Origin of the sequence: Nocardioides okcheonensis (genome assembly GCF_020991065.1) — a bacterium.
Taxonomy (GTDB): domain Bacteria; phylum Actinomycetota; class Actinomycetes; order Propionibacteriales; family Nocardioidaceae; genus Nocardioides; species Nocardioides okcheonensis.
Genome location: NZ_CP087710.1, coordinates 1869517 through 1978589, shown reverse-complemented (window position 1 = coordinate 1978589; position 109073 = coordinate 1869517). Strand labels below are relative to the sequence as shown.

At 72.9% G+C, this 109073-nt stretch carries 116 protein-coding genes and 1 tRNA gene (2 of these 117 only partly in view); 64 read left to right on the top strand and 53 right to left on the bottom strand.

The features are described from left to right. From LN652_RS09595 to LN652_RS09565, 7 genes are all read right to left on the bottom strand, one after another. On the bottom strand, nt 1-3059 hold the 5' portion of the coding sequence (locus tag LN652_RS09595) for a DUF3427 domain-containing protein (RefSeq protein WP_230444441.1). It extends 31 nt beyond the left edge of the window; the window shows 3059 of its 3090 coding nt (coding positions 1-3059); its start codon is at nt 3057-3059; the stop codon falls past the left edge of the window. A 28-nt stretch (nt 3060-3087) separates the two neighbouring features. Beyond that, nucleotides 3088-3501, bottom strand: coding sequence for a (deoxy)nucleoside triphosphate pyrophosphohydrolase (locus LN652_RS09590; RefSeq protein WP_230444440.1), 414 nt, complete (start codon nt 3499-3501; stop codon nt 3088-3090). 85 nt (nt 3502-3586) lie between these two features. Then, complete coding sequence (locus LN652_RS09585) at nt 3587-4015, bottom strand: hypothetical protein (protein WP_230444439.1); 429 nt, start codon at nt 4013-4015, stop codon at nt 3587-3589. Between the two features lie 401 nt (nt 4016-4416). Then, a complete protein-coding gene (locus tag LN652_RS09580; protein ID WP_230444438.1) occupies nt 4417-4791 on the bottom strand; it encodes a hypothetical protein in 375 nt (124 codons plus the stop codon). A 76-nt stretch (nt 4792-4867) separates the two neighbouring features. Beyond that, nucleotides 4868-5260 carry a DUF2237 family protein gene (locus LN652_RS09575; protein WP_230444437.1) on the bottom strand — a complete coding sequence of 131 codons (393 nt, stop codon included), beginning with the start codon at nt 5258-5260 and terminating at the stop codon, nt 4868-4870. A 58-nt stretch (nt 5261-5318) separates the two neighbouring features. Then, nucleotides 5319-6251, bottom strand: coding sequence for an acyl-ACP desaturase (locus tag LN652_RS09570; protein WP_230444436.1), 933 nt, complete (start codon nt 6249-6251; stop codon nt 5319-5321). Between the two features lie 86 nt (nt 6252-6337). Next, nucleotides 6338-7348, bottom strand: a complete 1011-nt coding sequence (locus LN652_RS09565) for an alcohol dehydrogenase catalytic domain-containing protein (RefSeq protein WP_230444435.1) — start codon at nt 7346-7348, stop codon at nt 6338-6340. Nucleotides 7349-7608: 260 nt separating this feature from the next. Between LN652_RS09565 and LN652_RS09560 the strand changes: the two genes are divergently transcribed. Next, a complete protein-coding gene (locus tag LN652_RS09560; RefSeq protein ID WP_230444434.1) occupies nt 7609-8781 on the top strand; it encodes a DUF2786 domain-containing protein in 1173 nt (390 codons plus the stop codon). 7 nt (nt 8782-8788) lie between these two features. On the opposite strand, the gene LN652_RS09555 is transcribed toward LN652_RS09560, so the two are convergent. After that, nucleotides 8789-9268, bottom strand: a complete 480-nt coding sequence (locus LN652_RS09555; protein ID WP_230444433.1) for a hypothetical protein — start codon at nt 9266-9268, stop codon at nt 8789-8791. Continuing rightward, nucleotides 9177-11585 carry a DEAD/DEAH box helicase family protein gene (locus LN652_RS09550; protein WP_230444432.1) on the bottom strand — a complete coding sequence of 803 codons (2409 nt, stop codon included), beginning with the start codon at nt 11583-11585 and terminating at the stop codon, nt 9177-9179. Before LN652_RS09550 ends, LN652_RS09555 begins: the two co-directional genes overlap by 92 nt. Before the next feature lie 98 nt (nt 11586-11683). On the opposite strand from LN652_RS09550, the gene LN652_RS09545 reads away from it, so the two are divergent. Continuing rightward, entirely contained in the window at nt 11684-12283 is a 600-nt protein-coding gene (locus LN652_RS09545; protein WP_230444431.1) for a TetR/AcrR family transcriptional regulator, read from the top strand. Further along, entirely contained in the window at nt 12280-12900 is a 621-nt protein-coding gene (locus LN652_RS09540; RefSeq protein WP_230444430.1) for a VC0807 family protein, read from the top strand. The genes LN652_RS09545 and LN652_RS09540 overlap by 4 nt, the downstream gene beginning before the upstream one ends. Before the next feature lie 3 nt (nt 12901-12903). On the opposite strand, the gene LN652_RS09535 is transcribed toward LN652_RS09540, so the two are convergent. Continuing rightward, nucleotides 12904-13350 (bottom strand): hypothetical protein, encoded by a 447-nt coding sequence (locus LN652_RS09535; RefSeq protein WP_230444429.1) that lies wholly within the window; start codon nt 13348-13350, stop codon nt 12904-12906. Between the two features lie 122 nt (nt 13351-13472). Between LN652_RS09535 and LN652_RS09530 the strand changes: the two genes are divergently transcribed. Genes LN652_RS09530 through LN652_RS09520 form a run of 3 tightly spaced genes read left to right on the top strand, consistent with a single transcriptional unit; the run spans nt 13473 to nt 14711 of the window. Further along, the gene (locus LN652_RS09530; protein WP_230444428.1) at nt 13473-14081 is read left to right on the top strand and encodes a hypothetical protein; all 609 of its coding nucleotides are present in this window, start codon (nt 13473-13475) and stop codon (nt 14079-14081) included. A 13-nt stretch (nt 14082-14094) separates the two neighbouring features. Next, nucleotides 14095-14334: a hypothetical protein gene (locus LN652_RS09525; protein WP_230444427.1), complete on the top strand. Its 240-nt coding sequence runs from the start codon at nt 14095-14097 to the stop codon at nt 14332-14334. Further along, a complete protein-coding gene (locus tag LN652_RS09520) occupies nt 14331-14711 on the top strand; it encodes a PIN domain-containing protein (protein WP_230444426.1) in 381 nt (126 codons plus the stop codon). The genes LN652_RS09525 and LN652_RS09520 overlap by 4 nt, the downstream gene beginning before the upstream one ends. Before the next feature lie 48 nt (nt 14712-14759). On the opposite strand, the gene LN652_RS09515 is transcribed toward LN652_RS09520, so the two are convergent. Together LN652_RS09515 and LN652_RS09510 are read right to left on the bottom strand one after the other, a co-directional pair. Next, nucleotides 14760-15323, bottom strand: coding sequence for a hypothetical protein (locus LN652_RS09515; RefSeq protein ID WP_230444425.1), 564 nt, complete (start codon nt 15321-15323; stop codon nt 14760-14762). A gap of 41 nt (nt 15324-15364) precedes the next feature. Next, the gene (locus LN652_RS09510; protein WP_230444424.1) at nt 15365-15784 is read right to left on the bottom strand and encodes a hypothetical protein; all 420 of its coding nucleotides are present in this window, start codon (nt 15782-15784) and stop codon (nt 15365-15367) included. A 119-nt stretch (nt 15785-15903) separates the two neighbouring features. Here LN652_RS09510 and LN652_RS09505 point away from each other — a divergent pair, with 119 nt between their 5' ends. From LN652_RS09505 to LN652_RS09495, 3 genes are read left to right on the top strand one after another with little or no spacing between them, the layout of a single operon-like run. Next, nucleotides 15904-17070, top strand: coding sequence for a hypothetical protein (locus LN652_RS09505; protein ID WP_230444423.1), 1167 nt, complete (start codon nt 15904-15906; stop codon nt 17068-17070). A 47-nt stretch (nt 17071-17117) separates the two neighbouring features. After that, nucleotides 17118-17363, top strand: coding sequence for a type II toxin-antitoxin system Phd/YefM family antitoxin (locus LN652_RS09500; protein WP_230444422.1), 246 nt, complete (start codon nt 17118-17120; stop codon nt 17361-17363). Beyond that, nucleotides 17360-17752, top strand: coding sequence for a PIN domain-containing protein (locus LN652_RS09495; RefSeq protein ID WP_230444421.1), 393 nt, complete (start codon nt 17360-17362; stop codon nt 17750-17752). The genes LN652_RS09500 and LN652_RS09495 overlap by 4 nt, the downstream gene beginning before the upstream one ends. Before the next feature lie 7 nt (nt 17753-17759). On the opposite strand, the gene LN652_RS09490 is transcribed toward LN652_RS09495, so the two are convergent. After that, complete coding sequence (locus LN652_RS09490) at nt 17760-18383, bottom strand: nucleoside/nucleotide kinase family protein (RefSeq protein ID WP_230444420.1); 624 nt, start codon at nt 18381-18383, stop codon at nt 17760-17762. 100 nt (nt 18384-18483) lie between these two features. Between LN652_RS09490 and LN652_RS09485 the strand changes: the two genes are divergently transcribed. Further along, entirely contained in the window at nt 18484-18963 is a 480-nt protein-coding gene (locus LN652_RS09485) for a hypothetical protein (RefSeq protein WP_230444419.1), read from the top strand. A gap of 53 nt (nt 18964-19016) precedes the next feature. On the opposite strand, the gene LN652_RS09480 is transcribed toward LN652_RS09485, so the two are convergent. Next, nucleotides 19017-19844 (bottom strand): oxidoreductase, encoded by an 828-nt coding sequence (locus LN652_RS09480; protein WP_230444418.1) that lies wholly within the window; start codon nt 19842-19844, stop codon nt 19017-19019. Nucleotides 19845-19906: 62 nt separating this feature from the next. Here LN652_RS09480 and LN652_RS09475 point away from each other — a divergent pair, with 62 nt between their 5' ends. The 8 genes from LN652_RS09475 to LN652_RS09440 all read left to right on the top strand — a co-directional run bounded on the left by LN652_RS09475 (nt 19907) and on the right by LN652_RS09440 (nt 25920). After that, entirely contained in the window at nt 19907-20128 is a 222-nt protein-coding gene (locus tag LN652_RS09475; protein ID WP_230444417.1) for a hypothetical protein, read from the top strand. Nucleotides 20129-20146: 18 nt separating this feature from the next. After that, a complete protein-coding gene (locus LN652_RS09470) occupies nt 20147-21265 on the top strand; it encodes a serine hydrolase domain-containing protein (protein WP_230444416.1) in 1119 nt (372 codons plus the stop codon). A gap of 42 nt (nt 21266-21307) precedes the next feature. Beyond that, on the top strand, nt 21308-21547 hold the full coding sequence (locus tag LN652_RS09465) for a hypothetical protein (protein WP_230444415.1): 240 nt from the start codon (nt 21308-21310) through the stop codon (nt 21545-21547). 4 nt (nt 21548-21551) lie between these two features. Continuing rightward, nucleotides 21552-22061, top strand: coding sequence for a mycothiol transferase (locus tag LN652_RS09460; RefSeq protein WP_230444414.1), 510 nt, complete (start codon nt 21552-21554; stop codon nt 22059-22061). 76 nt (nt 22062-22137) lie between these two features. Further along, nucleotides 22138-23436 carry an ABC transporter substrate-binding protein gene (locus tag LN652_RS09455; RefSeq protein WP_230444413.1) on the top strand — a complete coding sequence of 433 codons (1299 nt, stop codon included), beginning with the start codon at nt 22138-22140 and terminating at the stop codon, nt 23434-23436. After that, nucleotides 23433-24329, top strand: a complete 897-nt coding sequence (locus tag LN652_RS09450; RefSeq protein ID WP_230444412.1) for a carbohydrate ABC transporter permease — start codon at nt 23433-23435, stop codon at nt 24327-24329. The genes LN652_RS09455 and LN652_RS09450 overlap by 4 nt, the downstream gene beginning before the upstream one ends. 4 nt (nt 24330-24333) lie before the next feature. Then, entirely contained in the window at nt 24334-25149 is an 816-nt protein-coding gene (locus tag LN652_RS09445) for a carbohydrate ABC transporter permease (RefSeq protein WP_230444411.1), read from the top strand. 21 nt (nt 25150-25170) lie between these two features. Continuing rightward, nucleotides 25171-25920 (top strand): MOSC domain-containing protein, encoded by a 750-nt coding sequence (locus tag LN652_RS09440; RefSeq protein ID WP_230444410.1) that lies wholly within the window; start codon nt 25171-25173, stop codon nt 25918-25920. Between the two features lie 282 nt (nt 25921-26202). Here LN652_RS09440 and LN652_RS09435 read toward each other — a convergent pair whose 3' ends face one another. From LN652_RS09435 to LN652_RS09400, 8 genes are all read right to left on the bottom strand, one after another. Continuing rightward, nucleotides 26203-26538 (bottom strand): hypothetical protein, encoded by a 336-nt coding sequence (locus LN652_RS09435; RefSeq protein WP_230444409.1) that lies wholly within the window; start codon nt 26536-26538, stop codon nt 26203-26205. 55 nt (nt 26539-26593) lie between these two features. After that, nucleotides 26594-27238, bottom strand: a complete 645-nt coding sequence (locus tag LN652_RS09430) for a contact-dependent growth inhibition system immunity protein (protein ID WP_230444408.1) — start codon at nt 27236-27238, stop codon at nt 26594-26596. A gap of 80 nt (nt 27239-27318) precedes the next feature. Beyond that, nucleotides 27319-27570: a colicin immunity domain-containing protein gene (locus tag LN652_RS09425; protein ID WP_230444407.1), complete on the bottom strand. Its 252-nt coding sequence runs from the start codon at nt 27568-27570 to the stop codon at nt 27319-27321. Between the two features lie 344 nt (nt 27571-27914). Continuing rightward, nucleotides 27915-28274 (bottom strand): DUF7674 family protein, encoded by a 360-nt coding sequence (locus tag LN652_RS09420; protein WP_230444406.1) that lies wholly within the window; start codon nt 28272-28274, stop codon nt 27915-27917. Further along, entirely contained in the window at nt 28271-29569 is a 1299-nt protein-coding gene (locus LN652_RS09415) for a hypothetical protein (protein ID WP_230444405.1), read from the bottom strand. The genes LN652_RS09420 and LN652_RS09415 overlap by 4 nt, the downstream gene beginning before the upstream one ends. Then, complete coding sequence (locus LN652_RS09410) at nt 29566-29865, bottom strand: WXG100 family type VII secretion target (RefSeq protein ID WP_230444404.1); 300 nt, start codon at nt 29863-29865, stop codon at nt 29566-29568. Before LN652_RS09410 ends, LN652_RS09415 begins: the two co-directional genes overlap by 4 nt. Continuing rightward, complete coding sequence (locus LN652_RS09405; RefSeq protein WP_230444403.1) at nt 29862-30179, bottom strand: WXG100 family type VII secretion target; 318 nt, start codon at nt 30177-30179, stop codon at nt 29862-29864. Before LN652_RS09405 ends, LN652_RS09410 begins: the two co-directional genes overlap by 4 nt. Nucleotides 30180-30245: 66 nt before the next feature. Beyond that, nucleotides 30246-30896: a TetR/AcrR family transcriptional regulator gene (locus LN652_RS09400; protein WP_230444402.1), complete on the bottom strand. Its 651-nt coding sequence runs from the start codon at nt 30894-30896 to the stop codon at nt 30246-30248. A gap of 93 nt (nt 30897-30989) precedes the next feature. On the opposite strand from LN652_RS09400, the gene LN652_RS09395 reads away from it, so the two are divergent. The 4 genes from LN652_RS09395 to LN652_RS09380 are packed head-to-tail and all read left to right on the top strand — an operon-like array spanning nt 30990 to nt 35276. Beyond that, the gene (locus LN652_RS09395; RefSeq protein WP_230444401.1) at nt 30990-31781 is read left to right on the top strand and encodes an SDR family NAD(P)-dependent oxidoreductase; all 792 of its coding nucleotides are present in this window, start codon (nt 30990-30992) and stop codon (nt 31779-31781) included. A gap of 10 nt (nt 31782-31791) precedes the next feature. Continuing rightward, nucleotides 31792-33369: an acyl-CoA synthetase gene (locus tag LN652_RS09390; protein WP_230444400.1), complete on the top strand. Its 1578-nt coding sequence runs from the start codon at nt 31792-31794 to the stop codon at nt 33367-33369. 39 nt (nt 33370-33408) lie between these two features. Then, complete coding sequence (locus LN652_RS09385) at nt 33409-34776, top strand: GntP family permease (protein ID WP_230444399.1); 1368 nt, start codon at nt 33409-33411, stop codon at nt 34774-34776. Next, entirely contained in the window at nt 34773-35276 is a 504-nt protein-coding gene (locus tag LN652_RS09380; RefSeq protein ID WP_230444398.1) for a gluconokinase, read from the top strand. The genes LN652_RS09385 and LN652_RS09380 overlap by 4 nt, the downstream gene beginning before the upstream one ends. Here the strand turns inward: LN652_RS09380 and LN652_RS09375 are convergent. Together LN652_RS09375 and LN652_RS09370 are read right to left on the bottom strand one after the other, a co-directional pair. Further along, nucleotides 35269-35754, bottom strand: a complete 486-nt coding sequence (locus LN652_RS09375) for a TspO/MBR family protein (RefSeq protein WP_230444397.1) — start codon at nt 35752-35754, stop codon at nt 35269-35271. The two genes, LN652_RS09380 and LN652_RS09375, sit on opposite strands and share 8 nt — an antisense overlap. Before the next feature lie 34 nt (nt 35755-35788). Further along, nucleotides 35789-37357, bottom strand: coding sequence for a bifunctional NAD(P)/FAD-dependent oxidoreductase/class I SAM-dependent methyltransferase (locus LN652_RS09370; RefSeq protein WP_230444396.1), 1569 nt, complete (start codon nt 37355-37357; stop codon nt 35789-35791). A gap of 67 nt (nt 37358-37424) precedes the next feature. On the opposite strand from LN652_RS09370, the gene LN652_RS09365 reads away from it, so the two are divergent. The 4 genes from LN652_RS09365 to LN652_RS09350 are packed head-to-tail and all read left to right on the top strand — an operon-like array spanning nt 37425 to nt 40483. Next, nucleotides 37425-37985 (top strand): helix-turn-helix domain-containing protein, encoded by a 561-nt coding sequence (locus LN652_RS09365; RefSeq protein ID WP_230444395.1) that lies wholly within the window; start codon nt 37425-37427, stop codon nt 37983-37985. Between the two features lie 42 nt (nt 37986-38027). After that, nucleotides 38028-38240 carry a hypervirulence associated TUDOR domain-containing protein gene (locus tag LN652_RS09360; protein ID WP_230444394.1) on the top strand — a complete coding sequence of 71 codons (213 nt, stop codon included), beginning with the start codon at nt 38028-38030 and terminating at the stop codon, nt 38238-38240. A 24-nt stretch (nt 38241-38264) separates the two neighbouring features. Then, on the top strand, nt 38265-39740 hold the full coding sequence (locus LN652_RS09355) for a cryptochrome/photolyase family protein (RefSeq protein ID WP_230444393.1): 1476 nt from the start codon (nt 38265-38267) through the stop codon (nt 39738-39740). Between the two features lie 59 nt (nt 39741-39799). After that, nucleotides 39800-40483: an AIM24 family protein gene (locus tag LN652_RS09350; protein WP_230444392.1), complete on the top strand. Its 684-nt coding sequence runs from the start codon at nt 39800-39802 to the stop codon at nt 40481-40483. A 138-nt stretch (nt 40484-40621) separates the two neighbouring features. Here the strand turns inward: LN652_RS09350 and LN652_RS09345 are convergent, their stop codons facing one another. After that, nucleotides 40622-41785 carry an endonuclease gene (locus LN652_RS09345; protein WP_230444391.1) on the bottom strand — a complete coding sequence of 388 codons (1164 nt, stop codon included), beginning with the start codon at nt 41783-41785 and terminating at the stop codon, nt 40622-40624. Between the two features lie 239 nt (nt 41786-42024). On the opposite strand from LN652_RS09345, the gene LN652_RS09340 reads away from it, so the two are divergent. Genes LN652_RS09340 through LN652_RS09320 form a run of 5 tightly spaced genes read left to right on the top strand, consistent with a single transcriptional unit; the run spans nt 42025 to nt 47630 of the window. After that, nucleotides 42025-45417, top strand: a complete 3393-nt coding sequence (locus LN652_RS09340) for a sensor histidine kinase (protein WP_230444390.1) — start codon at nt 42025-42027, stop codon at nt 45415-45417. Next, nucleotides 45414-45851 (top strand): roadblock/LC7 domain-containing protein, encoded by a 438-nt coding sequence (locus tag LN652_RS09335; RefSeq protein ID WP_211730549.1) that lies wholly within the window; start codon nt 45414-45416, stop codon nt 45849-45851. Before LN652_RS09340 ends, LN652_RS09335 begins: the two co-directional genes overlap by 4 nt. Nucleotides 45852-45865: 14 nt before the next feature. Beyond that, a complete protein-coding gene (locus LN652_RS09330; RefSeq protein WP_230444389.1) occupies nt 45866-46234 on the top strand; it encodes a DUF742 domain-containing protein in 369 nt (122 codons plus the stop codon). Continuing rightward, entirely contained in the window at nt 46215-46811 is a 597-nt protein-coding gene (locus LN652_RS09325) for a GTP-binding protein (RefSeq protein WP_230444388.1), read from the top strand. Before LN652_RS09330 ends, LN652_RS09325 begins: the two co-directional genes overlap by 20 nt. A gap of 3 nt (nt 46812-46814) precedes the next feature. Then, nucleotides 46815-47630 (top strand): ABC transporter substrate-binding protein, encoded by an 816-nt coding sequence (locus tag LN652_RS09320; protein ID WP_230444387.1) that lies wholly within the window; start codon nt 46815-46817, stop codon nt 47628-47630. Nucleotides 47631-47696: 66 nt separating this feature from the next. On the opposite strand, the gene LN652_RS09315 is transcribed toward LN652_RS09320, so the two are convergent. Both LN652_RS09315 and LN652_RS09310 read right to left on the bottom strand, forming a co-directional pair. Then, entirely contained in the window at nt 47697-48893 is a 1197-nt protein-coding gene (locus tag LN652_RS09315) for a calcium:proton antiporter (protein WP_230444386.1), read from the bottom strand. Between the two features lie 36 nt (nt 48894-48929). Next, the gene (locus tag LN652_RS09310) at nt 48930-49943 is read right to left on the bottom strand and encodes a GTP pyrophosphokinase (RefSeq protein WP_329958477.1); all 1014 of its coding nucleotides are present in this window, start codon (nt 49941-49943) and stop codon (nt 48930-48932) included. A gap of 83 nt (nt 49944-50026) precedes the next feature. Between LN652_RS09310 and LN652_RS09305 the strand changes: the two genes are divergently transcribed. Further along, on the top strand, nt 50027-50632 hold the full coding sequence (locus LN652_RS09305; protein WP_230444385.1) for a hypothetical protein: 606 nt from the start codon (nt 50027-50029) through the stop codon (nt 50630-50632). A 25-nt stretch (nt 50633-50657) separates the two neighbouring features. Here the strand turns inward: LN652_RS09305 and LN652_RS09300 are convergent, their stop codons facing one another. Beyond that, complete coding sequence (locus LN652_RS09300; RefSeq protein WP_230444384.1) at nt 50658-52052, bottom strand: phosphodiester glycosidase family protein; 1395 nt, start codon at nt 52050-52052, stop codon at nt 50658-50660. A 90-nt stretch (nt 52053-52142) separates the two neighbouring features. Here LN652_RS09300 and LN652_RS09295 point away from each other — a divergent pair, with 90 nt between their 5' ends. Both LN652_RS09295 and LN652_RS09290 read left to right on the top strand, forming a co-directional pair. After that, entirely contained in the window at nt 52143-53369 is a 1227-nt protein-coding gene (locus tag LN652_RS09295) for a site-specific DNA-methyltransferase (RefSeq protein WP_230444383.1), read from the top strand. Between the two features lie 207 nt (nt 53370-53576). Next, a complete protein-coding gene (locus LN652_RS09290) occupies nt 53577-53906 on the top strand; it encodes a GIY-YIG nuclease family protein (RefSeq protein ID WP_230444382.1) in 330 nt (109 codons plus the stop codon). Nucleotides 53907-54055: 149 nt separating this feature from the next. On the opposite strand, the gene LN652_RS09285 is transcribed toward LN652_RS09290, so the two are convergent. Both LN652_RS09285 and LN652_RS09280 read right to left on the bottom strand, forming a co-directional pair. Further along, nucleotides 54056-55459 carry a WS/DGAT/MGAT family O-acyltransferase gene (locus tag LN652_RS09285; RefSeq protein WP_230444381.1) on the bottom strand — a complete coding sequence of 468 codons (1404 nt, stop codon included), beginning with the start codon at nt 55457-55459 and terminating at the stop codon, nt 54056-54058. A gap of 102 nt (nt 55460-55561) precedes the next feature. Next, the gene (locus LN652_RS09280; protein ID WP_230444380.1) at nt 55562-56695 is read right to left on the bottom strand and encodes a glutamate--cysteine ligase; all 1134 of its coding nucleotides are present in this window, start codon (nt 56693-56695) and stop codon (nt 55562-55564) included. Nucleotides 56696-56772: 77 nt separating this feature from the next. Between LN652_RS09280 and LN652_RS09275 the strand changes: the two genes are divergently transcribed. After that, nucleotides 56773-58242: a threonine/serine exporter family protein gene (locus LN652_RS09275; protein ID WP_230444379.1), complete on the top strand. Its 1470-nt coding sequence runs from the start codon at nt 56773-56775 to the stop codon at nt 58240-58242. On the opposite strand, the gene LN652_RS09270 is transcribed toward LN652_RS09275, so the two are convergent. The 5 genes from LN652_RS09270 to LN652_RS09250 all read right to left on the bottom strand — a co-directional run bounded on the left by LN652_RS09270 (nt 58211) and on the right by LN652_RS09250 (nt 62711). Continuing rightward, nucleotides 58211-58786 carry a DUF402 domain-containing protein gene (locus LN652_RS09270; protein WP_230444378.1) on the bottom strand — a complete coding sequence of 192 codons (576 nt, stop codon included), beginning with the start codon at nt 58784-58786 and terminating at the stop codon, nt 58211-58213. The genes LN652_RS09275 and LN652_RS09270 overlap by 32 nt on opposite strands. A 155-nt stretch (nt 58787-58941) precedes the next feature. Next, a complete protein-coding gene (locus tag LN652_RS09265) occupies nt 58942-60360 on the bottom strand; it encodes a sensor histidine kinase (RefSeq protein WP_230444377.1) in 1419 nt (472 codons plus the stop codon). Beyond that, the gene (locus tag LN652_RS09260; RefSeq protein WP_230444376.1) at nt 60360-61082 is read right to left on the bottom strand and encodes a response regulator transcription factor; all 723 of its coding nucleotides are present in this window, start codon (nt 61080-61082) and stop codon (nt 60360-60362) included. Before LN652_RS09260 ends, LN652_RS09265 begins: the two co-directional genes overlap by 1 nt. A 62-nt stretch (nt 61083-61144) precedes the next feature. Then, nucleotides 61145-62296 carry an RNA polymerase sigma factor gene (locus tag LN652_RS09255; protein ID WP_230444375.1) on the bottom strand — a complete coding sequence of 384 codons (1152 nt, stop codon included), beginning with the start codon at nt 62294-62296 and terminating at the stop codon, nt 61145-61147. A 7-nt stretch (nt 62297-62303) separates the two neighbouring features. Beyond that, the gene (locus LN652_RS09250; protein WP_230444374.1) at nt 62304-62711 is read right to left on the bottom strand and encodes a YciI family protein; all 408 of its coding nucleotides are present in this window, start codon (nt 62709-62711) and stop codon (nt 62304-62306) included. Nucleotides 62712-62866: 155 nt separating this feature from the next. On the opposite strand from LN652_RS09250, the gene LN652_RS09245 reads away from it, so the two are divergent. The 5 genes from LN652_RS09245 to LN652_RS09225 all read left to right on the top strand — a co-directional run bounded on the left by LN652_RS09245 (nt 62867) and on the right by LN652_RS09225 (nt 70028). Next, on the top strand, nt 62867-63391 hold the full coding sequence (locus LN652_RS09245) for a hypothetical protein (protein WP_230444373.1): 525 nt from the start codon (nt 62867-62869) through the stop codon (nt 63389-63391). A gap of 139 nt (nt 63392-63530) precedes the next feature. Next, nucleotides 63531-67412 (top strand): ATP-dependent RNA helicase HrpA, encoded by a 3882-nt coding sequence (gene hrpA / locus LN652_RS09240; RefSeq protein WP_230444372.1) that lies wholly within the window; start codon nt 63531-63533, stop codon nt 67410-67412. A 9-nt stretch (nt 67413-67421) separates the two neighbouring features. After that, entirely contained in the window at nt 67422-68018 is a 597-nt protein-coding gene (locus LN652_RS09235) for a hypothetical protein (protein ID WP_230444371.1), read from the top strand. Nucleotides 68019-68153: 135 nt separating this feature from the next. Next, on the top strand, nt 68154-68609 hold the full coding sequence (locus tag LN652_RS09230; protein WP_230444370.1) for a type II toxin-antitoxin system PemK/MazF family toxin: 456 nt from the start codon (nt 68154-68156) through the stop codon (nt 68607-68609). Between the two features lie 9 nt (nt 68610-68618). After that, the gene (locus tag LN652_RS09225; protein ID WP_230444369.1) at nt 68619-70028 is read left to right on the top strand and encodes an ABC transporter substrate-binding protein; all 1410 of its coding nucleotides are present in this window, start codon (nt 68619-68621) and stop codon (nt 70026-70028) included. A gap of 42 nt (nt 70029-70070) precedes the next feature. Here the strand turns inward: LN652_RS09225 and LN652_RS09220 are convergent, their stop codons facing one another. Together LN652_RS09220 and LN652_RS09215 are read right to left on the bottom strand one after the other, a co-directional pair. Beyond that, nucleotides 70071-71381: an HRDC domain-containing protein gene (locus tag LN652_RS09220; RefSeq protein WP_230444368.1), complete on the bottom strand. Its 1311-nt coding sequence runs from the start codon at nt 71379-71381 to the stop codon at nt 70071-70073. Between the two features lie 3 nt (nt 71382-71384). Then, entirely contained in the window at nt 71385-72005 is a 621-nt protein-coding gene (locus LN652_RS09215) for a DUF3000 domain-containing protein (protein WP_230444367.1), read from the bottom strand. A gap of 170 nt (nt 72006-72175) precedes the next feature. Here LN652_RS09215 and hemE point away from each other — a divergent pair, with 170 nt between their 5' ends. After that, entirely contained in the window at nt 72176-73132 is a 957-nt protein-coding gene (gene hemE / locus LN652_RS09210; protein ID WP_230444715.1) for a uroporphyrinogen decarboxylase, read from the top strand. Here the strand turns inward: hemE and LN652_RS09205 are convergent. Then, nucleotides 73098-74120, bottom strand: a complete 1023-nt coding sequence (locus LN652_RS09205; RefSeq protein ID WP_230444366.1) for a LysR family transcriptional regulator — start codon at nt 74118-74120, stop codon at nt 73098-73100. The two genes, hemE and LN652_RS09205, sit on opposite strands and share 35 nt — an antisense overlap. A gap of 143 nt (nt 74121-74263) precedes the next feature. Between LN652_RS09205 and LN652_RS09200 the strand changes: the two genes are divergently transcribed. The 7 genes from LN652_RS09200 (at nt 74264) to LN652_RS09170 (ending at nt 81826) form a co-directional block, all read left to right on the top strand. Continuing rightward, nucleotides 74264-75613, top strand: a complete 1350-nt coding sequence (locus LN652_RS09200; protein ID WP_230444365.1) for an acyl-CoA dehydrogenase family protein — start codon at nt 74264-74266, stop codon at nt 75611-75613. Between the two features lie 224 nt (nt 75614-75837). Next, nucleotides 75838-76953: a dimethylsulfone monooxygenase SfnG gene (sfnG, locus tag LN652_RS09195; protein WP_230444364.1), complete on the top strand. Its 1116-nt coding sequence runs from the start codon at nt 75838-75840 to the stop codon at nt 76951-76953. After that, nucleotides 76950-78191 (top strand): SfnB family sulfur acquisition oxidoreductase, encoded by a 1242-nt coding sequence (locus LN652_RS09190; RefSeq protein ID WP_230444363.1) that lies wholly within the window; start codon nt 76950-76952, stop codon nt 78189-78191. Before sfnG ends, LN652_RS09190 begins: the two co-directional genes overlap by 4 nt. Nucleotides 78192-78226: 35 nt before the next feature. After that, the gene (locus LN652_RS09185) at nt 78227-79369 is read left to right on the top strand and encodes an LLM class flavin-dependent oxidoreductase (RefSeq protein WP_230444362.1); all 1143 of its coding nucleotides are present in this window, start codon (nt 78227-78229) and stop codon (nt 79367-79369) included. Next, the gene (locus tag LN652_RS09180; RefSeq protein WP_230444361.1) at nt 79366-79881 is read left to right on the top strand and encodes an NADPH-dependent FMN reductase; all 516 of its coding nucleotides are present in this window, start codon (nt 79366-79368) and stop codon (nt 79879-79881) included. Before LN652_RS09185 ends, LN652_RS09180 begins: the two co-directional genes overlap by 4 nt. Beyond that, on the top strand, nt 79878-80480 hold the full coding sequence (locus LN652_RS09175) for a flavin reductase family protein (RefSeq protein ID WP_230444360.1): 603 nt from the start codon (nt 79878-79880) through the stop codon (nt 80478-80480). The genes LN652_RS09180 and LN652_RS09175 overlap by 4 nt, the downstream gene beginning before the upstream one ends. Further along, nucleotides 80477-81826, top strand: coding sequence for an MFS transporter (locus LN652_RS09170; RefSeq protein ID WP_230444359.1), 1350 nt, complete (start codon nt 80477-80479; stop codon nt 81824-81826). Before LN652_RS09175 ends, LN652_RS09170 begins: the two co-directional genes overlap by 4 nt. Before the next feature lie 84 nt (nt 81827-81910). On the opposite strand, the gene LN652_RS09165 is transcribed toward LN652_RS09170, so the two are convergent. Together LN652_RS09165 and LN652_RS09160 are read right to left on the bottom strand one after the other, a co-directional pair. Continuing rightward, nucleotides 81911-82876 carry a DUF4349 domain-containing protein gene (locus tag LN652_RS09165; protein ID WP_230444358.1) on the bottom strand — a complete coding sequence of 322 codons (966 nt, stop codon included), beginning with the start codon at nt 82874-82876 and terminating at the stop codon, nt 81911-81913. A 60-nt stretch (nt 82877-82936) separates the two neighbouring features. Then, nucleotides 82937-84130, bottom strand: a complete 1194-nt coding sequence (locus LN652_RS09160; protein WP_230444357.1) for an NYN domain-containing protein — start codon at nt 84128-84130, stop codon at nt 82937-82939. Between the two features lie 55 nt (nt 84131-84185). Here LN652_RS09160 and hemG point away from each other — a divergent pair, with 55 nt between their 5' ends. From hemG to LN652_RS09135, 5 genes are all read left to right on the top strand, one after another. Continuing rightward, nucleotides 84186-85535: a protoporphyrinogen oxidase gene (gene hemG / locus LN652_RS09155; protein WP_230444356.1), complete on the top strand. Its 1350-nt coding sequence runs from the start codon at nt 84186-84188 to the stop codon at nt 85533-85535. Between the two features lie 4 nt (nt 85536-85539). Next, on the top strand, nt 85540-86259 hold the full coding sequence (gene hemQ / locus LN652_RS09150) for a hydrogen peroxide-dependent heme synthase (RefSeq protein WP_230444355.1): 720 nt from the start codon (nt 85540-85542) through the stop codon (nt 86257-86259). A gap of 132 nt (nt 86260-86391) precedes the next feature. Next, nucleotides 86392-86925: a cupin domain-containing protein gene (locus tag LN652_RS09145; RefSeq protein ID WP_230444354.1), complete on the top strand. Its 534-nt coding sequence runs from the start codon at nt 86392-86394 to the stop codon at nt 86923-86925. After that, complete coding sequence (locus LN652_RS09140; RefSeq protein ID WP_230444353.1) at nt 86922-87359, top strand: rhodanese-like domain-containing protein; 438 nt, start codon at nt 86922-86924, stop codon at nt 87357-87359. Before LN652_RS09145 ends, LN652_RS09140 begins: the two co-directional genes overlap by 4 nt. A gap of 12 nt (nt 87360-87371) precedes the next feature. After that, complete coding sequence (locus LN652_RS09135) at nt 87372-88214, top strand: hypothetical protein (RefSeq protein ID WP_230444352.1); 843 nt, start codon at nt 87372-87374, stop codon at nt 88212-88214. Nucleotides 88215-88283: 69 nt separating this feature from the next. Here the strand turns inward: LN652_RS09135 and msrB are convergent, their stop codons facing one another. After that, nucleotides 88284-88682, bottom strand: a complete 399-nt coding sequence (msrB, locus tag LN652_RS09130; protein WP_230444351.1) for a peptide-methionine (R)-S-oxide reductase MsrB — start codon at nt 88680-88682, stop codon at nt 88284-88286. Between the two features lie 59 nt (nt 88683-88741). Here msrB and LN652_RS09125 point away from each other — a divergent pair, with 59 nt between their 5' ends. The 3 genes from LN652_RS09125 to LN652_RS09115 all read left to right on the top strand — a co-directional run bounded on the left by LN652_RS09125 (nt 88742) and on the right by LN652_RS09115 (nt 91362). Continuing rightward, the gene (locus tag LN652_RS09125) at nt 88742-89758 is read left to right on the top strand and encodes an NADP-dependent oxidoreductase (RefSeq protein WP_230444350.1); all 1017 of its coding nucleotides are present in this window, start codon (nt 88742-88744) and stop codon (nt 89756-89758) included. Nucleotides 89759-89878: 120 nt separating this feature from the next. After that, nucleotides 89879-90964 (top strand): DNA polymerase domain-containing protein, encoded by a 1086-nt coding sequence (locus LN652_RS09120; RefSeq protein WP_230444349.1) that lies wholly within the window; start codon nt 89879-89881, stop codon nt 90962-90964. After that, nucleotides 90961-91362 carry a DUF6578 domain-containing protein gene (locus LN652_RS09115; protein ID WP_230444348.1) on the top strand — a complete coding sequence of 134 codons (402 nt, stop codon included), beginning with the start codon at nt 90961-90963 and terminating at the stop codon, nt 91360-91362. Before LN652_RS09120 ends, LN652_RS09115 begins: the two co-directional genes overlap by 4 nt. Nucleotides 91363-91412: 50 nt before the next feature. On the opposite strand, the gene LN652_RS09110 is transcribed toward LN652_RS09115, so the two are convergent. Further along, on the bottom strand, nt 91413-94166 hold the full coding sequence (locus LN652_RS09110) for a stealth conserved region 3 domain-containing protein (protein WP_230444347.1): 2754 nt from the start codon (nt 94164-94166) through the stop codon (nt 91413-91415). 87 nt (nt 94167-94253) lie between these two features. Between LN652_RS09110 and LN652_RS09105 the strand changes: the two genes are divergently transcribed. After that, nucleotides 94254-95342, top strand: coding sequence for a sulfotransferase family protein (locus tag LN652_RS09105; protein WP_230444346.1), 1089 nt, complete (start codon nt 94254-94256; stop codon nt 95340-95342). A 428-nt stretch (nt 95343-95770) separates the two neighbouring features. Here LN652_RS09105 and LN652_RS09100 read toward each other — a convergent pair whose 3' ends face one another. Both LN652_RS09100 and LN652_RS09095 read right to left on the bottom strand, forming a co-directional pair. After that, nucleotides 95771-96343 (bottom strand): hypothetical protein, encoded by a 573-nt coding sequence (locus LN652_RS09100; protein WP_230444345.1) that lies wholly within the window; start codon nt 96341-96343, stop codon nt 95771-95773. After that, a complete protein-coding gene (locus LN652_RS09095; protein WP_230444344.1) occupies nt 96340-97479 on the bottom strand; it encodes an ATP-dependent DNA ligase in 1140 nt (379 codons plus the stop codon). The genes LN652_RS09100 and LN652_RS09095 overlap by 4 nt, the downstream gene beginning before the upstream one ends. 89 nt (nt 97480-97568) lie before the next feature. Between LN652_RS09095 and LN652_RS09090 the strand changes: the two genes are divergently transcribed. Next, nucleotides 97569-98336 (top strand): hypothetical protein, encoded by a 768-nt coding sequence (locus tag LN652_RS09090; protein ID WP_230444343.1) that lies wholly within the window; start codon nt 97569-97571, stop codon nt 98334-98336. Nucleotides 98337-98345: 9 nt separating this feature from the next. On the opposite strand, the gene LN652_RS09085 is transcribed toward LN652_RS09090, so the two are convergent. The 4 genes from LN652_RS09085 to LN652_RS09070 are packed head-to-tail and all read right to left on the bottom strand — an operon-like array spanning nt 98346 to nt 101764. Next, entirely contained in the window at nt 98346-99047 is a 702-nt protein-coding gene (locus tag LN652_RS09085) for an ABC transporter permease (protein WP_230444342.1), read from the bottom strand. Then, nucleotides 99044-99955 carry an ABC transporter ATP-binding protein gene (locus LN652_RS09080; RefSeq protein WP_230444341.1) on the bottom strand — a complete coding sequence of 304 codons (912 nt, stop codon included), beginning with the start codon at nt 99953-99955 and terminating at the stop codon, nt 99044-99046. Before LN652_RS09080 ends, LN652_RS09085 begins: the two co-directional genes overlap by 4 nt. Next, nucleotides 99952-100833 carry an ABC transporter permease gene (locus tag LN652_RS09075; protein WP_230444340.1) on the bottom strand — a complete coding sequence of 294 codons (882 nt, stop codon included), beginning with the start codon at nt 100831-100833 and terminating at the stop codon, nt 99952-99954. The genes LN652_RS09080 and LN652_RS09075 overlap by 4 nt, the downstream gene beginning before the upstream one ends. Continuing rightward, nucleotides 100826-101764 carry an ABC transporter ATP-binding protein gene (locus tag LN652_RS09070; RefSeq protein ID WP_230444714.1) on the bottom strand — a complete coding sequence of 313 codons (939 nt, stop codon included), beginning with the start codon at nt 101762-101764 and terminating at the stop codon, nt 100826-100828. The genes LN652_RS09075 and LN652_RS09070 overlap by 8 nt, the downstream gene beginning before the upstream one ends. A gap of 176 nt (nt 101765-101940) precedes the next feature. Between LN652_RS09070 and LN652_RS09065 the strand changes: the two genes are divergently transcribed. Beyond that, nucleotides 101941-102666, top strand: coding sequence for a hypothetical protein (locus LN652_RS09065; RefSeq protein WP_230444339.1), 726 nt, complete (start codon nt 101941-101943; stop codon nt 102664-102666). Nucleotides 102667-102679: 13 nt separating this feature from the next. On the opposite strand, the gene LN652_RS09060 is transcribed toward LN652_RS09065, so the two are convergent. Continuing rightward, nucleotides 102680-103165 carry a hypothetical protein gene (locus tag LN652_RS09060; RefSeq protein WP_230444338.1) on the bottom strand — a complete coding sequence of 162 codons (486 nt, stop codon included), beginning with the start codon at nt 103163-103165 and terminating at the stop codon, nt 102680-102682. 245 nt (nt 103166-103410) lie between these two features. Here LN652_RS09060 and LN652_RS09055 point away from each other — a divergent pair. From LN652_RS09055 to LN652_RS09040, 4 genes are all read left to right on the top strand, one after another. Then, nucleotides 103411-103489, top strand: a tRNA-Gln gene (locus tag LN652_RS09055). Nucleotides 103490-103543: 54 nt separating this feature from the next. Beyond that, nucleotides 103544-104359 carry a hypothetical protein gene (locus LN652_RS09050; protein WP_230444337.1) on the top strand — a complete coding sequence of 272 codons (816 nt, stop codon included), beginning with the start codon at nt 103544-103546 and terminating at the stop codon, nt 104357-104359. Between the two features lie 42 nt (nt 104360-104401). Continuing rightward, entirely contained in the window at nt 104402-104782 is a 381-nt protein-coding gene (locus tag LN652_RS09045) for a hypothetical protein (RefSeq protein WP_230444336.1), read from the top strand. Next, nucleotides 104779-105270, top strand: a complete 492-nt coding sequence (locus tag LN652_RS09040; protein ID WP_230444335.1) for a TspO/MBR family protein — start codon at nt 104779-104781, stop codon at nt 105268-105270. The genes LN652_RS09045 and LN652_RS09040 overlap by 4 nt, the downstream gene beginning before the upstream one ends. Here the strand turns inward: LN652_RS09040 and LN652_RS09035 are convergent. Further along, complete coding sequence (locus tag LN652_RS09035; RefSeq protein WP_230444334.1) at nt 105225-106010, bottom strand: hypothetical protein; 786 nt, start codon at nt 106008-106010, stop codon at nt 105225-105227. The two genes, LN652_RS09040 and LN652_RS09035, sit on opposite strands and share 46 nt — an antisense overlap. Nucleotides 106011-106093: 83 nt before the next feature. Here LN652_RS09035 and LN652_RS09030 point away from each other — a divergent pair, with 83 nt between their 5' ends. Next, the gene (locus LN652_RS09030; RefSeq protein ID WP_230444333.1) at nt 106094-106684 is read left to right on the top strand and encodes a uridine kinase family protein; all 591 of its coding nucleotides are present in this window, start codon (nt 106094-106096) and stop codon (nt 106682-106684) included. On the opposite strand, the gene LN652_RS09025 is transcribed toward LN652_RS09030, so the two are convergent. The 3 genes in view from LN652_RS09025 to LN652_RS09015 are tightly spaced (each overlapping or abutting the next) and all read right to left on the bottom strand, a layout consistent with a single transcriptional unit that may run on beyond the window. Next, nucleotides 106668-107546 (bottom strand): alpha/beta fold hydrolase, encoded by an 879-nt coding sequence (locus LN652_RS09025; protein WP_230444332.1) that lies wholly within the window; start codon nt 107544-107546, stop codon nt 106668-106670. The two genes, LN652_RS09030 and LN652_RS09025, sit on opposite strands and share 17 nt — an antisense overlap. After that, nucleotides 107543-108382 carry an SDR family NAD(P)-dependent oxidoreductase gene (locus LN652_RS09020; protein ID WP_230444331.1) on the bottom strand — a complete coding sequence of 280 codons (840 nt, stop codon included), beginning with the start codon at nt 108380-108382 and terminating at the stop codon, nt 107543-107545. Before LN652_RS09020 ends, LN652_RS09025 begins: the two co-directional genes overlap by 4 nt. Continuing rightward, nucleotides 108379-109073: the final stretch of a flavin-containing monooxygenase gene (locus LN652_RS09015; RefSeq protein WP_230444330.1), read on the bottom strand. 775 nt of this gene lie beyond the right edge of the window; 695 of the gene's 1470 nt are visible here — the last part of the coding sequence; the start codon falls outside the window, past its right edge — the gene reads right to left on this strand; its stop codon occupies nt 108379-108381. Before LN652_RS09015 ends, LN652_RS09020 begins: the two co-directional genes overlap by 4 nt.

Below are 109073 nucleotides of genomic sequence, written 5' to 3'. Positions count from 1 at the left end.
AAGTCCATCGGCATCGGGGTGGCGAGGCGCCATGTGAAGGCAATGGGTCGGTCGCCCGTGTGACTGACGTACGTGGCGGGGCCAAGGAAGAGGTACGGCGACGTGCCGAAGTCATCCTTCTGCTCATGACGGACGAACAGGAAGACGGTGCTCGTCCCGTTGAGGTATCGCTGCCCAGTCTTCGACATGACGGACGTCGTCGACTGCGACTCCCAGTGGAACAGATCCCGCGAAATGGGGTAGTCCGCGTACATCGTCGTGGGCGAGTAGTCAGCTTCCGACTTCTTCAGCGTGATGAAGAAGGCGTCGACGTTGAGGTGCTCCAGGTAGAGGACTCCTTCTCGGAAGCTGTTCGGATTTCGCGGGAAGTCGAGGGCAGCCAGGATCTCCTCGCGCTGATATCTCGCGTGCACCTTGAGCGGGACGTTTGCTAGCCGACCCGGAAGATCAGACGGAACGTGGCGTGCGGCCTCGTAGCTAAGGTCGACAACGCTCGAGATCTCTGCGCGAGTCGCCGGCTGGCGTCTCAGCGCCGCAAGACCGTCAGCGATGGTCGCGTGCCCGCCACCGTCGGACCAGAGCGAGTAGAAGAGCATGCGCGCGAGGCGCTGCTCTGCCTGTGAGAGCTGCGTGTAGGCAGGCGCGGAGTCGTCTAGAAGCGACTTGTAGGCCGCCGCTCGGTCGGGATCGTCGACGTGTGCAAACGCCCGGACCCGCTTGAGGAGTTGCCCCTCAAGGTCTGACCCGGGGAGCGTCCGCATGTCAGCGTCTCTCCGCAGCTTGGTCCACGAATGGCTCCCGCGCCGAAGGACGTCGCTGAGTTCGAGCCCAGACCCATCGAGGAACTGCTCCAGCGAGTCGTCCTTCGTTGCCTTGAGATGAGCGACGATCTGAGCCCATCGCGTGTTGATCTGCGAGCGAAGGTTTTCCAGCACCACCTGCTGGCTCTGCTGATCTAGTCGGACCTGGCAGCCAGACGGAAGGAATGGGAAGTCCTCCTTCACCGCCTTCTCGAGCTGCTTGCCCTGAAGCCCCGTGAGAGCGCTGAACTTGCGAGCGAAGCTGAACTCCTTGCGGTGATAGCCGACGAAGTCGAGAACCGTCAGCACCGCCTTGCTCGATGTTCGGCGCAGCCCGCGACCCAATTGCTGCATGAAGATGGTCGAGCTCTCGGTCGGACGCAGGAAAAGAACGGTGTCGACGTCTGGGATGTCGAGCCCCTCGTTGAAGACGTCGACGGTGAACAGGACATTCACCTCAGCATCCCGAACTGCGCGCAGCGCAGTGGCTCGCTCTTCATGGGGCGTCGTTCCTGTCACCGCTCGTGCAGGGATGCCGGCGTCGTTGAACACTCGCGTCATGTACTCGGCGTGCGCGACGCTGACGCAGAAGCCGAGCGCCCGCATGCGACCTGCGTCGGCGATCTTGTCATCGACGGCCTTCAGGATGATGCGCGCACGAGCGTCGTTGCCGGTAAACACACCGTCGAGCTGCGACTCGTCGTACTTGCCGCGCGACCACGTGATCGACCGGAGGTCCGTGCCGTCGGAGATCGCAAAATAGTGAAAGGGGCAGAGCAGGTCGGCTCCAAGAGCGTCCCACAGGCGCAACTCGGCGGCAGTGCGACCGCCGAAGAAGTCGCGTACGTCCACCCCATCCGCTCGTTCCGGTGTCGCTGTAAGGCCGAGCAGCTCCCGCGGAGCGAGATGGTCGAGGATCCGTCGGTAGGTCTTCGCTTCGGCGTGGTGAAACTCGTCGATGACAACGATGTCGAATGCATCGGCAGGAATGTTGGCTACGCCGTACGCCGTCAGAGATTGGATGCTCGCGAAGACGTGCTGCCACCGCTCGGGCCGCTGTCCGCCCACGTATAGCTCGCCGAAGTCGCCGTCGCCCAGGACCTCGCGGTAGGTCCGCATCGACTGCACGAGGATTTCCTTGCGGTGTGCGACGAAGAGCAGACGCGGTCGCGTCCCCGCAGCCTGTGCCAGACCCCGATAGTCAAGAGCAGCGATGACAGTCTTGCCGGTCCCCGTTGCCGCGACGACCAGGTTTCGATGCCGGTCATGGAGCACGCGCTCGACGTTGATCGCGTCGAGCATTTCCTGCTGGTAGGGGTACGGCCGTACCTCCAAGCCAGCAAGGGTGATGGTGACTCGGTCTGAGTACTTGCCGCCCTTCGCTTCAAGAAGCGCGTCATCAAGACGGTCACGGTCGCGCTCAGGGTCGTACGGCTCGAACTCGGGACTGTTCCAGTACGCGTCAAAAGTGGCACGGAACTTGTCAAGCAAGCTCGGGGTGGCAGCAGCGCTCAACCGAACATTCCATTCGACGCCTTCGAGCATCGCGGAGGTGGTGAGATTTGAGGACCCGACGTAGGCCGTGTCGAACCCGGTGTGGCGTCCAAACAGCCAGGCTTTGGCGTGAAGCCTGGTGCGCTTGGCGTCGTACTGAACCTTCACCTGGGCCCCAAACTCGGTCACGAGGCGATCGAGTGCCCGTCGTTCGGTCCCGCCGATGTAGGTCGTGGTGACCACGCGGATCGGAATCCCGGCTTCGTGAGCGGCCTTCAGTTCGTCCTCGATGAGTCGGAGGCCGTGCCACATCACGAAGGCGCAGAGGAGATCGATGCTGTCCGCTGAGTCGATCTCGGCGCGCAACTCGGATGCGAGGCTCGGCTCGCCGTGAGCGTTGGTGAGCAGCGCGGCGTCGTTCAACGGCGTCTTCGGACGAAGCGCTAAGCGCGACACCTGACCCGGGCCCGGTGGCGTGCGAACGGCGAGTAGTTGGCCAACCGGATTCGCGACGGGCGGTGCAGCCTCGTCGATGGCGCGGAGCAGTGCGTTCGCGGCGTCCAATCGGGCCGAGGGATCCTTCAATCCCGACAACCTGCGGTGGACTGCTGCCGCGATGTGGCGAGTGAGAACGTGAGCCTGATCCGCGTCGTCCACCCGACCCTGCTCGTGCCCAAGAGTTTCGCCGAGCCCGATGAGGGACTGCACGCGCTCGGTCAGAAGCGTCTCGTAGAGGCCGATTGGCAGCGGGGATTGATCATGCACGCGACGGAAGCTTGCCAGGACTCCGTGCTCAATTGTCAGGAATGCCTTGCGTTGTCATGGTGATCAGCTTCTCGACGGCAGGCACGTCAGCTGGCGCCCACACGACATCGAACATCTCGGCGGGCGCCAGCCAGCGGGATGCTGCGTGCTCTCGCAGTGTTGGCTCACCGGTGGTGAGCTCGCACGTGAACGTCGAGAGGGCAATAGTCGCGAACTCGTACTCATGAACCGTTCGAATGACGAGGTTCCCAACTCGTACGCCGCAATCCAACTCCTCGTCGATCTCGCGCGCAAGTGCGTCGGCGGGCGCCTCACCTGGTTCGATCTTGCCCCCAGGAAATTCCCACAATCCAGGAAGCGACTGATCCGGGCCGCGCTGCACGCAGAAAATCCGACCGTCGCGGATGATGGCTGCGCCAACGACGTCAATCGTCCGAGTCATGCGGACAGTGTGTCCGACAGGTAGAGCGATTTGTATTCAGGCGGCCGCGCCCCGAGACCGCGACTCTGAGAGCGGCTGAGCCGGCTCAGGCGCTCGTCGCCATCGGCTCGAGCTCGTCGGGCGGGATCGGACGGATCGACGCGGCGGTCGCGAGGTGGACGACCTCGCACGCGACGCCGCCGATCCGGGCCGCGGCGTAGAGCGTTGTCGCCCACTCGCGGTCGGTCGTGGTGAGGAAGTCGGAGCCCGGCCGGGAGACGAGGAAGGCGAAGCGCACGCCGTCGGGGCCGCCCTGCGCCAGCAACCGCAGCACCTCGGCCAGGTTGGCGCGGATGGTGTGGTCGGGGGAATCGGCGTCGGTGATCTCCGTGAGCTGCGGGATGGGGACGTCGTCCTGGATGAGCATCATCCAGACCGAGCAGCGGTCGAAGGGCTGAGGTCCCATCAGGCGGCGCCACGCGGACTCGAGGTCGGCCTGGGTGCGGACGGGCGAGGTGAACAGGTCGTCAGTCATGGACACCGACTTTGAGACACGAACCGGTGCGAGCCAACCGGCTTTCCACAGGCCGAGGTGCCGTCCACAGGTGCGAGTAGAGGGCTTTCGGGCGGCGGCTCCGGCACGGGACGGACTGGCTACGAGACGACGTCGGCCGCGACGACGTACGCGTCATGGTCGGACAGCCGCTTGCCGCCGACCTCGGCGACGATCCGCGAGGCGGTGGCGTCGCACGAGGCCGGAACGGCGAGGTGGTCGATGCTCAGCAGCCCCTCGATCCGGTGCGGCAGGTCGGTGGTCGGGACCGCGAGGCCGAGCTCCGCCAGCGCGGCGGCGATCGCGGAGCGGCCGCCGATCGAGCCGGCGTACTCGCGGCCGGTGATCGCGTGGTTCCAGTCGCCACCCCAGACGAGCCGGGGCTAGGTGCGCAGCCGCAGCATCAGGTCGTCGATCGCATGAGTGGTCTTGTCGACGTGACGGTCTCCGACCCACGGGGCGCGGGAGCCGCAGCCCTTCCAAGGCAGGATCGAGCTCACGAACACCCACCCGCCGACCTGCGCAGCGGCGCTCGCGGGGTGCGGGTCCGGCAACGCGGCGGACGGCAGGCGGCTCGCGACGCCCGCCCAGTGGCGACGCGCCGCCATCCGCGCCGACGTGCAGTGGATGGCGTACCCGGGAAGGACCGTCTTCTCGCTGACCTCCGTCAGCAGCCAGACGTCGCAGTCGGCGCCGAGCAGGAGGTCGCGATGGTCCGGGGACCACCGCCCGGCGAGGTTCCAGGTCCCGATGCGCACGACGGGAGGGTAGTGGGCGGGGTTTCGTGACGGTCGCTGCGCGACCTCCTCAACCACCGGGGACGGCGCGACCTCCTCAGCCGTCGAGCGTGCTGAGGTCAGGCGGTACGTCGACGGAGTGCGCCTGCAGCACCTCGAGGGGTACGACCTCCAGCGCCCGCTCCGAGGTCGCGGACAGCACGACCGGCGCGGCCACCCCTGCGCCGTACGATTGGAGCCAGCGGACGGCGACGACGCACCAGCGGTCACCCGGCACCAGACCCGGGAAGTGCCACTCCGGCCGCGGCGTGGAGAGGTCGTTGCCGACGGCCTTCTGGTGGGCGAGGAACTCGTCGGTCATCACCGCGCAGATCGCGTGCAGCCCGGCGTCCTGCGGGCCGACCGTGCACGTGCCGTCGCGGTGGAACCCGGTGAGCGGGTCGGTGCCACAGGGGTCGAGCTCGCCGCCGAGGACGTTGCGTTCGGTCATGTGTCGATCATGGCTGGTGGGGTCTCGTGACGAGCCTTCGGCTCTCCTCGACCAACGACTATGCCTGGCGCGCGGCCTTCTTCGCCGCCGCCTCGTCCCGGCGCTCGACGAAGCGCGTCGCCTCGCCGTCGAGCGCGGCGACCGCGGCGGCCAGCTCCTCGCGGGCGGCCTCGCCGTCGGCGTCCAGGCCGGTCAGCTCCCACACGCCCCACTGCCGCAGCAGCGGCGTGACGATGTCGTCGTGGTGGATGCGGAGGTCGTAGATCCCGGCCTTCGCCATCTGCACCGCCTTGCGCGAGAAGCCGGGGATGACGCTGCCGGGCATCTGGAAGCCGACGACCTCCTCGGTGATCGCGCGCAGCGTCTGGCTCGGGGTGAGCTCGAGCGCCGCGGTGACGAGGTTGCGGTAGAAGATCATGTGCAGGTTCTCGTCCTTGGCCACGCGGGCGAGCAGCTTGTCGGCGATCGGCTCCTCGGTGTAGCGCCCGGTGTTGCGGTGGGAGACGCGGGTGGCGAGCTCCTGGAACGAGACGTACGCGCACACGTTGAGCAGCGACTTGTCCATCGCCTCGTAGCCGGTCTCCATCGTCTCCATCCGCGCCCGCTCGAGCTCGACGGGGTCGACGCCGCGGGTGACGAGGAGGTAGTCGCGGATGCAGAAAGCGTGGCGGCCCTCCTCGGCGGTCCAGCGGTTCACCCACGTGCCCCACGCGCTGTCGCGGCCGAACGCGCGGTCGATCTCGCGGTGGTAGCTCGGCAGGTTGTCCTCGGTGAGCAGGTTGACCTCGAGCGCGGTGCGCGCGACGGGCGACAGCTGGGACTGCGCGACCTCCCACGGGTCGCCGCCGAGGTCGGCGAAGTCGCGGCCCAGGCTCCACGGGACGTACTCGTGGGGCATCCACTCGTCGGCGATCGCCAGGTGCCGGTTGAGGTTGTCCTCCACCACCGGCTCGAGCTCGGTCAGCAGCTGGGTGCTCTCGAGTGCGGCCACGGCAACTCCTCGTCCGGGGGAGCGAGGCGTAGGCCCTCGCCCTCCCAGACTGCACCTCCGGACGTCCCCGTGGATAGGGCCGGCGGTCAGCGCATGTCGAACACCAGCCGCGCCGGCACCTCGCCGGCGAGGACCTCCTCGAAGCACGCGTTGACGTCGTCGAGCTGGCGCGTCTCGGTGACGACGCGGGTCAGTCCGCGGGCGTGGAGGTCGAAGACGGTGGCGAGGTCGTTGCGGGTGCCGACGAGCGAGCCGATCACCTTCACTCCCTTGAGCACGGTCTCGAAGACAGGGATCTCGAGGCGGTTGTCGGCGGGCAGCCCAACCAGGACGAGCCGGCCGTTGGGGTTGAGCGCCGCGTGCGCCGCCCGCATGGCGGCAGGCGAGGGGACGGTGACGAGCGCGATGTCGACGCCACCGATCTGCGCCAGCTGCGCCGCCTGGTCGCCCCGGGCATCGACGACGTGGTCGGTGCCGAGGTCCTTGGCGAGCTGGAGCTTGTCGTCGTGCACGTCGACGGCGACGGTGCGACAGCCGAAGATCCGCGCGTACTGCAGGCCCAGGTGTCCGAGCCCGCCGATGCCGACGACCATGCAGGTCTCGTCGGGCTTCGGTTCGGCGACCTTGAGCGCCTTGTAGGTCGTCACGCCCGCACAGGTCAGCGGCGAGGCGTCGACCGGGTCGATGCCGTCGGGGACGGGTACGACGTGGCTGGCGAAGGCGACCGCGTACTCCGCGTAGCCACCGTCCATCGTGTAGCCCATGTAGGCCGGGGCGGTGCAGTAGGTCTCCCAGCCGTCGACGCAGTAGCGGCACTGGCCGCAGGCGTGGCCGAGCCACGGCAGCGCGACGCGCTGTCCGACCGCGACCGGTACGTCCGCCGAGCCGACGGCCTCGACGATGCCGACGCCCTCGTGGCCGGGGATGAGCTGGTCCTTCGGCTTGACCGGCCACTCGCCGCGTGCAGCGTGGATGTCGGTGTGGCAGAGCCCGCAGGTCTCGATCCGGACGAGCACCTGGCCCGGGCCGGGCTCGGGGATCGGGACGTCGCGGATCTCGAGCGGTGCGCCGAGCGTGGGGACGACGGCAGCCTTCATGACGTGCTCCTCGGGTTCGTTGGGAGCGTCGCTCGCTCCACCGCGAGCCTTCTCCTACGCGACGTCGTAGGTCAGGGCGTACGGTCCCGCAGTCGGCGGGGCGAAGGTCCCGCCGGGCAGCCTGTGGAGGAGCCGCGCGGCTTGTCGGTGTGTCGTCGTAGCGTCCTGCGCACCACGAAGGGGGAGCGATGGGCGCCAACAGCAGGAAGCGCAGGGCGACGCGGCAGCGCAACGATCAGCGGAGCGGGCCGCCCGGTCAGGTGCGGCCGGACGAAGCCTGGGACGCCGCACGGGCGGGCGCCGACGTCGAGGGGCACGTGCTGTTCGCGCTCCGGATGCTCGCCCTGAAGAAGCTCACGGACGCCGAGGTCGCGCACGCCGCGGAGCGGCTCGTCGCCCGGTGCGCGCCCTACCCGAGGCACGTGGTCCAGCTCGTGCTGCACGACCTCGCGTCCGACGTGGTCGGTGCCGTGGTCGAGGGCGGCTGGTCGCCGTCGGACCTCGGCGAGCTGGTCAGGCGCAACCTCGGGCCGGCGTACGTCGCGGCGCTCGCGGCGGAGCTGCGCGCCCACGAGCGGACGAGTCCACGGAGCCAGGCGTGGCGGGACTCGATCGAGGCGCTCGACGAGCCGTCGCTCGGCCTGGGCGCCATCGAGCCCGTCACCGCGCTGCTCGGACTGCTCGCCCAGCTGAACGGAGCGCCGCGGCTGACCGACGCGATCGCCGGCACCGCCGAGGAGGCCGGGCCGGAGCACCCGAAGCTCGCGCGGGTGCGGGCGCTGCTGGCCAAGGCGGAGTCCACCGAGTTCGACGAGGAGGCCGAGGCGCTGTCGGCGAAGGCGCAGGAGCTCATCTCCCGCTACGCGCTCGACCGGCTCCTCGAGGTTGGTGCGGCCCGCGGGAGCAGCGACCTGCAGGTGCGCCGTCTCTGGCTCGACCCTCCCTACGTCCGGCCGAAGACCATCCTCGTCTCTGCCGTGGCCTCGGCCAACCGGTGCCGGGCGGCGGCCGCTGACAGCCTCGGCTTCAGCGTGGTGGTCGGTGCGCCGACCGACCTCGATGCCGTCGAGCTGCTGGTGACGTCGCTGCTCGTGCAGGCCGACGCGGCGATGCTGCGCCACGGTCGCCGCGCGAGCGCGAGCGGGGCCGCCCGGACGAAGTCGTTCCGGCAGTCGTTCCTCACCGCCTACGCCGTCCGGATCGCCGACCGGCTGGAGCGGGCCAACGCCGACGCGGCGCGCGCCGCCGGCGCCGACCTGCTCCCCGTGCTCCGGTCGCAGGAGGAGAAGGTCGCCGAGGAGTTCGACCGCCTGGTCCCGCACAGCACCGGCCGACGCGCGAGCGTGAGCAACAGCGAGGGCTGGAACGCCGGGCTCGCGGCAGCCGACCTGGCCGAGCTCGGCGTCAACGGTCGGCTCGACCATGCGGGTTGACCCGTCGTCAGGACCAGTGCCGCCGCATCACCGTGGTCGCGGCGAACGGGTCCTCGCCCGAGACGGCGGCGACGACCCCGGCGCCCTCGGGCCTCGCGGCGGCGAGCAGCCGACCCTCGCCGACCCAGGCGTTCCACGCCCGCAGGTAGTGGCCGGCGCTGCGAGCGTTGCGGCCGAGGGCCGCCGGGACCGGGTGCCACGCCTCGCCCGTCGGACGGGCGGCGCGCAGGGCGGCGCGGGCACCCCGACGCGTACGCACGGGCCGATCGGGGGAGGCGGCGTCGGTGTGGCGCGAGACGAGGTAGCGCGGGGCGCCGACCGGGCCGATCGCCTCGTCGAGGGCGACTGCGAAGGCCTCGGCGTCGGCCTCGGAGCCGACGAGTCGGAAGCGGTACTCACCGCCCGGGTGGACGTCGACCGCGAGGGCCGAGGCGCCGACCCCGGTGAGGCCCGCAGCGTGGAGGGCGTCCGCGGCGGCGGCGGCCACCGCCTCCAGCGGCGGGACGCCCGACGTCAGGGCGACCTGCGAGCGCACCCACCCGGTCAGCAGCGCCGTCTGGTCGCGGCTCACGACGGCGGTCCGCGAGCGTTGCCACCGCGCCGACGGCGCCCACGGTCAGAGCCGCGGCGGTCCCGGCGACCGACGCGGCCGCGAAACCGCCGGTGGCTGCGGCGAGCGCCCAGGCCGGGTCCCAGCGCCGGTCCGGCAGCGGCGCGTCCGTCGTCAGCCCGGTGTCCGAGAGCCGCCATGACGGCGCGACCGGCTCCAGCGCCACGACCTCGTCGGCCGGAGCGGGCACCGACGCGACGGCCGGCCGGACGCGCAGCGAAGCGAGCGTCACGTCGTCGTACGGCTCGCCCACCCGCCACGCCTCGCGGATGCCGTCGCGGTCGGCGGCCGCGACGAGCATGCGGGCGTTGAGGGCGTCGAACGACGCGACCGGCGGGGGAGCGAAGGGGGAGAAGGACGCGTCGATGTGGGCGACGCCGTCGACGATGTCGCCGTCGGCGTCGACGCCGTGGAAGCTCTGGTGCTTGCGAACCAGCCGCGACCAGTCGTTGTCGCCCTTCGGGTGGGCCTCCGAGACGCAGACCACCGTCCAGTTGGTGGCGACCTTGTCGGGCCAGCCCGGGTCGGTGCGCAGCGCCCGCCCGCGGGTCTGCACGACCGCGGTCAGGGTCGTCGCGGTGGTCAGGTCGATCAGCGTCGAGACGCCGCGGGCGTTCCACCCCTCGCCGAGCAGCCCGCGGGTGCCGACCAGGACCTGGGTCCGCCCGGCCTCGAGGAACGCGGTGACGTGGGTGACCCAGGTCCGCGAGGTCCAGCCCGAGGAGCAGGTCGCGACCGGTGAGCCCGCCTCGACCCGGAGCCGCGCGGCGAGGTCGGGATCGCGGGAGGCCACGAAGGCGACGAGGTCGTGCAGCGTCTCCTCGGCTCCGGCGACCACGGACCCGGTGACGAGCATCGGCCGGAGGACGGCGGTGCCCGGATCGGTCAGCAGCACCTCGAGCGCCGCGATCGCCGACCCGGCCTCGGCGTCGAGCACGCCCTCGAGGGCGACCGGCACGGTCGCGGACGCCCGCTCGTGGTCGCACAGCACCAGCACCCGCGCGCGGTCGCCGATGGCGGCGTGCTCGGCGGCGATGATCTGCGCGGCCGCGCCGGGCTTGGCGTACGACCGCGCCAGCACGCGGTCGACGGTCGAGCGCCCACGGCGTACGCCGCGTCGCGTCCACTGGTAGCCCACCGACGGCAGCGCGGCCCGGACCACCGCGAGCACCTCGGCGTCGACCTGGTCGTCGGACCCGGCGACGTGGTGGACCAGCCAGTCGCCGAGCAGCCGGACCCAGTCCTCGGCGGACGGGGCGTACCGGTGCTCCTCGCGCAGCCGGGCGCCGGCCGGGAGGGCGAGCAGCCCGGCGTGGTGCATCCGCAGCGCCGCGTCGCACAGGTCGGGCTCGCGCTCGGCGAGGGCCGCCCAGGTGGTGGTGGCCGGGACCGGCTCCACGAACCGGGCGGTGAGCCACGCGTAGAACCCGACCGAGCCGAAGCCGGGGGTGGTGAGCAGCGTGGTGAGCTCGGTGAACCGGACCGCCTCCCCGGTCAGCCAGTCCTCCTCGGTGGGGGTCGGGGTGGTGAGCCAGACGAGCTCGTCGAACGGCGCGAGGTGGCCCTCCTTGACCACCGCCGGCACCGAGACGCGGTAGCGGATGGCGCCGAAGAGCTGGTCGACGAGGGCGCGCTGCTCGCCGGCCAGGCTCTCCGGCGGGGTGGCGGTCAGCGCCAGGACGTGCGCTCGGCCGACGGCGTCGAGCAGCTCGGCGAGGAGCCGCCCCCAGACCTCGAGCAGGTGGTGGCACTCGTCGAGCACGAGCACCAGCCGGGGCTGCGCGCGGATCCGGTCGAAGAGCGCGACGCCGTTGGGGTGGAGCCGGTCGACGACGGTTGCGGACTCGTCCGCGGCCTCGGAGTCGAAGACGGCGAGGGACTGGTAGGTCAGGCAGGTCAGCGCGCTGGCGAGCGTCTTGTCGTCGCTCGCGTCGAGTCCCGTCGCGCGCGCCTCGGCGATCCACTGCGCCTGGATCGCGGTGTTGGGGGCGAGCACGACGGCGCGCGTGTCGGGGTGCGAGCGCAGCTCGGCGGCGACCGCCTCGATCCCGACGCGGGTCTTGCCGGCGCCCGGGGGCAGGACGACCCAGGCCCGCGGGTGGTCCGCGTCGGCCCACGCGGCCTCGAGCGCCGCGAGCGCCTCGCGCTGGTGGAGGCGCAGCGGCGGCACGACGGGCGCGTCCGGGTCGGGCACTGCTGACCGCCCTCCTGGTCGGCTCGGGATCGTCGCGGGAATGCTCCCACGAGCCCGGACCGCTGGACCGGGTTACCCGGCCGGGGTACTTTTTACTCATGCAGGTAACTCGCTCGGTCGCGTCGAGCGCCCGTCGCGCGCAGATCCTCGATGCGACGATCGCGGTGGTCGCGGAGGAGGGCTTCGCGCGGGCGACCTTCGCGCGGATCGCGGAGCGGGGCGGCCTGTCCAGCACCCGGCTGATCAGCTACCACTTCGCCGGCAAGGACGACCTCGTCGCCGCCCTCGTCGAGCACGTCGTGGCCGGGATCGGGGAGCACGTCGGCTCGCGGGTGTCGGCCGCGGACACCGCGCGCGGCCGGCTCGCGGCCTACGTCGAGGGCGTCGTCTCCTACGCCGACACCCACCGCGCGCCGATGTCGGCGCTGCTCCAGGTGGCGATGGCCGGCGCCGGCGGCAGCGCGATGGACGCCCCGAGCGACCTGTCCCACCTCGAGCGGATCCTGCGGGGAGGCCAGGAGGCGGGGGAGATGCGCTCCTTCGACGTCGCCGTCATGGCGACCACGATCCAGCGCGCGGTGGAGACGGTCCCGCTCGCGCTGCAGGCCGACCCGGACCTGGACTGCGCGGCGTACGCCCGCGAGCTCGTCGAGCTCTTCGACCGCGCGACCCGAGCCGAGGGGCGGTCCGAACCGTGACCCTGGTGCGACCGGCCGTCGGGATCGCCGGCTCGACCGCGCTCTACTACCTGCTGCGCCACCTCGGCGTCAGCGTCTACGCCGCTCTCGTCGTCGGCGCCGTGCTCTCCCTCGCGCCGGCGTGCGTCTCGCTGCTGCGCGGCCACCGACCGAGCGGGCTCGAGGCATTCTTCACCGTCCTGCTCTTCGCGAGCTTCGCGGTCGCGTTGCTGCCCGGCGACGAGCGGTTCCTGCTCGCCAAGGACGCGCTCGTCACGAGCGGCGTCGGCCTCTGGTTCCTCGCCAGCCTGCGCTGGTCCGACCGCCCGCTGGCCTACCAGTTCGCCAGGCCGATGATCGAGGGCCGCGGCGGCTGGGTCGGCGACTGGGAGCGGCGCTGGCGCGAGGACGAGTGGTTCCGCCGGATGTGGCGCACGTCCAGCGCGTGGTGGGCGGCCGGCACGCTGGCCGACGCGGCGGCCCGGGTCGTGATGGCGTACACGCTCCCCGCCGACGTCGTGCCGGGGCTCAACCTCGCGATGTACGTCGTCACGCTGGTGGTGCTCAACGTCGTGACGACCGTGGTCTACGTCCGGGCCGGTGCGATCCGGGGTCGGCGGCGGACGCTTGCGTCCTGAGGCTCACGAAGCCATCCGCGGCTCGTGCCCGCACGCCTCGGACATGAAGTCGAGCCAGCCGTGCTCGGTGACCAGGATCAACTCCCCGGTGTAGGCGGACGCGCCATGGTTGGCGCGACGCCAGCTCGTGCACCAGACCCCCTCGTTGGGCCCGAACACGGTGAACCCCGGCCTCACGATGACGGTCACCGCCATGTGCTCGGGACCTCGGCCACGGCTCGGCCCCGCACCCAGGGACTCGACCGCTGCGCGGAGGTGGGGGGAGACGTCGTCGGCGTCATCGAGGAGCGCCGGGACCGGCAGCGGCTCGACCCTGACCAGGCGTTGCTCGGTCGACGGGTGGTGCACCAGGGCCAGCCAGGCCGTGTCCTCGCCGAGGGTGACGCGCTCGGCGACCTCACGGATCAGGGCCTCGGGGTCTCGCAGCTCGTACGGCCTCAGTTCTTCCATGCCCATGAGCGTGCCCGACCCGCCGTTCGTCCGCTGTCGTCATCCACAGGCTGCTCGTCGGGTCTGGAAGCGAGCCGTCTACGCGAGGACGCTGGGAACTCCACCGACCACCAGGAGGGCGCATGGGATCAAGCACGGACTTCGTCGGGCACATCGAGATCGACCCGCCGCTCAACGACGCGGAGATGTACTACCTGCTGGCGTTCGCGGGCTCCCGGCACTACGACCGCGGTGATCCCTACACGCTCCCCGGGAATCCGACCGCGGAGTCGGGCGAGGGCGTGGCCACGGACCGCTACAACCGGCCACCGCACGGCCAGCCCAACCTCTGGTGCGACTGGCAGGTCTGCTGGCACGGCTGCTGCATCACGTGGAGTGGCAAGGAGAAGTCGTACTCGATGGAGCCGTGGTTGCGGTATGTCATCGACCACTTCCTGCGCGAAGGCGCGCGGGCGTCGGGCGACCCGCGGTTCGACGAGTTCACCTTCGACCACGTGTTGTACGGGACCCTGGTCGGCTGCCGCCGTGACAACAAGGAGCTCTTCGCCATCAAGGTCGAGGACAACGTGGTGACCCGTGCGGTGATCACGCCGGCAGACCCGAGGTACCGCGACTACCCGCCGCTGCCCTACGAGAGCGAGATCGACCGGCAGGACGCCGACCGGATCCGGCGGCGCCGGCGCCCGCTCCCAGAGGAGTCGGCGAAGGTGGTCCCGCTTGCGCCGCGCTGAGTATGATCAAAGTATGAGTACCCGGATCACCGTCAGTCTGCCGGACGAGCTGGTCGCGTCGGCGACCGCCGCAGTGTCGGCCGGTGAGGCAGCGTCCGTGTCGGCGTACGTCGCCTCCGCCCTGCGGGAGAAGTCCGAGCGGGAGTCGGTCGCCGACGTCCTGGCCGACTGGCGCGCCTCGGCGGAGCCCCTGTCGGCCGAGGACGAGACGTGGGTCGAGGTCGCGCTCGCGAGGGCCGGCCTCAGGTCGTGACAGGCGGGTTGTGCCTGGACGCGGGTGCGCTGATCGGTCTCGAGCGCGGTGACCGCCGAGTGGTGGTCCTGCTCGACCGCGCGTTCGCGGCGGGCGGCTCGCTGGAGGTCCCGGCGCCGGTCCTCGCGCAGGTGTGGCGAGGTGGTGCGCGCCAGTCGCGGCTGGCGAGGTTCCTCCGCGCGAGCGACGTCGCGATCGTCGATCTCGATCGGGACAGCGCGCTCGCGGTCGGTGTGATGTGCGGGATGAGCGGCGTCGCCGACGTCGTGGACGGGCACGTCGCCCTGCACGCGCGGCGCCGCGACCTCGCGGTGCTGACGTCGGACCCGGACGACATCGCGCGGCTCGATCCGACGCTCGTCGTCATCGAGGTGTAGCCGGCGCACAGCCGGACCGCGACGCCGGCGACCCAGAGGCTCAGAGGGTCAGAAGTGGCGTTCCTCCAGCAGCACGCGGGCGAGCTCGTCGTAGGAGTCCGACGCAAGACCGAGGGCGCGCCGTACTCGCAGGCGCCCGAACAGCAGGTACGTCTCGTCCTGGTCCGGGAGGTCGAGCCGGGGGTCGAGGTCCCGCAAGGCGATCGTGTACCAGCGTTGCGCCTCGCTGAGCCTATTGTCCTGCTCCAGCGCGTCGCAGACCCGCTCGACCGCCTCGACGGGCAGTGCGGATCCACGGCGTCGGAGCTCGACGAGCTGCGACTCGACCTCCGCGCCACGACCGGCCTCGATCAGGAAGCCGATCCGCATGGCGGCGACGACGTCCGCCTGCTCACCCGAGGCATCCACGGCCAGGTCGAGCGTGGCGAGCGCGGCGTCGACGTCCCCCCGCATGGACTGGTGATCGGCGATGACCTGGAGCACGTCGACCCGTCCCGGATCGCCGACGGACATGGTCGCCAGGAGCTCGGTGGCGTGCGGAACGGTGTCGAGGCGCGGATCGAGCTCCCACGAGTCGATGAGGTCCTCGACCTCGGTGAGGGACAGCGGCATGGTGCCATGGTGCTGCACGTGCGGGTGTCGGAGCCGACGCCTCACGCCGATGACCGGATGCCGACGACGTCGGCGGGGATCGGGCGGACCGAGCCGCGCGTCGCGAGGTGGACCACCTCGCACGACACGCGAGCCCGGCGGGCGGCGGCGTAGAGGCTGGACGCCCAGGCGCGGTCGGTGGCGGTGATCGTGTCGATGCCGGGACGAGAGCGGAGGAACGCGACCCGGATGTCCGGCCCCAGGTCCTCCGCGAGCATGTCGAGGACCTGCGCCATGCCGTCGAGGTCCTCGGCACCTGGCGGGTCGGCGTCGAGCTCGATCTCCGTGAGATGGGGCACGGGGCGGTCGTCCGCGATGACGAGCAGCCAGAGGCTGTGGCGGCCGAAGCTCCACGGCCCCATCAGGTCGTGCCACGCCTCCTCGAGCTGGGCCTGGGTGGTGATGACGATGTCGGCGAGCATCGCCCGATGCTGCACCCGAACCGCGGTGATGGCGAACGCCTCTCCACAGGTGCCAGGACTGTCCACAGATCCGTCGGGACGGCTTGTGGCAGCGCCCGGCCGCAGCCTTCACTGGAGGCATGTCCAGACACGTCTCTCCCGGCTTCCGTCGGCACCCGCGGGTCGCCGACCGGATGACCGCGGCTCACCACGACCTCGTGGACCGCTCGCTCGGCGCCGAGCGGTCCGGCGACGCCGCCGGGGCCCGGGCGCTGCACGTCGCGGTCCCGGCGTTCCCGGCCAGGGGGCGGCACCCGCTGCTGCTGGCCCAGGTGGCGGCGCTCGGCGACGACCTGCCGGACTGGGTGTGGGCGCGGTGGATCGCCTACCAGGCCACCCGGTGCGAGGACCTGACGACCGCGACCGGGCGCATGCAGCGGCAGGTGCTCAAGTACGCCGTCGAGACCTTCCACGCAGACCAGCTCGCCGACTGCCACGCCAACGGGGGCGACCCGCTGAAGGTCGTCTCGTGGGTGGCATCGGAGTCGTGGCTCTTCCATCAGCTCCTGCTCCACGAGATCGAGGGGCTCAGCCGGTTCGTGGACGAGCTCGCGACCGGTCGACTCGCCGAGCACGCCGCGCTGGCACGGTCGTGGACGGGGGCCCGGCTCAGCGGCCACCGGATCGGCGAGCCCGCACCCGGAGGACGACTGCGGGTGGGCGACGTCGACGGCTCCGAGCTCGAGGTGCTCGACCTCGGTGCCCGGGAGCTGGCCGGCGACTCCGGGTGGGTCCTGGGCCGGTTGGTGCCCAGCGGGGTCGACGACCTCCTGATGTTCGACAGCCCGCCGGTGTCGGTGTCCGAGGGTGTGGCCCGCGACGTGGCGACCTCCGACACCCCGTGGCTGCAGGTGAAGCAGGCCCTGGACGAGGGCAGGCTGGTCGAGCGCGACTTCATGCGGCCCGACCTCGAGCTGGTCACCGACGTCCTCAGCATCGACCTGCTGCGCATCGGTACGCCGCCGGCCGACCTCGAGCGGGTCACCCGGCAGCTCCGCAAGGGGCGTGACGAGATCCCGCGAGCGGCGTACCGGATCCTGCGTCGCGCGTCCGAGGGCGGGATCGACGAGTCGGACGCGCCCCACGTCGCGGCCGCGGTCCTCCAGCCGGCCGCCCACGCCGACGCACGTCGCACGCTCGCCGGACAGGAGCAACGAGCGGCGTGGGAGCGGTGGGCGGCGCTGGTCCACCCGCCCGCGCGCGGTCGGCTCCTGGACCTGGCCGGGACCTCGTCGGTGGCGGCGTGATACCGGGCCGACGCCTCGAAGTGCTACGAGGTGCTACGGTCGTGGACGTGCGATCGATCAGCCAGCGCGAGCTCCGCAACGACAACGCGACGATCATGCGCGCCGTCGAGTCGGGCGAGTCGTTCGTGGTGACCAGGCGCGGCGTGCCGGTGGCCAGGCTCACCCCGGTCCCGGACACGGACCTCCGGGTGGTGCGTCCGGCGGCCGAGGGGGTCGATGTCACGGCACTGCCGCGGGTGCGGGCGACGCGCCCGACGGCGGGGCACCTCGACGACCTCCGCGGCGACCGGTGATCCGGCGTCTCTACCTCGACACGTCCGCCGCGGCGAAGCTGCTGGTCGAGGAGGCGGAGTCGGAGGCGCTGGCCGAGGAGCTCCGCGACGACGAGGTCCACGTGGTGGCCTGCCTGCTCCTCGAGACCGAGCTGAGGCGGCTGGCCGGTCGTGAGCCTGCCCTGACGCAGGCGGCGGTGACCCGGCTGCTGCGCGGCGTCGATCTGCACGAGCTGCCGCCGCCGCTGTTCACGGAGGCCGGGCTGCTGCCGGGCGAGTCGCTGCGCTCGCTCGACGCCCTGCACCTGTCGGCGGCGATCCGGCTCGACGTCGAGGCGGTCCTCACCTACGACCGCCGGATGGCCGACGCCGCTGCCACCCTCGGCATCGAGGTGCTCGCACCGGCCTGAGCCGGGCTCAGTCGAGCCGGACCACCAGGTCGGCCGCCTCCCGCGTCGCGGCGACCAGCCGGGCGTTGGCCTCGTCGCTGCGCTCGACCCACTCGCGCGCGGCATCGGGCGCCTTGCCGAACTCCTCGTGCCGCGACACCAGCCGCGAGCGGCGGAGGTCGTCGTCGACCTCGACGAACCACACCTCGGCGAGGTGCGGGCGTACGCGCTCCCAGCCGCCGGAGGTCAGCAGGAGGTAGTTGCCCTCCGTGACCACGAGCCGCGCAGCCGGCGCGATGGCGATCGCCGCGGCGACCGGCTGCTCGAGGTCGCGCTCGAACCCGGGGACGTAGAGCACCGTGTCGGGCGCGGAGTGGAGCCGGGCGAGCGCCGAGACGTAGCCGTCGACGTCGAAGGTCTCGGGCGCGCCCTTGCGGTCGCGCAGCCCGAGCCGGTCGAGCTGGACGTCGGCGAGGTGGAAGCCGTCCATCGGCAGGTGCGCGGCGTCTGGACCGAGCCCGTCGAGGAGCGCGGCGGTCAGCGTCGACTTCCCGGCGCCGGGCGCGCCGGTGATGCCGAGGACCGCGCGCCCGGGCATCGCCAGCAGGCGGCGGGCGCGGGCGACCAGCTCGTCGGCGGACACCTCAACCACCGATCCCGGGACGGTTGAACCGTGCGCGCCCCGGTCCCGTACGACCCGGACGTGGCGTGGTCGTCCGACCGCGCACCGACCCCGATCCCGGAGGAACGCCATGCACTCCACCACTCGCACGGGCGCGGTGGCCGCGGCCACGCTGCTCGCGCTGTCCGTCGCCGCCGCTCCCGCCCTCGCCTCGTCGAAGCACGACCTGGTCCGCGCCGACCTGGTCCCGAGCCAGCCGACCTTCGGCACCGTCAACGGCCTCCCTCCGGGCGCCGCGCCGTGGGTGCTCGACCGCGGCGAGGTCCGCGTCCGCGACGACGGCCGGATGGACGTGCGGCTCGAGGGGTTCCAGATCCCGCGTCCGGACGGCACGCAGGACAACCCGGTCGCGTCGATCACGGCCGTCGTCTACTGCGCCGGCACGCCGGTCGCCGACAGCGGCCCGCAGGAGCTCTCGGTGCCCGGCGGCGACGCGCGCTTCCGGGTCGAGGGCCTGGCCCTCCCGCGGACGTGCGACGCCCCGTCGGTCCTCATCAGCCCGACCGCCGCCGTCGGCCGCGCCTACATCGCCTTCACGCCGGCCTCCTGACGCGAGGAGGGTGCGGGTCCTCGGGGCCCGCACCCCGCCCGCGCCGGCACGCACTAGCGCGTCCCGTAGGTCCGGCTGACGACCTCGTCGAACAGCCGGTCCGGGAGCAGGTCGCGCGAGGTGGTGATGGTGCGCGCGCCGCGGCCGACGGGGTAGCGCGCGGCGGGCCGGGCGACGGTGGCGGCCTTCACGATCTTGTCCGCCACCTCCTCCGGCGTCGAGGCGCGCGCCGGCTCGTCGAAGCGCTGCATCACGTCGAACGCCTTCCGGGCGTACGCCCCGTAGGCGCCGTCGCCGGACCGCTCGAGCAGCGAGTCGCGGGCGATCTCGTTCCACTCGGTCCGGATCGGGCCGGGCTCGATCAGCACGACCTTGATGCCGAACGGGCGCAGCTCCATGCGCAGGCTGTCGCTGAAGCCCTCCACGGCGAACTTGGTCGCGTGGTACCACGCGCCGAACGGCTCGTAGAACTTCCCGCCGATCGAGGAGATGTTGATGATCCGCCCCGAGCGCTGCGCGCGCATGTGCGGCGTGACGAGCTGGACCAGGCGGGCGAGGCCGAAGACGTTGACCTCGAACTGGCGCCGCGCCTCGTCGATCGGGACGTCCTCGACCGCGCCGTAGGAGCCGTAGCCGGCGTTGTTGACCAGGACGTCGAGGCGGCCCTCCTCCTCGAGGATCCGGTCGATGCCGGCGACCATCGAGGCGTCGTCGGTGACGTCCATCCGGTGCGTGTGGACGCCCTCGGCGGCGAGCGGGGCCATCTTGTCGACGCGTCGCGCGACCGCGTGGACGGTGAATCCCTGCGCGAGCAGGGCGCGGGCGGTGGACTCGCCGATCCCGGACGATCCGCCGGTGACGAGGGCGACGGGGGTGCTCATGCAGCGAGCCTAACGGCGTGCGGAGTCGCCAGATCACCACCGAGGGCGGATGATGGGGTCAAATGACTGACTCATCCCACACGCCCCGCAACCGCCGCAGCAGCAGCCCCTTCAAGAAGGCTGTCGAACCGGTCATCGAGACCTTCGAGAAGGACGACCGGGTCACCCACGACCTCTACGGCCTCGGCCGGGTGGTCAACGTCGAGGCGCACGCGGTCAGCGTCGACTTCGGCGAGCGCACGCTGCGGATCACCAGCCCGTACGCCAAGCTCCACCACCTGTAGCCGGCGTACGGTCGGCGGGTGGCTGGTCTCGAGGCGATCCTGCGGCCCTTCGTCGACTCCGGTGACGTCCCGGGCCTGGTCGGACTGGTCGCGCGGGGTGAGCGCGTCGAGGTGGTCACGCTCGGCACGCGGGACGACGACGGCGCACCGATGGCCCGCGACTCGATCTTCCGGGCCGCGTCGATCACCAAGCCGCTGACGGCCGCGGTCGTGATGTCGCTGGTGGACGACGGGACCCTGGACCTCGACGCCCCGGTCGCCGACCTGCTGCCCGAGCTGGCCGCGCCGCGCGTGCTGCGCACGCGGGAGGGCCCGCTCGACGACACCGTCGCGGCCGAGCGGCCGATCACCGCACGTCACCTGCTCGGCGGGACCGCCGGGCACGGCTTCGCCACGTGGGAGTCGCCGGTGCCTGCGGTGCTCATGGAGCGGCTCGGCCAGGCGGAGAGCGACGTCCACCTGGTGCCGGGGCCCGACGAGTGGATGCGGCGGCTCGGCGAGATCCCGCTCATGCACCAGCCGGGGGACGGCTGGACCTACAACGCCTCCTACGACGTCCTCGGGGTGCTCGCCGGTCGTGCGACCGGGAAGGGCTTCGCCGAGGTGATGGCCGAGCGGATCCTCGATCCGCTCGGGATGGCCGACACCGGGTTCCACGTCCCGGCCGACAGCCTCGGCCGGTTCACCACGCTCTACGCCGCGGACGACGGCGTCCTCGCGCCGATCGACAGGCCCAGTGGCGCCCACGCCCGCCCGTGCGCCTTCGCGTCGGGGTCGGGCGGGCTGGTCACCACGGCTGACGACTGGCTGGCCTTCGGCCGGATGCTGCTCGCCGGTGGTGGCGAGGTGCTCCGCGCGGAGTCCGTGCGACAGATGATGACCGACCACACCACCGCGCAGGACCGTGAGATGGCCGGGTTCTTCCTCGACGGCCAGGGCTGGGGCTACGGCGGCGGCGTCGACACCAGCCTGATCGAGCCGTGGAACGTCGTCGGCCGCTACGGCTGGGTCGGTGGCACCGGCACGTCGGCGTACGTCCACCCGGACGGCGTCGTGGCTGTCCTGCTCACCCAGGTGGTGCTCGGCTCGCCCGGGATCGAGGACCTGTTGAAGGCCTTCTGGACTGCTTCACCCTGAGGGACGTGGTGTCGCGCGCGCCGCTCACGGACGGTGGAGCGCATGACTGACGACGAGCAGCAGGCAGCGGTCGAGGCGGCCCAGCGGGTGGTCGACGACGTGAGCTCCTACCAGTACAGCGCTGAGGACGCGGTCATCGCCGACGAGCTCGACCAGGGCCTCAGCCAGGCGCGGGTGTCGCTGCCCGACGACGAGCGCACGCGGATCCTCGCGGAGATCGACGACCTCAAGGACGAGTCGTCCCCGACGCCCCAGGTCCGCGCCGCGACGCCCGCGGAGTGACCCTGTGGACGTTCGCGGACTCCTGACCGAGGGCTTCGGCCGGATCACCGAGCTCTACGCCAGCACGGCCGAGGGGCTCGACGACGAGCAGCTGCACCACCGCCCGGGCGGGACGGGCAACCCGGTCGGCTGGCTGCTGTGGCACCTCGCGCGGGTGCAGGACGACCACGTCGCCGACCTCGCCGGCACGAGCCAGGTCTGGGAGCGGTTCCAGGATCGCTTCGGCCTGCCCAACGGCACCGACGACATCGGCTACGGCCACACCAGCGAGCAGGTCGACGCGATCCGGGTCGAGGACGCCTCGCTGCTCGTCGCGTACCACCACGAGGTGACCCTCGCGACCGCGCGCTACCTCGGGACCGTCGACGAGGCGGAGCTCGAGCGCGAGGTCGACCAGCGCTGGGACCCGCCGGTCACGGCAGGGCAGCGGCTGGTCAGCATCCAGGGCGACTGCCTGCAGCACCTCGGGCAGGCGGCGTACGTCCTGGGACTTCTCGGGCCGCGCACCTCCTGACGGGAGGCGGTGTCGGGGCCAGCTTCTAACTCAACTAAAGTAGTTGAGTTACTTGTCAAGGCCGAAAGGATCCACCATGCCCAGCCGCCACCGCCCGCTCACCCTCGACCGCAGGGGCCTGCTCGGTCTGGTCGGCGCGTCCGGCCTCGCCTGGGGAGCCACCGCGTGCGCCGGTCCCGGCTCGTCCGGCGGAGGAGGCGGGGTCGCGCCGTCCGGCGGCACGGCCACCGACACGATCTCCTTCGCGCACTGGCGCGCCGAGGACCAGCAGGTCTTCGACGAGCTGATCGCGAGCTTCGTCGAGGCCAACCCCGACGCCGGCGTGAAGCAGGACATCTCGCCCTCCACCGACTACCAGTCGAGCGCGATCCAGCGCCTGCGCGGCGGCGAGGTGGGCGACGCCTTCACCGCCTTCCGCGGCGCACAGTTCGAGGACATGGTCTCCGCCGGGCTCTTCGCCGAGCTGGGCGACCAGGACTTCGTCGCCAACTTCTCCGACAGCTTCGTCGAGGTCGGCCAGAAGGACGGGACCCAGTACGGCCTGCCCTACCAGGTCGTCTTCCTCATGCCGATCTACAACGTCGACCTGTTCGAGAAGGCCGGCGTCTCCGAGCTCCCGCAGGACTGGGACGGCTTCCTGGCGCTCTGCGAGACCCTGAAGTCCGCCGGCGTGACCCCGATCGCCTGGCCCGGCGGCGACGCCGGCAACGCCGCCCAGCTGTTCAACTCGATGACGATGAACAACGCGCCGTCGCAGGACTTCGGCACCCGGATCGAGGCCGGTGAGCTCAAGGTCACCGACGACTGGTTCCTCAAGACCCTCGGCCAGTACGCCGAGCTCGTGCCCTACATGCAGAAGAACGCCGCCGGCAGCGCGCCCGAGCCGCTGCAGCAGCTCTTCGCCCAGGAGAAGGCCGGCATGCTCGCGACCGGCAGCTATCACATCGCCGCGACCCGCGCGCTCGGCGCCGAGTTCGCGATGGACCTCGTCGCGCCGATCACCGTCGGCGCCGGTGAGGCGACCTACGAGGGCGTCCACAACGCGACCTTCATCCTCGGCGTCAACGGCAGCTCGGAGAAGCAGGAGACCGCCGTGGCGTGGCTCGAGCACCTCTCCGACCCGGAGGTGGCGGGGGCGTACGCCAACGGCACCGCGCAGCACGTCACCGTCGAGGGCGTCGACTACACCAACCCCGACCTCAAGCGGATCGAGCCGTGGCTGTCGAAGAACACGATCCTCGCGCCGCGCTACCAGTTCTTCGACCTCGACGTGGAGGCCGCCGTCGAGGCCGCCTGCGTCGCCGTGGTCGGCGGGCAGTCGCCGGAGCAGGCCGCCGAGGAGGCCCAGAAGATCGTCGACGAGCAGATCGGATGAAGCGGCTGACCGGGCCGGGCCGTCCGCACCCGGCGCTCTACCTCTTCCCGCTGCCCGCGATCGCCCTCTACGTCGTCTTCTTCGTCGTCCCGACGCTGCAGGCGGTGCAGTACGCCACCACCGACTGGGACGGGTTCAGCCCCGACTTCGAGCGGGTCGGCGCGGACAACCTGACCAAGCTCGCCGGCGGCGGCGACTCGCTGTTCACCACCGCGCTCACCAACAACCTGAAGTTCCTGCTGGTCGTCGTGGTGCTGCAGACGCTGCTCTCGCTCGGGCTCGCGCTGATGCTGCTGCGCAACTCGAAGTCGTCGGTGCTGCTGCGCTCGATCTACTTCCTGCCGACGATCCTGTCGTCGGTGTCGGTCGCGTTCGTGTGGCGCTTCGTCTACGACCCCAACGTCGGCGCGGTCAACCAGGCCCTCGGTGCGGTCGGGCTCGACTCCCTCCAGTCGGGCTTCCTCGGCAACCCCGACCAGGCGATCTACTGGGTCGCGATGACCCAGGTCTGGGCGCACGCCGGCCAGCTGATGGTCATCTTCATCGCCGGGCTCCAGCAGATCCCCGAGGAGCTCTACGAGGCCGCCCGCCTCGACGGCGCCGGCCGCTGGCAGCAGTTCCGCAACGTCACCTGGCCGCTGGTCGCGCCGACCACGACGATCGTGGTGGCCTACACGACCATCCAGTCGTTCAAGGCGTTCGACCTGATCCTCGGCCTCGGCGGCAACCCGCCACGGCGCTCGCTCGACATCTTGTCGACCCGCATCTACACGACCTTCACCAACGCCGAGTTCGGCTACGCCGCGGCCGAGTCGCTGCTCTTCATGGCGATCATCCTGGCCGTGACCGTGCTGCAGCGGCGCACCCTCAAGCTGACCCAGAAGGGGGCGTGAGCGCATGATCGCCTCGCTCAGCCGCCGCGCGCTGCTCGGCCTCTACGCGCTGCTCATCCTGCTGCCGCTCTCGCTCGTCCTCACCGGCAGCTTCAAGACCACGCCCGAGCTCTTCGACTCGCCGTTCGGCCTGCCGAGCACGCTCAGCCTCGACAACTTCCGCACCGTCCTCGGCGAGCAGGCGATGTCGACGGCGCTGCTCAACAGCGCGCTCGTCGCCGGCGGTGGCGTGCTGCTCACCCTGACGGTCGCGGTGCTGGCGTCCTACGGCATCGCCCGGATCCCCGGCTGGCCCGGGTGGGCGATCCACGGCTTCCTCGTGCTCGGCATGGCCGTCCCGGCGCAGGCCAACATGATCCCGCAGTACGTCCTGTTCGACCGGCTCGGCCTGCTCAACAGCCTGGTCGGACTGGTGCTGATCGAGACCGTCGTGTGCCTGCCGGTCGCGGTGTTCATCCTGGCCGGCTTCATGCGCACCCTGCCGCCCGAGCTCTACGAGGCGTCCGCGCTCGACGGCGCCGGGCCGTGGCAGACGCTCCGGTCGGTCGTGCTGCCGCTGTCGCTGCCGTCGATCGCCGCCACCGCGATCTTCCTGGTGGTGATCCAGTGGAACGACCTGCTCTACCCGCTGCTGTTCATCCAGACGCCGGAGAAGCGCACGCTGCCGCTGGCGCTGCTGGACTTCCAGGGCGAGTTCCTCACCGACTACCCCCTGCTCTTCACCGGGGTGCTGGTCGCGTCCGCGCCGCTCGTCGTGGCGTACGTCTTCCTCCAGCGCTACTTCGTCGCGGGGCTGACGGCGGGGTCGGTGCGCGGCTGACGACGGTGGCACGATGAGCGCATGACCGACTCCCTGGTCGTCCGCTCGGCCGGCTTCTCGCCGGTGAAGGGCCTGCGGCACCAGCCGGTGCCGGGCGTGCGGCTGGACGACCTCGGCGCCGTCGGCGACCGCGCCTGGTGCCTGGTCGACGTCGAGGCGGCGCGGGTGCTGCGGACCGTCCAGCACCCGTCGCTGATCGGCGTGGTCGCCGAGCAGACCGGCGACGAGCTCGCGATGGTGCTCCCCGACGGCACCGGCGCCGCGTTCGAGCCGGAGCCGACCGGCGAGACCCTCGCCTGCGACTACTGGGGTCGGACGGTCGAGCTCGCGCTCACCGACGGGCCGCACTCCGAGCTGCTGTCGGACTTCCTCGGACGCCCCGTCCAGCTCGCGGCGGCGCCGCGGGGCGGGGTCGTCTTCGACGCCCCGGTCACGCTGCTGGGGACGGCGTCGCTCGAGGACGTCGCCGCCCGGGTCGACCGGCCGTCCCTGGTCTCCGAGGCCGCGCGCTTCCGGGCGACGCTGGTGGTGGAGACCTCGGAGCCCTACGTCGAGGACACCTGGCTCGGCGGCGAGGTCGCGGTCGGGTCCGCCGTGCTCCGGATCGGCGGACCGATCCCGCGCTGCGCCGTCGTCGACCATCACCCGGAGACGGGCGCGCGCGACCTGCGGCTGCTCAAGGCGCTGGTGGAGCACCGCCCGGTCAACGCCGCGAACGAGCCGGTGTTCGGGGTCTACGCCACGGTCGTGCGCCCGGGGGTCGTGGGCTGAGTGCCCCGCTGTCGGCGTCAGGCCCGTTCGTCAGCGGAGACGCGCGGACAGAAGTCGTTCTGGCGCTTCGGGTCCACGCTCGGCGGTGACCGGCGGGCGGAGTTCTGTCCGCGCGTGCGCGACCACCCGGCGCGCTGCGCGCGGCCAGGACTTGCGCGCGTGTGGATGGCGTCGTCGGCCCGGCAAGGTGGCGGCAGACGGCATCCGATTGGCGAGGGTGGCGGCAGACGGCACTCGATCGGCGCTCCCGGATGTCGTGTGCCGCCACGGTCGGGCGGTGGCTCAGGGGTCCAGCTGGTCCACGACCAGCACCTGGATGCGTGCGCGAGCCTCGGCGCCGTCCGGGTCGAGGAGGAAGTCAGGTCGCGTGCCCGCCTCGGAGGTCTCCACGGCGTCGGGTGACAGGTGCGGCCAGGTGACCCAGCCCAGCCGCGCGTCGGGGCGCCGTCGGCACATCTCGTCGTACGCGTCCTGCGCGAGCCTGAGGATCGCGTCGCGTTCGTCCGGCCGACTTCCGATGTCCTGGTACCAGGTGAACTGGTAGAGCGGAAGGACGCCGTCGAGGTCGAGCTCCTCCTCGAGCTCGCGGACCAGGTCGATCGATTCGTCCCTCGTCATCAGTTCAGGTCTCCGTTCGCGGGTGCCCGGCGTCCGTCGGCGCGCATCGCGCCGATCATTCGCCGTCGGGCAGGATGCCGATCTCCCTCGCCACGCGAGTGAGCGAGGGGCCGAGTCGGAGCAGCAAGGGTGCGCCCTCCGGTGGGAACGGGATCGTCTCGACGAAGCCGAGCCCGATGAGGTCCTGCTCCGGTGGCGCGGCAGCGTCGAACTCCCTCTCCAGCCAGTCGACGACGTCACCGACCAGCTGAGGGTCGACCGCCATGGTTGCGTGCGCCCACCGGGCGATGTCGGCTATCAACAGATAGGGGAGCAGCTCGTTCTCCTGCTCCCCCAGATGCGCCTCCATCAAGGGACGCAGGGAGGCGAACTCGCTCGTGAGGCGCTTCGCCAGGTCCTGCGATGTCGTCGTCGCTGGGCTCGCCTCGCGAAGCCGGATAGCGACGGAGCGCAGCCATGTCGCGTAGGCGTCGGGCTCGTCGCCTGCGTGGCGGTAGTTGCCGAGGTCGTTGAGCCTGCGGCCGAGCGACCCGGGGTCCAGTCCCTCGGCGAGCAGGGCGTCGATCTGGCCGGCGGCAGCTGCTGCTCGATCGGGCGACCTGTCGAGGAAGTCGTCGACTGCACGCTCCCAGGAGTCGTCGTACTCGTCCATCCAGTCCTGGTGGAAGTACGCCGCCATCAGGTGCCGCAGCTCTGTCATGTCAGTCCTCCTGTAGGGGGAAAAGCTGCTCCATGAGTCACTCAGAGGGATCGGGACGACGTGCGCTTGCCGCGTGGGATTCACTCGAGACGGGCCAGCGCAACCCGGGCACGACGGACGGCCGCGCGCAGCTCCTCGTCACCGGTGTCGCCGCTGTCGCGTAGCTCCGGGTCCGGCACGTACGACTCGACGGCCCAGAAGAGCTCGTCGACCACCTCCGCGAGTTCATGTGGGAGGTTGCCCGGCACGGTGGAGTGCAGGGAAAGGAACCGGTCCTCGAAGTCGGCCAGCGAGGTGCCGTCCGCCTGGTACTGCTCGACCAAGCACCTCATCGCGATGATCGTGCTGTGCTGGTCAGCCGCCACTGGGGTGTCCTTGCTCGGGAGTTGCGTCGGATGCGCGGGCGACGGCTGTGGGTGCTTGCCCCCGCCGGCCCGCAGGTGGTCGGTACGTGGGCCTGCCCAGGAGACGCGCGGACAGAAGTCGTTCGGGCGCGTCGGGTCCACGCTCGGCGGGGACACGCGGGCGGAGTTCTGTCCGCGTGTCTGCGACCGCCCGCTGCATGCGGCCCGGCGCTCGCCGGTCAGGGACGTACCCGGGTGGGTTGGGCAAGACCCACGCGCCGCTGTCGAGCTCGCGGGATCGTGTCGCTGCCTCGGGTGGCCGTGCCATGCCACTACGGTTCGCGCGGGAGGAACAGGCCCCCGTCCTCGGCGAGCGCCTTGAGCCCCGGCGGGAGGAGGTCCAGCACCGGCCGGCCTTCTGGGACCGACGGCAGCATCTCGATGATGCCGACGTCGATGAGGTTCCGGACGGCGAACTCGCCCCGGGCGAACTCGTCCTCCAGCCACGCGAGGACGGTCGCGGCACGTGCGGTGTCCGCTGATGCCGACGCGTCAAGCCACTTGGCGATCTCGAACGAGAACACGTACGGGAGCAGCTCGCCCTCCTGGTCGCGGAGGTGCTCCTGGAGCGCCGGTTCGATCTCGGGCGCCACAGCCCGCAGGCGATCGATGAAGTCAGTCTCAGCGGTCATTCGAGTAGCCCCCGTAGCTCGTCGGCGAGATTCTGCGCCACTTCTCGGTCAGGGCCCGACGCGTCCGAGTGCTGTCGCAACCAGCGGTCGAGCCCTCGGAGTATCTCGCGGCCCTTTCCGACGTGGTCCTTCCCGTTGACCAGATCGCCTCCCGCGAGCTCGTGACGGATGGCATCCATGGTCGTCCCGTCCCCCAGCCGCCGGGGGTTCTCGGTGCCCTTGAAGAGCTGGTGGACGTAGTTCTCCAGCTTTGCGTCCTCGACGTGAGGACGTGGGCGCCCGGGGCCTCGAGCGAATCCACCGCCCGGGATCCTCGCCGACCCCCGCTCGTCCCGGACCCCGACCCGGGCATACCGCTCGAGCCGGATCCGGAGGTCGGCGAGGGTCGCCCGCCCGGTGCGCAGGCGTGCCGCGGTCGAGGCGACCGAGACGCGGAGCGTGGAGAGGAGGGCGTGGAAGCGGGGTGCGACTGCGCGGATGCGGGCGAGCAGGGCGCCCATGCCGAGGCTGCCGCCGAGCGGGCCGCTGAGGGCCGCGACGAGCGCGGAGATCGTGACGCCCTCGACCGCCATCGACGCGACCTCGCGGAGCAGGGCGCGGGTCCGCTCGTGGACCGCCTCGATCGCGGCGGCGTGCTCCTCGCAGGCCGTGCCGAGGGCGGCGAGCTCGGCGGCGACGTCGAGCACCAGCGAGCGCACGTCGGCCAGGCAGGAGAGGGCCACCGGCACCTCGGGGGAGACCTGCACCTCGAGGAACGCACGGGCGGAGGCGACGTGGTCGACGAGGCCGGCCACCGACTCCGCCGTGCGGCGCCAGGTCGTGGCGGCGTCGCGGAGCAGGTCGACGTCGCCGCTCGGCCAGACGAAGCCCTCGACGTGGTCGAGAATCCAGCGGTCGACCGGCCCGAAGGACGGCTCCTGCCCGCCGAGGCTGGAGGGCGGGACGGACGGCGTGACGGCGACGTAGGCGTCGGACGTCAGGCCGGCGGACACCGAGCCGAGGACCTGCCCGGCGGCGGCCGACTCGGCCTCGGCGTGGTGGAGGCCGGTCGCGGCGAGCAGGCGGCCGAGCCCGATGAACGCGCGGGCGAGGTCGGCCAGTGCGGCGACCGCCTCGCTCGCGCCCGCGTCGTAGGCCGCGGCGAAGTCCGCGCCGGGGCTGTCGTTGCCGGCCATCGCCGCACAGCCGGCGAGCCTGCCGGTGAGGGTGTCGGTCGCGAGCGCGACCACCTGGTTGGCGGTGCGCGCGGCATCGGAGGCCTGCTCGAAGCCGCCGCACTCCACGCTGATCCTCACGGAGCGACCTGGCGCCAGAGCTCGAGGTTGGCGGAGACGGCGGCCGCGTAGTGCTCGTCGGCCGCCGACGCCACCGCCCGCAGTGCCGCGAGCGCGCTCACCATGTCGGCGCAGTCGGCGCGCCACGAGGCGTACGTCGTCGACTGGGAGTCGGCGGCGAGCCCCGACCAGCCGCCCTGCAGCCTGACCTGGAGCGCGTCGACGTCGGCGGCGAGCGCGAAGATCTCCCGCTGGCAGCCGCCCAGCGCCGCCACGGCGGCACGCAGCTCGTCGAGGTCGACGTCGAAGGCGGTCATCCGAGCCGTCCCACGAGCACGGCGGCTGCGTCGCCGCGGCGCGAGTCGGCGTCGAGCAGGTCGGCCCGCGCGAGGTCGATCGCCGCGAGCGACGCGCCCAGCGCGTCGAGCACGGCTCCGGCGTGGTCGTCCCACTCCGCCGACCGCTCGGCGAAGCCGGTGGCCGCGGCGCCGCGCCAGGAGTCGAGCAGCGCCGCGACGGTCGCGGCGGCCGCGCGCCGACGCTCGACGAGGTCGGCCAGGCGGGCGTGGAGCTCGCGGCTGGTGGTGGCCTGGCCGTCCGCGTCGAGGACGACCGTTCCCGAGATGATCATGGGTCGACCCTCGCCCGCGGGGCGGCCGCCGCGACAGCCCCACCGGGCGATCTGTGGAGAACCCCGTCAGGCGAGCAGCGACGGCAGCAGCAGGTCGACCCGGGCCGCCAGGACGAGGAGGACGTCAGCGCGGGCGTCGACCGGTCCGGTCGCCCACGCCAGCAGCGCCTGCGCGAAGAGCCCGTCGAGCATGCCGTAACAGGTCGACGGGTCGATGGCCGGCCGCCGGCCGGCGAGCTCGGCGTAGCGGCTCACCACCCGCCAGATCATCGCCTCCAGCTGGCCGTCGATCTCCAGGACCACCTCGCGCAGTGCGGGCTCGAACATCGACTGGTTGCGCAGGTCGTACCAGAGCTGGTGGCGCGGGCCCTCCTCGCGGATCGTCTCGGCGAGCTTGGCGGCGAACCGCTCGCGCAGCTCGTCGGCCGACGCCGACGTCTCGACGATGGCGTCGTAGCGGGTCACGCAGGTGCGCTTGTAGAAGCGCACGCAGTAGGTGATCAGGCTCTCCTTGCTGGCGAAGTAGTAGTGCACGACGCCGTGCGAGAAGGGCGAGTTGTGCGCGATGTCGCGCAGCGAGGTCCTGGCGTAGCCCCGCTCGCCGAGGGTGGTGAGCGCCGACTCCGCGAGCTCGTCGCGACGCCGGTCATGCTTGGTCGGCGGCACCTCGGCGGGCGCCGACGGGGCGTCGACGACGGGCGCGGAACGGGCTGCCATGCCCGGATCCTAACCCCCGCCGCGGCGATCTCTTGACAGTTGTCAAGAACCTCGTCCACTGTGAGCCCCATCACAACCCACCGAGGAGGGCGTATGAGCGGGATCGACCTGACCGGACGCGTGGCACTGGTGACCGGAGGCGCCCAGGGGCTGGGCGAGGGCATGGCCCGAGCGCTCGCCGCGGCCGGGGCGAGGGTGATGGTGGCCGACGTCAACGAGGCGGGCGCCGAGGTCGCGTCGAGCCTGGGCGACGGCCACGCGTTCGCCCGCCTCGACGTCACCGACGACGCCGGGTGGGAGGCGACCACGGCCGACTGCGTCGCGCGGCTCGGCGGCCTCGACGTCCTCGTCAACAACGCGGGCGTCGAGATCAGCAGCCTGATCACCGAGGTGCGGACCGAGGACATCCGCACCATGCTCGACGTCAACGTCCTCGGCACGGCGCTCGGCCTCAAGCACGGCCTGCGCACCATGCGCCCGGGCGGGGCGGCGGGGAAGGGCGGCTCGATCATCAACATCGCGTCGGTCGCCGCGACCATCGCCTTCCCCGCGATCGCGATCTACTCCGGCACCAAGTCCGCCGTGGACCGGATGACCCGCGTCGCGGCGATGGAGTCCGGCAAGCTCGGCTACGGCGTCCGGGTCAACTGCATCTACCCCGGCCTGGTCCCGACCGCGATGGGCGCCGGCCTCGCCAACGACATGGCCGAGCTCGGGCTCTACGCCAGCCCGGAGGAGGCCGTCGGGGCGGTCGTCGAGCTGACGCCGTCGGGTCGGCTCGGCGAGGTCGAGGACATGGCCGACGCCGTGGCGTTCCTCGCCTCCGACCAGTCTCGCTTCGTCAACGGCGCCGGCCTCCCGGTCGACGGGGGCATGGGGATGTGAGGGGACGGCGATGCGCCTCCACGACTACCTCGACAAGGGCGCGTCCCTCGGCCCCGACCGCCCCTGCCTGACCACCGACGGCGCCTCGACGTCGTACGCCGAGGTGGTGGCGTCGTCGTACGCCCTCGCGGCAGCGCTGCTCGCCCGCGGCCTCGGCGAGGGCGGCCGGGTCGCGATCGTGTCGGCCAACGACCCCGTCGCCTTCACCTGCGTGTTCGGCATCAGCCGGGCCGGAGGGGTCTGGTGCCCGGTCAACCCACGCAACGAGGCCGCGGAGAACCGTGAGCTGCTCGCGCTCTTCGGCGCCGAGGTGGTGCTCTACCAGTCCGGGTACGCCCCGCTGGTCGCCGCGATCCGCGACGACCTGCCCGACGTGCACACGTGGGTGTGCCTCGACGGACCGGACGGCGGCTCGCTGACGTTCGACGAGCTCCTCGCCGCGGGCGCGGACCGCGAGGTGCCGGCGCTGCCCCTGCGCCCCGGACCCGACGAGCTGGCGATGCTCGTCGGCACCGGCGGCACCACCGGCCGGCCCAAGGGCGTGATGCTCACGCCGACCAACCTCGAGACGATGACCGCGCTGACGCTGCTCGGCTACCCGTTCGACGGGCGGCCGGTCTACCTCGCGCTCGCGCCGCTGACCCACGCCGCGGGCGTGCTGTGCTTCCCGGTCCTCTCGCTCGGCGGCGAGGTCGTGATCATGCGCGCGCCCGACGTCGGGAGGTTCCTGCGGCTCGTCGAGGAGCACGGCGTGACGCACACCTTCCTGCCGCCGACCCTGGTCTACATGGTCCTCGCGCACCCGGACCTCGACGCGACGGACCTCACCAGCCTGCAGTGCTTCTGGTACGGCGCGGCGCCGATGTCGGCGGCGCGGCTCGAGGAGGCGCTCACCCGCATCGGCCCGGTGATGGCCCAGCTGTTCGGCCAGACCGAGGCGCCCATGATGATCTCGGTGATGCCGCCGGCCGACCACTTCCGCGCCGACGGCTCGGTCGCGACCGAGCGGCTGTCCAGCGCCGGCCGGCCCTCGCCCCTCGTCCAGGTCGCGATCCTCGACGAGCAGGACCAGCCGGTCGCGGCGGGGGAGCGCGGCGAGATCTGCGCCCGCTCGTCGCTGGTGATGGCGGGCTACTGGCGCGACCCCGCCACCACCGCCACGACCCTGCGCAACGGCTGGCTGCACACCGGCGACATCGGGTTCCTCGACGACGACGGCTTCCTCCACATCGTCGACCGGGCCAAGGACATGATCATCAGCGGCGGCTTCAACGTGTACTCCACCGAGGTCGAGCAGGCCGTGCTCGCCCACGAGGCCGTCCAGGACTGCGCGGTCGTCGGGCTCCCGGACGAGAAGTGGGGCGAGCGCGTGGTCGCTGTCGTCCAGGCCCAGCCCGGCGCGAGCCTCGACGCGGCCGCGCTGACGGGCTTCGTCAAGGAGCGCATCGGGTCGGTCAAGGCGCCGAAGGAGGTGCACGTCTGGGCGGACCTGCCGCGCTCGAAGGTGGGCAAGGTCCTCAAGACCGAGATCAAGGCCGTCCTGGCCGGGCGCGACCACCCCGACGGCGGTGGGGGTGGCGCCACCTAGGGTGTTCCGAACCCACCTCGGAGGTATCTCGTGGATCCCATGACCCCCGTCCACGGCTCGGGCACCCTGCTGCTCATCGCCGCGGTCGCCGTCGCCGCCCTGCTCGTGCTGATCATCGCGCTGCGCATGCACGCCTTCGTGGCGCTGGTGCTGATCAGCCTGGCGACCGCCGTCGTGGCCGGGGTGCCGGTCGCCGACGTCCCCACCGTCGCGATAGCGGCCTTCGGCTCGACCCTGGGCTCGGTCGCCCTGCTCGTCGGTCTCGGCGTGATGATCGGCCGGATCCTGGAGGTGACCGGCGGCGCGCAGGTGCTGGCCGACACCCTGGTCAGCCGGTTCGGCGAGAAGCGCGCGCCGCTCGCGCTCGGCGTCGCGGCCCTGCTCTTCGGCCTGCCGATCTTCTTCGACGCCGGCCTCGTCGTCTTCCTGCCGATCATCTTCTCGGTCGCCAAGCGGTTCGGCGGCTCGGTGCTGATGTACGCCCTGCCCGCTGCCGGCGCGTTCGCGGCGATGCACGCGATCGTCCCGCCGCACCCCGGCCCGGTCACCGCCGCCACCGAGATCGGCGCCAGCATCGGCCTCACGCTCCTCGTCGGCGTGGTCGCCGCGGTGGTCGCGTGGTTCGTCGGCGTCTACGCCGTGACGCTGGGCGCGCTCGGCAAGGTGCACGTCCCGATCGACGACTCGGTGCTCACCGGCGGGCGCGAGGCCGACGCCGAGAACCGCCCGTCCTTCGGGCACGTGCTCGGGATCCTGCTGCTGCCGCTGGTGCTGATCGGCGCCAACACGGTCCTCACGACGCTGCGCGCCAATGGGTCGATCGACGCCGAGGGTGGGCTGGTCGACACGTTCGTCTTCATCGGCCAGACGCCGGTCGCGCTCCTCATCGCGCTGCTCGTCGCGACGTACACCCTCGCCGTGCGGCACCACTCGCGCACCGAGGTGGAGACGCTGCTCAACGACGCGCTCGGCCCGATCTGCGCGATCATCCTGATCACCGGCGCGGGCGGCATGTTCGGCGGTGTGCTGCGCTACAGCGGCATCGGCGACGCGCTGTCCGACTCGCTGGCCGACCTCGGGCTGCCGCTGGTCGTGTCCGCGTTCGTCATCGCCACCATCCTGCGCGTGGCGCAGGGCTCGGCGACGGTGGCGCTCACCACGACGGCCGGGTTGATCTCCGCCGGTGTCGCGGACGCCGACCCGTCCTCGCTCCAGCTGGTCGCGCTCGTGCTCGCGATCGCGGCCGGTGCGACCGTCCTGTCGCACGTCAACGACTCGGGCTTCTGGCTGGTCAGCCGGTTCTTCGGGATGGACGTCACGACCACGCTCAAGACCTGGACGGTGCTGGAGACCACGCTGGGCCTGAGCATCTTCGTGCTCGCGCTCGGCGTGTGGGCGGTCGGATGACGACCCACCACCTGGTCTTCATGGGCGTGTCGGGCTCCGGCAAGTCGACCGTGGCGCGGGCGGTGCAGGAGCGACTGGGCTGGGACTTCGCCGAGGGCGACGACTTCCACCCGCCGGCCAACGTCGCCAAGATGGCGGCCGGCACGCCGCTCACCGACGTCGACCGCTGGGGCTGGCTGGAGTCGCTCGCCGACTGGACCGCCGAGCGCGACGCGCGCGACGAGCCGACCATCATCACCTGCAGCGCGCTGCGCGTGGCCTACCGCGACGTGCTGCGACGCGGGGGAGACGGCACCTTCTTCGTGCACTGCACCGGCGACAAGCACCTCGTCCTGCAGCGGATGAACGCCCGCGACCACTTCATGCCGCCAAGCCTGCTGGAGTCCCAGCTCGACACCCTCGAGCCGCTGCGGGCCGACGAGCACGGCATGGACGTCGACCCCGCGCTGCCGGTCGACCGGCTCGCGGCGATGGTGCTGGCGCGGCTCGACCTCAGTTGAGGACGACGATCCCGGCGTTGAGGGCGGTCGCGAAGCAGACCCACGCGAGGTAGGGCACCAGCAGCCACGCCGCCACCCGCGAGCGCCGCCACGACCAGGCGATGAGCAGCGCCACGGACGCGGCCAGGAACAGGATCTCGACCAGTGCGACGGTGTAGAGGTCGGCTGCGAAGAACAGCGGCGTCCACGCGAGGTTGAGCAGCAGCTGGGCGGTCCACAGCCACATCACCCGGTCCCACCCGCCGGCACGCCACAGCAGCCAGCCGGCCACGCCGATCATCAGGTAGAGCACCGACCACACCGGGCCGAAGAGCCACGACGGCGGGGCGTACGGCGGCAGGTCGAGCGCGCGGTAGGTCGCCTGCGACCCGCCGGCCGCGAGGCCGCCGATCCCCGCCACGGCCGTCACCGCGACGAGGAAGGGGACCACGGTCCACCAGGTGCGGGCGGGGGGAAGGGCGACGTCCCGAGTGCTCATGGCTCCAGTGTGCCGGGGCCGCCGCCGTCACCGATCACCCCTTGCGGCGGGCTCGCAGGGTCGCGTCGACGATCTCGATCTCCTCGCCGGTCTCGGGGTGCGCCTGGGTGCGGGGGCGCGACTCGCACACCTCGACCTCCCAGTCGTCGTCGAGCGCCGGGAGCAGCTGGTCGGCGGTGTGCATGAACGACACGTGCCCGTGCCGCAGGCCGGAGTGCAGGTCGCTCGGGGCGTGGCCGACCACCAGCAGCGTCCCCCCGGGGGCGACCGCGCCGGCGAGGCGGCGTACGACGTCGACCATGCCGCCGTCGGGCAGGTGCACGAAGTGGGCGGTGACGAGGTCCCAGGTCTCGCCGTCGGGCTCGAAGGTGCGGACGTCGAGCAGCCGGGTCTCCACGCGGGTGCCGACGCCGGCCTCCTCGGCGTGCGCGGCCACCCGCTCCAGCGCTGCCTCGGCGAAGTCGGACGCGGTGACCTGCCAGCCGCGCCGGGCCAGCCAGAGCGCGTCGCCGCCCTCGCCGCACCCGACGTCGAGCGCCCGGCCCGGCTCGAGGTCGGCGGCCTCGGCGGCGAGCTGGACGTTGACCCTGCCGCTCCAGACCCGGTCGCCGGAGTAGCGCTCCTCCCACGCGGGCCGCTCGAACATCGACGCCCGTCGCTCGGCGACCGCCGCGGCGGCGTCCTCGCCGGCGAGCTCGGCGTTGATCCAGGCGCCGACGCGGGTGCCGTGGGCGGCGGAGGCGACGAGGATCATCGAGACGTCGGTGATGTTGCCGGCCGCGAAGACTCCGGGCACCGACGTGGCGCCGTTCGGCTCGACGGCCAGGACCGAGCCGAACGTGGTGCCGTTCATCTCGAACGGCACGGGGTCGATGCCGAGCGGGGCGAGGTAGTCGGCGCGCGCGTGGACCTGCGACGCCACGACGATCGCGTCGCGCTCGAGGACGGAGCCGTCGGCCAGCCGCAGGCCGACCAGGTCGTCGCCGTCGACGACGACCTCCTGCGGGGTGCCGTGCACGAGCCGCACGCCGATCGCGCCCATCTTCTCCGCCTCGTCGTCGGGCAGCTCGACGCCGTCGTGGACGACCATCACCACGTCGTCGGAGAGCTGGCGGAAGAGCAGTCCCTGGTGTCCTGCCATCGGGGTGGTGGCGAGGACGGCGATCCGCCGGTCGCGGACCTCCCAGCCGTGGCAGTAGGGGCAGTGCAGGACGTCGCGGCCCCAGCGCCCGGCCAGCCCGGGCACGTCGGGCAGGTCGTCCACCACGCCACCGGCGACCAGGATCCGTCGCGCGGTGACCCGGCGTCCGCCCGCGGTGGTGACGAGGAAGTCGCCGGCCTCGCCGGAGAGCCCGACCACGCGGTCGGACAGCACCTCGACGCCGTACTGCGCGACCTCGTCGCGGCCGATGCGCAGCAGCTCGAGCGGGCTCACGCCCTCGCGGCCGAGGTAGTTGTGGGCGTGGGCGGCAGGGGCGTTGCGCGGCTCGCCGGCGTCGACGACCAGCACCGAGCGGCGCGAGCGCCCCAGCGCCATCGCCCCGCTCAGCCCGGCCGCGCCGCCACCGATGACCACCACGTCGTACGTCGGGTTCTCCGTCATGTGCACCACTGTGGGGCGTTCGTGCGATATTGACAAACATTCTTGCTTTAATGGCAAACTGGGCGGCATGGACGACGACGGCGTGCTGCGCAACGTGGGCCCGCGGCTGCGCCAGCTGCGGCTGGAGCGGGAGGCGACCCTGACCGACCTCGCCGAGGAGACCGGCATCTCGGTCAGCACGCTCTCGCGCCTGGAGTCCGGGCAGCGCAAGCCGACCCTCGAGCTGCTGCTGCCGCTGGCGCGAGCCCACCGGGTCGCCCTCGACGAGCTCGTCGACGCCCCGGAGACCGGCGACCCGCGGGTGCGCTCGAAGCCGATGGTGCGCCACGGGCGCACCTTCATCTCGCTGACCCGGCGACCCGGCGGCCTGCAGTCGTTCAAGATGGTGATGCCGGTCGACGACGTGCCGGCGCCCACCCTGCGCACCCACGAGGGCTACGAGTGGCTCTACGTCCTGAGCGGGCGCGTCCGGCTCGTCCTCGGCACCCGCGACCTGACCCTCGAGCCGGGGGAGGTCGTCGAGTTCGACACCCGCACGCCCCACTGGATCGGCAACCCCGGCCCGACCCCGGCCGAGGTCCTGGCGATCTTCGGGCCGCAGGGCGAGCGGATGCACGTCCGGTCCTGAGGGGTGGTCTGGCCGTCGGTGCCGCGTGGCACCGTGGTCGTCATGGCGATCCGCACCGGCACCGACGTGAAGTGGAAGTGGGGCTCCTCGTGGGCCGAGGGCACCGTGAAGGAGGTCCACCACGAGGAGGTCTCCCGCACGACCAAGGGGGAGAAGGTGACCCGCAAGGGCAACGACGACGACCCGGCCTACGTCATCGAGCAGGAGGACGGCACCACGGTCCTCAAGCTCCAGAGCGAGGTCCAGCGCGCCTGAGGGCGCCTGCCTAGGCTGACCGGCATGACCACCCGCTGGCTGTTCGGCGACCAGCTCGGGCCGCACTTCACCGACGACCACCGCGGCCCGCTGCTGCTGGTCGAGTCGCGCGCGGTGTTCCGCCGGCGCCGGTTCCACCGCGCCAAGGCCCACCTCGTGCTGAGCGCGATGCGGCACCGCGCGGCCGAGTTCGGCGACCGGATGACCTACGTCCGCGCCGAGACCTACGGCGAGGTGGTGCGGGAGGTCGAGGGCGACGTCGAGGTCGTGCACCCCACGTCGTACGCCGCCCTCGGGCTGGTCGAGCGGCTCGGCGCGGGCGTCCTGCCGCCGCGCGGCTTCGCCACCGCCCGCGACGACTTCGAGCGCTGGGCCGGGGGCCGCGGCGCGAAGCGGCTGCTCATGGAGGACTTCTACCGCCGCGCGCGGCTCGCCCACGGGGTGCTGCTCGACGACGGCGAGCCGGCCGGGGGGAGGTGGAACTTCGACCACGACAACCGCGAGCCCCCGCCGAAGGGTGCGGTCTCGCTCGGCGTCAGCGACCCGTGGTGGCCCACCGAGGACGACGTCGACGCCGAGGTCCGCGACGACCTCGACCGCTGGGAGCGGGACGAGGGCATCGAGACGATCGGCCGCGACGGCCCGCGCCGCTTCCCGGCCACCCGGCGCGAGGCGCTGGCGGCGCTCGACCACTTCGTCGAGCACCGGCTGCCGCACTTCGGCGCCCACGAGGACGCGATCCTCGAGGGCGATCCGTGGATGGCCCACAGCCTGGTCAGCGCCCCGCTCAACCTCGGCCTGCTCGACCCGCTGGAGGTCGTCGAGCGCGCGGAGGAGGCGTACCGCTCCGGCGCCGCCCCGATCGCGGGCGTCGAGGGCTTCGTGCGCCAGGTGCTCGGGTGGCGCGACTACGTCTGGCACCTCTACTGGCACCAGGGCGACGACTACCGCCGGGAGAACGCACTGCGCGCGACCGAGCGGATGCCGCAGTGGTTCGCCGACCTCGACGGCGCCGCCACCGACGCGCGCTGCCTGTCGCACACCCTCGACCAGGTCGCCGAGCACGGCTGGGTCCACCACATCCCGCGGCTGATGCTGCTCGGGTCGTACGCGCTGCAGCGCGGCTGGGCGCCGACCCAGGTCACCGACTGGTTCCACCGCGCCTTCGTCGACGGCTACGACTGGGTGATGGTGCCCAACGTGGTGGGCATGTCGCAGCACGCCGACGGCGGGGTGATGGCCACCAAGCCGTACACGTCCGGCGGCGCCTACATCAACAAGATGTCGGACCACTGCGGCTCGTGCCGCTTCGACCCCAAGGTCCGGGTGGGCGAGGACGCCTGCCCGTTCAGCGCGGGCTACTGGTGGTTCCTCGACCGGCACCGCGAGCAGCTCGCCGGCAACCACCGGATGTCGCGGGCGCTCACCGGGCTCGACCGGCTCTCCGACCTCGCCGAGGTGGTCGCGCAGGAGGACGCGCGCGGCAACCGGGCTCCCTGAGCCTCACTAGGCTCGGCGTCGAGCGCGGCCGACGGGGCCGCCACCGACGAGGGGACACCATGCGTAGCGAGCTGTTCGACCAGGCCAACCAGGAGAGCACCACCACCGAGCGGTTCAGCCTCCACCACCGCAAGACGCTGCGGGCCGTGCTGGGCGAGCCGGTGCTCGCCGCGAAGGGCGCGATGGTCGCCTACCAGGGCCAGGTCACCTTCGAGCACAAGTCGGCCGGCTCGATCGGCAAGATGATGCGGCGCCTGGTGACCTCCGAGGACACCCCCCTGATGACCGTGTCCGGGCAGGGCGAGGTGTTCTTCGCCGACACCGCCAAGGACATCTTCCTCGTCGCGCTCGAGGGCGACGGCCTGTCGGTCAACGGCACCGCGCTGCTCGCGATGGACGCGACGCTCGACTACGACGTCCACCGGGTCAAGGGCGCCGGGATGATGAGCGGCGGCATGTTCAACACCCTGATCCAGGGCCACGGCACGGTCGCGCTCACCAGCGACGGCCAGCCGCTGATCCTCGACTGCTCGCAGACCCCGACCTACGTCGACATCAACGCCGCGGTCTGCTGGTCGGCCAACCTGGTGCCGCAGGTCGTCAGCTCGATGAACATGCGCTCGATGCTGCGCGGCGGCACCGGCGAGGCGTTCCAGTACGCCTTCTCCGGCCCCGGCTTCGTCGTGGTGCAGCCCTCCGAGGGCCCGGTCGTGCCGCCGCACAGCCACGGGTCCGGCAGCTGACGCGGCGTGGGGCGGGCGCTCGCTCGCGCCCGCCCCACGGCGTACTCCGCACCCGGGGTTCGTGCTTCGCACCCGAGATCGCGGGTGCGAAGAACGAAGGTCCCCGGATATCCGGGGACTCCGGGTCCAGTCCGACCGTCAGTTCCAGATGGCGGCGGCCCACTCCGGGTGGTCGATGAACGGGTTCCGGTTGCCCTGCCAGCGGGTGTAGATCCGGTCGTTGCGGCGCAGCTCGAAGGCGTCGACCGGGTCGGCCGAGTTCCAGGCGAGGAGGGTCTCGAGGTCACCGATCTGCGAGGACGAGCTGCCGACGGTCGAGCTCATCTCGAGGTCGTTGAAGCCGTCGCCGCCCTCGTAGCGGATCGCCATGTAGAACAGCATGCGCGCCACGTCGCCCTTGACCGCGTCGCGCGGCTCGAAGGAGTCGCCGTCGGTCCAGCAGTCGGTGCAGCCCGAGACGGCCGAGCCGCCGTTGTCGAAGTCCTTGTTGCCGCGGGTGGAGTTGACGGTGACGTCCTCGGGGCGCAGGTGGTGCAGGTCGGTGCCGGGGCCCGCGCTGGTGGTGAACCCGCCGCGCGACTGGGCCCACACGTGCTCACGGTTCCACTGCCCGGACCCGCCGCCGTTGTTGGTCTTGGCGATCGAGCGGCCCGTGTAGAGCTCGATGACGTTGCTGGTGTTGTTCGGGTCCTGGTCGGTGTCCTGCAGCGCGGTCCACACCTGGTCGTAGGAGAGCGTCGTGTTGCCGTCGATGATGCCGTGCAGGGCGGTGCGGAGCGCGCTGCCCGTCTTGCCGATCGCGGGGGCGTAGTAGGTGCCGTCGTACGGGCCGGAGCCGCCGGTCGGCGGTGGGTCGGTGGGCGTGGTGCCACCGGCGAGCGCGAAGGCGGAGGTGCTGGTCATGCCCGGGTGGGAGAAGTACGCCGCGAGCGCCCCCGTCACGTCGACCTGCTTGCCCAGCAGCGACGGGTTCGACCTCAGGCCCCACTGGGAGCGGAACGCGGAGGGCACCTGGACGTAGAGCATCGCCGAGGTGCTGGTCTGCGAGGCGGAGTCGGCGATGGCGATGGCGTAGTCGCTGGGGAAGCCCGAGCGGACGACGGTGCTGGTCGCGGTCGGCTGCCCGACGACGTAGCCGCGGACGGTCTGCGAGGCGCCGGTCTGCTGGCCGATCGCCTGGCTGACGGTGAGCGGGGTGGCCGCCCGGGCCGGCGATGACATCGCCGACGGCAGGACGAGCAGGACGAGGGTGGTCACGAGGGCGGCCGCGAGCGACCGACCCTTCCCGAGATGGAGAGTCATGGCCGGGAGCCTGCCGCAACTCCGGCCGACGCGGAAGGGGCAGCGGGTGCTCGCCACCCGCTCGTCAGGCCCCGGTCGCCGGTCGGTCACCCCGGCGTCTTGAGGGAGCGCATACACCTTCGAGACACAGTTCTGTGAAAACGCCACGGAATGTCGCCCAGATCCCTACGTTGGGTTTGCTCCGGTCCAGACCGAAGCGCCGTTTCTTCGTCGAATCGCTCACGTATCGCGAGGCACACATGACTCAGGATGCAGCCAAGACCCGTCAGGGTGCGGCCAGCACGGTCGCTGGCTGGCCACTGCGCCGCAAGATCGCGCTCGCCCTGGCGATCCCGCTGCTGCTCGCCGCCCTCCTCGGTGGCCTGCGGGTCCAGAACGACGTCGCGGACTCGCGCAACGCCGCGAGCAGTGCCAACCAGGTGACGATCATCCAGCCGGCCGTCGACTACCTGACCGCTGCCGAGACCGCGATGGTCGCCGCGCAGTCCGACAGCGCGGCCAGCCAGGGCGACCTGATCGACGCCATCAGCGACATCTCCGCCAACGCCGACGCGCTCACCCAGGCCCGCGACGGCGCCGACCTCACCGACCTCCAGTCGGCCCACGTCAGCGCCCTCCTCGACCTCAGCCAGGCGATGCGGGACGAGGGCGCCGAGAACCTCGGCCCCGCCACCTGGATCGCCCTGGTGCGTCAGCTCGAGTCGAGCGTCTCGCAGCTGATCACCAGCGTGAACGCCGCCCAGGACACCCCGGAGCCGCGCCTGGAGCAGCTCTCCCAGACGATGAGCGGCCGGCTCTCGCTCGCGATGCAGCAGGGCCTGCTCGCCACGACGCTGTCCCAGTCGAGCTCGCAGGAGCTCTTCTCGGAGGTCGGCGTGGAGGCGGCGGCCATCGACCGTCTCGCCGGATCGGTCACCGGCGCCGAGGCGCAGACCGCCGAGCTGCGGACGCAGAACACCCGCCACGCCGGCCAGATCCGCGACGACGCCGCCACCAACCTCGACGGCCGCGACGCCTACGCGCCCTACGACCAGATCACCCAGAAGCTCCTCAAGGGCGTCACCGCCTCGCTCAACGAGGCCGCGTCGGACGCCCGCCGCAACGCCATCCTCGGCGCCGCGCTGGTCCTGCTGGCGCTCGCCGTCGCGGTGGCGATCGCCCTCTACATCGCCCGCAGCCTCCTCGACCCGATCGGCCGGGTCCGCGAGGGCGCGCTCGCCGTCGCGCGGCACCGCCTGCCCGACGCCGTCGCCCGGATCCGCGCCGGCCAGGAGCCGGAGCCGATCAGGACGATCGACGTCACGACCAACGAGGAGATCGGCCAGGTCGCCCGCGCGGTCGACGACCTCCACCGCCAGGCCATCCACCTCGCCTCGGGCGAGGCCCAGCTCCGCCAGACGGTCAACGCGATGTTCGTGACCCTCTCGCGCCGGTCGAACTCGCTGGTCAACCAGCAGCTCGCCCAGATCGAGCGCCTCGAGCACGACGAGGAGGACCCCAAGCGCCTCGAGTCGCTGTTCCGCCTCGACCACCTCGCCTCGCGCATGCGTCGTACGGCCGACTCGCTGCTGATCCTCGCCGACGCCCCGAACCGGGCCGCCGGGTCCTTCAGCCTGACCATCGGCGAGGCCCTCCAGGCCGCGACGTCCGGCGTGCAGGACTACCAGCGCGTGCAGATCCTGTCGCACCTCACCACCCGGGTCGGCGAGGACGCCGCCGCGGACCTGGTCCACCTGCTCACCGAGCTGGTCGACAACGCGCTCACCTACTCCCCGCCGACCGAGCCGGTGCGGCTCGCCGCCAAGCTCCAGGGCGAGGGCGTCGCGATCACCATCACCGACTCCGGCCTCGGCGTGCCGCCGGCCGAGCTCGAGCAGCTCAACCGCGACCTCGCCCACGGTGCCGAGGCGACGCCCGACACGGCCCGTCGGATGGGTCTGTTCGTGGTGTCGCGCCTCGCCGAGCGCCACGGCATCGTCGCCACCCTCGACCGCAACCCCGGTGGCGGCATGACGGCGACCGTCGCGCTGCCGGCCTCGGTGCTGCCGGACCTGCCGCAGGTGGCCGCGGCGCCGGCACAGGCCGCCGAGTCGCTCGAGTCGCCGGTCCGCCTGCCCGAGCCGGAGACCGTCGAGGCGCCGACCGTGCCGACCGAGCCGAAGCGCAGCAGCCGTACGCTCAGCCGCGCCGAGCGCGCCGAGGCGAAGGCCGAGGCGCGGGCCGCCGCGAAGGCGGAGAAGGCCGCGCGGTCCGAGAAGCCGGAGGCGCCCGCGAAGGCGGAGCCGCCGGCAGCCACGACCGTGCCGGCGGAGGCATCGACGTCCGCGCCGGTCGCCGCCGAGACGGTCCTCGGCTCGGAGCCGACGCCGGACCGCCCGCCGCTGGAGAGCCTGCTGCCGCGCCGCGAGCCGGGCGCCAACATGCCCCGCACCGGAGCCGACGCGTTCCTGCCGCCGGAGACCTCCGGCGCCACCGGACCGCTCTTCGGCAAGCGCTCCACGCCCAGCACGCCCACGTCCGAGCCGGCCTCCGACGCCGTCCGCCAGGACGGCGCCGAGGCCGCCGAGCCCGCGGCCGTGACCGAGGCCGACACGACGCCCGAGAAGGTCGCCCCGGTCGTGCCGATCACCGCGCTCGCCTCGCGGCAGCGCGCCCAGGCCGAGGAGGCCCGGGTCACGACGTCCGAGGTCGAGACGGAGCCCGAGGCCGAGGTCCACGCCGAGGTCGAGCCCGAGGTCGAGCTCGCGGTGAGCGACGAGGTCGCGCCCGTCCGGACCCCGGACCCGCTGACCGACCCGCTCCCCGAGGAGCCGGTGGCCGAGGAGCCGGTGGTCGACGAGCCGGTGGTCGACGAGCCGGTGGCCGCGGAGCCGGTGGTCGAGGAGCCCGTCGCCGACGAGCCCGTCGCCGACGAGCCCGTGGCCGAGCAGCCCGTGGCCCGCGTGGACGACGACGTCGAGGTCGACGCGGCGGACCCGCTGGGTCTCGACACCCCGCGTGCGCCGGTCGCTGTCGAGCCCGAGCCCGTCGCCGTCGAGCCGGAGCCCGAGCCGGAGCCGGTCGCCGTCGAGCCCGAGCCGGAGCCCGAGCCGGTCGCCGTCGAGCCGGAGCCCGAGCCGGAGCCCGTCGTCTTCGAGCCGGAGCCCCAGCCCGTCGCCGTCGAGCCCGAGCCCGAGCCCGAGCGCGAGCTGGCTGCGTTCGCCCTCAACGGCGCGCTGCCGACCCGTACGCCCGGTGCCGCCGCGGAGATCAACCGCGACATGCCCGGCCTGCCGGGCGGCTCCGCGGAGCCGGTCCGGGCGGGCGGCGACTCGCCGATCTTCAAGTCGATGCGGTCGGGCTGGCTGACCGGCGACGCCACCCAGATCCACGAGACCGAGGTCGACCGCGGGTGGGAGATCGCCGAGCACGTGGCCGAGGAGGTCCCGGCGCCGGCGTCGACGCCCAGCGGACTTCCGCGACGTGCCCCCGGAGAGCGCCTGGTGCCGGGTAGCGTGACCCCGCCCACAGCCGCCAAGACGCGTGACCCCGAAGCCATCCGGCGTCGGCTCCAGGCCCACACCGCAGGCGTGTCCCGCGGACGACGAGCAGCCCAAAGTTCCCCCCAGCACACGGAAGCAGGCCCCGCATGAGCTACGAATCCTCCGCCGCCGTTCCCAGCGCCACCGCTGCGGACGACCGCGACCTCGACTGGGTGATGTCGCGATTCGTCGAGGAAGTCCCCGACGCCGCGCACGCGATCCTGGTCTCCGCCGACGGCCTCCTCATGGCCTCGAGCACGAGCATCCCCGGTGAGCGCGCCGAGCAGGTCGCGGCCGTCTCGTCCGGTCTGGCGAGCCTCGCGGTCGGTGCCGCGCGCCTGTTCGAGGGCGGCTCGGTCATGCAGACCATCGTCGAGATGGAGATGGGCTTCCTGATGCTGATGAGCGTCGGTGACGGGTCGAACCTGACCGTGCTCACCACCGAGGAGGCCGACATCGGCCAGGTGGGCTACGAGATGGCCCTCCTCGTGGACCGTGTGGGACGTACCGTCGAGGCCCAGGCCCGCGTCGGTACGGGCGGCTGACCGGAGCTCCGGGCATGACGCCGCCAGTCGAGCCGGAGGACGAGGGCTACCGCCCCCGGCTGATCCGGTCGTACACGATCACCGCCGGGCGGACGGCCACTGCCGTCGACCTGCCCATGGAGGCCACGCTGCGCCTCCAGGCCGGTGCGGAGGCGCCCGTCCTCACTCCTTCCGCCGCGCAGGTCCTCGAGGTCTGCGACCGCAAGTCCGTCGCCGAGGTGTCGGCGCTGACCAAGATGCCGATCGGCGTCACCCGGGTGCTGCTGGGTGACCTGATCGAGCAGGGCCTGGTCCGTATCCAGGCCACCATCACCGAGAAGACGTCGACAGATGAGCGTCTCGAGCTCATCGAAAGGACCCTCCGTGGACTTCGAAACTACTAAGGCACAGCGAGCGGCTGCGTCGACGAAGATCGTCATCGCAGGCGGCTTCGGCGTCGGCAAGTCGACGCTCGTCGGCGCCGTCTCGGAGATCGACCCGCTGCGCACCGAGGCACTCGTGACCAACGAGTCCGAGGGCGTCGACGACCTCGCCGCCGTGCCGACCAAGGCGACCACGACCGTCGCCATGGACTTCGGCCGCCTGACGCTGGCGGAGGACCTGGTCCTCTACCTGTTCGGCACGCCCGGCCAGCGTCGCTTCTGGTTCATGTGGGACGACCTGTGCCGCGGCGCCATCGGCGCCATCGTGCTGGTCGACGTCGCGCGCCTCGACGAGTCGTTCTCGCCGCTGGACTACTTCGAGTCCAAGGGCATCCCGTTCATCGTCGCGGTCAACGAGTTCGACGGCGTCCCGCGCTACCCCGCCTCGGAGATCGCGGCCGCCCTCGCGCTGCCGCCCGAGGTGCCGATCATCAGCCTCGACGCCCGCGACCGCGAGCAGGCCAAGGGCGCGCTCGTGAAGATCACCGAATACGCCCTCATGCGACTGCGCGAGTCGCTCACCGTGAATGCGAACTGACCCATGACCCGCACCTCCGCCCGTCCCGGGCCCCTCCGTGTCGCGGCCGCCGCCCTCTCGGCGATGGCCCTGATGTCCACGCTGAGCGCGTGCGGCGGCAGCGCCAACGGCGAGTCCGCCGACGCCCTCAGCAGCGTCGACCTGGTCTTCGACGGTGTGCTGACCGTCTGCACCGACAGCCCGTACCAGCCCTTCGTCTACGAGGAGAAGGGCAAGCTGGTGGGCTTCGACGTCGACCTGGGGCAGGCCGTCGCCGACGCCCTGGAGGTCGACATCGACGTCGTCGACGTGTCCTTCGACGACATCACGTCGGGCGACGCGCTCAACAACGACGTCTGCGACGTCGCGATCTCCGCGATGACCATCACCGGCGACCGGGCCCGCGTGCTCGACTTCTCCAGCCCCTACTTCGACGCCAAGCAGGCCCTCATCACGCCGCGCGGCTCGGGGCTCGACCAGCTCGACGAGCTGGCCGGCAAGCGGGTGGGCGTGCAGAAGGACACCACCGGCGAGACCTACATCAGCGACTTCGCGCCGGAGAGCACCCTGGTCACGGCCTACGACGACGCCGCCGGGCTGCAGGCTGCCCTCGCTGCCGGCGAGCTGGACGCGGCGGTGCTCGACAACACCGTGTCGGGCCAGTTCGTCAAGGACAACCCGCGGCTCAAGCTCGCCAAGGAGTTCGAGACCGGCGAGCAGTACGGCATGGCGGTGAAGAAGGACGGCAACATCCCGCTCCTGCGCACCATCAACGGCACCCTCGCCGACCTCCGCGAGGACGGCACCTACGACAAGATCTTCGCCTCGTACTTCGGCTGACAGCCAGCCTCCAGCACGGCCCGGCAGGTCACCCTGCCGGGCCGTGCTGCGTCGTGGCGGGCGCCGTCAGGGCGCGATGGTGAGGAACAGGAAGGCCGCCAGCAGCACCAGGTGCACCCCGCCCTGGAGGGGCTTGGCGCGGCCGGGGACGACGGTGAGGATCGCGACCGCGGCGGTCAGCAGCAGCAGCACCGTCTGGAGCTGGTTGAGCCCGAGCTCGAGCGGGCCGTCCAGCCAGATGCTGGCCACGGCGATCGCGGGGATGGTCAGGCCGATGGAGGCCATGGCCGAGCCCAGGGCCAGGTTGAGGCTGACCTGCACGCGCTCGCGGGCGGCCGCGCGCACGGCGGCGATCGACTCCGGGGCGAGGACCAGCAGCGCGATGACCACGCCGACGACGGCCTGCGGGAAGCCCAGGGCGGCGACGCCCGACTCGATCGCCGGGGACTCGACCTTGGCCAGGCCGACGACCGCGACCAGCGAGACGACCAGCAGCCCGAGGCTGGCCAGTGCCGCACGGTCGGTGGGCGGGTCGGCGTGGCCGTCCTCGTCGAGGTCGACCGGCTCGTGCTCGTAGCCGCCGGCACGCTCCTGGCGCGCGGTCTCGCGGGCGTCCTCGCGGTCCTCGGCGGCCGCGACGGCCTCCGCCTTGGTGGCGACCATCGGGACGTACTGCCCGGGCGCGACCGGCAGGAAGAAGTCGCGGTGCCGGATGGTCTGGGTGAAGACGAACATGCCGTAGAGGGCCAGCGAGGCGATCGCCGCGAAGGCGAGCTGGGCGCCGGTGAACTCCGGGCCGGGCTGCGAGGTGGTGACCGACGGGACCACGAGGCACAGGACGGCCAGGGCGATCACCGTGGCCAGCGCGGCGCCGGTCCCCTCGGGGTTGAAGACGGCGAGGTGGTGCTTGAGGGCACCCACCAGCAGCGAGATGCCGACGATGCCGTTGACGGTGATCATGACCGCGGCGAACACGGTGTCGCGGGCGAGGCCCGACGCGTCCTTGTCGGAGGTGACCATCAAGGTGACGATCAGCCCGACCTCGATGATCGTGACCGCGACGGCGAGCACGAGGGAGCCGTACGGTTCACCGACCCGGTGCGCGACGACCTCGGCGTGGTGGACCGCGGCCAGGACCGCGCCGACGAGCAGGAGCGCGAGCACCCCGAGGACCAGGCTGCTCTCGGGATGGGCGAACCACGCGGGCACCAGGGCCACGATGGCCAGGACGGGGGCAACGGTGGTCCACGACGGCCGGGTCATGGGGCCAACCCTAGGCGGCGATCCTGAGCGGGCCTCTCAGTTCTCAGGGGTGGAGAGCCGCTCGAGCCGGGCCCGCAGCTTGGGGACGCGGTGGCTGTTGCCCTCGAGGGTGACGTACTGCTCGCCGAAGATGGCGAGCAGCGCGTCGTCGAGGCGGCGCACGGCTCCGGCGGGGTAGCGGTAGCCCATCCGCCGGATCACGGCGTCGGCGTCGACCGACGTCAGCAGGTCGGCGAGGTCGTCGACGGTGTCGATGCCGAGCTGGGCGAGCAGGTCGGCGATCCAGTCGTAGTGGTCGGTGTGGGACCAGCCGGCGTCGCTGTAGTGCCCGGCCAGGAAGGTGGCGAGCTCCTGGCCGACGATGTGGTCGGCCTCGGGCTCCGCGTGGCTGCCCGGGGCGGCCGCCTGGATCCGCTCGCGGATCGTGGCGAACTCCTGGTCGGCGAGCTCGATCAGGCCGGCGGCGAGGGTGAAGCGCCGGTCGAGGTCGGCCGCCGCCTCCTCCGGCACGTTGCCCTTGTAGCGGATGTCGTGCTCGAACTCGGCCCACGCGTGCTGGAGCACGGTGCGGACCTGGACGCTCGCGCGGTGCCCGCCCAGGTCGCGGTGCGCCTCGTCGTCCTCGCGGACCCGGACCAGGAGGTGGCGGCTGGCGTAGCCGAAGCGGCCCGAGCGGGCGGTCTCGGCGCCGAGGTCGCGGTCGTCGATCATCTCGAGCTCGTCGGCCAGCAGGTCGGCGACGGCGGCCACGTCGTGGTGCACGTAGGTGATCACCCGGACGCCGATCTGGTCGGTGATCTGGGTGAGCGGCTCCGGGTAGAGCGGGTGCCCGTCGGCGCCGCGGTTGGCCTTCGCGGCGAACGACGCGACGCTCTTGGTGCGGCCGGTGACGCTGAGGTAGTCGATGCCGGCGTCGTCGAGGAGCGTGCGCACGAGCGTGACGTAGCCCGCGGTGGCCGCGACCAGCTGCGGCTGGAGGGCGGCGTACGCGCGCACCGCCTCGCGGACGGGCTCGGTCTCACGCTCGGCCACGGGCTCGGTCTCGGGCATGCGCCCAGCCTGCCAGTGTCGCGGGCGCCGCGTCGACGCGCCTGCCGGGGGAGCCTGAGGCCGGCCGCTAACGTCTGACCACCATGACGACCTCACTGCGCCGCTCGGGCGCCCGCACCCGGACCCTCGCCGCCCTCGTCTCGGGCGTCGCCCTCACCGCGGCCCTCGCCGGCTGCGGCTCGGACGACGGCGGCGACACCGCCACCGACCCGGCCGGCTCGTCGAGCCCGTCGACCAGCGAGTCCCCGAGCGAGACCCCGAGCGAGACGCCGAGCGAGACCCCCAGCGAGTCGTCGTCGGAGCCGGCCACCCCGGTCGCCGAGCCGATCGACGTACGCGGGTCGGCCGGCGCCACGGAGGCCGTGCTGCTCACCGGCACCGACGCCGGCGGCCAGGCCTCCGACCTGGCGTTCGCGCTCGACACCGACCAGGCCCGCGCCGACTTCGTGTCCCAGCTCGACCCCGCCTTCGGCGCCGTGGTCAGCCAGACGGCGGCCGACCAGCAGGCCGCCGCCTCCGGGGCGACGACCTACGGCGCGGTCGCCGGCGTGGGCTGCGAGCGGCCGCGGCAGGTCGCGATCGAGCCCGGCGAGGCCGGCTTCCAGGTGGTGGCCAAGCTGCCCAAGGGCAACATCGAGTGCTTCGCGGCGATGACCTTCGTGATCGTCTTCACCGTCCCCGACGCCTGAGCGGGCCCGTCCCCGGGCCCCGGGATCAGGCCGGCGGCGGCGTCGTGGGCGGGACGGTCGGGGTGGGCGTCGGGGTCACCGGCGTGATCGGCACGACGGGCGGCAGCACGCCGTTGTAGAACACCCCGAAGGCGTTGGCCACGAGGCGCTCGTTGCCGTCGGACGGCTCGTTGATCAGCCCCATCGCGCCGGTCGCGCCACGGGTGTACATCGCCGAGGAGCCGCCGCCGTCGAAGTTGATCGCGTTCTCCGCACCGAGCGCGGTCATCATGTCCGCGAGCTCGACCATCGTGTAGCCGCGGCTCACCGCGGAGCGGCCGTCGACCACGAGGATCAGCAGCTTGCGGCCGTCGGCGTCGATGCCGACCGCCGTGCGCGGGTGGGCGATGGTGTTGTTGATGACGGTGCGGACGCCGTTGACGAGCAGGGGCCGGTCGCCGCTGACCGCGAGCGTCGGCTTGCCGCCGTCGAGGCGCTGGGCGAGGGTGAGCTTCTTGCCCTTCTTCAGGTTCTTGAGCTTGGCGGCCATCGGCCCGGTGCCGATCAGCACCCGCTCTTTCTTGTGGATCTTCTTGCCGCTCGACAGCTTCGGCCGGTTCGACACCACCCGGTTCTTGCGCAGCCACACCTCGCGCGCCCGCTTCTTGCCGGCCGTCACCTGGTAGCCCTCGGTGCGGTGCCAGTCGGAGTCGTAGACGCCGATCTCACCCGGCGTGATCGAGGGGTGGTTGAGGCCTGAGATCGCCCACGCCTTCCGCTGGCGCAGCTGGTACTGCAGGCTCAGCGGGCTGATGTGGGGGCCGTCCGCGTCGAACCACAGCGTCGAGTTCACGCCCGGGATCCAGCCGTCGCGGGAGCCGCCGAGCGTCCCGCGGTCGCGGTCGACGGTGATGCCCAGCGGCGCGTCGGTGCGGCCGATGTCGAAGAAGTCGCCGTTGACCGCGGCGAGGGCGCCGTTCCAGGCGCCGAACTCGCTCACCTTCTTGCGGCTGGTGACGTAGGTGGGGGAGAGCGACCCGAAGGTCACGTTGGGCGCGTCGAGGCTGACGCTGACCAGGTTCATCCGGACCTGGCCGACGGGCTGGCGGCCGTCGACCTGGTCCCACTCGCGCACCGTGATGCCGGGCGCGATCTCGTAGCTCACGTCGTTGGCCACCCGGGCCGCCTTGCCGCGCAGGTTGACCGGAGGGCCGACCAGCGTGCCGGGCTTGCCGTCGGAGGTCTGGTTGCGCCCGCGGTAGCCGCTGGTGCCGCCGCTCGTGAGGCCGTCGCGGGCCTGCGTGGAGGGCGCTCCGTCGCGGTCGTCGGCCATCGACGGGGCGACGCCGAGGCCGGCCAGGAGGACGCCGGCGGTGGCGGCCGTCAGTAGGCGGCTGCGGGTCGGCGGAGTGAGGACGGGGCGGCGCGAGAAGACAGGCACGCGCTCCAGAGTAAAGGACGGTGTGGTACTGGTGGGAATATTGGGACGAGGCATCCGTCCGGGCGCCCGGGACGCCCTAGGCTGCCGGACGTGCCCGACGCGCCGACCCCGCCCGACCCGGTCCGACCCGGCGACGTGTGGAACACGGTCGTCACGGGCGACAACCTCGACGTGCTGCCGCGCCTCGAGCCGGGCTCGGTGGACCTCGTCTACACCGACCCGCCCTACAACACCGGCAACGACTTCGCCTACGCCGACCGCTTCCGCGACACGGTCCGCGACTCCCCGCACGCCGACCCGTACGCCCGCCGCCACGCCGCGTGGACCGCGATGATGCGTCCACGGCTCGAGGCGGTGCGCGAGGTGCTGGCCCCGCACGGCGCGGTCTTCGTCAGCATCGACGACAACGAGGCCGCGCACCTGCGCCTGCTGATGGACGAGGTCTTCGGTGAGGCGAACTTCCTGGCCCAGGTGGTGGTCAACCTCAACCCCAAGGGCCGCCAGCTCGGGCGCGGGTTCGCGACCAGCCACGAGTACGTCCTGGCGTACGCGCGCGACCTCGCCCGGTGCGTGGTCGACGGGAGCTCGAGCGGCTCGGTCGACGAGGCCGACTTCCCGCACACGTCGGCCGACGGACGCCGCTTCCGCTACCTCCCGCTGCGCAACACCAACAAGAAGTTCAACCCGCTGACCGCCCCGACGCTGCACTACCCGCTGCACGGCGACCCGGTCACCGGCCGCGTCGCGACCGCGGCGTTCGAGGGCAGCCGCGAGCTGACCCCGGTCTTCGGCGACGGGCGGCCCGCGGTGTGGCGGTGGTCGCGCCCGCGGGTCGACGAGCGGCCCGACGACCTCGAGTGCCGGGTGATCCGCGGGCGCGGGGGCGAGCGCGCCGACATCTTCCAGCGCGACTGGCTGCACCGCGAGGGCGGGCGCCGCAAGAAGCTGCGCACCATCTGGCTGGCGGAGGAGATCGGGTCGACCGACACCGCGGTCGCCGAGCTCAAGGCGCTCGTCGGCCACGTCTTCGAGTCGCCCAAGCCCACCGGGCTGGTGCGGCGGATCCTGGAGACCGTGCCCGACGACGTGCTGGTGCTCGACCCGTTCGCCGGCAGCGGGACCACCGGTCACGCCGTCGCTCTCGCCAACCGCGCCGACGGCGGCCGCCGCCGCTGCGTGAGCATCAACTCCGCCGAGCCGACCCGCGAGGGCTCCAACGCCCGGCTCGCCGGGCTCCCCACGGTCGCCGACATCACCCGCGCCCGGCTCGCGGCGGTCGCCGAGCAGGTCGGCGGCGGGCTCGACGTCCTCGACTGACCGCCTCACCCCTCGGAGGTTGAGGTGCGAACCGCCCTCCCTTGGAGGTTGAGGTGCGAGCGGCATTCCTCGGAGGTTGAGGTGCGAGCGGCATTCCTCGGTGGTTGAGGTGCGAGCGCAGCGAGCCTCGAAACCACGTCCGCGTGTCCTCCACAGATCGCCGCCACCCCCTCGCGAGGACGCTCGCCGGTGGCGACGATCACTCCCATGCCCTTCGTCTACCTGCTTCGCTGCGCAGACGGGTCCTACTACGTCGGCAGCACCCGCAGCCTCGAGCTGCGGATGTTCCAGCACAACTCGGACCGAGACGGATGCGCCTACACCCGCTCGCGGCGCCCCGTCACGCTCGTGTGGCAGGAGGAGGTGGAGAACGTCGGCATCGCTTTCTCCCTCGAGAAGCAGATCCAGGGCTGGAGCCGTCGCAAGCGTGAGGCCCTCATCCGCGGGGACTACGAGGCCCTGCCCGAGCTGGCCTCGCGACGCGGCGGCAAGCCGCGCCCGAGCAACCCGCAGGGTCCTCCGCCACTCGATGGTTGAGGTGCGAGCGAAGCGAGCCTCGAAACCATGCCCGAGGTGCACGCTCGCAGGTTTCGAGGCTCGTCGCTGGCGCTCCTCGCACCTCAACCAGCGAGGTGCGCTGGCGCTCCTCCCGCCTCGACCAGCGAGGGTGCGAGGGCGTCGCTGGGTCAGACGCCGGCGGCCCGCTCGAGGGCCCTCAGCTCGGCGTCGAGGTGACCGAGCATCAGCTGGAGGCGGGGGACGGTGCGACGGCAGCCGGTCAGCCCGAAGCACAGCTTGCCGTCGTAGGACGTGCAGGTGATGTTGAGCGCCATCCCGTTGATCGGGATCGACAGCGGGTAGGTCCCGACGAGCCGGGCGCCGTTCCAGTAGTGCGTGGTGCGGGGGCCGGGGACGTTGCTGACGATCAGGTTGTAGGGCGGGCGCACGATGCCGCTCATCCGCAGCGCCGGGCCGAGGATCGCCGGCGCCTGCCCGAGGGCGCTCATCGCGAGGATCTGCGTCGGCGTCATCGACGACAGGCCCTGCTTGCCGTCGACCATCGAGCGGTGGATCGCGGCGAGCCGGTCGGCGGGGTCGGGGAGGTGGGTGCCGAGCTGCACCATCACCGACCCGACCGCGTTGCCGCCGTCGGACGACGCGAGCTGCGACTCCTTGGCCTTCAGCCCGACCGGCACCATCGACACGAGCGTGGTGTCCGGGAGCGCGTCGAGCTCGAGGAGGTACGCCCGGATCGCGCCGCTGACCATGGCGAGCACCACGTCGTTGATCGTGGTGCCGCTGGCCTTGCCGACCGCGCGGAGCCGCTCGATCGGCCAGTCCTGGGCGGCGAAGCGGCGCGAGCCGGTGATGTTCTGGTTGAGGATCGTGCGCGGGGCGTAGAGCGACAGTGCCGAGGTCTCGTTGCGGACGCTGCGGTTGAGGGTGCGGACCAGCGCCCCCGGCATGCCCGCGGCCTCGGACGCGATCGCCAGCGCGGCCCGCACGGTCTGCGCCGACACGTCGCCGAGGGACGGGGGCGAGGCGCCGTCCGCGGCCGGCCGCGGGGCGCCGGGGCGCATCGCCCACGGGGCGGGCATGTCGCGCTCGTCGGGGTCGGTGGACAGCACGCTCGCCAGCAGCCGCATCGCGGAGACGCCGTCGACGAGGGCGTGGTGGGTCTTGGTGTACATCGCGACCCGGCCGTCGCGCAGGCCCTCGATGATGGTCGCCTCCCACAGCGGGCGCTCCCACGCGAGCCGGGTGCTGTGCAGCCGCGAGCACAGCTCGAGCAGCTCGCGGATCCGGCCAGGCTTGGGCAGGGCGCTATGCCGCACGTGGTGCTCGATGTCGAACTGCTCGTCGGGCCGCCACACGAGCTGCCCGGCGGTGCGCGCGGAGCGGTGCGGGTGCTTGAGGAAGAGCGGGGCGATCTCGTCGACGTCGCGCATCTGCTCGTACATCTCGCGGACGTAGCCGCGCCCCGCGCCCTCGGGCTTCTCGAACAGCTGGAGGCCGCCGACGTGCATGGGCATGTTGCGGTTCTCGGCGAGCAGGAAGCCGGTGGCCGTCGGGTCGATCGGGTTGACCACTGCTTCTCCTCCGTGTCCGCCCCGCCCCCGGCGGCGCGTGCGTCCGCGCATCCTCTCGCCCCGGGACGAGCGCCACAACCCCGGCCCGTGGCCGGGCGGAGGTCAACGCCCCAGCGTGGTCCGCAGCTCGCCGACGATCGAGTCGACCACCGAGACCAGGTCGCCGCGGTGTGCGGCGGCGACGCGACGCTGGCGGTCGGCCGACGACCCGCGGGCGGGGATGTCGGCCACCGCACGCAGCTCGTCGTCGCAGCCCAGCCGGCGCGCGACCGGTGTGAGCCGCTCAAGCAGGTCGTCGAGGTCCTCGGTGACCAGGCGCTCGCGGTTGCGGTCGTCGAGGATGACGATCGCGTCGAGGCCGTAGCGCGCGGCGCGCCACTTGTTCTCCTGCACCTGCCAGGGCGGGAGCGTGGGCAGCCGCTCGCCGGCGACGAGGCGGTCGTCGAGGTCGACGACGAGGCAGTGCACGAGCGCGACCAGCGCGGCCAGCTCGCGGACGTCGGAGACGCCGTCGCAGACCCGGTGCTCGAGGGTGCCGAGGTGCGGCGCGGGGCGTACGTCCCAGCGCACGTCGGCCATCGAGTCGATGATCCCGGTGGTGGTCTGGTCGTCGATGCAGCGCTCGAAGTCGGCCCAGGAGTCGAAGGTGAACGGCAGCCCGGCGGTCGGCAGCTGCTGGAACATCAGCGCCCGGTTCGACGCGTAGCCGGTGTCCTGGCCGGCCCAGAACGGCGAGCTGGCGGACAGGGCGAGCAGGTGCGGGTACGTCGTGAGCAGGGACGACAGCACCGGCATCACCCGGTCGCGCTCGGGCATGCCGACGTGGACGTGGACGCCCCAGATCAGCATCTGTCGGCCCCACCACTGGGTGCGGTTGATCAGCTCCTCGTAGCGGTGCCCGTCGGTGAGCTGCTGGTGCGACCAGTCCGCGAAGGGGTGCGCCCCGGCCCCCATCAGGTCGACGCCGAGCTCGTCGGCGGCGTCCATCACCACGCCGAGCGTGCCGGTGAGGTCCTCGACCGCCTCCCCGACGGTGTGGCAGATCCCGGTCACCACCTCGACGGTGTTGCGCAGCAGCTCCTGGTGCAGCCGGTCGGGGTGCTCGAGCCGCGGGGTGGCGCGCTCGGCGAGGTCGGCAGCCGCGCTGACGAGGTCGCGGGTGTCGCGGTCGACCAGCGCGAGCTCCCACTCGACGCCGAGCGTGGGCTGCGGCGAGGCATGGAAGTCGATGCGCATGCGACAACTCTAGGGAGGTCCCGACCGGTGCCGGACCACCTGCCGCGGTGGGGCTGTCCGGGTGCCACCATGTGCGCGTGGACCAGATCGAGCAGCCGGAGGCAGCCGCCGAGTGGGCCCGAGGGGAGGCCCGGGAGCTCGCGGCGGCGTACGCCCGGGAGGAGGCCGAGGAGCGCGCGCGCGAGGAGGCGGAGCGCGCGCGGGAGATCCACCTGACCATGGACCTGTGCCTGCGCATCGGCGAGATGCTGCTGTCGTCGGGTGCGGGCGCGGCCGACGTCACCGCCACCATGCGGTCCGTCGCGGACCACCTCGGCCTGCGCGGCGCCGAGATCGACGTGACCTTCACGGCGCTGTCGATGAGCTTCCAGCGCGGCGCGGAGGAGGTGCCGATGCTGTTGCTGCGCCACGTGCAGCAGCGCGACATCGACTACGAGGACCTGACCGCGGTCGACCACCTCGTGCGTGACCTGCTGACCGACCAGGTCGACCTCTACACCGCGCGCACCCGGATGGCGACGATCGTCTCGCTCGGCCACGCCTTCCCGCGCTGGGCGGTCACCGTCGCGTGGGCGGTGATGGCCGCGGCGGTCGGAGTCTTCCTCGGCGGTGGCGCGATCGTCTCGGCCGTCGCCGCGGTGGCGGCGGTGCTGATCGACCGGGTCCAGCTCGTGATGGCCCGCCGTCGGCTGCCGTTCTTCTACCTCCAGGTCGCCGGCGGCGCGATCGCGACGGTGCTCGCGGCGGCCGTCGCGGCCACCCCGATCGAGGTCGACCCGTCGCTCGTCGTGACGGCCAACATCATCCTGCTGCTGGCCGGCATCGGCCTGATGGGTGCGGTGCAGGACGCCCTCACCGGCTTCTACCTCACCTCCGGCGCCCGCCTGATCGAGGCGATGATGGCGACCGCGGGCATCATCGCCGGCGTCGGCTTCGGCATCTCGATCGCCGACGGCCTCGGTCTGTCGCTGGGCCGGCTGGTCCCCGGCAAGCTCGGCAGCATCTCGGACCTGCCCGTGGTCGTGGTCGGAGCGGCGATCTCGGCGGCCGCGTTCAGCGTCGCGTGCTACGCCCCGCGCCGCGCCGTCGTGCCGGTCGCCTCGATCACCGGGGTCGCCGCACTGGTCTCGCAGGTCGTCACCGTCGCCGGCTTCGGCCGCGCGGCCGCCGCCGGAGCCGCCGCGTTCTTCATCGGCCTCGTCGCCTACGCCGTGGCCGGGCGGGTCCGGGTCCCACCGCTGGTCGTGGCGGTGCCGGCGATCGTGCCGTTCCTGCCCGGCCTGTCGATCTACCGCGGGCTGACGTTCCTCGCCGAGGGCGGTGCCTTCGTCTCGCAGGGCATCCTGGCGCTGATGACGGCGATCTCCGTCGCCATCGCGCTGGCCTCGGGGGTGATCCTCGGTGAGTACGTCGCCCAGCCGGTCAAGCGCGAGGCGCGCAAGCTGGAGAACCGCCTCGCCGGACCGCGGCTGGTCGGCCCGTTCCGGGCGATGACCCGCGCGGAGCGACGTGCCTTCAGGAGGTCCGAGCAGGAGTCCGACGGCTGAGCTCGTCGAGCCAGCGCTGGTGCGAGCCGTCGTACGGCGCCGCCCCCGCGCGCACAGCGGCGAGCACCTCGTCGCAGCTGGCGCGTGCGGCCGCGACGACGTCGGCGGGGTAGCGGTAGGTCACCTGGTGCTCGGCGAACTCGTCCTCGTCGTCGACGAACGTCTCGCCGGGAGCGGCGGGCGGTTCGCCCCACGGAGCAGGAAGGTCGGGCATCTGCTCGGGCAGGCGGATGACGTCGAGGTCGAGGTCGACCGCCCTCAGCACCGTCCCGTCCCAGACGGGAGGGGTCGTCATGTCGACGTAGAGGTCGCACCAGATCCCGGGTGCCTGGAACGTCGGGAGGTGCCAGCGATCGGGGTGCACGACCGTCACGGTGTCGACGGCGGAGTGGAACTCGGCGCCGGGCCGGTGGTGGTGGGTGCCGGCCGCGACGCCGATCCAGTCGCCGTGCTCGTCGGAGCCGAGGAGGATCCCGGTGAACGCCCAGTGCGCCCGGTCGCCCCACTTGGTCATCTCGCAGCTGATCGGCGTCCCCGGCTCCATGGCTCCCGACCCTAGGCGACCGAGCTGTCGCGTCTGCGCACGCGTGGGCGACCGAGCTGTCGCGTCTGCGCACGCGTGGGTTGTCGACCTGTCGCGTTTGCGCACGCGCCACGTGCAGATGCGTCAGCTCGACGGGTGGCGGGCGCGCAGATGCATCAGCGGGGGAGGCGGACCGTGATCGTCGTGTCGCCCGGGCGGCTCGCCAGCGCCACCGAGCCGCGGTGGGCCGCGACGATCGCCTCCACCAGCGAGAGCCCGAGCCCGGCGCCGCCGGCGCGGGTGCGGGCGGCGTCGCCGCGGGTGAAGCGCTCGAAGGCGCGGGGCGCGAGGTCGGGGGCGAAGCCCGGGCCGTCGTCGTGGACGGTGAAGCCGTCCGGGTCGGCCGTGACGGTGACGGTGCTGCCGGCGGGGGTGTACTTGCGCGCGTTGGTCAGCAGGTTGGTCACCACCTGGTGCAGCCGGGCGGCATCGCCGGGGACGGTGATCGGGTCCTCCGGCAGCGAGAGGCGCCACGACCGCTCCTGGTCGACAACGCGCGCGTCGTCGACCGCCTCGAGCAGCAGCCGGGACAGGTCGACGTCGGCGCGCTCGAGCGGCCGCCCCGCGTCGAGGCGGGCGAGGAGCAGCAGGTCCTCGACGAGCGCTGTCATCCGCGCCGACTCGGTCTCGACCTTGTCGAGCGCGGTGCCGGCCGTCTCGGGCCGACGGCGGGCGAGCTCGGTGTAGCCGGCGATGGTGGCGAGCGGGGTGCGCAGCTCGTGGGAGGCGTCGGCGACGAACTGGCGCACCTGCTGCTCGCTGCGGTGCCGCTGCGACAGCGACTGCTCCACGTGGTCGAGCATCCGGTTGAGCGCCGCACCGACCTGGCCGATCTCGGTGTCCTCGTCGGTGAGCCGTGCCGGGACCCGGTCGGTCATCTCGATCTCGCCGGCCGCGAGCGGGAGCTCGGAGACCCGGTGCGCCGTGTCGGCGACCTCGCGCAGCGGCGCCAGCTGGCGGCGTACGACCCAGGTGCCGGCGCCGGCGACCGCCACCACGCCGACCAGGGTGGCCAACAGCTCGAGCCGCAGCAGGTCGGTCAGGGTGTCGTCGAGCATCTCGGTGGGCAGGGCCGCGAGCTGATAGCCGCCGTCGGCGCGGGGCTGCGCCAGCGCGCGGTAGGTGCCGAGACCGGGCAGCCGCACCGTCGACGCCTCCGTGGAGCCGGTGACCGCGGTCAGCGCGGTGAGCTGGGCCGACGAGAGCGGCTGGGGCCGCACCTCGTCGCCGACCACGCCGCCGTAGCCGGACCCGTCCGCGCGCACCTCGGCCAGCACGGCGCCGTAGCGCTGCCCGAAGTACTCCCGCTCGTCCCCGTCGTCGTCGTCACGCGGGGCCGGCAACGGTCCGCGCCCCGGCCCGCCGAAGCCGCGACCGATGCTCGACCGCAGCTCGTCGTCGAGCTGGCTGGTGAGCTGCGCGCGCATGGCGAGGGTGGTCGCGGTCCCGATCAGCAGCGCGGCGACCGCGACCAGCAGCACCGCGACCGCGACCAGGCGGGCGGTCAGGGTGCGGGGGAGGCGGGGGCGCACCATCAGGTCGCCGGCTTCAGGACGTAGCCCGCGCCCCGCATCGTGTGGATCATCGGCTCGCGGCCGGCGTCGACCTTCTTGCGGAGGTAGGAGATGTAGAGCTCGACGACGTTGGCCTGCCCGCCGAAGTCGTACTGCCACACGCGGTCGAGGATCTGCGCCTTGCTCAGCACCCGGCGCGGGTTGCGCATCAGGAAGCGCAGCAGCTCGAACTCGGTCGCGGTGAGCGTGATCTCGGCGCCGGCGCGGTGCACCTCGTGGCTGTCCTCGTCGAGGGTGAGGTCGCCGACGACCAGCACGTTGCCGACGTCGGCCTGCGCCGCCGTGCCGCCGCGGCGGATCAGCCCGCGCAGCCGGGCGACCACCTCCTCGAGCGAGAACGGCTTGGTGACGTAGTCGTCGCCGCCCGCGGTCAGCCCGGCGATCCGGTCCTCCACCGCGTCCTTGGCGGTGAGGAACAGCACCGGCACGTCGCTGCCGTCCGCGCGCATCCGGCGCAGCACCTCGAGGCCGTCGAAGTCCGGCAGCATGATGTCGAGCACGACCGCGTCCGGCCGGAAGTCGCGGGCGGTCGCGACCGCGTCGGTGCCGGTGTGGGCCATCTGCAGCTCCCACCCCTCGTAGCGCAGCGCCATCGCCAGCAGCTCGGCGATGTTGACCTCGTCGTCGACGACGAGGACGCGCACGGGCGAGCCGTCGGGGCGGGTGAGCTGGGGCACGGTCATGGCCCCATCCTGCCGCGCGTTGCTGTGTGCCTGCTGTGGGCGCGCTGTCCGCCGCGCGTGCGTCAGCCGGCGCCGTTGAGACGGGCCGCCTGCCGGATCAGGTGCACGCGCTCGGGCTGGCTCGTGGCGAGGTCGGCGGCCTCGGCGTAGAGGCGCGCCGCGAGCGCGAGGTCGCCGTTGCGCTCGTGCAGGTACGCCGCGGCCGCCCGGTGCCGCGGAAGGGCGGGGTCGACCTCGGCGAGGGCGGCGAGCCCGGAGCGGGCACCGTCGGCCTCGCCCACCGCGACCGCCCGGTTGAGCCGGACGACCGGGCTGCCGGTGAGCGCCAGCAGCTCGTCGTACCACTGCACGACCTGCACCCAGTCGGTCTCCGGCGCGCTCGCGGCGTCGGCGTGCAGGGCGGCGATGGCGGCCTGCAGCTGGTACTCGCCACGGCGCTCGCGCGCCAGGGCCGCCTGCAGGAGGCGTACGCCCTCGGCGACGGCGTCCGTGTCCCACAGCGAACGGTCCTGCTCGGCGAGCGGGACGAGGGTGCCGTCGGCGCGGGTGCGGGCCGCGCGTCGGGCGTGGTGGAGCAGCATCAGTGCCAGCAGCCCGTCGGTCTCGGGGTCGCGGGCGAGGGCGGCGAGCTCGCGGGCCAGCCGGATCGCCTCGGCGGCGAGGTCGACGTCGCCGCCGTAGCCCTCGTTGAAGACGAGGTAGAGCACCCGCCGCACCGTCGCGAGGTCGCCGGGCCGGTCGAACGGCTCGCCGGCGATGGTCCGCTTCGCCCGGCTGATCCGCTGGGCCATGGTCGCCTCGGGCACGAGGAACGCCTCGGCCACCTGGCGGGTGGTGAGGCCGCCGACGGCACGCAGCGTGAGCGCGACGGCCGAGGTCGGCGTCAGGGCCGGGTGGGCGCAGAGGAAGAACACCTGCAGCGTGTCGTCGCGCTGCGCCGCAGGGCCGGGATCCGGCTCGACCTCGACCGCGGACTCGCGTCGCTGCCGCGCGGTCTCGGAGCGGACCGCGTCGACGAAGCGTCGCCACGCCACCGTGACCAGCCAGCCCTTCGGGTCGCGCGGCGGGTCGTCGGGCCACGACCGCAGCGCCTCGACGAGGGCGTCCTGCACCGCGTCCTCGGCCGCCGCGAAGTCGGCTCCGCGGCGCACGAGGACCGCGATGACCTGGGGCACCACGCCCCGCAGGACGGCCTCGTCGAAGGCGGCGGTCACGGCGGGCTCAGTCCTCGTGGCAGGGGGCGCCGTAGAACGGCCGGACCTCGAGCCACTCGTGGATCGGCCGGCCGCCCTTGCCGGGGGCCAGGGACAGCTCCGACGCGAGCGCCACCGCCCGGTCCCAGCCGTCGACGTCGACGACGTACCACCCGGCGATGAGGTCCTTGGTCTCCGCGAACGGGCCGTCGGTCACCGGGCCGGTGCCCTCGTCGTTGGCCCGGACGAACGTCCCCTGCGGGGCGAGGGCCTGCGCGTCGACGAACTCGCCGTCGGCCTCCAGCCGCTTGCCGAAAGCGTCCATGAAGGCCATGTGCGCGTCGACCTCCTCGGGCGTCCACTCCTCCATCGGGTGGTCGTTGACGGTGCCGGCGGGCACGCCGCGGTAGTGCTTGAGGATCAGGTACTTCGGCATCTTCTCGCTCCTTGTCATGTGCAGCCCATCATGGCCGCGTCCACACCGGGGTCGGAGCCGCGGACGCGTCCTCGACATCGTCGCGCGGAATTCTTCACGGCGGCCGCAGGGGACACGCACAGGTCGCGCACAGCAAGCGGGCGGAGGCTCGCCGCATGAGCGAGAAGAACCAGCCGCACGACGAGACCCAGCCGGTCCGCCCGCAGGGCGCCCCCGAGCCGCCCGCAGCACCCCGCCCGCAGGGAGGCGCCGCGCCGTCGGCTGCCGAGCCGGGTGCGTCGGCTGCCTCGAAGCCGGTCGACGCGCCGGCCGGCGCCCCGGTCGGTGCTCCCGGCGCCGCGGCGTACGCGCCGTACGACCCCGCGGCCGCCCCGGGCCCCGGCTGGGGCCGTGCCCGCCGCTGGCGCCAGCAGGCGCGGGGGGACCGGGCGTTCGGCCTCGGCGCGCTCATCGCCTCGGCGCTCGCCGGCGTGATCATCGGCGGTGTCGGCACGGCGGTGTTCCACGCCGTCACCGACGACCACGGCCCCGGCGACCGGTTCGGACAGTTCGGCCCGATGGGCGACCGCGACGGCGACGGTGACCGGGGACGCGGCCCGATGTTCGGCGGCCCGGGCGCGCCGGGCGGACTGCAGCCCACCACCCCTCCCGAGGACGACGACTCCGGCTCGAGCTCCTGAGCCCCGTCAGCGATCCCCGGCTGACCGGGGATCGCTGAACTTGTCAGGCGGTCGCTGAACTTGTCAGGCGGTCGCTGAACTTGTCAGGCGGTCGCTGAAAGGCGCCCGCGGCGGAAACCGGTTGCCGCGGTGGGCGAGAATGGCGCCCGTTGTGAAGATCACCTACCCGCCGGAGCTCCCGGTCTCCGCCCGCCGCGACGACATCGCCGCGGCCATCCGCGACCACCAGGTCGTGATCGTCGCCGGCGAGACCGGCTCCGGGAAGACGACCCAGCTGCCCAAGATCTGCCTCGAGCTGGGCCGCGGGCAGGACAAGCTGATCGGCCACACCCAGCCGCGCCGGATCGCCGCCCGCTCGGTGGCGGAGCGGATCGCGGAGGAGCTCGGCACCGAGCTCGGCGACGTCGTCGGCTACCAGGTGCGCTTCACCGACCGCACCAGCCGGGCGAGCCGGGTCAAGCTGATGACCGACGGCATCCTGCTGGCCGAGCTCCAGCGCGACCGCGACCTGCGCCGGTACGACACGATCATCATCGACGAGGCCCACGAGCGCAGCCTCAACATCGACTTCCTCCTCGGCTACCTCAAGCGGCTGCTGCCGCGCCGGCCCGACCTCAAGGTGGTCATCACCAGCGCGACCATCGACGTCGACCGCTTCGCTGCCCACTTCGACGCACCGGTCGTCGAGGTCTCGGGACGGACCTACCCGGTCGAGGTGCGCTACCGCCCGCTCCTCGAGCTGCCGGAGGACGACGAGGACGGCGAGCCGGTCCAGCGCGACCAGACCGAGGCGATCGTCGACGCGGTCCGCGAGCTGTCGGGCGAGGGGCCGGGCGACGTGCTCGTCTTCCTGCCGGGGGAGCGCGAGATCCGCGACACCGCCGACGCGTTCGACGCGCTGAGGAGCGACCGGCTGGAGATCGTTCCGCTCTACTCCCGCCTCAGCGCCTCCGACCAGCACAAGGTGTTCTCCAGCCATTCCTCGCTCGTGCGCCGCGTGGTGCTCGCCACCAACGTCGCCGAGACGTCGCTGACCGTCCCCGGCATCCGGTACGTCGTCGACACCGGCGTGGCGCGGATCAGCCGCTACTCCGTGCGGACCAAGGTGCAGCGGCTGCCGATCGAGCCGATCAGCCAGGCGTCGGCCAACCAGCGCTCGGGCAGGTGCGGCCGTGTGTCGGAGGGCATCGCGATCCGGCTCTACTCGGAGGAGGACTTCGAGGCGCGCCCGGAGTTCACCGACCCCGAGATCCTGCGCACCAACCTCGCCAGCGTCATCCTGCAGATGGCCTCGCTGCGCCTCGGCGACATCGCGCGCTTCCCCTTCGTCGAGCCGCCCGACCGGCGCAACATCAAGGCCGGCACCGACCTCCTCGAGGAGCTCGGCGCGCTGACGGCCGCCCCGGTCGAGGGGGCGGGGTCTCGAGACAGGCGCCGACGCGACCAGCGCCCGCAGGGCCCGCGGCTGACCGAGGTCGGCCGGCGCCTGGCGCGGCTGCCGATCGACCCGCGCCTGGGCCGGATGATCCTCGAGGCCGAGCGCCTCGGCTGCCTGCGCGACGTGCTGGTCATCGCCGCGGCGCTGTCGGTCCAGGACCCCCGCGAGCGGCCGGAGGAGCAGCGCGCCCAGGCCGACCAGCTGCACGCGCGCTTCACCCACGAGTCCAGCGACTTCCTCACCTGGCTCAACCTGTGGCGCCACCTCAAGCAGCAGCAGAAGGAGCTCTCGTCGAGCGCCTTCCGCCGGATGTGCAAGCGCGAGCACCTCAACTACCTCCGCATCCGCGAGTGGCAGGACTACGAGTCCCAGCTGCGCCAGGTCTGCAAGGAGATGAAGCTCGACCTCGGCAAGGGGGGTCTCGAGGCTCGCTCCGCTCGCACCTCGACCACCGATGGTGGGGAGGGCGGTGCCGCCCACGACGAGGACGGGATCCACCAGGCGCTGCTGTCCGGCCTGCTCAGCCACGTCGGCGCGCTCGAGGAGCGCGAGAAGGGCAAGCCGGGCGAGCGGCGGCCGATGCGGGAGTACCTCGGGGCCCGGGGCGCGCGCTTCGCGGTCTTCCCCGGCAGCGTGCTCAAGGGGCGCAACCCCGGCTTCCTGATGAGCGCCGAGCTCGTCGAGACGTCGCGGCTGTGGGCCCGGCAGAACGCCGCGATCCAGCCCGAGTGGGCCGAGCGCCTCGGCGCCCACCTGGTGAAGCGGACCTACTCCGAGCCGCACTGGTCGCGCAAGCGGGCCGCGGTGATGGCGCGTGAGCGGGTCACCCTCTACGGCGTCCCGCTGGTGGCCGACCGGCTCGTGCAGTACGGCCGGATCGACCCGCCGCTGGCGCGCGAGCTGTTCATCCGGCACGCGCTGGTCGAGCGCGACTGGGACTCGCGCCACCGGTTCCTCGCCGAGAACGCGCGGCTGCTCGAGGAGGCCGAGGAGCTCGAGCACCGGGCCCGCCGCCGCGACATCGTCGTCGACGAGCAGACGCTGTTCGACTTCTACGACGCCCGGGTGGGCGACGACGTGGTCAGCGGCCAGCACTTCGACCAGTGGTGGAAGCGGGCGCGGCAGAAGAAGCCCGACCTGCTCACGTTCGACCCGGACATGCTGACCAACGAGGCCGCCGGCGAGGTGCGCGAGCGCGACTTCCCGACCCAGTGGCACGACAGCGACGAGGCCGGCCTGACGTTCCCGATCAGCTATCACTTCGAGCCGGGCGCCGTCGACGACGGGCTGACGATCGACGTCCCGGTCGCCACGCTCAACCGGATCGACGCCGACGACTTCTCGTGGCTGGTGCCGGGCCTGCGCGAGGAGCTGGTGACCGAGCTGATCCGCTCGCTCCCGAAGAACCTGCGGGTCTCGATGGTCCCCGCGCCCAACACGGCGCGGGAGTTCCTCGCCGCCACCCCGCCCGGCGCGGAGCCGCTGCTCGACGCCCTCGAGCGGTTCGCCCGCAGCACCCGCAGCCTGGTCATCGACCGCGACGCGTGGGACTGGTCGAAGGTGCCGGCCCACCTGCGGCCGACCTACCGCGTGGTGACCGAGGAGGGCGCCGAGGCCGGGCGCAGCAAGGACCTCGACGCCCTCAAGGAGCCGCTGCGGCCCACGTTCGAGCGGGCCATGGCCGACGTGGCCGCCGACTCCGGGGTCACCGCCACCGGCCGGACGGCGTGGACGTTCGGCACGGTCGAGGAGTCGTTCGTGCAGCGCCGCGCCGGGCACGAGGTGCGCGGCTTCCCGGCGCTCGTCGACGAGGGCGCCACCGTCGGGCTCCAGGTGCTGGCCACCGCCGACGAGGCAGCGGCGCACCACCGGCTCGGCGTACGCCGGCTCGTCCTGCTGGCGCTCGGCCCTCCCGACCCGGTCGACGAGGTGCTGGCCGCGGCCGGCCTCGACCAGAGAGCCAAGCTCGCGCTGGTCGGGTCGCCCTACCCCTCGGTCGGCGACCTGCTCGACGACGTCCGCGCCGGCATCGTCGGCGAGGTCGTCGACGCCCGACCCGTCGTGCGTGACGAGGAGGCGTTCGACGCGCTGGTCGTCGCCGCCCGGGACGCGGTCGCGGAGCGCACGAGCGCCGCAGTCCACGACGTCATGCGCGTGCTGGAGTCGTGGCGGGCGGCGGACAGGGCGATCTCCGGGCGCACCGACCTGATGACGCTGCCGGCGCTCACCGACATGCGGGCGCAGGTCGGACGCCTGATGACCGTCGGCGTCGTGGGGGAGGCGGGGCCCTCACGGCTGCGCGACCTCAGCCGCTACCTCGCCGCGGTGACGACGCGCCGCGAGCGCCTCGACCAGCAGGTCGCCCGCGACCGCCAGCTGATGGACCAGCTCTCCGGCCTGCAGGACGCCTGGCTGCACGCCGTCGCCGCACTGCCCGACGGCCAGCCGCTGCCGCAGCACCTGCGCGACGCGCGCTGGCTGATCGAGGAGTACCGCGTCTCGCTCTTCGCCCAGCAGCTCGGCACCCGGGAGAAGGTCAGCGACCAGCGCATCCGCAAGGTGCTGGGTCGCTCCGCGTCCTAGTCTGGACCGGTGACCGGCCGCCAGCACCACCGCCCGATGACCCCCGGCGACGCCTTCTTCGACGAGATCGTCGGCGGGGCCGACCCCGCCCAGCTGCGCGAGGCGGGTGACCTCGCCGCCACCGTGCTGGTGCGCGGCGCGCGACAGTCCCACGACCCCGCGCTGGTCGAGCGGGTGGTCCACCTCGCGGAGACCGAGGGGCTCGAGACGCTCGCCGAGGTGTGGTCGGGCGCGCCGGCCGACACGCTGGCGGGCAGCCTGTGGCGGCTGTTCCTGCTGCGCTCCTGGGTCCACGCCGACCCCGAGCGGGTCTCCCGCGAGTACGAGGCGGGCCAGCGGCGGGTCGACGTGGCGCGGGTGGTCGCGGGCGTCGCCGACCCGCCCGGCCCGGCCGAGCTGAGGCAGATGGTCGACGAGGTGCTGCGCGGCATCGCGAGCGGCGACTTCGCCGTCACGCTGTTCCGCGCCGCGGCGTTCGCGCGCATCGTCGCGGCCGGTCGCGCGGCCCTGGGACAGTCCAGCCACGAGGAGATCAGCCGGATGCTGGTGCTGTCCGAGCAGCTCGAGTCGGCCGGTCACGGGGAAATCGCCGACACGCTCGCCTGAGCGACTACGATGACGCGAGTGCGCCGGGCCGTGGCAGCCCCGGGTCCCAAAATCAGCCGCTACGAGCGGCCACGCGCCGTGAGGCGCTCCCGGTCCGGCGCACTTCCACCCCTCCGGGCCGCCTAGGCTCGGGGCATGAGCCTCCGTCGACGCCTCACGCGGCTGCTGTCGCCGTCGCCGTCCCGCTCCCGCGGCCCGGCCGCGCCCGGCGGGGTCAGCGCCCGCTACGCCCCCGAGGCCGACGGCGCGCCCGACCCCGGCGAGGTGGTCTGGGCCTGGGTGCCCTACGAGGAGGACCCGCGCCAGGGCAAGGACCGTCCGGTGCTGGTGCTCGACACGGCGGGCGACGGCTGGACCGGGCTGATGCTGACCAGCAAGGACCACGACCGCGACGCCGCCGACGAGGCCCGGTGGGGACGGCACTGGATGGACGTCGGCAACGGCGGCTGGGACCGGCAGGGACGGCCGAGCGAGGTCCGGCTGGACCGGCTGGTCCACCTCGACCGCGACGGCGTGCGCCGGGAGGGTGCGGCCCTCGACCGGGATGTCTTCGAGGCGGTCGTCGCGGCGGTGCGTGGACTGTCCCGTTAGGGTCTGTCCGTGCGTCCTGCGTCTCCCCGTCGTGCTGCCCTGGCCTGCTGCGCCCTGATCGTCGCCGCGGCCACCGCCGCCTGCTCCGGCGAGGACGAGCCGCGCCCGCAGCCGACGCAGCCGTCGACGCAGTCGGGCAAGCCGTCGGAGAAGCCGCGCCAGATCACCTTCGGCGCCTACGGCAGCAAGGAGGAGGTCGCGGCCTTCCAGAGCGTCGTCGACTCCTTCAACGCCGCCTCCAGCACCCGCGAGGTGACGCTGAAGTCGTGGCCCGACCACGAGTCGGCGCTCGAGGACGTGCTGGCCGGCAACGCGCCCGACGCGTTCCTCACCTCGCGCATCGACCTCGACCAGCTCGTCGAGGCGCAGGCGATCAAGCCGGTCAGCCTGCTGCTCGACGAGCGCGGCGTCGACTTCGGCGACCGGTTCTCCCGCGACGCCGTCGACGCGTTCGCGATGGACTCCGAGCTGCAGTGCATGGCCTACTCGGTCTCGCCGATGGTCGTCTACTACAACACCGACCTCGTCGACTTCGACAAGATGGAGCGCCGCGACTACGACGTCCCGACCGCCAACAGCGAGGGCGTGCGCGAGCGCTGGACGCTGGCGGAGTTCGGCGCCGCCGCGACGTTCGCCTCGCGCAAGGGCGACAAGCGCGGCGTGTGGATCGACCCGACCCTGCAGGGCCTCGCGCCGTTCATCTACTCCGGCGACGGGCAGGTCTTCGACGACGACCGCGAGCCCACCTCGCTCGCGTTCTCCGACGACTCGACCCGCGAGGCCCTCGACCAGACCCTGCAGATCCTGCGCGACCCGACGCTCACGCCCACCAACGCCCAGCTGGCCCGCGCGACGCCGGTGCAGCTGTTCAAGCGGGGCGAGCTCGCGATGATCGCCGGCTTCCGCAACCTCGTCCCCGAGCTGCGCGACGCCGACGACCTCGAGTTCGACGTCCTGCCGATGCCGACCATCGACAGCCGGGCGACGGTCGGCGACATCAGCGGGCTGTGCCTGTCGGCCGACTCGAAGGTCCAGGGCGACGCCGCCGACTTCATCGCCTACGCCGTCTCGGACTCGGCCATCTCGACGGTCGCCTCGACCGGCTACATCGTCCCGGCCAACACCGAGGTGGCGTCGTCCTCGGAGTTCCTCGCCCCCCAGCTCGAGCCGGCCCACGCCGGCATCTACAACGACAGCATCCGCTACATGGAGGTGCCGCCGTTCATCGACCAGCGCGAGGAGCTGATCGAGGCGGTGACCCCGCTGCTCGAGCGGCTGGTCACGGCTCCCGGGACCCTCGACCTCGACCAGACCACGCAGGAGATCGACGACGCGTCGAGGCTGATCCTGTCTCCCGAGGAGACCGAGTCGCCCTCGGAGTCGCCGTCGGAGACGCCCAGCGAGTCTCCGTCGGAGTGACGCCCCACCCCTGACCACCGAGCTCCCGGGGCCACCCGTCGGCTAGTCCGCGTCGACCTCGGCGCCGAGGATCGCGCCGACGAGCGCGCCGGTGACCAGGCCGGTCTGCCAGGGCCGGGCACCGTAGGAGGCGAGCTGGGCGCGGACGGCGTCGGCGAGCGCGGCCGGCTCGCGGGTCGCGGGCGGCGCCCACATCAGCCGGCGCAGGAAGTCGGGGGTCAGCAGGTTCTCCACCGGCAGGTGGTGGACCTCGGCGAGGTTGAGCATCGACTCGCGCGCGGCCTTGAACCGGCGGTCGGCGACGGGCTCGCGGTCGGCCCAGGTGCGCGGGTGCGGCGGGCCCTCCCCGCGCGGGGCGCGCGACGGCAGCTCGGCCTCCGGCATCTCGCGGACCCGCTGGAGGGCGTCGACCCAGGTCGAGGCGTAGCGGCTGGCCCCGCGGCCGTGGAAGCCCTGGGTGGCGAGCAGCGAGCGGCGGTCGGTCGGCATCGCGGTGGCCGCGACCACGATGGCCGAGTCGGGCAGGATCCGGCCCGGGGTGACGTCGCGCTCGGCGGCGATGGCGTCGCGGGCCTCCCACAGGGCGCGGGCCGCGCCCAGGGAGCGTCGCCCGCGCAGGCGGTGCACCCCGGACGTACGCCGCCACGCCTCCTGCCGGACGGCCGGCTCGAAGCCGAGCAGGTGGTCGAACTCCTGGCGTGCCCACTCGGCCTTGCCGGCCTCCTCGAGCTCGGCGGCCATGTGGTCGCGCAGCTCGACCAGCACCTCGACGTCGAGGGCGGCGTACTCCAGCCACGGCGTCGGCAGCGGACGCGTCGACCAGTCGGCGGCGGAGTGCTCCTTGCGCATCCGCTGGCCGAGGACGGTCTCGACGAGGGTGGCGAGCCCGACGCGCGGGTAGCCCAGCAGCCGCCCGGCGAGCTCGGTGTCGAACAGGCTGGTCGGGACCAGGCCGACCTCGCGCAGGCACGGCAGGTCCTGGGTGGCGGCGTGCAGGATCCACTCGGTGCCCTCGAGCGCGTCCTGGAGCGGGGCGAGCGTGGTCAGCGGGATCGGGTCGACCAGCCAGGTGCCGGCGCCCTCGCGGCGCAGCTGGATGAGGTACGCGCGGTTGGAGTAGCGGTAGCCGGAGGCGCGCTCCGCGTCGATCGCGACCGGTCCCGTGGCGGCCGCGAGCGCGGCGCACGCCTCGGCGAGGCCGGCGTCGGTCTCGACCACCTCGGGCAGGCCGTCGCGCAGCTCGAGCAGCGGCGCGGGCTCCGCCTCCTCGGGCGCGTCGGCGCCGTCGGTGCCGGCGTCGGGGCCGACCTCGGGCCGGTCCTCGGGTGTGGGGGAGTCGTCGGTGAGGGCCATCGCTCAGGTGCCGCGCTGTCCGCGTCGGCTCGGGATGGCGGTGACGCCCTCGGGCACCGGCGGCAGCCCGACGGCGGTGCACATCAGCTCGCCCCACGCCTCGACGTGGGCGGTCATGTCGAGCCCGCCGTCGTCGTCGGCGACGGGCGTCCAGGAGGCCCGGATCTCGACCTGGGCGCTGCGCGGCTCGTCGGCCATCGTGCCGAAGCTCTCGGTGGTCACGCAGGTGACGCTGCCCGACGCGGTGTGGAACGGCGCGCCGTGCGCCTCGAGGGCCTCGGTGAGCCACGACCAGCCGACCGCGGCGAGCATCGGGTCGGCGCCGAGCTCGGGGTCGATGTCGGCGCGGGCGTAGGCGACGCAGCGGAACGTGCCGTCCCAGGCGTCGTTGCCGGCGGGGTCGTGCAGCAGGATCAGCCGGCCGGTGCCGACGTCGTCCTCGTCGACGGTGACGTCACCGCTCAGCGCGGCCGACCAGGGGGCGATCCGCTGCGGCGCCGGCATCTCCTCGCAGAACACCTCGGGGCGCAGCGCAGCCCGACGCATCGACTCCACAGCCGCGCGGAACTCCGCGGGCCCAGCCCCGGCAGAGGTGCTCGGGTGGGTCTCGTGACGGGCCACCATGGCCCCAGACTAGGTCAGCGGCCCCCGATGCCGATGTGTCGCCACGCCGTCTGACCTGCGAGGATTCGACCGTGACCGACGCCGTTCCCGCCCCCCGTCCCGGCCTCGAGACGAGCCCGTTCCTGGCCGCCGCCCGCGGCGAGGAGCCGTCCCACACCCCGGTGTGGTTCATGCGGCAGGCCGGGCGCTCGCTGCCGGAGTACCTGAAGGTCCGCGAGGGCATCGGCATGCTCGAGTCCTGCATGGACGCGGACCTGGTCACCGAGATCACCCTCCAGCCGGTCCGCCGCTACGGCGTCGACGCGGCGATCTTCTTCTCCGACATCGTGCTGCCGCTCAAGGCCGTCGGCGTCGACCTCGACATCGTGCCGGGCGTCGGCCCGGTCGTCGCGTCACCGGTCAGGACGCTCGCGGACGTCGACGCGATCCCCGACCTGACGCCCGAGCACGTCCCCTTCATCACGCAGGCGGTGCGCCAGCTCGTCGCCGAGCTCGGCGCGACGCCCCTGATCGGTTTCGCCGGCGCGCCCTTCACCGTCGCGTCCTACCTCGTCGAGGGTGGTCCGTCGAAGGAGCACGCGAAGACCAAGGCGATGATGTTCGGTGCCCCCGACGTGTGGGACGCGCTGATGCGCAAGATCGCCGGCATCGCCGCGGCCTACCTCCGGATCCAGGTCGAGGCGGGCGCCTCGGCGGTCCAGCTGTTCGACTCGTGGGCCGGTGCGCTCACCCCGGCCGACTACCGCGCGTCGGTGATGCCCCATTCCGAGCGGGTGCTGGCCGCGGCCGGCGAGCTCGGCGTGCCGCGCATCCACTTCGGCGTCGGCACCACCAACCTGCTCGGGCTGATGGGCGAGGCGGGTGCCGACGTGGTCGGCGTCGACTGGCGCACGCCGCTCGAGCACGCGATCCCGCTCGTCGGCGACCGCGCGGTGCAGGGCAACCTCGACCCGACGCTGGTCTTCGCGCCGACCGAGGTGATGACCGCCCGCGCGGCCGAGGTGATCGACGCCGGCCGGGCGGCGAAGGGCCACATCTTCAACCTCGGCCACGGCGTGATCCCCTCGACCGACCCCGGTCAGCTCGCGGCGCTCACCGACTTCGTGCACGGCTACCGATCGGCGTGACCACCGGCCGGTCGCCGCTCGCCGCGGGCGCCGCGACCGGCGGCTCGAGGGGCGCGTCGTCGGGGAGGTCCGCGGCGAGGTCGACCCCGGCGAGGTAGGCCCGCGCCCGGCGCACCAGCGCGGTCTGCAGGTCGCGCACCGCCTCCGGGGTGCGGTCCGAGCGGCGTCGCAGCATCACCAGCGTGACCGTCGTGTGGTCGGTGCTGATCGGCCGGGTGGTCAGCACACCCGCCTTCACCAGCGGGTCGGCGGTGATCGAGAAGTCGGGCAGGATCGAGATGCCCAGGCCCGCGGCCACCATCGCCTTGCCCATCTCGGCGCCGTCCGTGGCGTAGGTCGTGGCCGGCATGTCGGCGCCGAAGAGGCGCTGGGCGTAGCGGTGCATGACGTAGCCGGTGCGCATGAGGACGTGGGGCTCGGCGCGCAGCTCGGCGACGGTGACCCGGGTGCGATCGACGAGCGGGTGGTCGGCGCGCAGGCACGCGACCGGCGTGCCCTCGATGAGGCGGTCGGCCACGAGCGAGGTGTCCACCTCGTCGCCCGGGAGCAGGTTGACCAGGCCGAGGTCGAGGACGCCCTCGGCGAGGCCCTGCTGGATGTCGGCCTGGCGGCTGTTGACGACCTCGACGCCGCCCGACCCGTGCCGCGCGTGGAGGTCGCGCAGGGCCGGGGCGAGGAGGCTGGAGGACGCGGTGCTGACGGTGCCGATGCGCAGGTCGCGACGGCGTACGGACTGCTGGCCGGCCGCCTCGCGCAGCCGGTCGACGGCGCCGAGCACCTCGGCCATGAACTCCTGCAGGTCCAGGCCCTGGCGGCTGATCCGCGACCCGGTGCGACGCCGGTCGAGGAGCGTCGTGCCGAGCTCCTTCTCCAGCTTGGTCACGGCCTCGCTGAGGGCGGGCTGGGAGATGTGCATGGCCTCGCTCGCCCGCCGCAGTGATCCGTGCTCGGTCACCGCCGCGAGGTACTCCAGCTGTTCGATCCGCACCGTGGGCTCCTGGTTCTCGCTGCTCCTCCGCGCGCGGAGGAAGGTCGGGTGGTCGGAAGAACCTGTCGCCGCGGATGCAGGTGCGCCGACGCCGACCACTTAAAGTCTACAAAGTCACTATACAAACCGGGAGGATTTCCACCATGACCACCCTGCGTGTCCGGCCCACCGATCGCCGGACCGAGACCCCGTCCGCCGCTGCCGACCACCCCACGGCAGCCGGCTCGACGGCGCGCACAACCGACCACCTGCTGGCCGAGTGGCGTCCCGTCCTCGACGCCGTCGCGGAGGGAGCCGTCCAGCGCGAGGTCGACGGCACGCTGCCCTTCGAGGCCGTGGCGCTGCTCAAGCGGGAGGGCTTCGGCGCGACCCGGGTCCCCGTCTCCCACGGCGGCGCGGGCCTCGGGCTCGTCGACGTCGCGCGCCTGTGGATCGAGCTGGCCTCGGTCGACGCGAACCTCCCGCAGGCCTTCCGCGGTCACTTCGCCCTCGTCGAGGACCGGCTGTGGCACCACGCGCGCACCAGTGACCAGAGCGTCTGGTTCGACCGCTTCGTGCGCGGCGAGATGGTCGGCAACGCCTGGTCTGAGGTCGGCTCGGACATCGACCTGCCGCGCACCGTCCTGGCGCCGCGCGCCGACGGCTCCTACCGGCTCGACGGCACGAAGTACTACACGACCGGCAGCATCTACGCCGAGTGGGCCGACGTGCACGCCCGCCTGCGCGAGCCCGGGCGCCCCGACGAGGCCGAGGACGCCACCGCGATCGCGATGGTCGACCTCCGCGACCCGGGCGTCCGGGTCAGCGACGACTGGAACGGCTTCGGCCAGAAGGGCACCGGCAGCGGCACCGCCACCTTCGACGGCGTCGGGGTCCCCGCCGACCACGTGCTGCCCTTCGAGGAGCGCTTCCCCTATCAGACGGCGTTCTACCAGCTGAACCTGCTCGCGACCCTGACCGGCATCGCGAAGTCGGCGCTGGCCGACGTCGTCGAGGCCGTGCAGAAGCGGACCCGGAACTTCTCCCACGCCAACGCCCCGCGGGTGCGCGACGACGCCCAGGTCCTCGCCCGGGTCGGCGAGATCGCCGCCGCGGTCTACGCCGCCGAGGCCGCGACGCTGCGGGTCGCGGCCAGCATCCAGGCCGTCGCGGACGCCGCCCTGTCCGGCGCCGACGAGGTCGCCCGCCTCGTCGAGGCCAGCGAGATCGAGTCATCGACCGCCCAGGTCGTCGTCTCGGAGCTCGTGCTGCGCGCCACCTCCGACATCTTCGACGCGCTCGGCGCCTCGGCGACCGCGCGCCCGCTCGCGCTCGACCGCCACTGGCGCAACGCGCGCACCGTCGCCTCGCACAACCCGCGCATCCTCAAGGCGCGCGTCGTGGGTGCGTACGCCGTCAACGGCACGCCGCCGCCCTACGCGTGGTCGATCGGCGGCACCCGCCGTCGCCAGGACTGGGACGCCACGCCCGCGGCGGGCGGCAGCGCCACCTGAACCGACCGGTCACGCACCGGCTCCACGAGAGGGGGTGGAAGGCACCGCCTGTCCCGAGACCTGTCACCGGGGGGTGACAGGTGCGGACGACAGGCAGGGCCTTCCACCCCCTCGCCATCCCCGCGCGACCGGCTGTCGGCCGACCGCGACGACCCCTGCTACGTTTGTCTACAAGATCGATAGAGATTAAGCGCGAAACCGTAGGACCGTCCCGAGGAGAACCCATGAGCACGTCCCCCGCCGCCGCCCGCGAGCCGCTGCAGTTCGCCTACTGGGTGCCCAACGTCTCCGGTGGCCTCGTCATCTCCGACATCGAGCAGCGCACCGGCTGGGACTACGACTACAACAAGCGCCTGGCGCAGACCGCGGAGCAGAACGGGTTCGACTACGCGCTCACCCAGGTGCGCTACACCGCCTCCTACGGCGCCGCCTTCCAGCACGAGGCGACCAGCTTCAGCCTGGCCCTGCTGCTGGCGACCGAGCGGCTCAAGGTCATCTCCGCCGTCCACCCCTACATGTGGCACCCCGGCGTGCTGGCGAAGTTCATCGCCACCGCCGACCACCTCAGCAACGGCCGCGCCGCCATCAACGTCGTGTCCGGCTGGTTCAAGGACGAGGCGACCAGCATGGGCGTGCGGTGGCTCGAGCACGGCGAGCGCTACCGGATGGCGGAGGAGTTCATCGCCTACATGCGCGAGATCTGGTCGCGCGACGGCGCCGAGCTCCACGGCGAGTTCTTCCAGCTGCGCGACTTCGCCATGAACCCCAAGCCGCTCGACCTGCCCGGCCGCCCGCTGCCGGAGATCTTCCAGGGCGGCAACTCCGGCGTCGCCCAGGCGATGGCCGGCCGCGTCAGCGACTGGTACTTCGCCAACGGCAACACCCCCGACGGCATCGCCGAGCAGGTCGAGGGCGTGGCTGCGTCGGCCGCCGCCGCGGGCCGCACCGTGAAGATCGGCGTCAACGGCTTCATGGTCGCCCGCGACACCGAGGCCGAGGCGCACGCCACCCTCGAGGAGATCATCGCCAAGGCCAACCCCGAGGCGGTCCGGGGCTTCGGCGACGCGGTCAAGCAGGCCGGCCAGTCGACCGGGGACAAGAAGGGCATGTGGCAGGACTCGGACTTCCGCGACCTGGTCCAGTACAACGACGGCTTCCGCACCGGCCTCGTCGGCACCCCGGAGCAGGTGGCCCACCGGATGCTGGAGTTCAAGCGCCGCGGCGTCGACCTGTTCCTCCTCGGCTTCCTGCACTTCCAGGAGGAGGTCGAGCACTTCGGCCGCGAGGTGCTGCCGATCGTCCGCGAGCTCGAGGCCGCCGAGCGGGAGGACGCTGCATGAACCACCCCACGACGCTCGTCGACCACGCCGTCGACCAGACGACCGTCCCCGTCCTCTCCGCCGACGAGGCGGTCGCCGTCGCCACCGAGATCGCCGCCGAGCTGGCCGCGACCTCCGTGGAGCGCGACCGCGACCGGCTGCTGCCCGAGCGCGAGCTGGAGCGGCTGTCCGCCTCCGGGCTGCTGGCCGTGACCGTGCCCAAGGAGGACGGCGGAGCCGCGCTCCCCGTCGAGGCGCTCGTCGAGGTGTTCCGGATCCTCGCGACCGGCGACCCCAGCGTGGCCCAGGTGCCGCACAGCCACTTCGTCTACGTCAACGCGATGCGCCACCAGGGCACCCTGGAGCAGCAGCGCTACTTCTTCGGCGAGGTCCTCGCCGGCAAGCGCTTCGGCAACGCCCAGTCGGAGGTCGGCACCCGCCACGTCCGCGACATCCGCACCTCCCTCACCCCGGTCGGCAACGGCCGCTGGCTGCTCAACGGCACCAAGGGCTACAGCACCGGTGCGCTGTTCGCCGACTGGATCCCGGTGCTCGCGCACCTCGACACCCTCGCCACTCCGGGCGCCGGACCGCTCCACGTGGCGTGGGTCCAGCGGCAGGCTCCCGGCGTGACCGTCACCGACGACTGGGCCGGCATGGGCCAGCGGACCACCGCCAGCGGCACCGTCGACCTGGTCGACGTCGAGGTCGACGACGCCCGCATCACGCCCTACCACCTGACCTTCGAGGGACCGCAGACCTACGGCGCGTTCGCGCAGGTCCTGCACGCCGCCCTCGACGTCGGCATCGCCCGCGCCGCGCTGCGCGACGCCGCCGACTTCGTCCGCACCACGTCGCGGCCCTACCCCGACGCCGGCGTGGACCGCGCCGCCGACGACCCGCTGGTCGTCCAGGCGCTCGGCCGGATGGAGGTCGACGTACGCGCGTCGGAGGCGCTGCTGCGCGAGGCCGGTCGTGCCGTCGACGCGGCCGACGCCCACCTGACCGCCGAATCGGCCGCGGCCGCCAGCCTCGCGGTGGCCGCCGTGCGCGCCCACTCCTCGCAGGTCGCGGTCGACGTCGCGAGCCGGCTCTTCGAGGTCTGCGGCACCCGCTCGGCCCTCGACCGGCTCAACCTCAACCGGCACTGGCGCAACGCCCGTACGCACACCCTGCACGACCCCGCCGCCTGGAAGGTCCAGCACCTCGGTCGGTACGTCGTCGACGGCACGCCACCGCCCAACCACGGCCAGCTCTGACCTGTCAGCACACCCCACCCTGGAGAGACATCCACATGAAGTTCCACTGGTTCCTGCCCACCAACGGCGGCGACGGTCGCCACGTCGTCAGCGGCGGCCACGGCGTCGAGCACGGCACCGCCGGCCGCCCGGCGGACGTGCCCTACCTCGGCCAGGTCGCCCGCAGCGCCGAGCAGCTCGGCTTCGAGGCCGCGCTGACGCCGACCGGTGCGTGGTGCGAGGACGCGTGGCTGACCACCGCCATGCTGGCCCCCCTCTCGGAGCGGCTGAAGTTCCTCGTCGCGTTCCGCCCGGGGATGACCTCGCCGACGCTCGCCGCGCAGATGGCCGCGACCTTCCAGAACCTCTCGGGCGGCCGGCTGCTGCTCAACGTCGTCACCGGCGGCGAGTCCCACGAGCAGCGCGCCTACGGCGACTTCCTCGACAAGGACGGGCGCTACGAGCGCTGCGGCGAGTTCCTCACCATCGTGCGCCGGCTCTGGACCGGCGAGGAGGTCACCTACACCGGCAAGCACCTGCGCGTGGAGAAGGCGAAGCTCCAGCAGCTGCCCGACCCGATCCCGGGCATCTACTTCGGCGGGTCGTCCCCGGCGGCCGGCAAGGTGGCCGCGGAGCACGCCGACGTCTACCTCACCTGGGGCGAGCCGCCGGCCGCGGTCGCGAAGAAGATCGCCTGGATCCGCGAGCTCGCCGAGAAGGAGGGCCGCGAGCTCACCTACGGCATCCGCCTGCACACCATCACCCGCGACACCTCCGAGGAGGCCTGGGCCGAGGCCGACCGGCTGCTGTCCGGGATCTCCGACGACGACATCCGTCGCGTCCAGGAGGGCCTGCAGCGCTCGGAGTCGGTGGGCCAGCAGAACATGCTCGCGCTCAACGGCGGCAGCCGCGACGGCCTCGAGATCCACCCCAACCTGTGGGCCGGCGTCGGCCTGGTCCGCGGCGGTGCCGGCACCGCGATGGTCGGCAGCCACGAGGAGGTCGCCGACCTCGTCGAGCAGTACGCCGCGGTCGGCATCGAGGAGTTCGTCCTCTCCGCCTACCCGCACCTCGAGGGCGCCTACCACTTCGGCGAGGGCGTGCTCCCGGTCCTGGAGAAGCGCGGCCTGTGGACCAACCCCGCGCCGGTCACCGCGCGGGCCTCGGTGCCCTTCGGCGCGCAGCGGGCGGCCTCGTGAGCCCCCGCGGCGTCGCCGTCGTCGTCGGCAACCCCAAGCCCCGCTCGCGCACCCACGAGGCGGCGCTGACGCTGGCCGAGCGCCTCGGGGGAGCGGACCTGGTGGTCGACCTCGCCGACCACGCGGGCGAGCTGTTCGACTGGGGCTCCGAGACCGTGTCCGACCTCGTCGCGCAGGTCGCGGCGAGCCGGGTCGTGGTCGTCGCCAGCCCGACCTACAAGGCGACCTACACCGGGCTGCTCAAGGCGTTCCTCGACCGGTTCCCGCACGAGGGACTGGCCGGGGTGACCGCCGTGCCGCTGATGCTCGGCGCCTCCGCGGCCCACTCGCTCGCCCCCGAGCACGGGCTGCGCCAGGTGCTCGTCGAGCTCGGTGCCTCCGTGCCGACCCGCGGGCTCTACGTCCTCGACGCCGAGCACGCCGACCCCGCGGCGTACGACGCGTGGCTCGCCTCCGCTGCCCCGTCCCTGCCCGCTCTTCCGACCGACACCGACGAGGTGGTCCACGCATGAGCCTCCAGCCCACACCCGCCCCGCACCTCGACCAGCGCACCCTGCGCGACGCCTTCGGCGCCTTCCCGTCCGGCGTCGTCGCCGTGGCCGGCTCGGTGAAGGGACAGCTCACCGGCATCGCGGCGTCGTCGTTCACCTCGGTGAGCATCGACCCGCCGCTGGTGTCGTTCTCGATCGCCACGTCGAGCTCGACCTGGCCCGCGCTGCGCGAGGCCGGCCATCTCGGCATCAGCGTGCTCGCCGACCACCACGACGCCGTCTGCCGCCAGCTCGCCGGACCGCGCGAGCAGCGCTTCGACGGCCTGCCGTTCAAGGTCACCGGCAACGGCGCGGTCCTGCTCGACGAGGCGGTCGCGACCTACGACTGCTCGATCCACGAGGAGGTCGTCGCCGGCGACCACGTGATCGTCCTGCTCGAGGTGCACGAGGTCGGCGCCGGCGACGGCGAGCACCCGCTGGTGTTCCACCGGTCCGCCTTCGCCAAGCTGCACCGCGACGACCTCGACCCCTCGCGCCTCGACGGCCGCATCAACGGCGCCGAGGTCGACCGCGGCGCCGACGGACAGGTCGCGCCCAAGCACGACGAGCACGCGGCGTGAGCGCCGGCTCCCACGCGGCGCAGGCACCGCCGACGCCGCGCCGGGTGGCGCTCGCGTCGGCGGTCGGCGCCACCATCGAGTGGTACGACTTCTTCCTCTACGGCACCGCCGCGGCCGTCGTCTTCGACAAGCTCTACTTCAACGGCCTCGACGGACCGGCGGCGCAGTTCGCCGCCTTCGCGACCTTCGCCGTCGGGTTCCTCGCCCGCCCGGTCGGCGGCATCGTGTTCGGCCACTTCGGTGACCGGATCGGCCGCAAGCAGATGCTGCTCCTGACGCTCGTCATCATGGGTGTCGGCACGGCCCTGATCGGCCTGCTCCCGACCTACGACCAGATCGGCGTCTGGGCGCCGATCGCGCTGGTCGTGCTGCGCGTCCTGCAGGGCATCGGCGTGGGAGGCGAGTACGGCGGCGCCGTGCTGCTCGCCGTCGAGTACGCCCCGGCCGAGCGCCGCGGCTTCTACGGCAGCTTCGCCCACATCGGCGTGCCGGGCGGCCTGGTCCTCGCGGCCGGCGCCTTCTCGATCGCCGGCCTGCTGCCCGACGAGGCGTTCCTCGCCTGGGGCTGGCGCGCCTGCTTCCTGGTCAGCATCGTGCTGCTCGGCATCGGCGCCTACATCCGGCTGTCGGTGATGGAGACGCCCGAGTTCGCGAAGGTGCAGGAGCGCAAGGAGGTGTCGCGGCTCCCGCTGCGTGACCTGCTCGCGGAGCAGAAGCGGCCGCTGCTGCTCGGCATGGGCACCCGGTTCATCGAGGGCTTCACGTTCAACCTGTTCTCGGTCTACCTGCTCGCCTACGTCGCGACCAACCTCGAGCTGCCGCGCAGCTGGGCGCTCGACGCGATCATCGTCGGCGCCGCGCTCGGCGTCGTGCTGGTCCCGGTCGCCGGCGCGCTGTCCGACCGGGTCGGCCGCAAGCCGGTCTACCGGGTCGGCGCCTGGATCGGGCTGCTGTTCGCCTTCCCGGCGGCGTACCTCGTCCAGACCGAGAACCGGTGGGCCATCTCGGCGGTCTTCGTCGTCGGGCTCGGCGTCGTCTACGGCGTCGTCTACGGCCCGCTCGCGGCGTTCTGGTCCGAGCTGTTCGACACCCGCTACCGCTACACCGCGCTCAGCACGCTCTACCAGGTCTCGGGCATCCTCGCCTCGGGGCTCACGCCGCTGATCGCCGCGTGGCTGGTGACCCGCGGCGGCGGGACGCTGTGGTGGGTCGCGGGCTACAACGTCGCGGTCGCCGCGCTCTCGCTGGTCTGCGCCCGCTTCCTGCCCGAGACCCGGGGCCGGAGCCTGGACCGCGAGGCGCTCGACGCCGCGCCGGCCCACGAGCGGGAGCCCGTCTCCGCCTGACGCGGAGACACGCAGGCATTGGTCGCCGGACGCCGGCCGCTCCACGGGTGGAGCGGCCGGCCGGTGAGACCAATGCCTGCGCGTCTACGCCGACTCGGCGGGGGCGGGCCCCGGGCGTCCGGCCCGGCGGCGGCGGACGACCAACCACAGCGGCACGCCGAGCACGCCGACCACGACCGCGAAGGGGAGCAGCGCGCCGACGACGGTCGCCAGCACCGTGGCCGTCGCCCCGAGCGCACCCGTCCCGCCGCGCAGCCCGGCGAGGAAGCCGGCCGGCTCGTCCGGGCCGTCAGGCTCCTCCGCCCGGTCCTCCGGGACGGTGATGTCGACGGTGATCGTGGACAGGGAGGTCTGGTCGCGCAGCCAGGCCTGCTGCGACTTGAGCGAGTCGAGCTCGGCCTGCCGGGACGTCAGCTGCGACTCGATCCAGATCACGTCCTTGAGGTCGCGCGCGTCCGCCAGCAGCAGCTCGACCCGCTCCAGGCTGGCCTCCTGCGCCCGGACCCGCGCACCGGTGTCGATCACCTCGGTGGTCACGTCGTCGGAGCCGCGGCTCGACGAGCGGAAGGTCGCCACCTGCTCGAGCGCCTCCATGGTCGCCCCGAACTTCGCGCTCGGCACCCGCACCACCAGGCGGGCGTAGGAGGCCGCGCCGTCGTCGGCGGTCGTGGTCTCCTCCTCGGTGACGTCACCGCCCTGCGCGTCCACCACCCGCTGCACGTCCTGGCGCGCGGTCGCGACGTCCTTGCTGGTCAGCGACACCGACCCGCTCGAGACCACCGAGCGCTCCATCGCCGCGGTGGTCGGCCCGGCCCCACCGGCACCGTCCCGGTCGGCGGCGCCCGCCTTGCTGCCGGCGGCACCCGCCCCGCCCCCCGGGGAGTCGGCCGTCCCCTCGGGCAGGGACGAGACGGCCCCGCCGCCGTCGCCGGCCGAGGCGGAGTCGCCGTTGTCGTCGCCGGGGGAGGAGCAGGCGGCGAGCAGCGCCGTCATGGAGAGCGCGGCCACGAGGCCGGCGGTGCGCGAGCGGAGCAGGTGGGCGGTCGTCATGGCCCTCCGACGGCCCCGACGACCGCCGGGGTTCCGGTCGTGACCGAACCGTGACGCGGCTCAGGCCGTGGGAGTGCCGCCCGCCGGGGTCACCGGACGCCCGGAGCGGGTCCGGGTCGTCACCCGCACCACGGGCTTCTCCTCCGCGGGCGGCTGCACCGGCTGCGGCTCGGCCTTCGCCGCGGTCTTCGCCGGCGTCTTCGTCGTCTTGCGTGCCGTCCGACGCGACGAGGTCTTCTTCGTCGCGGCCTTCTTCGCGGTGGACGTCGGCTCGGCCTGCTCCGGCTCGGCCTGCTCCGGCTCGGCCTGCTCCGGTTCGGCCTGCTTCGCCGACCCGGCCCGCTGGGGCGCCGCCTGCTTCTTCGCGGTCCGCTTGCGGGTGGAGGTCTTCGTCGCCGGTGCCGGCTCGGCGCCGCCCGTCGGAGCGGGCTCCACGGCCTGGTCCGGTGCCTTCTCCGCGGCCTTCTCCGCGACCTTCTCCGGAGCCTTGTCAGCCGCCTTCCGCGCCACCGCCTTCCGCGCGACCGGCGCGCCCTTGAGGCGTACGCGCATCGCGTTGCCGGCGCCGGAGGTCTCGAGGTATCCCTGCTCGACCACCAGCGTGCTCAGCCGGGCGCCCGCGCCGGCGAAGGCGCGCGGGTCGAAGGACGGGTGGGTGCGGACCAGCTGGTTGCCGAGGCTGGGCAGGCTGGCCCACCCGTCGTCGTCGGACACGGCGTTGAGCGCGCGGGTGAGGGCGCTCTGCAGGTTGATCGCCGGGGCGCTGTCGGGGGACTCGTCGCCGTCGACCTCGCCGCTGTCGTCGTCGGTGTCGGCGAGGACGTCGAGGTCGATGAACTTGTCGCACGCGTTGCGCAGCGAGGTCGGTGCCTTCTGGGTGCCGAGGACGTAGACCGCCTTGCCCGACTCGCGCAGCCGGTGCGTGAGCGCGGTGAAGTCGCTGTCGCTGGTGACCAGCGCGAACGACTCGACGTTGCCGTCGTAGAGCAGGTCCATCGCGTCGATGACCAGCGCCATGTCGGTGGAGTTCTTGCCCTTGGTGAACGCGTTCTGGTGCACCGCGCGCAGGCCGAGGCTGTTGAGCTTGGGCGCCCAGTTGCTCAGCCGGTCGCTGGTCCAGTCGCCGTAGACCCGCTTGATGGTGGGGTTGCCGTACTTCGCGACCTCGCCGAGGACCGCCTGCAGCTGGCGGTGGCTGGCGTTGTCGGCGTCGATCAGCACGGCGATCCGGTCCGAGGTCACGTTGGGGTCCACACCTGCAGCCTAGAGCGCCCCCGGTCCCGGGCGGACCGTCTGGCAGGGTGGTGGTGTGAAGCGTGACGTGGTCGTCGTCGGTGGCGGGGTCGCCGGCCTGGTCGCCGCTCGCGACCTCGCCGCGAGCGGGCGCGACGTGCTGCTGCTCGAGGGGTCGCCCGTCCTGGGCGGCAAGCTGCGCGGCGCGGAGGTCGCCGGGCAGACCGTCGACGTCGGCGCCGAGGCGATGATCGCCCGCCGGCCCGAGGGCCTCGCGCTCGCGGCCGGGCTCGGCGCCGGGCTGGTCCACCCCACGCCGGCCACGTCGGGGGTGCTCTCGCGCGGGGTGGTCCGGGCGATGCCGCGCTCGCTGATGGGCGTGCCGTTCGACCTCGACCAGCTCGCCGCCAGCGGGGTGCTCAGCCCCGAGGGGGTGGCCCGGGCGACGGACGAGACCGCCGTCGCCTTCGACGCCGACGTCTCGGTCGGCGACCTGGTGGCCGCCCGCCTCGGCGACGAGCTCGTCGACCGCCTCGTCGAGCCCCTGCTCGGCGGGGTCTACGCCGGCCACGCCCGCCGGATCTCCGCAGCCGCCGCGGTGCCGCAGCTGCTGGCGATGGCGCGGCGGGGGAGCCTGCTCGAGCAGGCCGCCGCGGTGCCGCTCGCCACCGGGCCGGTCTTCGCGACGCTGCCCGGCGGGATGGGCCGCCTGCCCGGCCTGCTCGTCGACGGCGGTGGCTTCGAGGTCCGGACGTCCGCGACCGTGCGCGCGCTGCGGCGTACGCCCTCGGGCTGGGCGCTCACCGTCGGCCCGACGACCGCCGCCGAGACGGTCGAGGCGGACGCGGTCGTGCTCGCCACCCCGGCCGCGCCCGCCGCCCGGCTGCTCGCCGACGCCGTGCCCGACGCGGCCGCCGGGCTGGCGACGGTGGAGGCCGCCAGCGTCGCCGTGGTGACGCTGGCCTTCCGCGCCGCGGACGTCCCGGAGGAGCTCTTCGACCGCTCCGGAGTGCTGGTGCCGCCGGTCGAGCGGCGGACCATCAAGGCCACCACCTTCTCCTTCGGCAAGTGGGACTGGGTGCGCGAGCTCGACCCCGACCTGGTCTTCCTCCGCACCTCCCTCGGCCGGCACCGCGAGGAGGCGACCCTGCAGGCCGACGACGACGCCCTCGTCCGGGTCTCGCTGGCCGACCTCGACGCGATCGCCGGCATCACCGCCCGCCCGGTCGACACCCACGTGCAGCGCTGGGGCGGCTCGCTCCCGCAGTACGCCGTCGGCCACCTCGACCTCGTCGCGCGGGTCCGCGCCGCCGTGGCCGACCAGCCCGGGCTGGCCGTGTGCGGCGCGACCTACGACGGCGTCGGCATCCCTGCGGTGATCGGCTCGGCCCGCCGCGCTGTGGCCTCGGTCACCCGGGCAGAATGAGGTCATGAGCACCGAGTCGCACCCCGAGAAGACCAACGCCGCGCGCACGCGCGAGCTCAACGACACCATCCGCTACGCGATGTGGTCGGTCTTCAAGCTGCGCGACGTCCTCGGCGACGCCGACCGCGAGGCCGAGGCCACCGACGTGGAGGCCCTCCTCGAGGTGCTCGCCGAGCAGGACGTCAAGGTCCGCGGCCTCTACGACGTCAGCGGCCTGCGCGCCGACGCCGACCTGATGGTGTGGTGGCACGCCGCCGACTCCGAGCAGCTCCAGGGGGCCTACAACGCCTTCCGGCGCACCGCGTTCGGCCGTCGCCTCGAGCCGGTGTGGTCGCAGATGGCGCTCCACCGCCCGGCCGAGTTCAACAAGTCGCACATCCCGGCCTTCCTCGCCGACGAGGAGCCGCGCGCCCACGTCTGCGTCTACCCGTTCGTCCGCTCCTACGAGTGGTACCTCCTCGAGGACTCCGAGCGTCGCGCCATGCTCGCCGAGCACGGCCAGATGGCCCGCGGCTACGCCGACGTCCGCGCCAACACGGTCGCCTCGTTCGCCCTCGGCGACTACGAGTGGATGCTCGCCTTCGAGGCCGACGAGCTGCACCGCATCGTCGACCTGATGCGCGACCTGCGCGCCTCCACGGCCCGGCGCCACGTGCGCGAGGAGGTGCCGTTCTACACCGGCTCCCGCGTCACCCCGGCCGAGCTGCTCGCCCGGCTGCCCTGACCCGCCAGCCCTGACCCGCCGGGGCTGACCCGGCCGCCCGGCCCGCTCGCTGCGACACGAGCCGGAACGGCGCGCCGTGGCGTCGGATCAATGTAGAGTAAGTCACTCGACATTGTTCTACAGGAGGTCACCGTGTCCGCCACCTTCCCCACCACCCGCGCCCGCCTGCACGCCCGGCCCCGCCTGCGCGGCACGGCTCCGACCCCGCTCCGCGGGGGCGCGGGGGCGTCGTCGCGCACCGCCCGTGCCGCCCTCGCCCACCACCTCGCCGAGGTCGACCCGCTGGCCGGGGTGGACCTCGACGTCACCGAGCGCACCTGGGAGCGCGTCGGCCAGGTCGGCGGCGCCGACCTCTGGCTGATCACGTGGCCGCCCGGCACCAGCACCGGCTGGCACGACCACGGCGCCGCGAGCGGCGCGTTCGTCGTCCTGCGCGGCTCGCTCACCGAGTACGTCTGGACCGGGGTCGCGACGGCCACGACGCTGGGCCCCCACGTCGTGCGGGAGTTCGGCGGCAACCACATCCACGACGTCGTCGGCACCGGCGACGTCACGGCCGTCTCGCTGCACGCCTACGCGCCGTCGCTCGACGCGATGACCCGCTACGAGGTGGTCCGCGGACGGCTGCAGGTCACGAGCGTCGAGAAGCGCGGGGAGGTCTGGTGACCGCGACCCGGCTGCCGCGCGCCCGGCACGACGGCATCGACGCGATGCTCGCCGACGCCCGGTCGCGGCTGGTCCGCGTCGACGCCGAGACCGCCTACCGCGAGGCGCTGCACGGCGCTCTCCTCGTCGACATCCGCCCCGCCGGCCAGCGGGCCGTCGAGGGCGAGGTGCACCCGGCCGTGGGTGTGCTGGTCGTGGAGCGCAACGTGCTCGAGTGGCGCCTCGACCCGCGCTCGGACGCGCGGCTGCCCGAGGCGTCCCACGACGCGCGCGTGCTGGTGCTGTGCCAGGAGGGCTACACCTCCAGCCTCGCGGCCGACTCCCTGCGCAGCCTGGGCCTCGACGCGACCGACGTGGTCGGGGGGTTCGCCGCGTGGCGCGACGCGCACCTGCCCGTGGCCTGTCCCGGCGCGGAACCCGTCTCCGGCGGGTAACGTCCCAGAGGCATGAGGACACCCCTGCTGACCCTGGCCGTGACCGCGACGCTCGCCCTGTCGGCCTGCTCCACCGAGCAGGGCACGCGCGCGGTCGATCCCGCAGCCGACGGGGAGCCGTCGGCTTCCGCCTCGGGCGGGGCCGCGCCGGACCCGGTGCCCGACGGCCCCGTCCAGACCGAGCTGGTGACGGTGCTCGACAACGGCAGCGGCCCCCAGCTCTGCCTCGGCGCCGTCGCCGAGTCGTACCCGCCGCAGTGCGGGGGCCCCGCGGTCGAGGACTTCGAGTGGGGCGACGTCGGCGCCGAGAAGGCCGCCGGCGTGACCTGGGGGCAGTACGCCCTCACCGGCACCTTCGACGGCTCGACGTTCACCGTCACCGACGCGATCCCGGCCGCGCTCTACGACACGATGGCCGAGCCGGAGGCGGGCGGCCTGGAGCCGGCGTGCGATGACGCCGAGGCCACCGACCGGGCGATGGCGACGCCCGAGGACATGGACGCGACCCTGCAGGCCGCCTCCGCCCTCCCGACGTACTCCACCGCCTGGCTCAGCAACGGCACGATCAGCGTCGCCGTCACCGGGGACGCGGAGGCCGCCGAGGAGACGCTGCGCGAGACGTGGGGCGGCCTCCTGTGCGTCACCACCGTCGAGAGGACCGACGCCGACCTCACCGAGGTCAACACCGCGCTGCAGCAGGCCCTCGGCGACCGGCTGCTGACCAGCGGCTCGTCCGCGCCGGACTCCCTCGACGCGCGCGTCGTCTTCGACGACGGGTCGATCCAGGAGTGGGCCGACGCCACCTACGGCGAGGGGCTGGTCCAGGTCACCTCGGCGCTGACGCCGGTCTCCTGAGGTCGGCTACCTGAGGACGAAATGGTGGGTGGATCGACCGATCTGCCCACCATTTCGTCCTCAGGTACCTCACTTCTTCTCGTTGAGCGTGATGCTGATCGAGTTGATGCAGTAGCGGTCGCCGGTGGGCGTGCCGAAGCCGTCGGGGAACACGTGGCCCAGGTGCGAGCCGCAGCTCGCGCAGCGCACCTCGACGCGCTTCATGCCGTGGGAGGTGTCCTCGATGTACTCCACGGTGTCGGTCATCGGCTGGTAGAAGCTCGGCCAGCCGCAGCCCGAGTGGAACTTGGTGTCGCTGGTGAACAGCTCCGACCCGCAGGCCTTGCACGAGTACGTGCCCTCGGTCTCGGTGTCGGTGTACTCGCCGGTGAAGGCGCGCTCGGTGCCGGCCTGGCGGAGCACGGCGTACTCCTCGGGGCTGAGCTGCTCGCGCCACTCCTCGTCGGTCTTCTGAACGTCGTAGGCCATGGCTCCAGACTAGTCGCCCGGTGGCTGCCGGCCCTCGGGCGGCTGGCACTCTGGAGGGCATGGAAAGCACCCAGCTCCGCCTCGCCCGGCGTCCCGAGGGCGAGCCCGACGACACCACGTTCAGCACCACGACCGAGACCCTGCCCGAGCTGCAGGACGGCCAGGTCGCGCTCGCGATCCGGTACCTCTCCCTCGACCCCTACATGCGCGGTCGGCTGAGCACCGCCAAGTCCTACGCCGCGCCCGTCGAGGTCGGCGACGTGATGGTCGGCGGCACCGTCGGCGAGGTCGTCGAGTCGCGCTTCGAGGGCCTCGAGCCGGGCGACTTCGTCCTGTCCTACTCGGGCTGGCAGAGCGCCGCGGTCGTCGACGGCAGCCAGGTCCGCAAGCTCGACCCGACGGTCGCGCCGGTGACCACCGCGCTCGGCGTGCTCGGCATGCCCGGCTTCACGGCGTACGCCGGGCTCCTCGAGATCGGCAAGCCGCAGGAGGGCGAGACCGTCGTCGTCGCCGCGGCCACCGGCCCGGTCGGCAGCGCGGTCGGCCAGATCGCGAACCTCAAGGGCGCCCGGTCGGTCGGCATCGCCGGCGGTCCCGAGAAGGTGCGCGCGCTCACCGAGGAGTTCGGCTTCGACGCCGCCCTCGACCACCGCAGCCCCGACTTCCGCGACCAGCTCGCCGAGGCCACGCCGGACGGGATCGACGTCTACTTCGAGAACGTCGGCGGCCCGGTCTTCGACGCCGTGCGCCGCCGGTTCAACACCTACGCCCGGATCCCGGTCTGCGGCCTGGTCGCCAACTACAATGCCGTCGGCCAGCCCGAGGGCCCGGACCGGATGCCCGGCCTGATGGGCCAGGTGCTGTCGCAGAGCCTCACCGTGCGCGGCTTCATCCAGAGCGAGTTCCAGAAGTCCCACGGGCGCGACTTCGTGCGCGACATGGGCCAGTGGGTCGCCGAGGGCAAGGTCCGCTACCGCGAGGACGTCGTCGACGGCCTGGAGAACGCGCCCGCCGCCTTCGCCGGGATGCTGCGCGGGGAGAACTTCGGCAAGCTCGTGGTCCGCGTCGGCGGCTGATCCGCGACGAGGGTCGGTGCCTCGACGCGCGGTCGCGCCCTCGCAGGCTCGGGCGCGCGCTTGCTCGACCTCCCTCGCCACGCCGGGCACGACTCCGTCGTTCCCGACTAGGCTCACGACATGGCGAAGACGTCGGAGGCGTACGTCCGGGCGGGGGAGCGCGAGGTCAGGATCTCGTCCCCCGACCGGGTCATCTACGAGGCGACGGACACGACGCCCGCGGTCACGAAGCTGATGGTGGCGGAGTACGTCACCAGCGTCGAGGAGGGCCTGATGCGGGCGCTCCGCGACCGGCCGACCGCGCTGGAGCGGTGGACCTCGGGCGTACGCCCCGGCATGAAGCTGGCGACCGGCCCGCAGGACCGCGACGCCGACGCGTTCTACCAGAAGCGGGTGCCGAAGGGCGCGCCCGACTACCTCGAGTCGGTGCAGATCACCTTCCCGTCCGGACGGACCGCCGAGGAGATCTGCCCGACCGAGATCGCGGTGCCGGTGTGGTGCGCGCAGATGGGCACGCTGACCTTCCACCCCTGGCCGGTGCGACGCTCCGACGTCGACCACCCCGACGAGCTGCGCATCGACCTCGACCCGCAGCCCGGCACGACCTTCGCCGACGCCGTACGCGTCGCGGGCGTGGCGCGCGAGCTGCTCGCCGACCTCGGGATGACCGGCTTCGCGAAGACCTCCGGCAACCGCGGCATCCACGTCTACGTCCGGATCGAGCCGCGCTGGGACTTCGGCGAGGTGCGGCACGCGGCGATCGCGTTCGGCCGCGAGCTGGAGAAGCGCGACGACGGCGTCACGACCGCGTGGTGGAAGGAGGAGCGCGGCGAGCGGATCTTCGTCGACTTCAACCAGAACACCCGCGACCGGACGATCGCGTCGGCGTACTCGCTGCGACCGCTCCCCGGGGCGCCGGTCTCGACGCCGCTGGCGTGGGACGACCTCGCCGGCCTGACCGACCCGCACCACCTCAACCTGTTCTCGGTGCCGTCGCGGCTCGCCGTCGACGGCGACCCGTGGGCGACGATCGACGACGTCCACCACTCGCTCCAGCCGCTGCTCGACCTGTGGGAGGAGCACCCGGTCGAGCTCAACTACCCGCCCGACCACCCGAAGATGCCGGGCGAGCCGCCGCGCGTGCAGCCGTCGAAGAAGGTCGAGTCGCACTGGGACGCCGACGGCAACCGGGTCGAGGGCACGTGAGCAGGCTGGTCTACGTCGCGTCCTGGCACATCCAGTGCTGCGGCGAGGAGTTCGCCGTCGGCGACCGCGTGGAGTGGCCGGTGCTCCCGGTCGACCGGGCCGACCCCTTCTGGGAGCCGCTCCTCGGGCCAGACCTCACTGCCCGGCTGTGGGGCACCTACGAGGGGCACGAGGAGGAGCGGCCACCCGGCGTGTCCGGCACGGTTCGGGGGATCCGCACGGTCGTCTGCCGGATGGCGCCCCTCCCGCCGCCGGCGGACCAGCGCGAGCTGCACGTCGTGCCGGGCACGGGACGGTTCGAGTCGATCGACGCGATCGACACGTGGCTCGACCTGCACGGTGACCCGTCGGGGCTGCACTTCACGGGCTGGCTGGTCGACCTCGACGTGAGCGGGTAGCTGCCGGGTCTCGTGACGGTCGCTGCGCGACCTCCTCGACCAGCGACGAGCTACCGCTCCCAGGGTGCAGCGACGGGGAAGTACTCCCGCAGGAAGTCCATCAGCAGCCGGTCGGCGCGCTCGGCGTCGAACGCGGCGACGTGGTTGTCGGCCACGCAGAAGAAGTCGCGGTCGCGCTTGAGCATCGAGCGCAGCTGCACCGGCAGCTGCTGGTGGCCGAGGTCGACGTAGCCGTGGTGCGCGCCGGCGCGGAACGCCTGGCCGGTGACCAGCCCGTAGTTCTGCGCGAACGACGACAGCAGCGACAGGTCGCCTGCGGAGCGGAACGGCGCGTGGGCCGTCGCGTCCACCTCGGCGGCGAAGCGGGCCGCGACCTCCTCCAGCGTCGTACGCCGCTGGGGGTGCGGGCTGTGCATCATCGTCTGGGTGATCGCCACCCCGAACGCGTCCTGCAGCACACGCCGGTTGTTCTGCGCGGCGGACAGGTAGGGGCGGTCGTCGGTCCCGGGGAGGCCGACGGCGCGGTGGTCGGCGACGAACGCGGCGTACTGCCCGCCCGGCGTGAAGAAGTGCTCCTTGCGCCGGGGGCGGCCGAGGAAGACGTCGTCGTTGACGTAGACGAAGTGGTCGGCGAGGTCCGGCACGCGGTGCAGCGCGGTCTCGATCGCGTGCGAGCTGAAGGTCGGCAGCGCGGACGCCGGGAGGATGTCGCGGTGGTCGACGACCCGGATCCGGTCGTGCCGGCGGTCGAGCCAGTCCGGCACCTGGCCGGCGGTGACGAGGTGGATCCGGCGCACCCAGGGCGCGAAGAGGTTGATGCTGCGCATCGAGTAGCGAAGCTCGTCGCGGCTGCGGTAGCGGGCGGCGCCGCTGGCGCGCTTGTCGGGGGTGCCGCCCAGGCTGCGGATCCGCTCGTCGCGCGCGGCCAGCCAGTCCTCGTCGTCCCCGTCGACCCAGGTGTAGACGACGTCGACCTCGAAGCGGCAGTCGTCGACGGTCGGCAGCGCCATCGTGGCCAGCGTCGGCACGTCCAGGCCGTCGACAACGGTCGTGGTGCGCGCCGTGCCGGCCGGGACCCGGTCGCCGTAGCGGTTCAGCCCCGGCGCCAGCAGGTCGCCCTCGGGCGTCTCCTCCCAGAGCTGCATGCCGACCTCGACGCCCTCGCCCAGCAGCCCGCCGTGGCCGCCGCGCATCGGCCACGGCTCGAGGAAGAACGACGCGGTGCGGGTGCGGGAGAGCTCGTCGGTCATCGCGGCGATCGTGCCGCGGCGCTCGGGCCAGCCGCGCTCGGCCGGGTCGCGCACCGACAGCCAGTCGGGCACGTCGGCCTGCGCGAGCGCGGCCAGGAACGCCTCGCGGCGTGACGACGGCACGACGACCACCGGGTGCGGGTCGAGGCCGCGCGCGGGCAGGACGAACCAGCCGTCACCGGTCGCCGCCGCGACGGAGGTCAGCACCCCCAGGGTCGTCGTACGCGCCTCGGCGGGGGTGAGCCCGCGGGCGGAGGTGGTCTCGGGCAGGTCGCCGAGCGGGCCGGGGCGCAGGCCGTGGAGCACCCGGCGCGGCGCGAGCGGGTCGTGTCGGCGCTCGACGGCGGTGCGGAAGGTGTCGACCCAGCGGCGCGCGAGGGCCTGCCCGTCCCAGCGCTCGGAGCGGGTGAGCGCCGCCTCGCCGAGGCGGGCGCGCAGGTCGTCGTCGGTGGCCACGCGGAGCATCGCGGCAGCGAGCGCAGCCTTGGAGGCGGGTGGGACCAGCAGCCCGTCGACGTCGTGGGTGATGATCTCGCGCGGCCCCGACGGGCAGTCGTAGGAGATCGCGGGGACGCCCGCGGACATCGCCTCCTGCAGCACCAGCGGGTAGCCCTCGCCGCGGGAGGCGAGCACCGCGACGCTCGCGCGCGCCCACTCGGCGGCGAGGTCGTCGACCGCGCCGGGGAGCTCGACGCGGTCCTCGAGCCCGAGCTTGCGGACCTGGGCGCGGAGGTTGTCGGCGCGCGGGCCGTCGCCGAAGATCCGCAGCGTCCAGCCGGGCAGGTCCTCGTGGATGCGCCAGAAGGCGTCGACGACGTGCTCGAACTGCTTCTCCGGGGCCAGCCGGCCGGCGGTCACGAAGGTCTTCTGGTCCAGCGGCGAGCGCGGCTGCGCGTGGGAGGGCAGCGGGTTGGGGATGACCTGCAGCTCGGGCGCGGCGCCACCGAGGCGACCGGCGAGCCAGCGCGACATCGACTCGGTCAGCGACACCACGACGTCGGCGCGCGGCGCGAACTGCAGCAGCGCGCCGAGGTCGTTGACCCGGCTGGAGGAGGCGCGGTGCTCCTGGTGCACCAGCGCGGCCCCGGGCGGCGCGAGCTGGGCGACGACGGCGAGCAGCTCGGGTGTGGTGGTGACGAGCACGTCGGCGTCGATGCCGCCGAGCGCCTCGCGCAGGGTCGCGTCGGTGAGGCCGTTGAAGAGCGCGTCCCAGCTGCGCGGCACGATCACGGACTCGCGCTCGGCCAGGTCGGCGGGGTGGCGGCCGGACACCGCGGCGGGGCGCTCGCCGCGTACGTCGACCAGGTAGGTGACCTCGAGGCCGTCGGCGAGGCGGTAGTGGGTGGTCGCGCCGCTGCGGGTCACGCTGAGGATCCGCACCCGGTGGCCCTCGCCGAGGCCGAGCAGCGCGTTGGCCTGCTCGATGCCGGAGCGGGCGGTGCCGCCCATCCCGTCGGCGTTGAAGAGCACGAAGACGATGTCGAGCGGGCCGTCGCGGCGGGTCCGGCGCATCGCGGAGCGCACCTTGCGCCCCAGTCGGTCGGTCAGTGCCACGTGTCCTCAGTCCTGTCCCACTGCTGTGCTCGCCGAGCCGGTCGGCACGATCCTAGGGCCCGGCACGCGGCGGATAGGGTGACCCGCATGCCGACGACCTCCACCCCGCTCGTCCTCGTGTCCGGGTCCGGCCGCAGCGGCACCAGCTCGCTCGCCGGCACCCTGAAGCGGCTCGGGCTGCACGTCCCGCAGCCGGAGGTCGAGGCGTCGGAGACCAACCCGCGCGGGTTCTACGAGCCGCAGTGGGTCATCGACTTCCACAAGCGCCACCTGCGCGAGCTCGCGCTGTTCAACATCGACAGCCGGCCCGCCGCGGTCGGGCTCGTCGCCGACTACCTCGCCTCCGGCGAGCCGACCGCCGAGCTGCGCGAGTGGCTCGCCGGGCAGCTCGAGGCGCCCGAGCGCGGCGACGCGCAGATCGTCGTCAAGGACCCGCACGCCTTCTGGTTCGCCCACGCCTGGGAGCTCGCCAGCCACGACCTCGACATCGACCTGCGCTGGCTCACCGCGCTGCGGCACCCCGCCGAGGTCGTCGGCTCGCGCGACATCGCGTACCTCTCCAGCCAGTCCGAGGAGCTGCGGCTCACCAAGGAGACCTCCAACGTCGCCGGCTGGGTGCACGCCGCGCTGCTGACCGAGCAGGCCGGGCGCGGTTACAAGCGCTCGTTCGTGCGGTACGTCGACCTGCTGTCCGACTGGCGTGCCGCCCTGGCCCCGGTCCAGGAGCAGCTCGAGATCGAGCTGAACACCGACCTCACCTCCACGGAGCACCACGCGGTCGACGACTTCATCGAGCCGTCGATGCGCAAGTCGCAGCTCACCTGGGACGATGTTCGCACCCCTGACTGGCTGCGCGAGATGGCCGAGGAGGTCTGGCGGCTGCTCGGCGTGCTCACGACCTCGCCGAAGGACCGCGACACCCTCATGGCGCTCGACCGGATCCACGAGGACTACAACTCCCGCTACGCCGACGCCGTCGCGCTCACCTTCGACCACACCAAGGCCGAGTCCACCCTCGCCGCCCGCGAGGCGCGCGACGCCCAGCGTGCCACCGTCCAGCAGCTGCGCCGCGACCTCGAGCAGGCGCGGCGCACCCCCGCGGCCCCCACCGTCGGCGGCCGCGAGGCCGCCGGCATCCTGCGCCGCGCCGTCGTACGCCGCCTCACCCGCCGCTGACCGGGCACTTCCTCGCGCTGGCGGGCGTTGACCGGGCACTTCCTCGCGCTGGCGGGCGTTGACCGGGCACTTCCTCGCGCTGGGTTGCAGCGCGAGGAAGTGCCCGCTCGCCGGGTTGCAGCGCGAGGAAGTGCCCGCTCGCCGGGTTGCAGCGCGAGGAAGTGCCCGCTCGCCGGGTTGCAGCGCGAGGAAGTGCCCGCTCGCCGGGTTGCAGCGCGAGGAAGTGCCCGCTCGCCGGGTTGCAGCGCGAGGAAGTGCCCGCTCGCCGGGTTGCAGCGCGAGGAAGTGCCCGCTCGCCGGGTTGCAGCGCGAGGAAGTGCCCGCTCGCTGGGTTGCAGCGCGAGGAAGTGCCCGCTCGCTGGGTTGCAGCGCGAGGAAGTGTCCGCTCGCCGGGTTGCAGCGCGAGGAAGTGTCCGCTCGCCGGGTCGTCAGAGGCCGGTGACGCCCTCGCCCTTGCCGGAGGCCTGCTCGTCGAAGTTCTCGTGCTCGATGAGGTGCAGGACCGGGACGCCGAGCTTGCGGCGGGCGCGGGAGGTCCAGTCGAGGTGGAAGAGCTCCGCGACGACGTGGGGGCGGGTGAGGATGATCGCCTCGCGCGCGTCGACCTGGGAGACCATCGCGGCCAGCGCGTCGACGGGCGGCTCGGAGGTCACGAGGCCGCGCGCCGTGCCGCCGGCGCCCTCGAGGGCCGCGAGCGTGGTGGCGAGGTCGCTGGTGGAGTGCTCCTCGCACTCGCGGCGCAGCGCCTCGAGGTCGACGTCGTTCATCGCCAGCGCGGGCGCGGCCATCAGGTCGCCGGCGCCGAGGGTGCCGAGCGAGGCCTCCACCCGGGCCGCGGCGTCCTCGAGCGGGAGCAGCACGTGGTAGACGACCTCGTCCTCGATCTCCTCGTGCAGGGAGCGCACCTGGGCGGCGTCGGCGGCGCTGAGCGCCTGCTCGACGAGCAGCACCACGTCGTAGGTGCCCTGTCCGTCGTGGATGCTGTCGTTGGTCTCGCTCATCGTGCGCCTCCGGGTGTCGATGTCCGTGCGGTGTCGGTGCTCAGGATCCGTGTCAGGTCGTAGCCGGCGGGCTCCTCGAGCTGACCGTATCCGCAGCTCTCGGGAGCGCGGTCGTCGCGCCAGCGCTTGAAGTGGGCGGTGTGGCGGAAGCGCCGGCCCTCCATGTGGTCGTACTTCACCTCGAGCACCCGCTCCGGGCGCAGCGCGGTGAACCCGAGGTCCTTGCCCGCGCTCCAGCGGCTCTGGGTGCCGGGCACCCGGTCGGGGTTGGCGGTGAGGAACTCCTGCCAGCGGCCCCACGGGTGGTCGGCGATGTCGCAGACCAGCGGCTGCAGCTCGTGCCACAGCTCGGCGCGGCGCGCGGCGGTGAAGCTGGCCGAGACACCGATGTGCTGCAGCTCGCCGTCGTCGTCGTACAACCCGAGGAGCAGCGAGCCGATCAGCGGCTCGTCGGGGGTGGAGGTCTTGTGCTCGCGATAGCCCGCGAGCACCACGTCGGCGGTGCGCTCGTGCTTGATCTTGAGCATGGTGCGCTTGTTCGGCTCGTACGCCGCCCCGAGCGGCTTGGCGACCACGCCGTCGAGCCCGGCGCCCTCGAACTCGGAGAACCACCTCTCGGCCTCGGCCGGGTCCTCGGTGGTGCGGGTCAGGAAGCACGGGCCGGTGCCGTCGAGGTCGGCGAGCGCGTCGACCAGCGCGGCCCGGCGCTCCGCGAACGGCCGGTCGACGTAGGACTCGTCGCCCAGGGCGAGCAGGTCGAAGGCCACGAAGCCGGCGGGCGTCTCGACCGACAGCTTGTCGACGCGGCTCGCGGCGGGGTGGATCCGCTCCTGCAGCGTCTCGAACTCCAGCCGCCAGCCGTCCGGGCCCTGCAGCCCGACGAACACCTCGCCGTCGAGCACGACCCGGTCGGGCAGCTGGCGCCGGCAGGCTTCGACGACCTCGGGGAAGTAGCGCGTCAGCGGCTTGGTGTTGCGGCTGGCGAGCTCGACCTCGTCGCCGTCCTTGAAGACCAGGCAGCGGAAGCCGTCCCACTTCGGCTCGAAGCTCAGGCCTCCGTGCTTCGCGGGGTCGGGCACGCCACTCACGCTCTTGGCGAGCATCGGCTGCACCGGCGGCATCACGGGGAGGTCCACGGCACGACCATAGTGCGACGCGGGTCGCGGATCGTGGCTGCGACCTGATGCGGCGGCGTCGGCATCCGGTTCGGTGGGACGATCGTCGGGTGGTCCAGCCGACGTCCCCCGCTCCGCCCGCAGCCGTCGTCCGCGTCCTGGGCCTGCTCACCGGTCTCGGCTCGGTGGCCATCGGCGTCGGCCTCGTGCTCGACGCCGAGTCGTCGTTCGGGGTGGTGTGGGCGTCGCTGTTCGTGGTGCTCGGGGTCGTGGTGCTGCTCTCGTTCGTCGCCGTGCTGCCGGTGCGCCCGCGGCCCGCGACCACGGGCTCCGTCCGTGGCGCGGGCCGGGACGTGCGCCGGGACGTGGTCCTGGACGGTGAGCCCGCGCAGTTCCACCCGCACCCGCTCGAGCGCGTGCGCCTCGCGGGGCTGGCCGCGCTGACGCTCCTCGGCGGCTGGCTCGTGGTGATGGGCGTCGTGGGCGCGGTCGAGGAGACCTGGCTGTGGGCGGTCCTGGCCGCGGTGCCGGCCGCCTACCTCCTGGGCTTCCCGGTCCTGACCGTGCTGGGACGCGCTCGCGCCGGCGGCTGGTGGCTCACGCCGACCCGGCTCGTGGCCGAGCACCACGGCCTGCGCAGCGAGGTGCCACTGCGCGACGTCGCGACGGTGACACCCTGGTCGCGGAGCGTGCACGTGGCGCCCGTCGAGGCGGGCAGGGTCGAGCACCGTTCGCTCACGCCCTGGCCGTGGCGCACCCGGGCACGCGGGGGTGACCTGGTGGTCCCGGTCGGTGCGGCCGGCGCGCCCCCAGCCAGCGAGGACCTCGCCGCCCTGCTGCGCGAGGCGGCAGCGTCGGCGGCGCGCCGCGCGGGCTAGCCGCTCGGGTCAGTCCTCGCCCTTGAGCGAGAACGACCGCAACCGGTCGCCGGCGAACCACACGCCCACCACCGTGACGAGGGCGCTGGCGACGATCGCGTAGGGCAGGCTCGTCGGGTCGGGCAGGTCGGAGGAGACCGCGTGGCCGACCTGCAGGCCCCACTGGCCGATGCTCAGCCAGGCGACGCCGGTGAAGAGGTTGCCGAGCAGGCTCTCCCAGATCAGCACGAACATCAGCGAGGCGATCACGGCGTGCCGGGTGACGGCAGAGATCGCGACGAAGAGCGCGGAGTACGCCGTGCCGGCGACCACGGCGCCGACGAACAGCGCCACCGCCCGCGTGCTGTCGCCGGTGATGAGCGCGGCGACCAGGATCGACAGCGCGCCGGCCGTGAGGGTGGCGGCCAGCGCGACCAGCCACTTGCTGAGCGCGACGCCGTAGCGGTTCACCGGCTTGGCGAGGAGGTAGACGATCGAGCCGTCGTCGACCTCCGGGCCCAGCACGGAGGACGCGGCCAGGATCGCGACCAGCGGCAGCACGAGCGGGTAGCCCAGGCCGGGCAGGATGTCGTAGGCGGCGTCTCCGTCGGCGAGCGCCGCGATCAGGGCCACGAGGCCGATCAGCAGCACCGGGAAGGCGAGCAGCAGGAAGAAGCGCCGGCGGCCGAGCAGGGCCTGCGCGGCGAGCTTGGCGATCGTGACGTTGATCATCGGGCCACCAGGTAGGCGAACACGCTCTCCAGCGACTCGTCGCGGGGGGAGAGCTCGTAGACGGACAGGTCGTGCTGGCGTGCCCAGCCGGGCAGCCCGACGGCGAAGCTGCCGAGGTCCGTGACCTGGACCTCCAGCTCGGTCTCGCCCACGCTGACCGCGCTCACGGACGGCTGGGCGATGAGGATCCCGGCGAGGGCACGGTCGTCGCTGGAGCGCACGGCGTACTGGACGGGGCGGTCGGTCATCAGCCGCCGGATGGCGCCGAAGTCGCCGGAGGCGGCGTGCCGCCCGGAGACCACCACCTCGATGTGGCGGGCGAGCCGCTCGACCTCCTCGAGGATGTGGGAGCTGAACAGCACCGTGCGGCCCTCGTCGCCGAGGCGGTGCAGCAGTTCCATGAGGTGCATCCGCTGGCGCGGGTCGACGCCGTTGAACGGCTCGTCGAGCAGGAGCACGGCGGGGTCGTGGACCAGCGCGGCGGCGATCTTGACCCGCTGCCGCATGCCCTTGGAGTACGTGTCGAGGCGGCGACCGGCCGGCTCCACCATGTCGACGACCTCGAGGATCCGCTCGGTCGCGGCGCCGGCGTCGGCCAGGCCGTGCAGGTCGGCGTTGGCGCGCACGAACTGGCGGCCGGTGAGGTAGCCGAAGCTGAGCTCGCGCTCGGGCACCAGCCCGATCTGCCGGTAGGTCTCGGTGTTGCGCCACACGGGCCGGCCGTCGAGGGTGACGTGGCCCGCCGACGGGGCCAGGAAGCCCGACATCATCGCCAGCAGCGTGGTCTTGCCGGCGCCGTTGGGACCGAGCAGGCCGGTCACGCCGGGGCCGATCGACAGCGACACGTCGTTGACCGCGACCACGTTGCCGAACCAGCGCGAGGCCTTGTCGAGGACCAGGGTGCTCATCGCGACCCCACCTTCCGGAAGCGGGCGACCAGGCCGAGCACGCACGCGGCCACGAGGACGACGGCGACCAGGGCGTAGACCGGGACCCACGCCCCCTCCGGCGGCGTGAAGCCGGCGACGCCCGCGTCCCAGGCGTCGCCGAGACCGCCGTAGAGCGACCACGGCGAGAACAGGCCCGCGGCCACCCCGACGCCGTCGGAGTCGCGGGCCGAGGAGATGGCCTGGACCGAGGCGACCACGCCGGCGAGCACCACGAGGGCGAGCACCGACCCCACCACGGCGAAGCCGCGGCGCAGGGACACCGACGAGATCAGGCCGGTGACGCCCGCGAGCAGCAGTGCCAGCATCACCTGCAGCACGAGCGCCTTGAGGAGGTCCTCGGTCTCGTCGCTGCGGTCGAGCCCCGAGAGCAGCGCCCCGATGTAGAGCACGAACGTCGAGAGCCACATGAACAGCAGCAGCGAGGCGGCGAGCGAGGCGAAGCGCACCAGCGCGAAGAGCGGGGCGGACAGCGGCCGGGCGAGGTAGAGCACGATCGAGCGGTGCCGCAGGTCGCGCGAGAACAGCACGGGCGCCTGCGCGGCGGCGAAGAGGCTGATCAGCAGCTGCACCTGGGAGGTGTAGCTGGCGTAGGAGACCGGGAGGTTGCCCAGGCCGGTCAGCACCACCACGCCGACGACGATCAGCGCCGGCAGGGTGGCCATGGCGAGCAGGAGGAACGGCATCACCTTCGACTTCCCGGAGCGGCCGAGGCCGTAGGTGTGGCGCAGTCCGGTGAGGAAGAGGGTCCGGGCGATGGTGGCGGTGCCCTCGCGGGTGCCCTCGAAGTGGCGGTAGCCGAGGTCGTGGATGACCCCGCGGGTGGTGGACTCAGGCACGGGCGCCGCCCTCCATGAAGACGTCCTCGAGGTGGCCGCGGTCGGGCTCGAGCCGCATCAGCCCGAGGCCGAGGTCGGCGGCGACGTCGCGGATCAGGTCGTGGGCGGCGACGTCCGGCGGCGGCGGGTCGACGGCGACCATCGTGCCTCGCGGGCGGCAGGTGAGGCCGCGCTGGGCGAGCGCCTCGCCGAGCTGGTCGCGCTGGGTCTCGGTGCCGACGACCTCGACCAGCAGGCTGCCGGTGTTGCGCAGGAAGTCTCCGGTGGCGCTCGAGCGCAGCAGGTGGCCGCCGTCGAGGACGATGACGTGGTCGCTCACCCGCTCGAGCTCGCCGAGGAGGTGGGAGGTGACGAGGACGGCGATGCCGAAGTCGCTGCCGATGCGCTTGACGAGGCGCAGCATGTCGGACCGGGCGGCCGGGTCGAGGCCGTTGGTGGGCTCGTCGAGGAAGACCAGCCGCGGGTCGTGGACCAGCGCCTGGGCGAGCTTGGCGCGCTGCTTCATGCCGGTGGAGTAGCCGCCCATCGGCCGGTAGCGCTCCTCCTCGAGCCCGACGTGGCGCAGCACGTCGGCGGCCCGCTCGCGCGCCGGGGAGGCGCCGAGCCCGGACATCCGGGCCATGTGGACGACGAACTCGCTGGCGCTCACGTCGGGCGGCAGGCAGTCGTGCTCGGGCATGTAGCCGACGAGCCGGCGGATCTCCTGGCTCTCGTGCTCGATGTCGTGGCCGAGCACGGTGGCCCGCCCGCTGGTCGGCTCGAGCAGCCCGAGCAGGATCTTGATCAGCGTCGACTTGCCGGCCCCGTTGGCGCCGACGAGGCCCGTCACGCCCGCACCGACCTCGACCGTCAGGTCGGTCAGGGCGTGGACCGTCCCGAAGTGCTTGGTCAGCCCTGCGGTCGACACGACCGGTCCGGCGAAGTCCCCCATCACGTCGGCCACGCTAGCGGTCCGGACCGACGGCGTGCATCAGGGATCGCCCGGATCCGGGTGGAGACCTGGTGGAGATCGACCTCGTCACCAGGACCGGGTACGTCCGTGCTGGCGCGCCCGCTCCGGCGGGCCTGCGTGCCAGAGCGGTCTGACCACGACCTCAGGGGGACGCCATGCGCAGGATCGTCGTCGGCTCGTTGCTCGCCACCCTCGCGGCGCTGCTCCTCGGCGCGCCTCCCGGCACCGCGCAGGACCCGCCGGGCGAGGTCCGGGTCCAGGGCCAGGCGTTCGAGGGCCAGTTCGACACCTTCCGCGGCACCCTCCGGGTCAGCTGCCGCCCCGGACTTCGCGTCGCCGAGGTCGGGCTCACCTTCGTCCAGGACTTCACCTCGCCGGAGAGCCTGCAGCCGACGCTGCCGGTGTGCGACGGCGAGTGGCACGTCGTGACGTGGTCCAGCTACGAGGGCTTCCACCCCGGCCGCGCGACCGTGCTCGCCCGCGTGGCCCTCGTCGACGCCGCCACCGGCTCGCCGGTCGACGAGATCCGGACCGCGGGCAGCGTCTACGTACGCCCCGGCGCGCGGGTGGTCCTGCCGAGCCGCGTCGACCACGACCGCGGGACGATCCGCGCCCGGGTCGTCGGCCGGTGCGACGAGCCGTGGGTGCTGCAGGGCTTCTTCGTCGCGGCGAGCCAGGACGACGGCTCCACCTTCGCCTCGACGCACCTCGACATCCCGTGCGACGGCGCGTGGCACGCGCGTACGGTCGTCCTGCGGCCGTCCGCCGGCCGGTTCCACCGCGGGCCCGTCGTCCTCGACGGCGAGATCTCCACGCTCGACGGCGTGAACTTCGACCCCGCGGTGTTCGCCATCGCGAGTCGGCGGGCCTGGGCGAGGTGACGGCGCGCGGGCCTCAGCCGCCGAAGCGGCCGTCGGCGCTCCACGCCACGCACGCCACCGTCCAGCTCCTCCCGTCCGCGCCGTGGTCGCGGACGTGGTGGCTGCCGTCGCCGAGGTAGGGGCGCAGCTCGACGTCGGCGCCCGCGGGCAGGTCTGCGAGGTAGGCGGCGAACCGGTCGCGGCACTCGTCGTCGGCCTCGTCGCGCGCCTCGGCGACGGCGGCGTCGCCCTCGCTCCCGTAGGTGTCGAAGCTGTCGGTCCACACCACCTCGGAGTCGTGCGACCCGTCGCACCCGAGGACCGTCACGTCGACGTCCTCGTCGAACGTCGGCCCGGCGTCGAAGCAGTCACCTCGGTCGAGGAACGCGACCCGAGAGCTGTCACCCGGCTCGGTGGTCGTCGGGTTGTCGCCGGTCACCGCGGTCTCGACGGCGATCCATCCCAGACCGCCCACCACCATGGCGGCAGCCACGGCCATCAGCACCCCGCCTCCGTTCACCCGCTCATCTGACACCGCGGCGTCCGCGCCTGCAACCGGAGGTCATGGGAACCGGCGGTCCGAACCGCCGGTTCCCATGACGTCCCGGGGCGGGCCCCTGGGCTTGGCCACCTTTCCCCGGTTGGTCTGCCGGGTCTCGGCGGTCCCGCCCCGAGGCGGGCCCCTGGGCTTGGCCACCTTTCCCCGGTTGGTCTGCCGGGTCTCGGCAGTCCCGCCCCGAGGCGGGCCCTAGGCTTGGTCACCTATCCCCGGTTGGTCTGCCGGCAGGGCCCGCCTGACTTTGAATCAGGACTAGCGACGTAGGTTCGACTCCTACCCGGGGAGCGCAGTGGGCGTGAGGCGGCGCCCGGTGGGCCGCGTGTCGCCTACGGTCTGACCGTGATCGTTGACGCGAAGCGGAGCATCTCCCTGGGTGTGCGGGAGAAGCGCGCAGCAGTCGCCGTGCCGACACCGGCGCCTGCGCCGGGGACGGCGTTCCCTCCGCGACGACTGACGCTGCGCGGAGCTCCGGTCTTCGAGCTGGGCCTGTGGTGCGGGACCTGCCCCGCTCTCCTCAAGCGGATGAGCGAGCCGGACCGCGCCGACCTGGAGGTGGTGAACGAGCGGCTCAACGCGGGGCTGGGAGCGGTTGAGGCAGATGTCCTCCGGGCCTACGGGAAGGTGCTGCCGAAGTCGCAGTACTCGGCGCTCCTGCTCGATCTGACGCCTCAACTCGTGACGCCGGGCAGCAGGTTCGACTACTTCAGTCACGAACAGGTCGCTACGTGGGGCGTGGACCCTGTCGTCGGCTCACCGGAGGACCCGGCCACGCCCTACTACCGGTCGTTCGAGACGCCGGTAGGACCGGAGCAACACCTGTACGAGTTCATCGTGCCCATGGTTCCGCCCTCGTGGAACGACGACGACCGTGTCGCCGAGTACGACAAGAACTCACGTGCGACGTTGCCCACGGCAGTTGCCTACTCGCTCCTCGACGTCATCCAGCCCGCGATGGACGAAGGGCACGACTACTACGAGCACTGGGTGCTCACCCACTTCCTGCTGGACGGCCATCACAAGGTGGCCGCAGCCGCGGCCACCGAACGACCGGTGCGCCTGCTCAGCCTCGTGGACGAGCGCATCAGCATCGCGTCGCCGGACGAGCTCGGGCTCCTGGTCGGGGCACGGTCGGGGCCTCGCCGCGCACGAGTCTGACGGCAGGGGAGCGCAGTGGGCGTGGGCCGGTAGCGTCGTCGCATGACGGTCTCCGAGCTCGTCGGCGTCTACGACGCGGAGGGCAGCCTGATGGGCGAGCTGTCCTACGCCTGGGGCAAGGTCCGCGGCACCCGGCACTGCGGGTTGTGCGACATCACCCACGCGCGGGTGCGCCGCAAGCCCGAGTGGGACGCGATGGTCGCCCGGCTCCCGGTCCCGATCCGGGTGCTGCACCTCGACGAGCTCGACGACGACCTGCGCGCCGCCGTCGCCCGTACCGGTGCGCCCGTGCTCCTCGCTCGCGACGCCGGCGGCGACTGGCGCGAGGCGATGGGAGCGGGGGCGCTGGATGACCTCGGCGGTTCGGTGCACGCGTTCGACGCAGCCGTCCGTGCCTTCCTCGCGGAAGCGGGCGCGGCGTGACGACGTGGGCGCCGACGGTGGCGTGGCTCGCGCTGGTGGTGGCCTTCGCCGGCCTCGCGAACGCGTGGAACGGCCACGACCCGGGCTGGTACGCCGCGCTCCCGAAGCCGTCGTTCCAGCCTCCCGACGTCGTCTTCGGCGTGATGTGGCCGTTGAACTTCCTGCTCCTGCTGGTGGTGGGCCTGACCACGGTCCGCGCCGCGACGGCCGGTCAGGCGTGGCCGGCGGTCGGGGTGCTCGCCGTCTCGGTCGCCCTCGCGCTCGGCTGGGCGTGGCTGTTCTACGTCCCGCACCAGCTCCTCGGCGCCGCCGCCTGTCTGACGGGTGCGGCCGCGCTGACCTGGGTGCTGGTGGTGGTCGTCGGCCGGATCGGGGTGTGGGGCGGCGTCGCGCTCGTGCCGTACGCCCTCTGGCTCACCGTCGCGACCGCGCTGGCGTTCGCCTACGCGCGGGGGTCGTCGGTCGGCGGCTCGGTGCCGGGGGCGTAGGCGAACCAGTTCGCGCCCGCGACGGGTCCCCGCGCACGCGCCGCGTTGAGGTTGCGCGTCGACCCGCTGACCGGCGGCAGCTCGGCCCGCACCGACTTCACCAGGTCGCCCTCCCAGAACACCAGGTAGCGGTCGTCCCGGCTCCCCGAGGCGAGCAGTTCCGAGAAGTGCTCGGACAACCAGGCGCGACGGGGACCGTGGCGCGCCACGACCTGCTCCCACTGCTCGGCCGTCACCAGGATCGTGACCGCTTGCCCCTCACGGCGGAGCTCCACGACGCCGTCGTCCTCGACCTCGACCTCCCACTCGGGCTCGAACACCGCGCGCAGCAGGGCGGCCTGCGCGTCGCGGTCCGGCAGCGGGGGCAGCGCCCTCGCGTCCCGGTGGCTCCTCGCGAGCCGACCGGCGGCCTGCTCGGTGGCGCGTGCCACGTCCGGCGCGTACGTCGCCGGCCCGCGGTAGCCCTGGGCCTCACGCCACTCCTGCGCCAGTGGCAGGTGGAAGACGCCCTCGGCCGGCGCGTCGGTCCCGGGCGGGACACCGAGACGGAAGGCCACCTCGAGCTGCGAGCCGTACGGACCGGGCACGGCCGCGACGGCTGTCACGACGATCTCGGTCCCGAACCCGTCGTGCCGGTCGATCCCGTCGGCTCCTGTGCCGTAGGTGTCGCGCGGCTCGTCGGGGTCGAGCGGGCGGGTCAGGATCGCGAACAGCTCCCGGGCGTAGTCCTCGTCGTCCATCCGCCGATCATCCGCGAGCGCGACGTCGCAAGCGAGGCAATTGCGGTGCGACACCCGGCTCCCGGCTGCCACGATGGCGCGCGATGACGACCCGAGAGACGTACGACGACCTCCTGGCGCGGGTGTGCGACCTCGCCGACCGGCTCGACCGACCCCCGGTCGTCGGGATCAGCGGCCACGGGGGAGCCGGGAAGTCGACGCTGGCGGCGAGGCTCGCGGCCGACCTCGGCCTCGACCCCGACCAGGTGGTCGGCACCGACTCCTTCTACGCGACGACCTGCGGGCCGGGCGCGGGGATGTGGGAGCAGCACGACTGGCCGGCGATCGAGGCGGTGGTGCGGAGCGCGCGCGACGGGGCCGAGCGGCTCCGCTACGACTACCGCTGGTGGGGCGGTGAGACCGGCACCGAGGACCAGCCCATGCCGTCGGTCCTGCTGGTCGAGGGGATCCGGCTGCTCGGCGGGCGCACCCGCGGCTGGTTCGACCTCACCGTCTGGATCGACCTGGACCCCGACGCCGCCGGCGTCCGCGCGGTCGCGCGCAACACCGAGCAGGGCGACGACGACGCCGAGCTCGACCTGTGGCGCACCAAGTGGGTGCCGGAGGGCCACGCCTACGCCGCGGAGCAGCGCCCGCTGGACCTCGCCGACGTCGTGCTCAGCCCCCTCGGCTGACCCGCGACAGGAAGGCCCGGTAGTCCGCGACGCTCAGCCCGGGCACCTCGAGCATCGGCATGTGCCCCACGCCGGGGTACGTCACCGAGCGCGCGCCGGCGATGCCGGTCGTCCACACCCGCGCCGTCGACGGGTGGACCAGCCGGTCCTCCTCGCCCCACATCACCAGCGTCGGCGCGTGGACCTCGCCGAGCCGGTCGTCGAGCGTCGCGACGCCGTAGAAGTCGCGGAAGACCTCCTCGAGCCGGTCGCGGCGCGCGACGTAGTCGGCGGCGACGGCGGCGCGCAGGAAGCCCGGCAGGAACGGCGGCTTCGCCATGGTCATGGCGTAGAAGTCGGGGAAGTCGGCCACGCTGTCGAGCAGGAACGGGTTGCGCCCCTGCCGGAAGAGCAGCTCGGCGTCGCTCGGCTCGGGCTGGGTGACCCCGACCGCGTCGCTCAGCAGCAGCGACGCCACCCGGTCGGGGTGGTCGACGGCGAGGGTCGCGGCGACGAAGCCGCCCATCGAGTTGCCCGCGACGTGGGCGCGGTCGATCCCGAGGTGGTCGAGGACCGCCACGACCCGTCGCGCCTGCGCGGGCGCCGAGTAGCCGATGCCGCTCGTGAAGCCGGACGCGCCGTGGCCGGCGAGGTCGGGCACCACGACGCGGTGGTCCTTCAGCAGGTGTCGGGCGAAGCGCACCCACACCACGCGGTCGGCGGAGTAGCCGTGGAGCAGCACGACCGGCGGCGCGTCGACCGGTCCGCCCTCGAGGACGGCGAGCCGGGCGTCGCCGACGTCGATGGTGCGCTCGCGCAGGCCGTACGCCCTCGCCTCGGCGCGGGTCGCCGCGGCGTACAGGCGCCCCGCGAGCCCGCTCACCTGCCGCCCCGCGAGCGCACGACGCCGGTGATCAGGCGCTGGTAGCCGGTCGGCGCGAGCCGCGCCATCGCGTCGAAGACCCGGGCGTCGGGGCCGATCAGCACCCGCCGCTTGTTCTTCCGCACGCCCTCGACGATCACCTCTGCGGCCCTGGCCGGCGTGGTGATGAAGGACTTCTCGAACTCCTTCGTCGCCGCGTCCGACGGCTTGCCGGCGGCGCCGGCGACGCTGCCGTCGACGCGAGCCGAGCGGGCGATGTTGGTCTTGATGCCGCCGGGGTGGACGCAGGTGGCGCTCACGCGCGAACCGGTCAGCTCGAGGTCCTGGCGCAGCGACTCGGTGAAGCCGCGCACCGCGAACTTGCTGGCGTTGTAGCCGCTCATCAACGGCTGGGCGGTGAGCCCGAAGACGCTCGAGATGTTGACGACGTGGCCCTCGCCGGACGCCTCGAGGTGCGGGAGGAAGGCCTTCGTGCCGTGCACGACGCCCCAGAAGTTGATGCCCATGATCCAGCGGTAGTCGTCGGTGGACAGCGACATCACGGTGCCCGAGAGCGCGACGCCGGCGTTGTTGACGACGAGGTTGGCGCGCCCGTGGTCGGCGACGACCGCGTCGGCCCACGCGCCCACCGCCTCCTCGTCGGCGACGTCCACGACCGCGGTCGTCACCGCGCGCGCCCGACCGGAGAGCAGCCGCTCCGTCTCCGCGAGCCCGTCGGCCGACACGTCGGAGAGCGCGAGGCGGCAGCCCTGGTCGGCCAGGTGCAGGGCGAGCGCGCGGCCGATGCCGGAGCCGGCGCCGGTGACGGCGGCGACCTTGTCGTCGAGGTGCTTCATGCGGGGATCCTCTCGTCGGCCGTGCTGATCGTGTGGTGCTCGGGGTGGAACCGTCGCGCGAGGCGGCGGAAGGAGAAGGAGAAGCCGGGGAACATCGCGACCACGCGGCCCGAGCGCGACTGGTACCACGACGTGCAGCCGCCGTCGTGCCACACCGTCCCCTCCATCTCCCGGTGGATCATCGAGGTGTACGCCTCCTCCGCCTCGGCGGTGACCTCGATGCGGGCGCCGGGGGTGTCGGCCACCGCGCCGATGGCGCGCACGAGGTACTCCATCTGCGACTCGATGACGAAGATGGCGCTGGTGTGGCCGATCCCGGTGTTGGGGCCGGTGACGACGAAGAAGTTGGGGAAGCCGGGGACCGTGGTGCCGAGGTAGGCCCGCGGGAAGTCGTGCCACACGTCGGCCAGGCGTACGCCGTCGCGTCCGCGGACGTCGTGGGCGACCAGGCCGTCGGTGGCGTCGTAGCCGGTGGAGAAGACCACCACGTCGAGGTCGAGGTGCTCGCCGGAGGCGGTGACGACGCCGGTCGCGTCGAAGTGGTCGATGCCGTCGTGGCGGTCGTGCAGCGTGGTGTTGGGCGCGGCGAGCGCGGGATAGAGGGTGTCGGAGAGGATCACCCGCTTGCAGCCGAGCGTGTAGTCCGGCGTCACCTGCGCCCGCAGCACGGGGTCGGGCACCTGCGCCTCGA

What these genes read in the sequence shown, in the direction of transcription:
- LN652_RS09590 (WP_230444440.1), bottom strand. Translation starts at nt 3,501, where the DNA reads ATGACTCGGACGATTGACGTCGTTGGCGCAGCCATCATCCGCGACGGT.
- LN652_RS09585 (WP_230444439.1), bottom strand. Translation starts at nt 4,015, where the DNA reads ATGACTGACGACCTGTTCACCTCGCCCGTCCGCACCCAGGCCGACCTC.
- LN652_RS09575 (WP_230444437.1), bottom strand. Translation starts at nt 5,260, where the DNA reads ATGACCGAACGCAACGTCCTCGGCGGCGAGCTCGACCCCTGTGGCACC.
- LN652_RS09565 (WP_230444435.1), bottom strand. Translation starts at nt 7,348, where the DNA reads ATGAAGGCTGCCGTCGTCCCCACGCTCGGCGCACCGCTCGAGATCCGC.
- LN652_RS09545 (WP_230444431.1), top strand. Translation starts at nt 11,684, where the DNA reads ATGCAGGTAACTCGCTCGGTCGCGTCGAGCGCCCGTCGCGCGCAGATC.
- LN652_RS09535 (WP_230444429.1), bottom strand. Translation starts at nt 13,350, where the DNA reads ATGGAAGAACTGAGGCCGTACGAGCTGCGAGACCCCGAGGCCCTGATC.
- LN652_RS09530 (WP_230444428.1), top strand. Translation starts at nt 13,473, where the DNA reads ATGGGATCAAGCACGGACTTCGTCGGGCACATCGAGATCGACCCGCCG.
- LN652_RS09525 (WP_230444427.1), top strand. Translation starts at nt 14,095, where the DNA reads ATGAGTACCCGGATCACCGTCAGTCTGCCGGACGAGCTGGTCGCGTCG.
- LN652_RS09515 (WP_230444425.1), bottom strand. Translation starts at nt 15,323, where the DNA reads ATGCCGCTGTCCCTCACCGAGGTCGAGGACCTCATCGACTCGTGGGAG.
- LN652_RS09510 (WP_230444424.1), bottom strand. Translation starts at nt 15,784, where the DNA reads ATGCTCGCCGACATCGTCATCACCACCCAGGCCCAGCTCGAGGAGGCG.
- LN652_RS09505 (WP_230444423.1), top strand. Translation starts at nt 15,904, where the DNA reads ATGTCCAGACACGTCTCTCCCGGCTTCCGTCGGCACCCGCGGGTCGCC.
- LN652_RS09485 (WP_230444419.1), top strand. Translation starts at nt 18,484, where the DNA reads ATGCACTCCACCACTCGCACGGGCGCGGTGGCCGCGGCCACGCTGCTC.
- LN652_RS09480 (WP_230444418.1), bottom strand. Translation starts at nt 19,844, where the DNA reads ATGAGCACCCCCGTCGCCCTCGTCACCGGCGGATCGTCCGGGATCGGC.
- LN652_RS09475 (WP_230444417.1), top strand. Translation starts at nt 19,907, where the DNA reads ATGACTGACTCATCCCACACGCCCCGCAACCGCCGCAGCAGCAGCCCC.
- LN652_RS09465 (WP_230444415.1), top strand. Translation starts at nt 21,308, where the DNA reads ATGACTGACGACGAGCAGCAGGCAGCGGTCGAGGCGGCCCAGCGGGTG.
- LN652_RS09455 (WP_230444413.1), top strand. Translation starts at nt 22,138, where the DNA reads ATGCCCAGCCGCCACCGCCCGCTCACCCTCGACCGCAGGGGCCTGCTC.
- LN652_RS09450 (WP_230444412.1), top strand. Translation starts at nt 23,433, where the DNA reads ATGAAGCGGCTGACCGGGCCGGGCCGTCCGCACCCGGCGCTCTACCTC.
- LN652_RS09445 (WP_230444411.1), top strand. Translation starts at nt 24,334, where the DNA reads ATGATCGCCTCGCTCAGCCGCCGCGCGCTGCTCGGCCTCTACGCGCTG.
- LN652_RS09440 (WP_230444410.1), top strand. Translation starts at nt 25,171, where the DNA reads ATGACCGACTCCCTGGTCGTCCGCTCGGCCGGCTTCTCGCCGGTGAAG.
- LN652_RS09435 (WP_230444409.1), bottom strand. Translation starts at nt 26,538, where the DNA reads ATGACGAGGGACGAATCGATCGACCTGGTCCGCGAGCTCGAGGAGGAG.
- LN652_RS09430 (WP_230444408.1), bottom strand. Translation starts at nt 27,238, where the DNA reads ATGACAGAGCTGCGGCACCTGATGGCGGCGTACTTCCACCAGGACTGG.
- LN652_RS09425 (WP_230444407.1), bottom strand. Translation starts at nt 27,570, where the DNA reads ATGAGGTGCTTGGTCGAGCAGTACCAGGCGGACGGCACCTCGCTGGCC.
- LN652_RS09420 (WP_230444406.1), bottom strand. Translation starts at nt 28,274, where the DNA reads ATGACCGCTGAGACTGACTTCATCGATCGCCTGCGGGCTGTGGCGCCC.
- LN652_RS09410 (WP_230444404.1), bottom strand. Translation starts at nt 29,865, where the DNA reads ATGACCGCCTTCGACGTCGACCTCGACGAGCTGCGTGCCGCCGTGGCG.
- LN652_RS09405 (WP_230444403.1), bottom strand. Translation starts at nt 30,179, where the DNA reads ATGATCATCTCGGGAACGGTCGTCCTCGACGCGGACGGCCAGGCCACC.
- LN652_RS09400 (WP_230444402.1), bottom strand. Translation starts at nt 30,896, where the DNA reads ATGGCAGCCCGTTCCGCGCCCGTCGTCGACGCCCCGTCGGCGCCCGCC.
- LN652_RS09395 (WP_230444401.1), top strand. Translation starts at nt 30,990, where the DNA reads ATGAGCGGGATCGACCTGACCGGACGCGTGGCACTGGTGACCGGAGGC.
- LN652_RS09390 (WP_230444400.1), top strand. Translation starts at nt 31,792, where the DNA reads ATGCGCCTCCACGACTACCTCGACAAGGGCGCGTCCCTCGGCCCCGAC.
- LN652_RS09385 (WP_230444399.1), top strand. Translation starts at nt 33,409, where the DNA reads ATGACCCCCGTCCACGGCTCGGGCACCCTGCTGCTCATCGCCGCGGTC.
- LN652_RS09380 (WP_230444398.1), top strand. Translation starts at nt 34,773, where the DNA reads ATGACGACCCACCACCTGGTCTTCATGGGCGTGTCGGGCTCCGGCAAG.
- LN652_RS09375 (WP_230444397.1), bottom strand. Translation starts at nt 35,754, where the DNA reads ATGAGCACTCGGGACGTCGCCCTTCCCCCCGCCCGCACCTGGTGGACC.
- LN652_RS09370 (WP_230444396.1), bottom strand. Translation starts at nt 37,357, where the DNA reads ATGACGGAGAACCCGACGTACGACGTGGTGGTCATCGGTGGCGGCGCG.
- LN652_RS09365 (WP_230444395.1), top strand. Translation starts at nt 37,425, where the DNA reads ATGGACGACGACGGCGTGCTGCGCAACGTGGGCCCGCGGCTGCGCCAG.
- LN652_RS09360 (WP_230444394.1), top strand. Translation starts at nt 38,028, where the DNA reads ATGGCGATCCGCACCGGCACCGACGTGAAGTGGAAGTGGGGCTCCTCG.
- LN652_RS09355 (WP_230444393.1), top strand. Translation starts at nt 38,265, where the DNA reads ATGACCACCCGCTGGCTGTTCGGCGACCAGCTCGGGCCGCACTTCACC.
- LN652_RS09350 (WP_230444392.1), top strand. Translation starts at nt 39,800, where the DNA reads ATGCGTAGCGAGCTGTTCGACCAGGCCAACCAGGAGAGCACCACCACC.
- LN652_RS09345 (WP_230444391.1), bottom strand. Translation starts at nt 41,785, where the DNA reads ATGACTCTCCATCTCGGGAAGGGTCGGTCGCTCGCGGCCGCCCTCGTG.
- LN652_RS09340 (WP_230444390.1), top strand. Translation starts at nt 42,025, where the DNA reads ATGACTCAGGATGCAGCCAAGACCCGTCAGGGTGCGGCCAGCACGGTC.
- LN652_RS09335 (WP_211730549.1), top strand. Translation starts at nt 45,414, where the DNA reads ATGAGCTACGAATCCTCCGCCGCCGTTCCCAGCGCCACCGCTGCGGAC.
- LN652_RS09330 (WP_230444389.1), top strand. Translation starts at nt 45,866, where the DNA reads ATGACGCCGCCAGTCGAGCCGGAGGACGAGGGCTACCGCCCCCGGCTG.
- LN652_RS09320 (WP_230444387.1), top strand. Translation starts at nt 46,815, where the DNA reads ATGACCCGCACCTCCGCCCGTCCCGGGCCCCTCCGTGTCGCGGCCGCC.
- LN652_RS09315 (WP_230444386.1), bottom strand. Translation starts at nt 48,893, where the DNA reads ATGACCCGGCCGTCGTGGACCACCGTTGCCCCCGTCCTGGCCATCGTG.
- LN652_RS09310 (WP_329958477.1), bottom strand. Translation starts at nt 49,943, where the DNA reads ATGCCCGAGACCGAGCCCGTGGCCGAGCGTGAGACCGAGCCCGTCCGC.
- LN652_RS09305 (WP_230444385.1), top strand. Translation starts at nt 50,027, where the DNA reads ATGACGACCTCACTGCGCCGCTCGGGCGCCCGCACCCGGACCCTCGCC.
- LN652_RS09290 (WP_230444382.1), top strand. Translation starts at nt 53,577, where the DNA reads ATGCCCTTCGTCTACCTGCTTCGCTGCGCAGACGGGTCCTACTACGTC.
- LN652_RS09280 (WP_230444380.1), bottom strand. Translation starts at nt 56,695, where the DNA reads ATGCGCATCGACTTCCATGCCTCGCCGCAGCCCACGCTCGGCGTCGAG.
- LN652_RS09270 (WP_230444378.1), bottom strand. Translation starts at nt 58,786, where the DNA reads ATGGAGCCGGGGACGCCGATCAGCTGCGAGATGACCAAGTGGGGCGAC.
- LN652_RS09265 (WP_230444377.1), bottom strand. Translation starts at nt 60,360, where the DNA reads ATGGTGCGCCCCCGCCTCCCCCGCACCCTGACCGCCCGCCTGGTCGCG.
- LN652_RS09260 (WP_230444376.1), bottom strand. Translation starts at nt 61,082, where the DNA reads ATGACCGTGCCCCAGCTCACCCGCCCCGACGGCTCGCCCGTGCGCGTC.
- LN652_RS09250 (WP_230444374.1), bottom strand. Translation starts at nt 62,711, where the DNA reads ATGCCGAAGTACCTGATCCTCAAGCACTACCGCGGCGTGCCCGCCGGC.
- LN652_RS09245 (WP_230444373.1), top strand. Translation starts at nt 62,867, where the DNA reads ATGAGCGAGAAGAACCAGCCGCACGACGAGACCCAGCCGGTCCGCCCG.
- hrpA (WP_230444372.1), top strand. Translation starts at nt 63,531, where the DNA reads ATGGCGCCCGTTGTGAAGATCACCTACCCGCCGGAGCTCCCGGTCTCC.
- LN652_RS09230 (WP_230444370.1), top strand. Translation starts at nt 68,154, where the DNA reads ATGAGCCTCCGTCGACGCCTCACGCGGCTGCTGTCGCCGTCGCCGTCC.
- LN652_RS09220 (WP_230444368.1), bottom strand. Translation starts at nt 71,381, where the DNA reads ATGGCCCTCACCGACGACTCCCCCACACCCGAGGACCGGCCCGAGGTC.
- LN652_RS09215 (WP_230444367.1), bottom strand. Translation starts at nt 72,005, where the DNA reads ATGGTGGCCCGTCACGAGACCCACCCGAGCACCTCTGCCGGGGCTGGG.
- hemE (WP_230444715.1), top strand. Translation starts at nt 72,176, where the DNA reads ATGCGGCAGGCCGGGCGCTCGCTGCCGGAGTACCTGAAGGTCCGCGAG.
- LN652_RS09200 (WP_230444365.1), top strand. Translation starts at nt 74,264, where the DNA reads ATGACCACCCTGCGTGTCCGGCCCACCGATCGCCGGACCGAGACCCCG.
- sfnG (WP_230444364.1), top strand. Translation starts at nt 75,838, where the DNA reads ATGAGCACGTCCCCCGCCGCCGCCCGCGAGCCGCTGCAGTTCGCCTAC.
- LN652_RS09190 (WP_230444363.1), top strand. Translation starts at nt 76,950, where the DNA reads ATGAACCACCCCACGACGCTCGTCGACCACGCCGTCGACCAGACGACC.
- LN652_RS09185 (WP_230444362.1), top strand. Translation starts at nt 78,227, where the DNA reads ATGAAGTTCCACTGGTTCCTGCCCACCAACGGCGGCGACGGTCGCCAC.
- LN652_RS09175 (WP_230444360.1), top strand. Translation starts at nt 79,878, where the DNA reads ATGAGCCTCCAGCCCACACCCGCCCCGCACCTCGACCAGCGCACCCTG.
- LN652_RS09165 (WP_230444358.1), bottom strand. Translation starts at nt 82,876, where the DNA reads ATGACGACCGCCCACCTGCTCCGCTCGCGCACCGCCGGCCTCGTGGCC.
- hemQ (WP_230444355.1), top strand. Translation starts at nt 85,540, where the DNA reads ATGAGCACCGAGTCGCACCCCGAGAAGACCAACGCCGCGCGCACGCGC.
- LN652_RS09135 (WP_230444352.1), top strand. Translation starts at nt 87,372, where the DNA reads ATGAGGACACCCCTGCTGACCCTGGCCGTGACCGCGACGCTCGCCCTG.
- msrB (WP_230444351.1), bottom strand. Translation starts at nt 88,682, where the DNA reads ATGGCCTACGACGTTCAGAAGACCGACGAGGAGTGGCGCGAGCAGCTC.
- LN652_RS09125 (WP_230444350.1), top strand. Translation starts at nt 88,742, where the DNA reads ATGGAAAGCACCCAGCTCCGCCTCGCCCGGCGTCCCGAGGGCGAGCCC.
- LN652_RS09120 (WP_230444349.1), top strand. Translation starts at nt 89,879, where the DNA reads ATGGCGAAGACGTCGGAGGCGTACGTCCGGGCGGGGGAGCGCGAGGTC.
- LN652_RS09105 (WP_230444346.1), top strand. Translation starts at nt 94,254, where the DNA reads ATGCCGACGACCTCCACCCCGCTCGTCCTCGTGTCCGGGTCCGGCCGC.
- LN652_RS09100 (WP_230444345.1), bottom strand. Translation starts at nt 96,343, where the DNA reads ATGAGCGAGACCAACGACAGCATCCACGACGGACAGGGCACCTACGAC.
- LN652_RS09085 (WP_230444342.1), bottom strand. Translation starts at nt 99,047, where the DNA reads ATGATCAACGTCACGATCGCCAAGCTCGCCGCGCAGGCCCTGCTCGGC.
- LN652_RS09080 (WP_230444341.1), bottom strand. Translation starts at nt 99,955, where the DNA reads ATGAGCACCCTGGTCCTCGACAAGGCCTCGCGCTGGTTCGGCAACGTG.
- LN652_RS09070 (WP_230444714.1), bottom strand. Translation starts at nt 101,764, where the DNA reads ATGGGGGACTTCGCCGGACCGGTCGTGTCGACCGCAGGGCTGACCAAG.
- LN652_RS09065 (WP_230444339.1), top strand. Translation starts at nt 101,941, where the DNA reads ATGCGCAGGATCGTCGTCGGCTCGTTGCTCGCCACCCTCGCGGCGCTG.
- LN652_RS09045 (WP_230444336.1), top strand. Translation starts at nt 104,402, where the DNA reads ATGACGGTCTCCGAGCTCGTCGGCGTCTACGACGCGGAGGGCAGCCTG.
- LN652_RS09035 (WP_230444334.1), bottom strand. Translation starts at nt 106,010, where the DNA reads ATGGACGACGAGGACTACGCCCGGGAGCTGTTCGCGATCCTGACCCGC.
- LN652_RS09030 (WP_230444333.1), top strand. Translation starts at nt 106,094, where the DNA reads ATGACGACCCGAGAGACGTACGACGACCTCCTGGCGCGGGTGTGCGAC.
- LN652_RS09020 (WP_230444331.1), bottom strand. Translation starts at nt 108,382, where the DNA reads ATGAAGCACCTCGACGACAAGGTCGCCGCCGTCACCGGCGCCGGCTCC.